The following is an 84,591-nucleotide window of genomic DNA, read 5'->3' as shown; positions in this document are numbered from 1 at the left end:
TAGCGATTTAAGCTATACCCTAGATAATTCAGTTTGTAGGTAGGCGGCAAGCGACTGAGACCTTAGGAGCATACCTAAGTATGTGACTAAGGCGAAAAACATAGCTAACACCACTGCAAATTGAAGGGTAGCGATTTAAGCTATACCCTAGATAATTCAGTTTGTAGGTAGGCGGCAAGCGACTGAGACCTTAGGAGCATACATAAGTATGTGACTAAGGCGAAAGAGCGTAGCCAACACCCCTGCAAATTGAAGGGTAGCGATTTAAGCTATACCCTAGATAATTCAGTTTGTAGGTAGGCGGCAAGCGACTGAGACCTTAGGAGCATACCTAAGTAGGTGACTAAGGAGAAAAACATAGCTAACACCCCTGCAAATTGAAGGGTAGCGATTTAAGCTATACCCTAGATAATTCAGTTTGTAGGTAGGCGGCAAGCGACTGAGACCTTAGGAGCATACATAAGTATGTGACTAAGGCAAAAGAGCGTAGCCAACACCCCTACAAACTGAAGTATGACGGGTATAATGGGTATATGAAAAAAGGTACATTTTACCAACTAACACAAGCCTCACCGCTTCCTGATCTTGAAGCCCATGAATGGCTAGCTTGCGAGCTTGCTGCTCAATTGTGGCGTAATGGGAAGCGAGTTCTGATTGCTTGCGAAACGCAGCAACAGGCAGAAAAAATAGATGAAACCTTGTGGCAGCGTGACCCACATCAGTTTGTTCCCCATAATTTAGCGGGTGAAGGCCCTCGTTATGGTGCGCCTATTGAAATTTGTTGGCCTGCCAAACGGGGAAATACGCCACGTGATATACTGATTAATTTACAAAATCAGTTCGCAGATTTTGCCACGGCTTTCCATGAAGTGATAGACTTCGTACCTATTGATGAAACTTTAAAACAGTTGGCGCGTGAGCGGTACAAAATATACCGTAGCGTCGGCTTCAATTTGACTATGGCGGCGCCGCCAACTTACTGAATACAAAAGATAATGGAAAAGAAACCAGATAGCCCAATGAATGAGCCTTCGCTCGATAAAACCTATAACCCCGCAGAAATTGAGCAATCACTGTATGCTCACTGGGAGAAAAGCGGTTATTTCAAACCTAATGGGGATACCACCCAAGATAGCTTCTGTGTCGTCATTCCACCACCGAACGTCACTGGTAGCCTGCATATGGGGCATGCCTTCCAACAAACCATCATGGATACCATGATCCGTTACCAACGTATGCAAGGTAAAAATACCTTATGGCAAACAGGTACTGACCACGCAGGTATCGCGACTCAAATGGTCGTTGAGCGTAAAATTGCGGCAGAAGAAGGCAAAAACCGTCACGATTACGGCCGTGATGCGTTTATTGACAAAATTTGGGAATGGAAAGCAGAATCTGGCGGCACTATTTCTCAACAAATGCGTCGTTTAGGCGACTCTGTTGATTGGGAACGCGAACGCTTCACCATGGATGAAGGCTTATCTAAAGCTGTTAAAGAAGCTTTCGTTCGTCTCTACAAAGAAAACTTAATTTACCGTGGTAAGCGCCTTGTTAACTGGGACCCAAAACTGCACACCGCAATTTCTGATTTAGAAGTTGAAAACCGTGAAGTTAAAGGTTCTATGTGGCACCTGCGTTACCCATTAGCTGACGGGGCAAAAACCGCCGAAGGCAAAGACTATTTAGTCGTTGCTACTACACGTCCTGAAACCATGTTGGGAGATACTGGCGTTGCTGTTAACCCAGAAGATACTCGCTATAAAGATTTGATTGGTAAAGAAATTATTCTACCAATTGTTAACCGCCGTATTCCTATTGTTGGTGACGAGCACGCCGATATGGAAAAAGGCACGGGCTGCGTGAAAATCACCCCAGCTCATGACTTTAATGACTACGAAGTCGGTAAGCGCCATCAGTTAACGATGATTAACATGATGGATTTAGATGGTAACGTACGTAGCGAAGCTGAAGTTTTCGATACTAACGGTAACCCATCAACCGCTTATAGCAGCTCCATGCCTGAAGCATACCGTGGCATGGAGCGCTTTGCAGCACGTAAAGCTATTGTGGCAGAGTTTGAGCAATTAGGCCTACTCGTTGAGGTGAAACCTCATGACCTCACCGTCCCTTATGGCGATCGTGGTGGTGTCGTTATTGAGCCAATGCTAACTGACCAATGGTATGTACGTACTGAGCCTTTAGCCCGTGATGCCATCAAAGCTGTCGAAGACGGTCGTATTCAGTTCGTTCCTCGCCAATACGAAAACATGTATTTCTCGTGGATGCGTGATATCCAAGATTGGTGTATTTCTCGCCAATTGTGGTGGGGTCACCGCATCCCCGCGTGGTATGACGAAAAAGGCAACGTCTACGTAGGTCGTGACGAAGACGAAGTTCGCCGTGAAAACAACTTAGGGGCAGATATCGCACTACGTCAAGATGATGACGTTCTAGATACTTGGTTCTCTTCCGGCTTGTGGACATTCTCCACCCTCGGCTGGCCAGAAAATACAGATGCACTGAAAACTTTCCATCCAACCGATGTATTAGTCAGTGGGTTTGATATTATTTTCTTCTGGATCGCCCGAATGATCATGATGACCATGCATTTCATTAAAGATGAAAATGGCGAGCCACAAGTTCCATTTAAAACTGTTTACATGACAGGCCTGATCCGCGATGAAGAAGGCCAAAAAATGTCGAAATCCAAAGGGAACGTTATTGACCCACTGGATATGATTGACGGTATTTCTCTGGAAGATTTACTCGAAAAACGCACAGGCAACATGATGCAGCCACAATTGGCTGAAAAGATCGCTAAACGCACCCGTAAAGAGTATCCAGAAGGAATTGAAGCCCACGGAACCGATGCACTGCGCTTTACTTTAGCGGCATTAGCGTCAACAGGTCGTGATATCAACTGGGATATGAAACGCCTGTCTGGTTACCGTAACTTCTGTAATAAACTCTGGAATGCGAGCCGTTTCGTGTTGATGAACACGGAAGGTCAAGATTGCGGCCAAAACGGCGGAGAGATGAGCTTTTCACTCGCTGACCGCTGGATCATGGCACAATTTAATCAGACAGTGAAAGCTTACCGCGATGCGTTAGACACTCACCGTTACGATATCGCAGCGGGTATTCTGTATGATTTCACATGGAACGAGTTCTGTGACTGGTATTTAGAGCTGTCTAAACCTGCGGTTCATAAAGGTAACGAAGCACAAGTTCGTGCGGCTCGTTTCACTTTAATTGAGGTATTAGAAGGCTTACTGCGCCTTGCGCATCCTATCATTCCGTTTATCACTGAAACCATCTGGCAACGCGTCAAAGTAGTGAAAGGTATCGACGCTGATACTATCATGCTACAAGCGTTCCCTGAGTTCGATGCGGCTAAAGTGGATCAACTCGCGCTGAGTGACCTTGAGTGGATCAAAGAAGCGATTATCGCCGTGCGTAATATTCGTGCTGAAATGAATATTTCCCCAGGTAAACCGCTCGATGTAATGCTGCGTGGTGCTTCTGCCGATGCGAAACGTCGTGTCGATGAAAACCAGAACTTTATCAAGTCAATGGCTCGCTTAGAAAGCATCTCAGTATTAACTGAAGGTGAAGAAGCGCCTATATCTGTCACCAAATTAGTTGGTGGTGCTGAGTTACTGATCCCAATGGCGGGTCTAGTAGACAAAGACGCCGAACTGGCTCGTTTAGATAAAGAGCTGGAAAAGGTGGTTAAAGAGATCGAAACCATTGAAAACAAACTAGCAAATGAAGGTTTTGTAAGCCGTGCACCTGCTGCGGTAGTGGAAAAAGAGCGTGAGCGTTTAACCGCTAATATTGAAGCGAAAGCGAAAATTGAAGCGCAAAAAGTGACAATTGCCTCTTTATAACGGTTCATTAATTTAGCCGACTTGAAAGCCCTTATTGGTTTACTAATAAGGGCTTTTTCTTGCTGAATAATTCGAGTATCATCAAACGACTGCGTTCGCAGTTCTCAGATTGAAGTTCCCTTCTGGTTCTCTCTACACTGAGTTGTACACAATAATAATCAAGAGTTTCACATGACAACACAAAACTATAACGTTCGACTTATTGAACAACAAGATAATGCAGGGATTGCCGCGGTGATCCGTGAAGTTTCTGCTGAACATGGTTTAACTGCAGATAAAGGATTTGCCGTTGCAGACCCCATCTTAGATACCTTATTTGAGGTATACAACAAACCCCGTAGCGCTTATTGGGTGGTAGAAATGGATGGGGAAATTGTCGGTGGCGGCGGTGTTTCACAACTGGCAGGCGGCGATAACGAAACAGCGGAATTACAGAAAATGTATTTATCTTCCGTATTACGTGGCAAAGGCTTAGCCAAAAAAATTGTGCAGATGTCACTGGAGTTTGCGAAACAACAAGGTTATACCCGTTGCTATTTAGAAACCACCAAAGACTTACAAGCCGCAATTAAGCTATACGAAAAGTTAGGTTTTGAATTTATTGATGCCCCTTTAGGTAATACAGGCCATAGCGACTGTGAAATTCGTATGTTAAAAGCGTTGTAATTATAAAGCTTATAAGGGTAGTCAATATGCTATCCTTATTTATCTAATATTCTTTAGATAATAGATTTTTTATGATCCCACATTTATATCGAGAACCTATTTCATCACTATGTTCTTGTAAAATAATTAGTTCCTTCTCTAAGTTAATTAATTTTTCAATATTTTCTCTCACATTAATTAAATGCGTATTAATAACAGATTCAACTAATTGGCAATCATTACTATTATTATCCACTAAGTCTAATAGTTTTTTTATTTCGCGATGAGACATATTAAGACTACGGCAGTTTTTAATAAACCTTAGTCTCTCAATGTGATTTTCACTATAGCTTCGATAGTTATTATCATTTCTATTAGGAGGAATAATTAACCCCTCTTTTTCATAGAAACGTATAGTCTCCCTTGGAATGTTGAATAGTTTTGATAATTCACCTATTTTCATTATTGACCACCTAAAAACGGATACAGCCCATTGTAAACTTTCAATAATACTAATCCTTACCATCATTGTAATGTCAAGAAAAAAACATATTTTTTTTCATTTGTCCACTATATTATTAAAATATATAATTAAATTTATTAGTATCGTATTTTTTGGTTCTTTTGGTATATAGAATTAGCCAGATGACTAGCTAATTCTATTCCTTCTTCTAAAACCTATTCACTAAACTATGCATGATATCTTAGCATTGTTTCTCTCCTATATTTAGCAGGGGTCACTTTCAATTCTCGCTTAAATGCTCGTGTTAGCCCTTGCTGACCATCAAATCCATACCTGAAAGCGATATCAATGATTTTATCATTGGTTTCTTTCAAATCTGTTGATACCCTTAACAAGCGGCTGATTAAAAGATATTGTCCTAAACTCACACCAACCGTATTTTTAAAAATACGTTGGAAATACCACTTTGAATATCCTGCTCTATCAGAGATTTCCGCTATCTGTAGTGGTTTATCTACATTCATATCGATCCACAAAAGAATATCTTGTATTACATTTTCTCTAATGGTTTGATGACTCATCGCTCATCTCCTTAATAAAACCGAATGGCTTTACTGATAAAATGTGACATGTCCTCGAAGTTGATTTTCACCGCTTGCGCCAACAATTTTATAGCGGCTCGCTCCTAACTTTTTAGCTTCTTGCTGAGCCTGCATTTCAATTGATGACAAACTAGCATCACCAACAAAAGTCTTTGTTACTAATATTTTTCTGTGAGGTTCTGTTGAGGAATTATTTTCAATTATTTTATTTGATACCGGCTGAAAGTTAACCTTATTACCGGAAGCCAAACCCTGGTAACTAAATAAACTTAACGCTAATAAAACTATCATCTTCTTCATCATTAACCCTTATTTAAGTATGTATTTAAATTAATGATTATTATTAAAAACCTTAAAGTAGATACAAGGTCAATAGCTTATTTCTATTTTTTCACAGTATATTTTAGTCAATTAATCATAATTGAATTAATTAAAGGTTCCTTTTCGATTTTTAATATCCTATTAAAGCCTTATTAAATTAAAACAGTTGACCTTACAACTACTGTAACCTTTACCCTGCCCAAATATTTCTTATTCAAGTTTTAAGCTAACAATGAGATCAATTAATTAGGTAAGGTTTATTATGAAAATAAAAATCGGGATATACGCTACATTTGTTGTAGCTATGGGCATAAGTGGTCTAGTTATTGCTCAAGACGCAAATAATGATAACAAATCAGAAACAGCAAGTTCCACCATACTTCCCAAAGTGCCTGTAGCAGAAGTTATTCAACAAGAAATTGTCCCTTCCTCTGAATTTACAGGCTATTTAGCGTCTCCCAAAATCGTGGATTTACGCCCTCGGGTTGGTGGACGCATTAATTCGATAGAAATTCCAGAGGGGAAACTGGTTGAAAAAGGGGATTTACTCTTTCATATAGATCCGCGACCCTTTCAAATAGCACTACTTGATGCAGAAGGAAAATTAAGCCAAGCAGAAGCTTTAGCCATACAAGCTCAGCGAAATTACCAGCGCCTCAAAGGATTAGTCAATAAAGGGGCGATTTCCCGTAAAGACTATGACGATGCCCTTTCTATACTTTCGGCTAATAATGCGCAAGTAAAATCCGCCAAAGCAGCCGTAGAGTCCGCTAAATTAAATTTATCTTATACCCAAATCCGTTCACCGATTGCGGGTCGAGTTGATAGAGCATTTATTACTGAAGGTAATTTAGTGACTGGTGGGGATACGAATGAGGCGACTCGCTTAACCACGATTGTTTCCATTGACCCAATATATGCTTACTTTGATATTGATGAAACTACCTTTCATAAACTAACAAGTTTACAGCCGTCAACAATAAAAAATAGCGCGACAGCTTTACCTCCAGTGACCATACGGTTACCAAATGAAAAACATACGCAATATACTGGCACCCTTAATTTTATTGGCAATCAAATCGAGAGAACGACTGGCACAGTAAAAGTCAGAGCGGTTATCGCCAATAAAGATGGCAAATTGATACCCGGTACGTTTATTCGTGCACAACTGCCTATAGGAGAAAAAACACCTTCAATTTTAATTGATGACCAAGCGATTGCTTCTAATCAAGGGCAGAACTACGTCCTCGTTCTAGATAAAAATAATAAGGCAGAATATCGCCCTGTGGAACTAGGCGCCATGATTGGCGGCCTCCGAGTCATTAATCACGGTTTAACTGCTGGTGAGAAAATTATTATTAAAGGCCTTATTAGACCGGGTATGGAAGTCATGCCTAATCCTATTCCTATGCATCCCTCATTAGCAGCAGAAGCAACTCAGTCAACCACGAACAACAAACATCTGACCGTCAATGAAGTCGAGGAGAAACAATAATGAAGTTTCCTCATTTCTTTATACAGCGCCCTATTTTCGCTATGGTTTTATCAATATTTATAGTGATAGCTGGGGTATTAAGCTTTTATAAGCTTCCCCTAAGCGAATATCCATCGGTAACACCGCCGACAGTTCAAGTTATTGCGAGTTATCCTGGTGCCACCCCAAAAGTGATTGCAGACACCGTTGCCTCCCCCATTGAGCAAGCAGTAAATGGCGTCGAGGGCATGCTCTATATGAGCTCACAGATGTCAACCGATGGAAAAATGGTGCTCACAATCTCGTTTAGACAAGATGTTGACCCCGATATCGCGCAGATCCAAGTACAAAACTTAGTATCACGCGTTATTCCCCGTTTACCCCAAGAAGTTCAGCAAATTGGCGTTACCACAGAGAAAACTTCACCGGACGTACTAATGGTTGTCCATATGTATTCGCCTAATAATGTCTACGAACCTCTGTTTGTTTCTAACTATGCATTACTCAATGTCCGTGATGAAATCGCAAGACTACCTGGAGTGGCAAGCGCATTAGTATGGGGTGAAGGTGAATATGCGATGCGAGCATGGATTGACCCAACAAAAATAGCCTCATTAGGGCTAACCGCAAATGATGTCGTTGCCGCTATTCGAGAACAAAATGTCCAAGTTGCTACAGGCTCTATTGGGCAACAACCGAATGCAACATCATCATTTCAAGTTAGTATAAACGCCCTTGGACGACTCACAACTGAAGAACAATTTGGCAATATTATTATTCACTCAGGAGAAGATGGACAAGCCACCTATTTAAAAGATGTCGCTAGGCTAGAGCTAGGTGCCGATAATTATTCACTTCGTAGTTTGCTGAATGGGCAAAATGCAGTCGGGCTACAAATTGTGATGAGCCCAGGGGCAAATGCATTAGAGGTTGCCGAATCAGTCAGAGAAACTATGGCGCGTTTACAAGCTAACTTTATCGAAGGAATCGATTATAAAATCGCCTATGACCCAACCATATTTGTCAGTGCTTCTTTAAAATCTGTCGCCATCACACTGCTTGAAGCCACCATATTAGTTGTCCTGGTTGTTGTTTTGTTTTTACAAAGTTGGCGTGCTTCTATTATTCCATTAGTCGCTGTACCAGTATCCTTAATCGGCACATTTGCCTTTATGTACCTGTTTGGTTTTTCTCTAAATACGTTATCTTTATTTGGTTTAGTTATCTCAATAGGAATAGTTGTCGATGATGCTATTGTCGTCGTCGAAAACGTTGAAAGGCATATTTCAGAGGGCTTAGCCCCAAAAGAAGCCGCATTTAAGGCAATGGAGGAGGTTACAGGCCCAATCCTTGCGATTACCTCAGTTCTAGCCGCCGTTTTTATTCCCACCGCATTTTTGTCTGGCCTACAAGGAGAATTTTATCGTCAGTTTTCATTAACCATTGTTATTTCGACAATTATTTCAGCAATTAACTCGCTAACGTTATCCCCTGCCCTTAGCGCGATTTTGCTCAAATCCCATGATAAAAATACAAAGTTAGATTGGCTTACTCGTATTATCAATGCAATATTTGGTCGTTTCTTTACAAAATTTAATATTTTTTTCAATACATTATCTAACAAATACGTTCTAATCGTACGCCGTTGTATTCGAGGAAGCTTAATTGTTCTAGTGCTATATCTGGGGTTTGTTGGGCTAACCGCATTAGGCTTCAAAGTAGTGCCTAATGGTTTTGTTCCCGCACAAGATAAATACTATTTGATTGGCGTTGCTCAATTACCATCCGGTTCATCTCTCGATAGAACAGAAGCCGTTGTCAAAGAAATGTCACGCCTTGCATTGATGGAACCAGGAGTTGAAAATGTAGTGGCTTTCCCTGGCCTCTCAGTGAATGGGCCTGTTAATTTGCCTAACTCTGCCCTCATGTTTGCCATGCTCAAGCCTTTTGATGAGCGCACTGACCCCTCCTTGTCTGCAAATGCGATTGCAGAGCGCTTAATGGGCAAATTCAGCCAGATACCTGACGGATTTGTTGGTATATTTCCTCCACCTCCTGTGCCTGGACTTGGTTCAATGGGGGGTTTTAAAGTACAAATCGAAGATAGGGCTGACCTAGGTTTTGATGCATTAGCACAAGTGCAAGAACAAATCCTTATGAAAGCGATGCAATCACCCGAGTTAACAGGAATGATGGCTAGTTTTCAGACTAATTCCCCACAAATAGATGTAGATATTGACCGTGAGAAAACCAAGTCTCAAGGAATAACACTGACCGATATCTTCGATGCTTTACAAATCAATTTAGGTTCTCTCTACGTCAATGACTTCAATCGCTTCGGTCGTACCTATCGTGTTGTTGTTCAAGCTGATACTCCATTTAGAATGGACCCAAAAGATATTGAACTGATCAAAGTGCGTAATAAACATGGCGAAATGATCCCTTTAAGTGCATTAGTGACTATTACTCGTACAAATGGCCCAGACCGCGTGATCCATTATAACGGCTATCCTTCCGTTGATATTACTGGCAATGCAGCTCCAGGCTATACCTCTGGTCAAGCAACTAACGCAATGGAGAAAATCTTACGTGATACCTTACCTGAAGGAATGGATTTTGAATGGACAGATTTAACTTACCAAGAACAATTAGCGGGTAATTCTGCTCTCTATATTTTCCCATTAGCAGTACTATTTGCCTTCTTAATATTAGCTGCCCAATATAACAGTTGGTCGTTACCATTCTCAGTATTACTAATAGCCCCAATGGCACTACTGTCAGCAATTACGGGAGTCTGGTTGCTCGGCGGGGATAATAATATTTTCACACAAATTGCCTTTATTGTACTGGTCGGTCTTGCGGCGAAGAATGCTATCTTGATTGTTGAATTCGCAATAGTGCAAGAGAAGCAAGAAAAAGATCCACTAACCGCTGTATTGGAGGCTTCGCACCTAAGATTGCGCCCTATTTTGATGACATCTTTCGCCTTTATTGCTGGAGTTATTCCACTGGTACTAGCCACTGGAGCAGGCTCTGAAATGAGACAAGCAGTGGGGATCGCAGTATTTTTCGGCATGTTAGGCGTCACCTTCTTCGGCTTATTGCTAACCCCTGTATTTTATATGACGATACGGAGATTAACGTCCAAGAAATCAACATAACGTATATTTTATCCGATAAGGAAGCTCACTAAGCACAAGTAGTTTGGTGAGCTTTCTATTTAATCACCAAATAAAATTCATTATAAAACAAAAAAATAAAGGAAATTATCATTAATATAAATAAAAATTAAAAAATAGCACTTGACCTTACCCTTAAGGTAAACGTTAGTCTTTACTCAATAAAGACATTCAAGAGGGTAGGTCCATGACAACAAATATCTCTAATACCTCAGTCAATAGACTGAGCTTGCCAGTAGAAGGCATGACCTGTGCATCCTGCGTTGGTCGTGTTGAAAAGGCATTAAAAGCGGTTACAAATATTGATACGGCTGTGGTGAATTTAGCAACAGAACGTGCTGATATCACCTTTAAAGGTGATGTTGATCCAGACGTAGCAATCCGCGCGATAGAAAGCTCAGGTTATAAAGTGCGGGAAGAAACAACCGAACTGGCGATCGAAGAGATGACCTGCGCATCGTGTGTCGGTCGCGTTGAAAAAGCATTATTACAAATACCGGGTGTAATTGAAGCGAATGTTAACTTAGCAACAGAACGCGCCCGTATTCGCCATTTATCTGAAGTGGTCACTATCGCCACTTTGGAAGAAGCCATTGTTCAAGCTGGCTATAAACCTCGCCGTTTATCAGATACAACGACCAATGCAAATGACCAAGCCAATGAGCGCCGTGAAAATGAAGAGCGCTCTCTACGTCGTGCGTTGTTCACTGCGGCTATATTTACCTTACCAGTATTTATTATTGAAATGGGTTCACACTTTATTCCAGGTATTCACCACTGGGTATCAGAAAACCTTGGGCAGCAACTCAATTGGTATATCCAATTTATATTAGCAACCCTTGTTTTGTTTGGTCCTGGTTTGCGCTTTTTCCAAAAAGGAGTTCCAGCACTATTACGCGCTGCGCCTGATATGAACTCACTTGTTGCTGTAGGTACTGCCGCGGCTTATGGGTATTCAGTAGTAGCAACGTTTATCCCCCAAGTTCTCCCAGCTGGCACCGCAAATGTGTATTTTGAAGCAGCTGTCGTTATCGTAACGTTAATTCTACTTGGTCGCACATTAGAAGCGCGAGCGAAAGGAAAAACCTCCCAAGCGATTAAACGCCTTGTAGGGTTACAAGCTAAAACGGCTCGTGTAGAACGCGATGGAAAAATGATTGAGATCCCTCTGGATCAAGTTATAACGGATGATATTGTTTTCGTTCGCCCTGGTGAAAAAATCCCTGTAGATGGTGAAGTCATCGAAGGCGCTTCCTATGTTGATGAAAGCATGATCACAGGAGAACCTGTTCCTGTATCTAAAGAAGTAGGTTCTGAAGTTGTTGGCGGCACAATAAATAAAACAGGCGCGTTTAGTTTTCGCGTCACTAAAATTGGTTCAAACACTGTATTAGCCCAGATAATTCGTTTAGTTGAAGAGGCACAAGGGTCAAAATTACCTATTCAAGCGTTAGTTGATAAAGTCACGATGTGGTTTGTACCTGCCGTTATGACAGGTGCCGTGATCACATTCTTTATTTGGCTAATATTTGGCCCAGACCCAGCCCTGACCTTCGCATTAATTAATGCTGTTGCTGTACTCATTATCGCATGTCCATGTGCAATGGGCCTCGCAACACCGACATCTATCATGGTTGGAACAGGAAGAGCGGCTGAATTAGGTGTTCTATTCCGCAAAGGCGAAGCATTGCAAGCTCTACGCGATGTCACTGTAGTTGCTCTTGATAAGACGGGGACATTAACAAAAGGACGTCCAGAGCTCACTGACCTAGTCCCTGCAGATGGCTTTGAATATGATGAAGTTTTATCCTTGGTCGCTGCAATTGAAACCCGTTCTGAACATCCGATTGCGGAAGCAATTGTCAACGCAGCAAACGAAAAAGGTCTGACATTTGCGGCAATTGAAGAATTTGAAGCTGTCCCAGGATTTGGTATTTCAGCCAGAGTAGATGGTCGAGCAGTCTCTGTTGGCGCCGATCGCTTTATGAAACAACTCGGATTAGATGTCAGTCACTTCCAGCAATCTGCGCTACGACTAGGAGAGCAAGGAAAAAGCCCATTGTACGCAGCTATTGATGGTCGCTTAGCTGCAATTATCGCCGTAGCTGATCCCATTAAAGAAACAACACCAGAGGCTATTAACGCGTTACACGCTTTAGGTTTAAAAGTTGCCATGATCACTGGTGATAATGCAGCGACTGCCGCAGCTATCGCTAAACAGCTTGGGATTGATGAAGTTGCCGCAGAAGTATTGCCAGATGGTAAAGTTTCAGCCCTAAAACAGTTCCGTAACAATGGTAATAAAGTCGCATTTGTTGGTGATGGTATCAACGATGCCCCAGCATTAGCCGAAGCAGATGTTGGATTAGCAATTGGTACAGGAACAGATGTCGCTATTGAAGCCGCAGATGTCGTATTGATGTCAGGAGATCTACGCGGTGTTGTTGATGCCATTGCATTAAGCCAAGCAACTATTCGTAACATAAAACAGAATCTGTTCTGGGCATTCGCTTACAATGCGCTATTGATCCCAGTAGCCGCAGGCTTGCTATACCCAATTAACGGAACTTTGCTTTCACCTATTTTAGCAGCCGCCGCAATGGCACTTTCTAGCGTATTCGTATTAGGTAATGCCTTACGTCTAAAACGCTTCCAAGCCCCTATGAAAGATAGTATGGCTCAAACTCAATAAAGGACTTAATCGCCAGACTTTATAAAGTCTGGCTTTACTCGTAGAAAGGAGTTAGCTATGACACTCTCATCAAAAGAACAAATATTGATTTACACCACGCCAACTTGCCCTGACTGTCAACAACTTAAGGATTGGTTAGCTAAAGAACAGCTCTCTTTTGAAGAACGAGACCTTACCGACCCCAAAATTATGGCTGAAGCTAAAGCTCGAACAGGTGTACGTGTTGCTCCCATTATCATCATTGGGGAACATATTTTTTACGGTACTTTTTCATCGCAAAAACCAAACATATTAGCAGCACTCAAACTACCTAAAGAAAATAGCTAGGTATTTTATTTCTAAAATACCTATTCTATTGAGGAGATAAGATTATGAATATCGGTCAAGCCGCTAAACTTTCTGGCATCTCAGCAAAAATGATCCGCTATTATGAGCAGACTGGGTTAATCCCTAAAGCAAAACGGACTAATGCAGGGTATCGCTATTATAGTCAAACAGATATTGATAGCCTAAACCTCATTCGTCGCGCCCGAGCCCTAGGTTTCCCGACTGAACAGATTTCAGTTCTACTATGCTTATGGCGCAATAGAGAACGTGCTAGTGCTGATGTTAAAAATATGGCACTTACTCATCTTCATGAATTAAAAAGAAAAATTAATGATCTACAAAGTATCGCAAATACTCTCGAAGTACTGACAAAACATTGCCACGGTAATAGTGATCCTGACTGCCCTATCATTGAAAACTTAGTGAATCCAGCCGAATACCTTGAAACTCCAGTCACTAAAAAAGGACAACTCGCAAATTATTCAGTAAAAAACTGATTGACCTTCCAATAGGGTAAAGCTGTATATTTATCAAAATGTTAATAATAGGAGTTAGAAAATGATTAACCTTACAATACCTAAAATGGCTTGTGGTGGCTGCGCTAAATCAATTACCAAAATTGTGTTAGATATTGATGCTAATGCACAGGTAGAAACGGACCCAACGACAAAAAAAGTGCTAATTACCAGCCATATAGATGAAAGTATTTTCCGTACAGCGCTCAGCACCGCGGGATACCCGGCAGATCCTAAATAATTTAGTAGGGAGTAATAGCTAATATATTTCAGACTGCAGACAAACATATTTTGTTTGGCGAAAAATCGAATAGGTTATTGAATATTAGTCAATCTTCAAGGGCATGAATAACAAACGCCTTGTTGAAATAACCTTTTGTACATCCAGTTCAACTATTTTATTTTAAAATGCCTGCTTTTGGTCATTTTTCAAAGGCAGGCTCATTATCACAGTCTTAGATGTTAGAATTAATGAACGCGATCTTCGGGCTCGATATCATCACCGTCTTCGTCATCATATTCTGCATCTGGGTCTTCAAAATAAGTGCCCCAACCATCATAGTTGACACCCATTTTTTCCGCCAGCTTCATTAGCTGTTCAACTTGTGCGTCAATAAGTTCTGCGTTTAATGCGCTTTCGCTGATCACATCGCAACACATCAACGTTTCACCTGTTTCAATTTCTAACTCTTCCGCATCCGTCACTTCATAACCTAGCTTGAATGCTTCAACTGCTGCTTTTTCTAATAACGCAAAGTTGTCCGCAGAGAAATGATGCTCAATTGCATACAATGCATCAGGATCGCTACCATCTTCTAACAGTTCCTCGATAATTAACCGAGTTTCTTCATACTGCGCATCGAGTTCAGCTTTATCTACCATATCCACACCCCTTGTTCCATTATCGCTAGTCTCGCCCCATTCTCCCATAGGGTTGACAGTGAAACCATACATTTAAAAATAATTTCTTTTTCACTTGGGGTTGATTTTGAATTTTTATGGATATAAATTGAATATTAATTCAACATAAAAAGGCCGTAATTTATGAACCCCTTATATAGCAAGCATTTTTTAAGGCTACTTGATTTTACATCTAGCGAAATTCATTCACTGTTAAAACTCTCAGCTTGGTTAAAATCAGAAAAAAAAGCCGGTACAGAACACCCTCTCCTCGCAGGTAAAAACTTTGCACTCATTTTTGAAAAAGACTCTACTCGCACACGTTGCGCATTCGAAGTTGGTGCGTTCGACCAAGGCGCTAGAGTGACCTATTTAGGGCCTTCGGGTAGCCAAATCGGTCATAAAGAAACCATGAAAGATACCGCACGGGTGCTAGGGCGGATGTACGACGGCATTCAATATCGGGGATTTGCTCAATCAACCGTAGAAGTATTAGCCGCGCACTCGGGAGTGCCTGTATGGAATGGATTAACCAACGAATTCCATCCCACACAGTTATTAGCCGATCTGCTGACCATTCAAGAACACCGACCAAATACGCCATTCTCAGAAATTAAATTTGCCTATTTAGGCGATGCACGCAATAACATGGGCAACTCGATGTTAGAAGCTGCGGCTCTCACAGGTTTAGATTTGCGTTTAGTCGCCCCGAAAAGCTGCTGGCCGGAAGAAGAGCTGGTCAATGCTTGCCAAGAGATAGCGAAAAAAACAGGTGCAAAAATTACGCTCACTGAAGATGTGGCTGAAGGCGTTAAAGGAGCTGACTTTATCTATACTGATGTTTGGGTCTCGATGGGAGAAGCCAAAGAGGCTTGGGCACAGCGTATTAATTTATTAAAGCCGTACCAAGTGAATATGGATGTGATTAAGCTTACAGGCAACCCGAATGTGAAGTTCCTGCACTGCTTACCCGCTTTCCATAATGAAGATACCACGCTTGGGGCTCAGCTAGCGAAAGAGTTCAATATGTATGGTGGGCTAGAAGTCACGGAAGAAGTCTTTGAATCCCCTTATAGTATCGTCTTTGACCAAGCAGAAAACCGCTTACATACTATCAAAGCCGTAATGGTCGCAACATTAGCCCCTGAACTACCGGTAAATATCTTCTAAGATTGGCAATCACCATCGGCACGAATATCATGCCGATGGTGCCATAATCAAGCGTTAAGGGCGCTCACCTTTTGCTAAACGCTGATTAATGGAATCGATAACTGAAGGTAAATCGTTTAAAGTATCAATAACATAATGAGCTCCTGCGGCAAAAAGTTTATCAGCCGCCTGCTGTTTCAGTTGGCTAACTGCCTCTTCTGGCATACTTTGGTACTCCTCCCATGTTTTGCCAAATTCATTACCTGAAACAGACAACCCAACACTCCACATTCCTGCATTGCGGCCTTCTTCAATACCGGGCACTGCGTCATCAACTTTTATACAGGAAAATACTGCTTCTACGCCTAGTTCAATCACATTTTGCAATGCCATCCAAGGCCCCGGACGCCCTCCCGCTGGGATATCATCACTTGCGACCCAGTAATCAGGGTGATAACCGAGTTTTTGTGCTGCAGGTACTAATTTCTCCATTACTGCGCGAGGGTAACCAGAACAAGAACCAATTTTAATATTTTGCTGGCGTAAAGTAGTGATTGTGTCGGAAACTCCAGCTATTGGTGCTGCAAAGTCGACAACTTTGGCAATCTGCAATGGCATAAATGCCGCATAGATTGTATCGATATCTTCACTGGTCATTGAGCGCCCAAATTTCACCTTCCATAAAGTGTCAATTTCAGGTAATTTCCCAAGTGCTTCAATATGTTGCCACTTACCTAACCCCATAGGAATACGGGCTTGTGCTAAGGTGATCTCAATATCAAACACACGCTTAAATGCTTCAATAAAAATTTGTGTGGGGGCAAAAGATCCAAAATCCACCGTAGTACCTGCCCAATCCAGAATAACAGCCTGAATGCGGTTCATAATTCTTCCTTATTGTTTCCAGTAAATGGCTTTTTCTATCGCTAACAATAATGCGTCAATATCTGTTTCATACACTTCGCCAATGTTTCCAATACGGAAACAATCACTCTGTGACACCTTACCTGGGTAAATAACAAAACCTTGCGATTTTAATCGCTGATAGAACTCTTTAAATTGGTAATTAACTGAACTTGGTGAGTAAAATGCGGTGATAATCGGTGAATGGTTGCTATCATCTAATAATGTTTTAAATCCGAGAGCTCGCATACCTGCGACTAGTTTTCGCTGATTTTGCCGATAACGTTGGAAACGAGCGGTAACCCCCCCTTCAGCTTCAAGCTCTTTAAGAGCCTGAGCAAAGGCTAATACCGTATGCGTTGGTGAGGTAAAACGCCATTTACCATGGAAATCCTCCATACAACGCCACTGGGCATACAAATCTAGAGATAATGAACGAGAGCGCCCCTTACAATTTTCAAGTGCTTCAGTGCGTGCTATCACAAATGCAAAGCCCGGTACTCCTTGAATACATTTGTTTGCCGAACTTATCAAGAAATCAATATTTAGTTGCCCAATATCCATTGGGATACCGCCAAAGCTACTCATGGCATCAACGATATAGCGTTTTTGATACTGCTTCGCTAGCGCGGCGACTTGCTCTATCGGGTTTAAAATCCCCGTTGTCGTTTCACAATGTACCATCGCAATGTGTGTGATCTGGCTATCTTGTTGTAGTAATTGTTCTATCCATTCAATATCTGGCTTTACCACCTCACCACAATCATAGAGATGATGTGTAATCCCTAAACGCTGTGCCATTTCAGCCATCCGTGCGCCGTATGCACCATTACTGATAATCAATAATTTATCTTCTGGGTGTATCGCACTTCCTAAAACCGCTTCCACCGCATAGCTGCCACTGCCCTGTAATAATACCGATGAGTAGCCTGACTGCGCCGTTGATAGGGCAACTAGCTGTTGGCGGACCTTTTGTACTACCTCTAAGTTATAGTCGTCATCCCATGTACAACTATCAAATAACATGGCCTGCTTCACCGTTTTAGAGGTAGTTAGCGGACCCGGTGTTAACAGCAAATAATTTTTGGTTGTCATTCAATTCACCTATTGGTCTATACCAGATTTCTATTATAATGGTCTTAGGGAGATCAAAAGGTCAAAGGAAAAGTGCCCGTGCAACAAAAAATTCATATAACTATGTATAATGTGGAAGAAATAATCAGCGGAAATAACAATGAAATTATCAACGGATGAAATGCCTCAGTACCTGCTAATTAAGGCTCAATTACAAAAAAGAATTCAGAATGGGGAACTAAAAAGTGGCGATAAGCTCCCTTCTGAGCGCGAGCTTTGTGCTATTTTTGGTACCACGAGGGTCACTATCCGTGAAAGTTTGGCGCAATTAGAATCAAGCGGCGCAATTTATCGTTCTGAACGCCGTGGCTGGTTTGTCACTCCTGAACGCCTTTGGTTAGACCCAACACAAAATACTAATTTTCATAAACTTTGCCTTGAGCAAAACCGCCAGCCTAAAACGACCTTGTTAGATGGCCGAGTTGTCACTGTCCCCCTTGACGCCATGAGTCCGTTGCAGCTCCAACCTTTCGAGCAAATATACTTACTCACACGCCTACGCTTTGCCGATGAAAGGCCTGTTTGTTATTGTGAAAATCATTGCCTACCAGCCCGAGTCCCCGAGTTACTACGCCATGATCTCAATGGCAGTTTAACCGAGGTATATGAAACCCATTTCGGGTTGATATATACCAGTATGCACTTGTCATTCTACCCAACAGCCATGCCTCCTCAAGCCGCTTATGCACTCGGGGTCGCGGTGGGTCGTCCCGCATTACTACTGCAGCGTTTGAACTATGATCAATACGGAAGAGTTCTAGATTACGATGTGGAATATTGGCGTCATGACAGCCTGAGAATTGAAGTCGATACATTGTAAAACCAACATCAGTAAAATATTTTCACTATTTAGCTCTGTTTCATCTTTTTGTCATATAAACCCGTTAGCGTAAAAGAATCTGGTATATACCAGAGTGCATTTTACCTTAACAGGAGAAGACAATGAAACAAACTCACTTAGCCTGCCTATTGATGGCAACCTTTTGTTCAACAGCAGTATTTGCCGATAATGTTGTCACGGTTTACTCAGCTGATGGCCTACATGACGGTAATAATAGTTGGTATAAAAACCAATTTGCAGCTTTCACCAAACAAACAGGCATCAAAGTGCAATATGTTGAAAGTGGCTCTGGTGCAATAGTTGAACGCTTAGCGAAAGAACGTACCAACCCACAAGCCGATGTGCTAATCACTGTTCCTCCGTTTATCCAACGCGCCGCTAAAACTCAACTGTTAGCAAAATTTACTCCAGAGGCTGCGGCCAGTATTCCAACTTCAAATCACTATTACACGCCATTGGTCAATAATTATTTAACCTTTATCTATAATGCTAAGTTACTAAAATCACCACCAGAAAATTGGGCTTCTCTTCTCGACCCGCGTTTTAAAAATAAGCTGCAATACTCTACGCCAGGGCAAGCCGGTGACGGTACGGCTGTCATGCTGCAAGTTTTTCATAGTTTTAATGGCAAAGATGCAGGGTTTGATTACCTCGGTAAATTACAAGCTAATAACGTAGGCCCATCCGCCTCTACCGGTAAACTGACCGCACTAGTTAACAAAGGTGAGCTTTATATTGCCAATGGCGATTTACAAATGAATTTATCCCAAATGGCGCGCAACCCAAATGTACAAATTTTCTGGCCAAAAGATGATAATGGGGAGCGTAGTGCGCTCGTTTTGCCTTATGTTGTTGGCCTAGTACAAAACGGGCCTGAAACAGAAAATGGCAAAAAATTAATTAACTTTTTGTTAGATAAACAATCACAAAGCCGTGTGAGTGAGTTGTCATGGGGAATGCCTGTTCGTTCCGATATCACGCCTTCCGATGAACAATACCGTACAGCTGTGAAAATGCTTGAAGGTGTTAAAACATGGCAACCAAATTGGGATGAAGTCGAAGTTTCACTTTCCAGCGATATTTCACGTTGGCAAAAAGTCACTGATGGTGAGTAATTTGTGATGCTAATGAAACGTAAACTCACTGCCGCAATGCAGCAAACAGAACACTCAGGGATCACACTAGAGTCCTTGCGTGTTTCCTATCATAACAATGTCGTGCTTAAGCCGTTAAGCCTAACCATTGACCCCGGAGAAATATTAGTACTAATTGGCCCATCAGGGTCAGGAAAAACCACTGTATTGCGTGCTATTGCAGGGTTTGCTCAACCCGATAGTGGAAGGATATTATTAGGTGATACCGATATCACTCATCTCCCTCCCTATCAACGCGGGCTTGGGATGGTGGTACAAAACTATGCACTCTTTCCTCATATGAAGGTGGAGGATAACGTAGCGTTTGGATTACGCGCCCAGAAACAACCTAAAGTCTTGATCAATGAACGGGTCACCGAGGCTTTGAAGATTGTTGGGATGACAGATTATGCGACTCGCTACCCTCATCAATTATCGGGAGGGCAACAACAGCGGGTGGCGATTGCTAGAGCGATTGCGGTACGTCCTCGCGTTTTATTACTCGATGAACCTCTCTCTGCGCTTGATGCACAGATTCGCCATAATATGGTAGAAGAAATTGCACGCTTACACCGTGAACTACCTGAATTAACTATTCTTTATGTCACCCACGACCAAACAGAAGCCCTCGCCCTAGGCGACAAAATTGGTATCATGAAGGAGGGCTATCTCGTCGCCCATGGTGAAAAGAATGCCTTATATCACCGCCCACCAAACCGTTTTTCCGCTGAGTTTTTAGGCCGTGCCAATATTTTAAATGCTACCGCCCTCGGTTTTTCAGCCAACCCAGCAATTGTCAATGTGAGCTGTAGTGGTACATTACTGGAAGCTTATACCCCCGGTATGCGAGCAAGCACACATAAATGGGTATGCATCCGCCCACAACATATTACGCTAACGCCAAGAAACGAAACGAGCAATCAATTGCAGGCTGTTTTACGATCAATTCGCTGGCAGGGGGACTTGACTCATTTAGTCTGTGATGTTGCGGGCGAAACAGTCAGTGTTGCGGTAACGCACTTAGCTTCACAGCCCAAAGTAGGCGATAAACTCACCTTATGGTTTTCGCCTACTGATACCGTATTGATTGAGGAATGACATGTCATATATCAGTGTGCCAAAACGGTCAAGTATCTCTCTAAAACCCATTTATTGGATAATACCGCCATTGCTGGTGTTAGCCACACTCTTTTTCTATCCGTTATTGTTAATCGCCCAACAAGCACTACAAAATGAAACTGGTGTCTGGGGGCTAGATGCACTCTGGCAACTAATTGAATCTAAACGTTTCATTAATGGTCTATGGAACACCCTGCAAATCGCGTTTTTTGCTACCTTAGGCTGCCTTATCGTAGGGAGCATACTTTCCCTGATATTAGTGTTTATCCCCTTTCCTGGTAGCCGTTTTATTACCCAAGTTATTGATACATTTATTGCATTACCCACCTTTTTGATTACTCTCGCGTTTACTTTTATTTATGGTTCCGCTGGGCTACTAAATGGCACGTTAATGGCATTATTTGATTTCGAACTACCGCCAGTTGATTTCCTATATTCTATCAATGGGGTCATTTTAGCCGAGATCACCGTATTCACGCCGTTAATTATGCGCCCATTGATGGCTGCTCTACGGCAAATAGATAAAAGCCAATTAGAAGCTGCGAGTATTTTAGGTGCGCACCCCGCTCGTGTTATTGCTCAAGTGATTTTTCCAGCCGCACTTCCCGCCTTACTTGCTGGCGGCAGTCTTTGCTTACTATTAACCACCAATGAGTTTGGGATCGTTTTATTTATCGGCGCAAAAGGCGTGAATACCTTACCTATGATGGTGTACAGCAAAGCCATACTAGAGTCTGATTATGCGGTTGCCTGTATGATTGCTTTAGTAAACATCTTACTTTCTCTCGGGTTATTTTTTCTCTATAGAATGGCTACAACTCGCCTCGGAGTAAGGAATTAACTATGTTGATTTGGTCTAAACAAGGTCGAGCCGTCGCAACCTTGATTGCTATTAGCTTGTTTTCATTATTATTTTTGCTACCGTTAGTGATGATTTTAATGTCGAGTTTCAGCCAGCAATGGAATGGTATCTTGCCTTCAGGGTTTACATTTGAGCATTTTGTCAATGCATTCAGTGGCCCAGCTTGGGATGCTATTCTTTCTAGTTTAATTATTGGGTTTTGTGCCAGCCTATTTGCCCTATTTTGTGGGCTTTGGGCCGCATTGGCACTCAGACGACAGAACGGGAAATGGCAAAAACTACTCGGTATCGCATTTTACTTACCAAGCGCAATACCTTCAGTCTCTATTGGTCTTGGTATCCTTGTTGCATTTAGCCAAGGATATCTACAAATGAACGGGACATTTTGGATTGTATTCAGTGCCCACTTTGTATTAATTTCAGCTTTCACATTTAGCAATGTTTCTACTGGGCTAACCCGCATTTCCCCTGATATTGAAAATGTCGCCTTTAGTTTAGGTGCTTCACCTTGGTATCGACTATGTCACGTCACTCTACCACTCTTGATGCCTTGGATGATCTCAGCATTAGCATTAAGCCTGTCCCTATCTTTAGGGGAGTTAGGCGCAACGATGATGTTATATCCCCCCGGTTGGGCCACCCTGCCCGTCTCAATTTTTAGCTTAACCGACCGTGGTAATATCGCAGATGGCTCAGCACTGACCATTGTACTGGTCGCCATCACCTTATTATTAATGTTCAAGCTAGAAAAAATAGCGACTAAGTTAAGTCAAAAATAAGAGTAACCCCCAATAAAAGCTCGCAATGAGCTTTTATTCATTTTTCAATATTTTGATATTACCAAAATTATAATTATATATTCAGTTCATCATTTAAATTAACATTAATAACAAATTCATTAACATTAAAATGGTTATTAACCAAAAAATACAAATGCAATATTAAATATAATACTTAAGTAAACAAACATAGTTATTAAAGTATAAATTATTTATATCAAAATATTACCTAAGCATTTACTCTTAAAATAATTAAACACATAAACCACTACAGTTTAAAAAGAGTCTTTTAATGGGATTTATTTTTTAAAACAAAATTAAATGTTTATTTAAATATCGTCTATTTAATATTTTTAATAACTTCATTAAAATAAAATACTTCTCAAAATCAATAAAAGGATTTTTATTATGCACTTGCTAAAAAAAAGTGGTTTAGCGCTATTACTGTGTGTTTCTTTACCTGCGTTATCAGCTGTTCAAAATATGCCAATTAATATTAAAGGCACCTTCTCAAATGTCACCCAACCTTGTAATGATGCAAAGCTTGAAAACAGAACAGATTTTGGTGCGATCAATACACTAGAAAAAGTCGGCGATGAAACTGCATTCCATAGTTCTGGCTATTTAAGCTTCACATGCCAATTCCCTGCTAATGCTAAACTCACTTTTGTCGCAAATAACGCACCAAATTCACCTGAAACATTTAAAACATCAAGTGATGCATTCGGTGTAAAATTAAAATATAACAATATTATAGTTAAACCTGGTCAAAGTGATGACTTTAAAGTGGTAAAAGGTGGGAACAGTATTTCATTTTCTACCAGCCTAACCCGTTTAACCGCTAATGGTCCCAATGACTTTGGTAATCATACCTTTGACATTACGGCTAACTTAGCAATTACCTATCAGTAATATTTATTACTCCTCTATATGATTGTGGCTGGGTTAATTCATTACTCAGCCACGTAATAATAATTTATATGAAAATAGATAAAATGCATGATTTATCATTTGAGAAACATTATGAATTCCGTTATTTTTTTAAAGTTTTCATCTCTTTTGGGCTACTCCTTAGCGCTATTTCTATTTCACAAGCGGCAACGCAAAATGTACCTATCCATATTAGTGGCTCATTTTCAATGACACCCACTATATGTCATATTTCTGACAACACAGTCGCAAGCCATCGCTCATTATCTGTTAGCCATAGTAATCGTATAGGCGAAGAAACCGCACCACATAAAATCGCACTCAATATTGACTGTAATGCTACCGTCAACGCGAAGCTATCGTTTAACGCAGCACCGGCCGCCAATTCAAATACACTATTTCAAACTTCAAGTCATGCGTTTGGTGTGAAATTAAGTTGGCAAGGAGCACCTATTCTCCCGAATAAAAGCGTTGATATTACGATGATAAAAAATCAAAAAAGTTATTATATCGATGCCACTATAATCAGGGTTGCGCCTAATGGTACCGGCGACTACGGTGAGCACTCATTTAACATTGCAGGGAACTTAGCGGTAGATTACCCGTAATACAAAAACAATAACTACAATCAGTAACTCCACCCTCATCTCGCTGATTTTTCCGCTTTTATTCAGTAGGCGAGTTTTCGCTCTAAATGCAAAAATTAAAAAAATTTATTTTTCTTTATGCAAACGCTTGCGTCAAAGAATGAGATGCGTATAATGCGCCACAATTTGCCGGGAGAAACTATGAACGCTGCTGCTGTATTTTTTACAGAGAACACCTCCAACACACTGCCTTCAGGCGGTTTGGACAGCCTGTTTTTCCCCTTCGTATTTCCAAGAAAGCCCCTCAATTGAGGGGCTTTTTTTTGGCCTATAGACCTAACATGTCTTGCTGACACAGGAGAACAACAATGCCGAACCCTTTATACCAACGCGATATCATTTCAATTAATGATTTAGATCGTTCAGACCTTGAACTCGTACTCAACGTCGCCGCTTCACTGAAAAAACAGCCACAACCTGAACTTCTAAAACATAAAGTCATCGCAAGTTGTTTTTTTGAGGCTTCAACGCGGACACGTTTATCATTTGAAACCGCTATTCACCGCTTAGGCGCTTCGGTTGTTGGTTTTTCTGACAGTACCAATACATCATTAGGCAAGAAAGGCGAAACGCTGGCAGATACCATTTCGGTGATTAGCCAATATGTTGATGCAATTGTAATGCGCCACCCACAGGAAGGGGCATCTCGACTAGCCAGCCAGTTTGCAGGCCATATCCCTGTCATCAATGCAGGGGATGGCTCGAATCAACATCCTACTCAAACCTTACTCGACCTGTTCACTATTCAAGAAACACAAGGTAGGTTAGAAAATCTACAAGTCGCCATGGTTGGTGACCTCAAATATGGCAGAACAGTGCATTCTCTGACCCAAGCGTTATCAAAATTTGAAGGCAACCACTTCTATTTTATTGCACCTGAAGCTCTGTCTATGCCAAATCATATTTTGCATATATTAGAAGAGAAAGGCGCAACTTATAGCCTGCATAATAATATTGATGAGGTCATGCCAGAGCTCGATATTCTGTACATGACACGCGTACAAAAAGAGCGTCTGGACCCATCAGAATACGCCAATGTTAAAGCCCAATTTATTCTTCATGCTGCTGATTTACATTGTGCGAAACCGAACTTAAAAGTATTACACCCTCTGCCACGAATCGATGAGATCACTGTCGATGTCGATAGCACACCTTACGCTTACTATTTCCAACAAGCTGGCAATGGGATTTATGCACGACAAGCATTGTTATCACTGGTTTTAAATAAAGAATTAGCTATCTGAGGAGGAAATCACCATGACACACGACCATAAATTACAAGTTGAAGCGATCAGCCACGGCACCGTTATCGACCATATTCCTGCTCAAATTGGTTTCAAGCTCCTGAAATTATTTAAACTGACAAAAACCGATGAGCGTATCACTATTGGCTTAAACCTGCCTTCTAGCAATCTGGGCAAAAAAGATATTATTAAAATTGAAAATACCTTTTTAACTCCAGAACAAGCTAACCAATTAGCAATGTATGCCCCTGAAGCCACTGTCAATCGTATTGAAGACTACCAAGTGGTGGAAAAATTAGAACTCACCTTGCCTGACTATATCGATAACGTACTGATTTGCCCAAACAGTAACTGTATTAGCCATAATGAGCCGGTATCCAGCAGTTTTCGTGTGAAAAAAATCGACAAAGAAGTGGCTCTGACTTGCCAGTTTTGCGAAAAAGAATTCGATAGAGACGCTGTGATCAATAACCAATAGGATATTTCAGCGTAGACTGCGGTGTTGTTCAGGCGTGATCCATGTTTATAATAGCGCCTGATGACCCATACAGTTATACTCAAATTATATTCAAATCCGCACATATAGCCGCAGGTTGAAATAACATGAGTATCTTCTCTTTACGTGATGAAACGGAGTAATTATGTCATTCGAAATCAATACAGAAAATGCACCAGCAGCGATCGGTCCTTACGTTCAAGGCGTAGATTTGGGCAGTATAGTGATGACATCAGGCCAAATTCCTGTTGACCCTAAAACAGGTGAAGTCCCGGAAGATATTGCCGCACAAACACGTCAATCCCTAGCTAACGTCAAAGCTATTTTAGAAAAAGCGGGCTTAAGTGCAGCTAATATCGTGAAAACAACGGTGTTTGTAAAAGATTTAAATGACTTTGCGACAGTGAATGCCACCTATGAAGAATTTTTCAAACAACACAATGCGCCATTCCCTGCTCGTTCTTGCGTCGAGGTAGCCCGCCTACCTAAAGATGTCAAAATTGAAATCGAAGCTATTGCTGTTCGTAAGTAACCGCTAATTTGCTTTAAACACCCCATCATCTTTATATGGGGTGTTATTTTGATAATACCGATACAGCTTATCCTTTCTTAAGTCTAGCGAACAAAACTATAATTTAAGTTAAATTAGCACTCCCTGATGATAAGTATTTATTTTTAACTTCCCCGCTTTTGATATTCATACAATTAATTTTTTTCCTTGTTTTGGATCAAACTTATTGCTGCTAAAAAAAAGCAATATCCTACATATTGTGCTTTAATTATATCAATTGGCACAATATGTAGTATTTATTCACATTTTATCCACAGACGAGTCGTAATAATCAAGATCAAAAATACTTTGATTAACGCTGTGGATAACTTAGCAAGGAGAATAACAGTGGGAACGGTTGTGATTAAAAGAGATGGTTGTCAGGTCAACTTTGACCTTCCACGAATTCAGGAAGCCGTTAAACGTGCTGCTGCCGCAGTAAATGTTAAGGATGACGATTACTGTCTTCAAGTTGCAACTATAGTTAAAGAGCAACTTTGCAGCCGAAACCAAGTGGATATTGCCGAGATCCAAGACGCCGTAGAAAACCAATTGATGGCTGGGCCGTATAAGGACTTAGCACGCGCTTATATTGAATATCGCCACGATAGGGACAGCGAACGCGAAAAACGTAGCCAGCTGACTCATGATATTCGAGGCCTTATAGAACAAAGCAACGTCTCGTTACTCAATGAAAACGCAAATAAAGACAGTAAAGTCATCCCAACTCAGCGTGATTTACTCGCAGGGATCGTCGCAAAGCACTATGCTAAACAACATATTTTACCTCGTGATGTCGTGATTGCCCATGAAAAAGGCGAAATCCACTATCACGACCTCGACTATGCCCCTTTCTTCCCAATGTTTAACTGTATGTTAATTGACCTTGAAGGCATGTTAACTAACGGCTTTAAAATGGGAAATGCCGAAATAGAACCCCCGAAATCTATTTCTACCGCAACAGCAGTAACAGCACAAATCATTGCACAAGTTGCGAGTCATATTTATGGCGGTACAACAATTAACCGTATTGACGAAATTTTAGCGCCATATGTCGCAATCAGCTACGAAAAACACCTAAAAGTCGCCAAAGAATGGGGAATTGCAGACGCAGAAGGCTATGCCCAAAGCCGTACCGATAAAGAATGTTATGACGCCTTCCAATCATTAGAATATGAAGTTAACACACTACACACCGCGAATGGCCAAACCCCATTTGTCACCTTTGGTTTTGGTCTTGGCACATCAAAAGAAGCCCGATTAATTCAGCAATCTATCCTCAGAAATCGTATTGCAGGGTTAGGTAAAAACCGTAAAACAGCCGTTTTCCCTAAACTCGTATTTGCGATTAAAGATGGCTTAAATCATAAGCTAAGTGACCCTAATTACGATATCAAACAACTCGCTTTAGAATGCGCCAGTAAGCGCATGTACCCCGACATTCTTAATTACGATCGTGTTGTTGATGTCACTGGCTCATTTAAAACACCAATGGGTTGTCGCAGTTTTCTGGGTATATATGAAGAAAATGGGCAACAAATTCATGATGGACGCAACAATTTAGGGGTTATCAGCCTCAACTTGCCTCGTATTGCTATCGAAGCACAAGGCAGTGAAGATGCATTTTGGGCATTACTGGATGAACGCCTCGCTATCGCGAAAAAAGCCTTAATGACTCGTATTGCCCGCTTAGAAACAGTGAAAGCCCGCGTTGCCCCAATCCTCTATATGGAAGGTGCTTGTGGTGTAAGGTTAAAAGCTGATGATAATGTTGCTGAAATATTTAAGCATGGACGAGCATCAATTTCCTTAGGTTACATTGGGTTACATGAAACAATCAATGCACTCTTTGGTTCAGAAACGCATGTGTATGACAGCGAAAAACTGCGCGAAAAAGCAGTGGCTATCGTCAACCGCTTACGCCAAGCTACTGATGAATGGAAAGTTCAAACAGGCTACGGTTTCAGCTTATACAGCACACCAAGTGAAAACCTGTGTGACCGTTTTTGCCGTATCGACACTGCTGAATTTGGGGTTATTGCTGGTGTCACAGATAAAGGCTACTACACCAACAGCTTCCACTTAGATGTTGAAAAACAAGTCAACCCATACGACAAAATTGACTTTGAAGCCCCTTACCCTGCTCTCGCGAATGGCGGTTTTATCTGTTACGGCGAATACCCGAACTTACAACATAATGTTAGGGCGCTGGAAGATGTGTGGGACTATAGCTATCAGCACGTCCCTTATTATGGAACCAACACACCAATAGATGAATGCTATGAATGCGGCTTCTCTGGTGAGTTTTCCTGTACCAGTAAAGGGTTTACTTGCCCTGCTTGCGGAAACCATGACACCAACCGAGTTTCTGTTATTCGCCGAGTTTGCGGTTATTTAGGTAGCCCAGATGCTAGGCCCTTCAATGCGGGGAAACAAGAAGAGGTGAAACGTCGTATTAAGCATCTAGGTAATGGTCAATTAGGTTAATATGATGAATTACCACCAATATTACCCCGTTGATGTTGTTAATGGTCCAGGTACCCGCTGTACACTGTTTGTTTCTGGCTGTGTGCATCAGTGCCGCGGTTGCTATAACCAAAGCACATGGCGGGTGGATTCCGGCGTACCATTCACCCAAGAAATGGAAGATCAAATCATTCAAGATTTGCAAGACACGCGTATTCGTCGGCAGGGCTTGTCCCTGTCCGGTGGAGACCCGCTACATCCCGCCAATTTGCCAGCGATACTCAAGCTAGTGAAGCGAGTAAAAACAGTCTGCCCAGATAAAGACATTTGGGTATGGACGGGATACAAATTGAATGAGCTTACCCTTGAGCAACAAAAGGTGGTCAGTTTTGTGAATACCTTGATTGACGGTAAGTTTGAGCAAAATTTGCACGACCCACGTTTAATTTGGCGTGGCAGCGCAAATCAGGTGATCCACCATTTGCGCTAAGCTTCTCGGGTCCAATGTAATTTTGTACCAAATCCCAATTTATTATCCACCATTTTGACATTGTCTAAGTGAAGCTGCCAAATAGGCAGTTTCGCTGTCAATGCCACAGGAAAACGACGGCAGTACTCTGTTCTAGCTAGTTGTTCTGGTTTACTTTCCAACCTTGCTATTTTGCCGATAAATTGAATACCTTGTATCTGATTGACCGTTTTCGATTGTGTCGAAATCGTCCCAGCGACTTGTGGGTTAGCTACCATCAATTGTCCATGCTTCGAACTGGCATCAGTCATTAAAATCAACGACATAGTTTTCGCATCAAATGCATAATAACAACTGGCAGGCCAGATATCATTGTGATGATGAGCAAATAAGGAAAAAACGTGTTGGCGGGCGATATAGCGCTGGATGTGTTGTAAGGTTTGTTCAGGGGTCATAGCGGTTTCCATATAAACCCGTTCAGAACAAGCTCTTGGAGATAACCCCGTGAGCTTGCTAAAATGTTCTGAACGTAGGCATAAATTCGCTATTACTATAGCCTAAGTAATTAGAAAATGGTTCTAATTAACTTGGCTTTTTAGGCTATCTCACCTAAGTCTTTACTCTAAATAATTCAAGTTGTAGCTAGGCGGCAAGTAAACGAGGCGCTAGAGGCATACATAAGTATGTGACTAGTGCGAATAAACACGGCCAACAACGCTACGGCTCGAAGTATGACGAGTAAATTTATTTATAGATAGCTGCTGTACCACTCATTGAATTCTCACCGCCAGCAGAAATGACACGGAATGAGGTCGCACCAGCTTCATCAGCTTTTTTGGCTAATTGTGCGGTAAGGTCATTTACGCTCACAGCACCTGTTACAGATACATAACCTGCAGCCGGTTGGCTAGAATGTTGAACTTCATCAGCTGCCATTGAACCAAATGAAACAGCACCTAAAGCTAAAGCAGCAGCGAATAATGTTGATTTTTTCATGGTATGTTCCTTTTAACAAACTTGATTTTTAGTTGGGATTTTTACTGTCCCTCTGTGATATGGATCATATTATGCGCTTTAACTCAGAATGAAAATTAGCTAATTTTGCTATAGTTATTCAAATTATTTGAATCAAAACCTAACTTGAGGTTACGGATTTGTGACAGTTTTATATCATTTTTCATTTAAAATTTAATATGTTATAAACATCTTTCTTAACGAATATATTCGTTGTTAACCTATTGTTTTATCTCAACACGCCAGCACAAAATGATAAAAAACACATCAAAAAAAAGCGAAGATCAGCAAAGTAATTGGTATCTTTACTTGGTAAGAGAGAAAAATAATGCCTTGTATTGTGGTATCACGACAGATGTGCAACGCCGTTTTGAACAACATAAAGCGGGTACAGGCGCAAAAGCATTGAAAGGGAAAACGCCACTTATATTAGCTTTCTCGTGTTTTGTCGGTTCACGATCAACTGCCTCACAAGTGGAATATCAAATTAAGAAGTTGAATAAAAAGGTAAAAGAAAGGCTGGTCATTGACCAGCCTGATAATCTCATTGATTACTTAGCTAACTATAAATTACTGAAGTGTGAAGAATAAGTCACTAGGCCTTGATGAGCCCCTATTTCGCCATTTTCGAGCCCACATATCAGGAAATGGGGTTGTTGTTCAGGCCATTGGCAATTCACTCCTTGTTTTGAGGCTGGTTCAAAACCAAAACGTGAATAGTAACGCTCATCCCCTAAAACGACGACAGCACCATAACCAAATTCATTCAGGCTATCTAACCCTTCATAAACCAATTTTTCACCAATGCCTTGGCCTTGGTGAGCTTTACTAACCGCTAAAGGAGCTAACCCAACCCATTGTACGTCTTCACCATTGACATCAACAGGTGTAAAGCCTACATAACCAATGACTTCGCCGTTGTCATTGGTCGCAACAACACCAAGCGTTAATAAGCCGTCTTCTCGCAAGTGCTGAACAAGGTTAGCTTCCGCTTCTGTTGGAAAAGTTTCACGCAATAGCTTATCAATTCCCATTGCATCGACTGGGATTTCAACTCGAATTAACATGAAGTTAACGCAGGCGATTTGTGCTCTACGTCCTCGCTATCATGAACCGTTTTAATCACCTCAGCCAATTGCAGTAAAGCAAAACGCAGCGGAGCCGGCATATTTTCCAATTCAAAAGCATCCATTAAGTTTTTAACGTATAAACCTAATTCGGTGTCCCCTTCAATCACCAAGCGACGTTGGAAAAATAAAGTATCGGGATCTTCTTTACGTGCCGCTATCAAAATAAGGTCGTTTGCATTACCACTAACGCTGACATCAGCTTGTGCGTTCTGTTTAACGGCTAATTGGCCATCTTGCAAACTGATAAACCACACCAATGATAAGTCACGAACTTCAACTTTTAGCCATTTATCCTCGAGAAAATCGAGTTCCCCTTCTTTGACTGACTCACGAAATTGCCAACTTAGTAGCTGTTCAAGCACATGGCGTTGCACAGCAAATGGGGTCACTTTTAAAGGTAATTTCAAAAATGAAGGACCTTTTGTGATGAGTTGAGAACGAATTTTACCTAGCACAGTACTGACTCCCGTCTTAATTGTCTGCCCGTTTTCGGGTAACTACTCAACAACAGTAGCAGCTCGAATTATTTAGGGTAACATATTGTATATTCAATTAGTTAAACAAAATATTTGTAGTTAATAACCCCAATTACTGAGATCATCAATACACTATTTAGCTCACGATGAGTTATCTTGCCAAAAAAACACCTTATTGGTCTGATCCTATATCAATTTTTGCCCATGTCACCCATATTTATTTTTAACAAAATGGATAGTTTCTATTGGTGGCTTTTACCACAAATCATGATCAATAAATAACCAAAAATGACTTAATATCCAGATTTATGAAACGGGTCTCATTTTATTCTTTAGTGCCCTAACTCACAAAAAAGTCACTCACTAATTCAGTCACCCACAGCCTTAATTAACGAATACTGATATCCATTAACAATTTCTCTGCTCTAAATCAAAATCTATAACAGTTCCCTTGACTAGAATGTCCGTTGTTAAATTTTATACAGGGATAGGCCAATGGAATTACTCTGCCCAGCAGGGAATTTGCCTGCGTTGAAAGCCGCTGTCGATAACGGCGCAGATGCTGTTTATATTGGGTTAAAAAACGATACCAATGCGCGCCACTTCGCAGGGCTCAATTTCACTGAAAAAAAGCTGCATGAAGCAGAGCGCTACATTCATAACCATAATCGCAAATTGCATATTGCGATTAACACATTTGCACACCCTACCGGTTATGAACGTTGGCAAAACTCCGTCGATCTTGCTGCGGATTTAGGTGCTGATGCGTTAATCTTAGCCGATATCGCGATGTTAGAGTATGCAGCAAACAAGTACCCGCATATCGAAAGACACGTATCGGTTCAGGCTTCAGCCACCAATACAGAAGCGATCCGCTTCTATCAGCGAAACTTTCAAGTACATCGTGTTGTCCTTCCACGCGTTTTATCTATTCATCAAGTAAAACAACTCGCTAGAAATAGCCCTGTGCCGCTTGAAGTGTTTGCTTTTGGTAGTTTATGCATCATGGCTGAAGGCCGTTGTTATTTATCTTCCTACTTAACGGGCGAATCACCAAACACCGTAGGCGCTTGCTCACCAGCTCGTTTTGTTCGTTGGCAGCAAACAGAAAATGGTATGGAGTCTCGCCTGAATGACGTCTTAATCGACCGCTACCAAGAACATGAAAATGCAGGCTACCCTACTTTGTGTAAGGGGCGTTACCTTGTCGATGGTCAAAAATACCACGTCCTAGAAGAACCAACTAGCCTCAACACGATTGAACTGTTACCAGAACTCATGGCCGCTAGTATTGCTTCGGTTAAGATTGAAGGCCGCCAGCGCAGCCCTGCTTATGTCACGGAGGTAACACGGATTTGGCGCCAAGCGATTGACCGTTACAAAGCCAACCCTGATAACTTCACCACCGACCCTAAATGGCTAAAAGTATTAGGTGGGCTTTCAGAAGGCAGCCAGACGACTTTGGGTGCTTATCATCGCAAGTGGCAGTAATTGAAAAGGTAAATATTATGCAGTACTCATTAGGATCGGTTCTTTATTACTGGCCAAAACACACATTAAGTGAATTTTATCAGTGCGCAATCGAAAGTGAAGCCGATATTATCTACCTTGGAGAAACGGTTTGCAGTAAGCGCCGAGAAATGAAACCCAATGATTGGATAGAGCTCGCCCAACAACTGGCCAAGAGCGGCAAACAAATTGTTCTGAGTACCCTTGCCCTTCTTCAAGCCCCTTCCGAACTTAAAGAAATCAGCAAGTTAGTTGATAATGGTGAGTTTCTCGTTGAAGCCCATGATTTTGGTGTGGTCAACATGTTAGTCGAAAGAAACCTTCCTTTTGTCGCTGGGCACGGATTAAATTGCTATAACGCACAAACTTTAAATATTTTATTACGCCAAGGTATGACGCGCTGGTGTATGCCTGTAGAGCTATCTCGTGATTGGCTAATTAATTTGCTCAATCAATGTGATGATATTGGTATCCACGGTAAATTTGAGGTGGAAGTGATGAGCTACGGTCATTTACCTCTGGCCTACTCTGCCCGCTGTTTTACGGCTCGTTCAGAAAATCGGCAAAAAGACGAATGTGAGACTTGCTGTATTAACTACCCCCAAGGGCGCAAGGTTCTTTCTCAAGAACAGCAGCAAGTATTTACCTTAAATGGTATTCAAACACTCAGTGGCGCTTGCTATAACCTCGGCAATGACCTGTATTCAATGCATGACCTTGTGGATATTGTGCGCATTTCACCTGAAGGCATTGAGACCCTTGAGGTAATCAAGCAGTTTAAAGCCAATGAAAATGGGGAGATCCCGTTGAATATTATCAACCAAAATTGCAATGGTTACTGGCGACAAATTGCAGGGTTGTCGATGGTGCCTTAAGCCTATTACCCACCTCATAACCGCCTATCCTCAGTGTAATGCAAATGCAAATGCATTGCACAATGCATTTGCATTACACTGAGGATAGACTGGAAATTTTTGAAGTAAATAAAATGATTGATATAAACCCAAGCACTGTTTCTTTACGTGCAAAATCCCGCCTTACCGAACGCAGTCAAACAACTATCCCTGCGGCCATACATGATGCTTTACACTTACAACCTGGTGAAATAATTGAATATTCGCTATTAGCAGATGGTAATGTCATTATTTCTAGGCAAACAAACGCCCATGAGGACCCTATAGTTTCTCAATTTCCTAGAAAAAGATATGAAAGAAAATCCACGATACATTTATCCTGTGCCTGTAGCATTATGGAATAAGGTCAATGAGCTTACTGCGGATATCGACATTGATTTAGATGCACCACTTACTGATAGTTAATCATGGAGTCACAGGGAATGTTAGAAATTAACGGATGGAAAATTTTTTTCACTCATGTTTCTTAGAACAGTTAGTTGCATTAGTCAGTACAGTACAAACCTTAAAAAAATCTGCCCCAATAGGCTATAAAAAGAAAGCCCCCACAAAATTACTCGCTACAATTAATAAAGTGATAACAGAACGAATTGCAGTCAACCCACTTGACCCAATTTTTTACCAAGGTAATACCTTAGGAACAAAACACAAACATTGGTTTCGGGCTAAATTTTTACAGCAGTTCCGTTTATTCTTTCGTTGCAGTGAAAAAGATAAAATCATCATTATTAGTTGGGTAAATGATTTCAGTACATTACGTTCATATAGTTCCAAAAATGATGCCTATCAAGTATTTGCCTCAATGCTAAGCCCTCCTGATGACTGGGAAACCTTAAGCCAAGAAGCAAAAATGGCAACAAAAGCCGTTGTTCCTAACTCAGCCATAGGTTTCCTACTCAAAAATAACGATTAATGCCGATGCCTACGCCAACGGTTAAACATATAGCTAATATGGCGTAACTCTCCATCTCTTAGCATGCCAATAAACACACCTATAACCGTATAAATTACACCAAGTGTTAGCATCATAACGATATCCATCAACACCTCACTAAACGGCAATCCCATTTGGTTAAGGCCTGCCATGGCGTTTGTGGCCCATGTTGATGGCAATGCTGAAGCAATCATACGTACCCAATCTGGCATCGCTTGTAATGGCCAAATAGTGCCTGACATATAAAACACTGGCGTAGTGATAAACGCTAACGTTAAATAGATCATTTCAACACTGCGCAAGCATTCTGTTACCAACTTGCCTAGGCCAATAACCGCTAATAGGAACGGGAAGGTAAATATCCAAATTAAGTACAGCGGTGCTTCTTGCCGGAAGCCCAATACCCATGGCCAAAGTGCAAAAAAGACCGTAGATAAAAACAACCAAATGGGTATTAACGCAGATAATGCTCCCAAATAAACGGCTAAAGGCGGTTTACCTTTCGGTGTTGAACGGATCGCAATACTGACGCGCACACAAGCGATCAACAAGGAGTGCTGTAACAACATCACCAATAAACCTGGGAAAACAATGGCCGCAAAGCTGACTCCCGGGTTATACAACGGTTCAGTTTCACTGCGGACTGGGGTAATGATAACTTTGGCTTGTTCTTTGCTATAACCTGCTTTTGTTAGTAATTGCGTATTATAAGCGTTTAAAAGAGTTTGATATGCTTTTGAAAGCTCTTGTTGAATTTGGCCGCTAGCGAGGCGGTTAGTCGCATCACCATAGACAGGGACAGTAATGCTTTTACCACTTAGTAAATGCTGCTGAAAATCGGTTGGAATGATAATTATCGCAAATAATTTTCTAGCGATCATATCCTGACGAGCCTGCGCAAGGTTATCATAACCATGCAATTGTACTTTTGGCGTCGCGTCTAAATCACGGATTAGTTCGCGGCTAGCAGTGCTATGGTCCATATCGATCACGGCAACAGGCAAATCCCATAAAACAGGTTTTGCATAGACCAAACTCATCACGCACAATGAGACTAAAAGTAGTAGCCACATCGGCTTTTCTAACATACCCAGTAGCACTTTACGGAAAGTCGCAAAATAGACCGCCATTAAACTTCCCCTCCTTGAGTTGCAAGCCGCTTAACCAAGCGTTTACGAACTAAAAAGGCAATTACGACAGGGTAAATTAATAAAAACAAACAAACTTCTACAATTCGACCAAACGAAATTTCCCGTAAGAAAATATCGAACATTGCATTAAGTGTATGCGTAAGGGGTTCAATATTAGAAATAATTCGCGCGGGTAAAATCATCGATAATTCAGGCACAGCCATTCCTGAGAACGCTAAAGCGATACTCACTAGCATCCCTATTAAGCTATAAGCCATAATAGCACTAGAGGTAAAGCTAAATAGTAATACCCCAATACTTTGTGCCGCTATCACATAAAAGAAGCCTACCACCAGCATATACAATGGGTTACCCACCACTTTAGCATCAAAAATGGTCACGAGTGCAGCAAGTTCAATTGCCAACAATGTCGTGAAAAATAACGTATACGGGGCCATCTTCCCTAATAGGGCAGTAGCGAAAGGTTTAACGCTTTGTAAAGTGCTCCCTCGCGACATAGTATAAATAGTCGCTGTGACGACAAACAGCTGTAACATATGAATAGTCGCAGCAAACTGCTGGTAATAAATATAACTACCACTCGGATTGAACAAGCTGTCATAAGAAAGTGTCACTTGCGCCAACGGCGGTAGTGCTTTTCCCATCGACCTCGCCAGTTCTTGGCGATACTTTGCATTTAGCTCCGCAACTAAGCCGCTAAAGTCTTGAATTGCATAACTTCCCGATGCGTAAAATAAAGCGTTGTAGTACATACGCAGTTCAGGTTGGCGCCCTCTTAACACATCCTCTTCAAAATCATGGGGGATGTACAGTAATGCATAATCTTTTGAGCTGCCTAATCTTTTTAAGGATGTATTCAGATTGTCATCGATAGTTTTTACATCTGCGTGAGGGCCTGAATTCAAGTCGCGAATAATTTGCCGAGATACTGGACTATGGTTGTCATCTACCACTGACACAGGCAAATCCATCAGCGTTCCTTCTGAAAAGTTAGAACTCACCAACGTAAACAACATCAATGGAAACAACCAGCTCAACCAGTGAAAAACAGGGCTACGGATAGCCATTTTAGTTTCACGGCTAAAAGCATGCTCGAAGCCTTGCCAAGCGAACTTTAATTTCATGGCAACACCTTTTACTTATCCCAGTGCCATAGCACACTCATACCGGGCCGCAGCCCATCAATTGGCTCTAATGGATATAAACGAATTTCAAACGTTTTTAAATCAAAGTCACCAGTTGCACGGGTTGCACGCTTTGTTGCGTAATCACCTTTTGGTGCAATATAACGAACCTCAGCCTCAATCACCTTATTGCCTAATGCGGGCACATCAAGTTGAACTTTATCGCCTTTTTTCACATTGACTAAAATATCTTCTCTCAAGTTATAAATGAAATAAGCCTGAGGTAAGCGAATTAATGAAATTAACGGGCTGCCTGCATTGAATAGTTCACCTATTTCTGCTGGGATAGGGCCGACTTCACCATCAACAGGCGCTCTGACTTGTAGGTCATCAACCTGTACTTGTAGCTCTGTAAGTTTTTGTTCTGCTTGATTCAGAGCTGCTTCGTATTGTTTTCGTAACTCAACACGATCCCCATTCTGCCCCTCTTCTAACCGAGCTTTTGCACCTTGTACTTGAGAATATGCAACATCTTTAGCTTTACGGGCATTATCAAGTTCATTTGCTGAAACATACCCTTTGCTTTTTAAATTACTCAAACGCGCATATTCGCGAGAAGCATTTTGATATTGTGAGTTTGCTTGCGCTAATGTGGCTTTAAGGTCCCGAATAGTCTCTGCTCGGGTCCCGTTAATCGATTGTTCGAGCTGAGCTTTTGCTTGGTCCCTTGCCGCTTTTGAGGCTTCGTATTGCGCTTGCAACTCAGGGCTTTCTAATGTTAATAAAAGCTGCCCTTGTTTGACATCGTCCCCACGCTCGACATGGCGTTCAACCACTCGCCCCTTCGCTTTTGAGGTGACAATAACTTCAGGTGCATCCACTTCTCCCTGCAACAATAAATATTGATTATGGGAATGAAAAAGTGCAGCTGCTGCTATTAAAATGAGCATCAGCAAAATCAGTACTATTGTTCTTTTTTTCATTATTTATGTGAACCTTAAATAATAACGGGGGAAACTATCATCCCTAGAGTATGACAAGAAAATTAAATACAGCGTTAATAAATTCGTGCGCAAGATCACGAAAAGGTAGGGCATTGTCTAATATTGAATCGATTTTTTTCTTATGTCAAATAATGATGAATGTCCTTTACTCAAATGTCGATTACTTAACCAATGACTTACGGTATAATCACTCGCCAAATAAAGACTAAAAATAGACGCTAAAGTGAATAACTCCCGCAATGCAAAATATAACGAGCCATGCTCTAAATAGTTCGCATTGTGGGTAGGCGACGAGGAAACGAGACCCTAGAAGCATACAGTAGTATGTGACTAGGGTGAGATGACAAAGTCAACACCCCATAACGTGCACATGACGAGCCATGCTCTAAATAGTTCGCATTGTGGGTAGGCGACGAAGAAACGAGACCCTAGGAGCATACAGTAGTATGTGACTAGGGTGAGATGACAAAGTCAACACCCCATAACGTGCACATGACGAGCCATGCTCTAAATAGTTCGCATTGTGGGTAGGCGACGAGGAAACGAGACCCTAGGAGCATACAGTAGTATGTGACTAGGGCGAGATGACAAAGTCAACACCCCCACAATGTGAAATATGACGAGCATGTACGAATTTGATTTAATATTACTCCTACTCCAGCAAATGTGCGTCTACCTTGTTATCGCATGGGCGCTCAGCCGCACCCCACTCGTCATTCCCTTATTGAAAGTCACTATCCGCTTACCCCACAAGGTGATGTGCTACCTGATTTTTTCCGTATTTTGTATTATCGGGACATATTTTGGCTTACATATCAATGATTCCATTGCCAATACTCGGGCAATTGGTGCGGTATTAGGTGGGCTACTTGGCGGCCCTGCCGTCGGGTTTGCCGTTGGTTTTACTGGCGGAATACACCGTTATTCATTAGGAGGGATGAGTGCATTTGCTTGCATGGTTTCGACCATTGTCGAGGGACTCATTGGTGGCTTAGTCCATCGTTACTATATGAAACGTGGCGAAATTAATAAAATTTTTAACCCAGTTACTGCCAGTTGTGCGACTTTTGTAGCTGAAGTCCTACAAATGCTGATTATTCTATTACTTGCGCGCCCTTTCGATGAAGCCCTTGAGCTGGTGAGAAGTATTGTCGCACCGATGTTAGTCGCGAACACCATTGGTGCAGCCATGTTTATTCGTATTTTACTCGACCGACGCGCAATTGTTGAAAAATACACCACCGCTTTTTCCGCACAGGCCCTTAAAATTGCCTTAACGACCGAAGGTATTCTACGTAAAGGCTTTAATGCGGATAACAGCATGAAAGTTGCCAAAATTATTTACCAAGAACTGGAAATTGGAGCTGTTGCCATTACCGATCGCGAAAAAATACTCGCCTTTATTGGTATTGGGGCAGACCACCACCGACCTGGAACACCAATCTCATCGACACAATCAAGACAAGCCATTGATAATAATGAGGTTGTCTATGCCGATGGGAATGAAACACCGTATAAATGTTCCCTCAGCCCAACTTGTAAACTTGGCTCGGCACTCGTCATTCCCCTACGAGGCGAAAATGACCGAGTGATTGGGACCATAAAACTCTATGAAGCCAAAAATAGCCTATTTAGCTCAATCAACCGTACATTAGGTGAAGGGATTGCCAGCTTGTTTTCAGCTCAAATTTTGGCAGGGCAATACGAACGCAATAAACAATCGCTGCTACAATCGGAAGTAAAATTGCTCCATGCCCAAGTAAACCCTCATTTTTTATTTAATGTACTCAACACGTTGCAGGCCGTGATCCGCAAAGACAGCCAACAAGCGGGGCAATTAGTGCAATATATTTCGACCTTTTTCCGTAATAACTTAAAACGTCCGGAACAAAATGCCACTTTGGGAGAAGAAATTGAACATATCAATGCTTACTTACAAATAGAAAAAGCTCGTTTTCAAGAAAACTTACAGATTTACATCGACATTCCAGAGGAAGTTAAACATGTTGAACTCCCTGCATTTACCTTACAACCTCTTGTTGAAAACGCAATTAAACACGGCACCTCACAGTTATTAGAGACGGGATATATTACAATACGTAGTTATATCGGTAGCGAACACGTCTATATTGAAATTGAAGACAACGCAGGGCTCTACCAATCTACGAAGCAAAGTGATGGCTTAGGGATGGGCTTGGTCGATAAACGTTTGCGTTTAAAATATGGCGAACAATACGGCATTAGCGTAGAGCATGAGCCAGAAAAATTTACACGAATGAAAATCCGCCTACCGTATTTGGCGGCACCATAATAATGATAATGTAACCCTATGAATGTATTAATTGTTGATGATGAACCACTTGCGCGGGAAAACGTCCGTTGCCTCCTCGAAGAACACGATGATATTGAAATCATTGGCGAATGTGCCAATGCGATAGAAGCTATTGGGATAATCCATAAAAAAAAGCCTGATGTGGTCTTTCTCGATATCCAAATGCCGCGCCTAACTGGCCTTGAAATGGTGCGCATGTTAGATCCTGAAGACCGCCCCTATATTGTCTTTCTAACCGCTTTTAATGAATTTGCTATTCAGGCTTTTGAAGAACATGCTTTTGATTATTTATTAAAACCCCTTGAGCCAGAAAGATTGGAGAAAACATTAAGCCGACTCCGTCAAGGTAAACAAAAACAAAACCTTGAGCTACTGGGTAATAATGAACCACTTAAATTTATTCCGTGTACTGGTCATAGCCGTATTTATTTGATGAAACTCGATGAAGTATTGTATGCAACTTCTCGTTTGAGTGGCGTCTACGTCATGAGTACACAAGGGCAAGAAGGCTTTACTGAACTCACATTACGCACCTTAGAAACTCGTACACCGCTAGTGCGCTGCCATCGCCAATACTTAGTCAATATGACCCAATTAAATGAAATTTTATTTGGCGATAGTGGGCAAGCCGAGTTAGTACTTAGCTCTGGCGAACGCATCCCCGTTAGCCGCCGTTACCTCAAACCACTAAAAGAGGCATTGGGTTTAGTCTAAATGGCTCTTCGACTTCTCACACATGCACTTGTGTATAAATTAATAATAAATTTGTACATCAAAACAATTTTTCTATAAACAGAAACATAAGTTCAAAAAACACACAATACGTTATTCTGTATTCCGTGTTGTGTGTTCACCATTTATAGGAACAAAATATATCTAATACAATGTCGCAAAAAGCAGCACGTGAAGGCCTTGGTAACCCTGAGCTCTTTAAGGGGGGCGTTTTTGTAACAAAAAATGGGCAGTCTGAGCTTTTTATTCAAACTAGTGTGGAACGTGAAATAGAGCTAAAAGAAAGAGAAAGAGAGCGCCAAGCAAATGCACTGCTAAAATTGGTGATGGCAGCAAAAGATGATGTTAAAAATAAAAGAACCTTATCACCAGAAGAAGCGCTAGAAAAATTACGTGCAGCAAGAAAATAATGAAAGGAAATTGTGATGGAACAACCATATACGGTCACCCTCGCAGAAACTGCATTATGGTCACTACAGGATGTAGAATCGTTTAAAAATCAATTTTATGAGTAGTATTCAAGCTGCAGCGTTTGTTGATGAGCTACTTCTATCATCCGTAAAAGCAATATCAGAAGATCCTAAACCTTATCGCCCAAATCAAATGTTAGCCAATAATGGTCTACTTATTCGAGAGTGAATCGATATAACTAGCCAATATCGCTGTTTATATGAATTTGATAAGCAAACAAATAACGTCGTTATCCTACTTTTTATTAGCACAGCACAAGATTTAGAAAAAACGCTTTATCGCCACTATATACTTAAATAAAAATGACTAATAAAAAAACCCGCACTTCAAAGTACGGGTTTCGTTTTATTGGGATTAAACTCCCCAAAACCTAGCTATTACGCGTTATGGCTGCTGCTACGACGACGAGGTGCCGCATTAGTGCCATCTTGGCGAGGTGCTGCATTGCCACGGTTACCACCGCCACGGCGTTCACCACCACCGTTGCTACGACGCTCACCACCACGGTCATTGCGACGACCTGCACCGAAACCTCCCTCGCTACCACCTTCACGACGAGGACCACCACGACGCTCACCACCGCCACGACGCTCAAACGGTTGTGCATCACCAATCAGTTGCATTTGCATTGGTTTATTTAATACACGTGCACGGCTTAAGTGAGTTAACACTTCGCTTGGCATACCTTTTGGTAACTCAATGGTTGAGTGAGTACCAAACAGTTTGATATTACCAATATAACGGCTACTGATGTCCGCTTCGTTAGCAATCGCACCAACAATATGGCGAACTTCTACACCGTCATCGCGACCAACTTCGATACGATACATTTCCATATCGCCAACATCACGGCGCTCACGACGACCGCCACGCTCCCCACGCTCTGCACGGTCAAAACCATTACCATTGCTATTGCGGTCACGACGGTCACCACGGCGATCATCACGGTCGTTGAATTCACGACGCGGACGACGAGGTGCATCTGGTGGTAGGATCAGGGCGCGTTCGCCTTGAGCCATTTTCAGTAACGCTGCTGCTAGAGTTTCCATATCAACATCTTCTGATGGAGACATTTTCGCTAACAGTGAACGATATTGGTCTAAATCGCTGCTTTCTAATTGTTGCTGGATTTTTTCAGCAAATTTTTCCTGACGACGTTGACTTAACAAATCTGCATTTGGCAGTTCAACTTCAGGAATAGTCAGTTTCATCGTACGTTCAACGTTACGTAACAGGCGACGCTCACGGTTCTCAACGAACAGTAAGGCACGGCCCGCACGACCTGCACGGCCAGTACGACCAATACGGTGAACATAAGACTCAGCATCCATAGGGATATCATAGTTAACGACTAAGCTAATACGCTCAACGTCTAAACCACGAGCTGCCACGTCAGTCGCAATCAAGATATCTAAACGACCATCTTTCAGGCGCTCTAATGTCTGCTCACGCAGAGCTTGGTTCATGTCACCATTCAGCGCTGCGCTGTTATAGCCGTTACGCTCTAATGCTTCTGCGACTTCTAATGTTGCATTTTTAGTACGGACGAAAATAATCGCCGCATCAAAATCTTCTGCTTCTAAGAAACGAACCAACGCTTCATTTTTACGCATACCGTAAACAGTCCAGTAGCTTTGAGCAATGTCAGGACGTGTGGTAATGCTTGCCTGAATACGAATCTCTTTAGGTTCTTTCATAAAGCGACGCGTAATACGGCGAATTGGCTCAGGCATTGTCGCAGAGAACAATGCGGTTTGGTGCTCTGCTGGAATTTGACCCATGATGTTTTCAACATCTTCAATAAAGCCCATTCGTAGCATTTCATCAGCTTCGTCTAAGACTAAGCCTTTTAATTTAGAAAGATCTAAAGTACCACGCTTCAGATGGTCAAGAAGACGGCCAGGTGTACCCACAACGATTTGTGGACCTTGGCGTAACGCGCGCAATTGCACGTCATAACGTTGGCCACCATATAGAGCAACGACGTTAACGCGGCTCATATGTTTAGAGAAATCGCTCATCGCTTCAGCTACCTGAACAGCCAACTCACGAGTTGGTGCCAGAACTAAAATTTGCGGAGCTTTTAAATCTGGGTCAATGTTTTGCAGTAATGGCAAACTAAATGCAGCGGTTTTACCACTACCGGTTTGTGCCATACCTAATACATCGTTACCATCCATTAACAATGGAATACATTGTTGCTGGATTGGTGATGGTTTTTCGTATCCCAGGTCGTTCAGTGCTGTCAAAATAGATGCTGATAAACCTAAATCAGCAAAAGAAATATCGGTCTCAGTAGTCATGTAAAGGTGCCTCATACATAATGGCAGCCAGTTTACATAACCATGCGAAAATCATTTCGGTCATTTTCATTTAAAATGTGAACTGGCTCAAATTGTGTTTATTAAACGAACAAATAGGCCGTCACCCCGAGGGATGATGACTTAAAAATTAATCATGAAATGTTCGTCAGCTATTGCTGGCCCGATTCTAAAAGGTCGTCTTGTTCTTGGCCTAACAGCGCCAATTCCAACAATGCATAGCGGTGTTCAACAAAGCTGTGAGCGTTGTTAGCTACCGTCAGTTTGAATAACGCAACTGCGCTATTCTTATCCCCCAGACTTAGGTAATGCTTACCTAAATAGAAGTTAGTTTCACTGAGATGCTCAGCGAGCGAAGTGTTATCCGTAGACGTTTCTTTCAAACGCTCCATCAATGTTGTTTCATTGATATTGCCAAGATAGAATTCTACGATATTCCAGCCCCATTGCCCTTTCTCCGCTTGGTTGTAACGAGCAGCAAGATTATCTTGTGCCGTACGCGGGTCTATGTCTTTTTCTACAAGATAAAGCCATAAAACACGAAAAGGATCATTTGGATCTATCTGATAATACGCCAGCAGATCATCCTGCGCTAGTTTGTACCGTTCACCGTAATATAAAGCGATGCCACGATTCATCCGCGCGAAATTGTAAGTTGGATCAAGCTCTAAAACAGAATCAAACGCTTCATAGGCAGCATCATAGTTCCCTGCCTGCGTAAAATATATCCCTAAAAAATTAAAAACTTCAGGAATATCAGGACGTATGGCTAACGCAGTTGAAAAATCATTACGCGCCAGCGCCCTTAAACCTAGACTATCATACAACACACCGCGCTCATATAAAAGCTGTGCGTATTCGTCATCGGTTAAAGACCGGCTCGCAAGGATTTGTTCCATACGAGCCAATATCACTTCTTGTTGCAATGAAGGTTGAAGTGGAACGGCAAAAACCTCGTTCTTTCGCCAATCTTTGCTGCTACATCCAATAATAACAAAAAAGATAAGCGCCAAGAGCACACGCGGTAACGTGCGATAATCTCTTACCCGAAGACAGATACTGTTCAACATACTCCGCCCTTACATTACCACGCATTTACAACAAATTATGGTTTCAGCAAATTTAGGCTGATAGCGCTCTAAACAAATAGAGCGCAGCTAGGTCAACTTATTCTGCTGAGTCCTGAGGTTGCGAACTTGGTTCCTCAGTTGCTACCGCTTCTTTCATGCTAAGGCGGATACGGCCTTGACGGTCGATTTCTAATACCTTAACTGGGACTTCTTGACCCATTTGCAGATAATCAGTCACTTTCTCAACACGCTTATCTGCGATTTGAGAAATGTGTACTAGACCTTCTTTACCGCCACCAATAGCAACGAATGCACCAAAGTCAACGATACGAGTCACTTTACCTGGGTAAATACGACCAACTTCAACTTCAGCAGTAATATCTTCAATACGGCGAATGGCTTCTTTCGCCTTGATACCATCAGTTGCAGCAATTTTCACTGTACCATCATCTTCGATTTCAATCGTAGTGCCTGTTTCTTCCGTTAATGCACGGATGACAGAACCACCTTTACCGATGACATCTTTAATTTTGTCTGGATTGATACGAATCGTATAGATACGTGGTGCAAATTCAGAGATTTCTTCGCGAGGACCATTAATAGCTTGTTCCATCGTCCCCAAGATGTGCAAACGTGCGCCTTTCGCTTGGTTCAGAGCAACCTGCATAATTTCGCTGGTAATCCCTTCGATTTTGATATCCATTTGCAGTGCACTGATACCATCACGGCTACCGGCAACTTTAAAGTCCATATCACCTAAGTGGTCTTCATCACCTAAAATGTCAGATAGGACAACAAAATCGTCACCTTCTTTCACCAGCCCCATTGCAATACCAGCAACAGCAGCTTTAATTGGCACACCTGCATCCATTAATGCGAGTGAAGCGCCACAGACAGAAGCCATAGATGATGAACCGTTAGATTCAGTAATTTCAGATACAACACGGACAGTATATGGGAAATCTGCGTGATCTGGCATTACAGCTAACACACCACGTTTCGCTAAACGACCATGACCAATTTCACGACGTTTCGGTGAACCTACCATACCAGTTTCACCAACAGAGTATGGAGGGAAGTTATAATGGAATAAGAAACGGTCAGTGTATTCGCCCATTAGCTGGTCGATAACCTGTGCATCACGCTCTGTACCTAAAGTTGCAGTTACCAGTGCCTGAGTTTCACCACGTGTGAACAATGCAGACCCATGAGTACGTGGCAGAACACCGGTACGCACATCAAGTGCACGAACCATGTCTTTTTCACGACCGTCAATACGAGGTTCACCACGGATAACACGGCTACGTACAACTTGTTTTTCTAAGTTACCTAAAATATCAGCAACTTCAGAAACATCAACGTTTTCATCTTCAGCGACTAATGTAGCAATGACTTCATCTTTGATTAAATCAACTTGCGCGTAACGTTCTTGTTTCTCAGTAATGCGGTAAGCATCACCCATACGGCTTTCTGCTAATGCCGCAATGCGGTCATTTAATGCTTGGTTAACTGGCTCTGGCTGCCAATCCCATTTTTCTTTACCTGCTTCTTTGACCAACTCATTGATGTTTTGAATAACAATTTGTTGTTGGTCGTGGCCAAATACGACCGCACCTAACATTTGTTCTTCGCTTAACAAGTCAGCTTCAGATTCAACCATTAAGACCGCGTTATTGGTACCTGCAACCACTAAATCTAAACGGCTGTTTTTCAGCTCATCAGCTGTTGGGTTAAGAACATATTGGTCATTGATAAAACCAACACGAGCAGCACCGATTGGGCCATTAAATGGCGTGCCAGACAGCGCAAGAGCTGCAGATGCACCGATCATCGCAACGATGTCAGGGTTAACTTGTGGGTTAACAGACACAACTGTAGCAATGATTTGAATTTCGTTTAAAAAACCTTCTGGGAACAGAGGGCGCAGTGGACGGTCAATTAAGCGTGCGATTAACGTTTCGCCTTCACCAGGACGACCTTCACGACGGAAGAAACTCCCTGGGATACGGCCTGCTGCGTATGTACGTTCTTGATAGTTAACAGTTAAAGGGAAGAAATCTTGACCTTCTTTAACTTTCTTCTGAGCAACCGCAGTAACAAATACCGCAGTGTCATCCATGTTAACCATAACAGCGGCTGTCGCTTGACGCGCCATCATTCCCGTTTCAATCGTAACGGTATGTTGACCATATTGGAATTTACGAACAATAGGATTTAACACAATATTACCCTTTTTGTAAGGCTATCTGAGCATCTCGGATAGCATTGGCTTATTCTTCCTACAGCCTCGCGACTAATGAGAAGATTGATATTCAAGTCATCAATGTTCTCATTAGCCGCGCGAATCGGATGTAGCGAAGAGGCATTATTAAAACAACTAATTACAAACCATAGCTTAACATTTAAGTTAAGAACAATTCGAGTATTACTTCAACTTTCAAAATAACTTTTAGAAGAAAAGGGGCCTGTGGCCCCTTTTCTCTGAAACTGACTCTACTCGTTATACTTCAAGTTGCAACGTTGTTGACTACACTCACTCGTACTAGTCACATACTGATGTACATTCCTAGCCACTCACTCATTGGCCGCCTAGCCGCCACTGGAATTATCTAGAGTAAGATTAGCGGCGCAGACCTAAACGCTCAATCAGAGCAGTGTAGCGTGCGATATCTTTACCTTTCAAGTAAGCTTGTAAGCGACGGCGTTGTGCAACCATACGCAACAGACCACGACGGCTGTGGTGATCTTTTTTGTGCTCTGCAAAGTGGCTTTGCAGATGGTTGATTTGTGCAGTCAGCAGAGCGATTTGTACTTCGCTTGAACCAGTGTCATTTTCACCGCGGCCGAACTCAGCAACGATTTTAGCTTTCGCTTCATTACTTAGAGACATAATAAACTCCAAAATGATTAATGTAAGTGATGAGAGCCAATCTCTAATTTAGCATCTCAAGATTAAGCGCCGCTATTCTACGCTGCTTATAACAGCAAAGCAATAAGCGCCACTATGCGGATTGTTCATTTTCCACAACCAAACGCTTTGGTGCCACACGGCCATCTTCGCTAATCAGAGCAATACCGATAAAACGCTGCTCTTCACCGCAAGTCACTCGGACCATGTCCCCTTCAATGAGACCTTCAACATTCGCCCTAACAGGTTGACCCTGTTTAAAGTAAGCCGCTGTTTCTTCAGTAATATTGATAGCTGGAAAATGAACAACTGCGGTATCCATTGGCAATAACAAGCTATCCAGTAATGATTCAAAAGAACCTTCTCCTGCATCTACTTGTGCCCGCAAAGCGGCTAATTGCTCTAATGTTACCATGCGCTCATATGGGTAATTAGCGACTTGAATACGCCGTAGATAAATCACATGAGCGCCACAGCCTAACATTTCGCCTAAATCATCAACAATAGTACGAATATAAGTCCCTTTCGAGCAATGAATTTCCAGTTCTAACTCATTATTTTCTAAACGAATAAACTGTAGTTCATACACAGTAATTGGGCGGGCTTCACGCTCAACCGTAATCCCTTTACGTGCATATTCATACAATGGACGACCTTGGTGTTTTAATGCGGAATACATCGAAGGTACTTGCAGTGTATCGCCTCGGAAAAACGCTAAGGCGTCATCTAACTGTTGCGGCGTAAACTCAACGTTACGCTCGCTGATGATTTCGCCATGAGAATCCGATGTATCAGTACGTTGACCTAAACGAGCTACTACACGATAACGCTTATCTGAATCGAGTAAAAATTGGGAAAACTTCGTTGCTTCACCAAGGCAAACGGGCAACATACCTGTTGCTAACGGATCAAGCGCCCCTGTATGCCCAGCTTTATTAGCATTAAAAAAGCGCCGCACTTTTTGCAGCGCATCATTAGAAGAAATATCCGTAGGTTTATCCAGCAGCACTACACCGTCGATATCACGGCCGCTACGACGACGCCCCATTATTTTTCCTCTTTATCATCTGCATCAGCACGACGTTTTTCATCATCGCGAATGACATTCGAAACGAGGTTAGACATACGCATACCATCAACCAAAGAACTATCATAAGAGAATGTCAGTTCAGGAATAACACGTAAGCGCATGGCTTTACCTAATAAAGAACGAATAAAACCTGAAGCTTCATTCAGCGCTTTAATGCCTTCTTTTACCATATCAGACTCATGTTCTTCATGAGAGATATTTAAAAACGTAACGAATACTTTACCGTATGCCAAGTCCCTAGACAGTTCAACACCAGAAACCGTTGCCATACCAATGCGAGGATCCTTCACTTCACGTTGCAAAATGATTGCAATTTCTTTTTGCATTTCTTGTGCAACGCGCTGAGAACGACTGAATTCTCTTGCCATTGTTCTATCTCCTGACAAATTGGGGGGCTAAGCCCCCCAATGGAAAATAAAGTATGAAGATATTTACCCGCTTCGCTTTATAACAAAGTGATATTACGGGTATCTATAAAATTAACCGTCGATCGAACGCTTAACTTCAATAACTTCGAAGACTTCAATCATATCGCCGACACGAACATCGTTGTAGTTCTTAACACCGATACCACATTCCATGCCGTTACGAACTTCAGCAACATCATCTTTAAAGCGACGCAGAGACTCTAACTCACCTTCGTAGATAACCACGTTGTCACGCAGTACACGAATTGGGTTATTACGCTTGATGGTACCTTCTGTAACCATACAACCTGCAACAGCACCAAATTTCGGTGATTTAAATACATCGCGGACTTCTGCAAGACCAATGATTTGTTGTTTGTATTCAGGTGCCAACATACCGCTCATTGCTTGTTTGATTTCATCAATCAAGCTATAGATAACGGAATAGTAACGTAAATCAACGCTTTCACTTTCAATGACACGACGCGCAGATGCATCTGCACGGACGTTAAAGCCAAGAATGATAGCATTTGATGCCGCTGCCAATGTTGCATCTGTCTCAGTGATACCACCAACGCCAGAACCGATGATTTTAATTTTAACTTCATCAGTTGACAGTTTCATCAGAGAGTCAGTGATCGCTTCACAAGTACCTTGAACGTCAGTTTTCAGCACGATATTCAGTTCAGAAACTTTACCTTCTTCCATGTTCGCAAACATGTTTTCCAGTTTAGATTTCTGCTGGCGCGCTAATTTAACATCGCGGAATTTACCTTGACGATATAGAGCAACTTCACGGGCTTTTTTCTCATCACGAACTACTGTCGCTTCATCACCAGCAGATGGGACGCTTGATAGCCCCAAAATTTCAACTGGCATAGAAGGGCCTGCAGATTGAACTTCTTTACCTAATTCGTTACGCATTGCACGAATACGGCCATATTCAAACCCACATAAGACGATATCGCCTTTGTTCAGTGTACCTTCTTGAACTAAGATAGTTGCCACTGGGCCACGACCTTTGTCTAAGTAGGATTCAACAACAACACCGCTTGCCATTCCTGCATAAACTGCTTTCAGTTCTAAAACCTCAGCTTGCAGTAAGATAGCATCCAGTAGGTCATCAATACCTGTACCTTTCTTAGCTGATACGCTAATGAACTGAGTATCACCACCCCAATCTTCGGAAATAACACCGTATTGAGATAACTCATTTCTGACGCGGTCTGGATCAGCTTCTGGCTTATCGATTTTGTTGACTGCAACCACAATTGGTACACCCGCTGCTTTCGCATGCTGAATAGCTTCAATTGTTTGTGGCATAACACCATCATCGGCAGCAACAACAAGGATTACGATATCCGTTGCTTGTGCTCCACGAGCACGCATAGAGGTAAACGCGGCGTGACCTGGGGTATCTAAGAAGGTAATCATACCTTTATCGGTCTGTACGTGGTACGCACCGATATGCTGAGTAATACCACCGGCTTCACCTGATGCCACTTTCGTTGAACGAATGTAGTCAAGTAAAGACGTTTTACCATGGTCAACGTGACCCATAATAGTCACAACTGGTGCGCGTGGTTCTTGTAATGCAGAGCCTGTATCACGGTCATTCATTACCGCTTCTTCTAGCTCATTTTCACGACGCAGAATAACTTTGTGACCCATTTCTTCTGCAACAAGCTGTGCAGTTTCTTGGTCAATCACTTGGTTGATAGTCGCCATAGCGCCCATCTTCATCATTGTTTTGATGACTTGAGAGCCTTTAACCGCCATTTTATTAGCAAGTTCGCCTACAGTGATCGTTTCACCAATGATAACATCGCGGTTTACCGCAGCAGCTGGCTTAGTAAAGCTTTGCTGTAAGGAACTGCCTTTACGTTGTTTACCTTTAGTACGACCTGAACGACCTGCTGCACGCTCTTCTTCGCGATCAGCTTTCTCTGAAAGCTTGTTACCTTTTTTCTGGCGAGGTGCTTTAGCGGTACGGTTACGAGAACGACGGCCTTCTTCTTTCGCATCATTTTCATCTTCAGCGGCACGAGCGTGCGTAGAAGTGGTTGTATGATAATCGCTGTCTTCTTCAGTTTTAGTTTCAGCCGTCCATTTTTCGCCATTTTCTTCAGCCATTTTACGGGCTTCTTCAGCAACACGACGCGCTTCTGCTTCAACTTTACGTTGAGTTTCTTCTTCAGCTTTGCGTTTTAGCTCTGCAGCTTCAGCTTCACGGCGTTGTTTGTCGGCATTAGTTTCAGACGATTTGCCTGCTTTTTGATGATTTTCGCTTGGTTTCACTTTTTCTCTTTCCGCTGCTTCGCGCGTAGCTTTATCTGCTGCTTCACGTTTTGCTTTATCTTCGGCATCACGTTTTGCGTTTGCTTCTGCTTCGCGTTTTGCAGCTTCTTCTGCTAATCGCTTAGCTTGTGCTTCACGTTGTGCCAGTTCTTCAGCTTCGCGCTGTGCCTGCTCTTCCGCTTCACGCTGTGCCTGCTCTTCCGCTTTCGCTTCTTCAGCGTCACGGTTCACATAAGTGCGTTTTTTGCGGACTTCAACATTTACCGATTTGCTTTTGCCACCGGTGACCGGAACACTCAACGTACTACGAGTTTTACGTTGTAGTGTTAACTTACTTGGCTGACCCGCCGCCCCGCCTTGTTCGCGGTTTAGGTGGTTCAGTAAAGCTTCTTTTTCTGACTGGCTAACAGAGTCATTCTCACTTTTTTTGATCCCTGCTTCAGCAAATTGCTGTACCAGGCGATCAACTGTGATTTGAATTTCCGTTGCCAATGTTTTTACAGTTTCTGTCATGCCGTTCCTTCCTGCTACAGTGTTTACGCATCGTTACCGAACCAGCAAATATTACGTGCGGCCATGATGAGCGTACCTGCTTTCTCATCATCCAGACCTTCAATATCAATCAGGTCGTCGATGCCCTGCTCAGCAAGATCTTCCAGTGTACAGATTCCACGAGTAGCCAAGTTATAGGCAAGAGTACGATCCATACCGTCAAGATTCAACAAATCTTCTGCTGGCTGATTATCACCTAGGCTCTCTTTTTGAGCCAACTCAATTGTGGTGAGGGCAGCTTTCGCTCTTTCACGTAGAACTTCAACGGTATCTTCATCAAGACCGTCAATTTCCAGAAGTTCATTAATAGGCACGTAAGCCAGTTCTTCTAACGTAGAGAAGCCTTCTTCAACAAGTGCAGTGGCGAACTCTTCATCAATATCAAGATGCTTGGTGAATGTATCAATAGAAGCATGTGCTTCTGCCTGATGTTTTGCATTTAGCTCTTCTGCGGTCATGACATTCAGTTCCCATTTGTCATCACCACGGTGTTTTTTCAGCAACTGAGCAGCTAGACGAACGTTTTGACCGTTACGCCCTATTGCTTGTGCCAAGTTACTGCTTTCTACGGCAACATCCATCGTGCATTTGTCTTCATCGACGACGATAGATGCAACATCAGCCGGAGCCATTGCATTAATAACGAACTGAGCTGGGTTATCATCCCATAACACAATATCGATTCTCTCGCCGCCTAACTCACTAGAAACGGCTTGAACTCGCGCACCACGCATACCAACACAAGCACCAACTGGGTCGATACGTTTATCGTTAGTTTTTACAGCGATTTTTGCACGAGAACCTGGATCACGCGCAGCGGCTTTAATTTCAATAATTTCTTCGCCAATTTCAGGCACTTCAATGCGGAATAATTCAACCAACATTTCCGGGCGAGAACGCGTAACAAAAAGTTGTGCGCCGCGAGCTTCAGGACGGACATCATACAGGACTCCGCGTATGCGGTCACCTGGGCGGAAGTTTTCACGTGGCAACATATCTTCACGCAGAATAACCGCTTCAGCGTTATTACCTAAGTCTAACGTGATGTTTTCACGGTTAACTTTCTTCACTTGAGCAGTGATAATTTCGCCTTGTTGCTCACGGAATTGGTCAACAACCATAGCACGTTCAGCTTCACGAACTTTCTGAACAATAACTTGTTTTGCAGTTTGTGTTGTAATGCGGTCAAACACAACAGATTCGATCTGATCTTCAACATACTCACCTAGTTGCAGTGCAGGGTCTTCGTATTGCGCTGCTTCTAATGTGATTTCGCGAGTTGGCATTGTCACTTCATCGACAATTAACCAACGACGGAACGTATCAAAATCACCGGATTTACGGTCAATCTCAACACGAACATCGATTTCTTGCTCATATTTCTTTTTGGTTGCCGTCGCTAATGCCGTTTCCAGAGCCTCGAAGATTTTTTCACGAGGGAGGGATTTTTCGTTAGAAACCGCTTCTACAACAGCCAGAATTTCTTTATTCATCCTAGTTGCCTCATTGAACTTTATTAAAAGTGGGGTACCAAGTTAGCTTTCTGGATGTTGCCGAGGGCGAACACCTCATCCTTACCATCTACAGTAACCGTAATCATTTCACCGTCTACGGCTTTGATAATTCCTTGCCATTTACGGCGGTTCTGCATTGCTATACGCAAAGTTAACGCCACCTCTTCACCAACAAAACGCTCGTAATGAGCGACTGTGAATAATGGGCGCTCAAGCCCAGGTGACGATATTTCAAGGTTATAAATAACAGAAATTGGATCTTCGACATCCAATACTGCACTAACCTGATGGCTGACATCAGCACAATCGTCAACAGTGATGCCTTCTTCACTATCAATGAAGACACGCAGTGTCGATGTGCGACCACGGACAAACTCTAAGCCAACAAATTCAAAGCCTAGCGCCTCCACAGGTGCTGAAATCATCTCTGTTAATTGCTGTTCTAATGTGGACAAGCCCACCCCCAGACATAAAAAAAGGGCTATAAAAGCCCAGTTAATTCGATTGTCAAATAACAAAAAACCCCGAAATTCGGGGCTTTATGCAACTGGACCCTGTAGTGCACGGGTTCACCATATTCTTATTATACCTGCAAAGTCTAGAGAAATCGATGAGAAATTTTGGGAGCTATTAGATAACTACACTTGATTGCTACATCTGACAACAACTCTGACTACGATACTGACAAGGTATGTTGAATAAGAAATGGTTGCGGGAGCCGGATTTGAACCGACGACCTTCGGGTTATGAGCCCGACGAGCTACCAAGCTGCTCCATCCCGCGTTCGAAAACGTGACATATTCTACACTGATAACTCGTAAACTACAAGCTATCAAAATAATGGTGCCGAGGACGGGACTTGAACCCGTACGCCCGTTTTGTAGGCACTACCACCTCAAGGTAGCGTGTATACCAATTTCACCACCTCGGCACTGAGGCGAGGTTATCAATTTAAAATCAATAACCTCAAATTTTTAACTTCTTGCTCATTTCTGAGCTTACTACTTAATGATGACAATAACTGCCTTCATTCGGAATCTTTAACACTTAACGAGGAATATCGCTCGTTGGTGTAGCTGGTGCTGCCGGCACGTCTGTTGGTTGCTCGACTTTCGCAGGTTCACTAATGTTTTCCCACTTACTACCACTACCAGTTCCATACTTATTTGCAGTCATATTGCCAAGTATTAAACTGATGATGAAAAACACAGCAGCCAAGATTCCAGTCATACGAGTCATGAAGTTACCTGAACCCGATGAGCCAAACAGTGTTGCAGAAGCACCCGCACCGAATGATGCACCCATGTCAGCACCTTTACCTTGCTGTAACATAATCAGAGCAATAAGCCCGATAGCTGCTAGCAGGAAAATAATTAAAAGAGCTATGTACATTTGAGTTACCTATTCAGTTACGGTGCATAGCCTAATGCTATGACCTTTATCACTGCACACCCGCCCAATTCCCCGCAAAAGGACACTCTTACAGGATTGAGCAGGTGCGAATACTACCCAAAGCTGAGCCGACAAGCAAGTCTATTTTAAACTCTATCGATTATTTGCGGAAAAAAACAACAAATTTTCGAAATATTGCTCAGCTTTATTTATTACAATCAACCTGCGGCTTTAACTGCATCCGCAATACGATTCGCCATTGCAGTTACATCCGCTTCATTTTCGCCTTCAACCATGACACGAATTAACGGCTCTGTACCCGATTTTCTGAGTAACACGCGGCCTTTACCTGCCAGTTGCTTTTCAACTTCTTCATTAGCAGCAATAACCCCCTCATTTTGTAGAGGGTCGTGTGTGCCTTTGAACCGAACATTAACCAGCACTTGAGGTAATAATTTCATACCACTACATAAGTCATGCAAACTCATATGGTTACGTACCATAGCGCTCAAAACTTGTAGGCCAGCAACAATACCGTCACCCGTGGTGGTTTTATCCAGTAAAATTACATGGCCTGAGTTTTCCGCGCCCATGCGCCAGCCTTTTTCCTGTAATTTTTCGAGCACATAGCGGTCACCCACTTTAGCTCGTTCAAATGGAATGCCTAACTGTTTCAGGGCTATTTCTAAGCCCATATTGCTCATTAATGTACCGATTACCCCGCCTTTTAATTGACCTTGGCGTAGAGCTTCTCTAGCGACAATAAATAAGATTTGGTCGCCATCCACTTTTTCGCCCATATGGTCAACCATGATAATACGGTCACCATCACCATCAAACGCTAGGCCGACGTCTGCTTTTTCTTCTAATACTTTTTGTTGTAGTTGTCGAACATCAGTAGCGCCGCATTCTTCATTGATGTTGATCCCATTCGGGTCACAACCAATAGTAATGACTTCCGCACCTAACTCACGAAATACATTGGGGGCAATGTGATAAGTCGCACCATTAGCACAGTCAATAACGATTTTTAGGCTGGATAAGCTTTGCTCATTTGGGAACGTCCCTTTACAGAACTCAATATAACGCCCAGCAGCGTCTACAATCCGATTAGCGCGACCCAATTCTGCTGATTCGACACAAGTGATCGGTTTTTCCATTTCAGCTTCAATGGCTTCTTCGACTTCATCAGGTAACTTAGTCCCATCAATTGAAAAGAATTTGATGCCATTATCATAATAAGGGTTATGGGAAGCGGAAATAACGATCCCCGCTTCAGCGCGGAAAGTACGTGTTAAATAAGCCACCGCTGGCGTCGGCATTGGCCCTGTAAAAGATGCTGATAGCCCAGCGGCCGCTAGCCCAGCTTCTAGAGAAGACTCCAGCATATAACCAGAAATACGCGTATCCTTACCGATAATAATTTTACGTGAGCCATGACGCGCAAGGACTTTCCCTGCTGCCCAACCTAATTTTAAAACGAAGTCAGGAGTAATTGGGCTATCACCCACTTTGCCACGGATACCATCGGTACCAAAATATTTACGCTCACTCATACGCTTACTTTTCCTTTTCTGACAGAGTCATCTGTACCACTTGCATCGCTTGCACTGTTTCTTTGACATCATGAACTCGAATGATGTGCGCTCCTTGCATTGCAGCAATAACTGCGCAAGTAAGGCTGCCTGCGAGACGCTCTTGAGGTGGAACATTCAATAATTGCCCAATCATAGATTTACGTGACATACCTGCCAATAGCGGTAGTCCGAAATTATGAAATTGTTCTAAGTTTGCCAATAATTGATAATTATGCGACAAGTTTTTACCAAACCCAAAGCCTGGATCAAGGATAATTTGCTGCCTATCGATTCCAGCATTCACACAACGTGCAATTTCGGCCTCTAGATAGTCTTTAACTTCGCGCACAACATTCTCATAATTTGGGGCGGCTTGCATTGTTCGTGGCTGGCCTTGCATGTGCATAATACACACAGGTAACCCAGTTTGAGCAGCAACATCTAATGCTTCCGGCTCATGAAGTGAGCGAATATCATTAATCATATGCATCCCTGCCTTTGCCGCTTCAGACATCACTTGCGCTTTCGAAGTGTCAACAGAAATCCACACATCAAAACGTTGGGCAATAGCCTCTACTACAGGGATCACCCTATCAAGTTCTTCGCTAACAGAAACTTCAGCTGCCCCAGGACGAGTTGACTCACCACCAATATCGATAATGGTTGCCCCTTCTTGCACCATCCTAGCTACATGCTCTAATGCATCATGATAACGATTATGAGTGCCACCATCTGAGAACGAATCAGGAGTAACATTCAGAATCCCCATCACTTGCGGTGTGGATAAATCAAGGACACTGCCTCTCGCTTTGATTTGCATTGTTATTTTCCTTAACGAAAAAAACCCCAGCGAACTGGGGCTCTCGATTACCTTACTTTTCCGATAACTTATTGTGGCTTGTTATCGTTATTGTCTGATGGGTTTGATTCATCAGTATTGTTGCTTGGCTCTTCAGCATTATTTTTTGGTTCTTCAGTTTGAGGTTTATCAGCAACTTTATCGCTATTTGACGCACCTTTGCCAAATGTTCCAGTCACGTTACTGACTTTTTTGTCCTCATCCCAACCTGCTGGTTCACGTACTGGACGACGATTCATTAAATCATCAATCATTGGCATATCGATAGTTTCGTATTTCAACAATGCGTCTTTCGTTGCATGCAGAATATCAATATTGTCTTCCAGTGTTTTATAAGCCAATTGGTAGCAGTGGTCTAAGATTTTCTTAATTTCTTCATCAACAATACGCGCTGTTTCATCAGAAATACCTGAACCATTACCCGCAGAACGACCTAAAAATGCAGGGCCTTCTTCTTTTGAGTATTGCATTGGACCTAAACGGTCTGAGAAGCCCCACTGAGTCACCATGTTACGCGCTGTATTCGTTGCAAACTGAATATCAGAAGAGGCACCCGTGGTGACTTTATCTCGCCCGTAAATCAGTTCTTCTGCGATACGACCCGCATATGCTGTCGCAATCATCCCTTCCAGTTTTAAGCGGCTACGGCTAACTTCATCACCTTCTGGTAAGAAGAATGCCACACCCAGCGCTTGACCACGTGGAACGATTGTGACTTTGTGAACAGGGTCATGCTCTGGCATTAAATGACCGATAATCATATGGCCACCTTCATGGTAAGCCGTTGATTCTTTTTGTTCTTCAGTCATCATCAGAGAACGACGCTCAGCACCCATCCAAATTTTATCACGAGCTTTTTCAAATTCGACCATAGAAACGACACGCATATTTGCGCGAGCTGCGAACAATGCCGCCTCGTTCACTAGGTTGGCTAATTCTGCTCCAGAAAAACCAGGGGTTGCACGAGCAAGGATGAAAGTATCAACACTTGGGTCGATAGGAACACGACGCATATGCACTCTCAGAATTTGCTCACGGCCACGAACATCTGGCAAGCCAACAACAACCTGACGGTCAAAACGACCTGGACGTAATAATGCTGGGTCAAGTACGTCTGCACGGTTAGTTGCGGCAATAACAATAATACCTTCGTTACCTTCGAAACCATCCATTTCAACTAGCATCTGGTTCAGGGTTTGTTCACGTTCATCGTGACCACCACCTAAACCTGCACCACGTTGGCGACCGACAGCATCGATTTCATCAATAAAGATGATACAAGGCGCAGCTTTTTTCGCTTGTTCGAACATATCACGAACACGAGAAGCACCAACCCCCACAAACATTTCCACGAAGTCTGAACCGGAAATAGTAAAGAATGGGACTTTTGCTTCACCCGCAATAGCCTTTGCAAGTAGTGTTTTACCTGTACCAGGAGGCCCTACCATCAGGACGCCTTTAGGAATTTTACCGCCAAGTTTCTGGAAACGAGCAGGTTCACGTAAAAACTCTACGATTTCACCGACTTCTTCTTTCGCTTCATCACACCCTGCAACGTCTGCAAATGTTGTTTTTATCTGATCTTCCGTCAACATGCGGGCTTTACTTTTGCCGAATGACATTGCCCCCTTGCCGCCGCCACCTTGCATCTGGCGCATAAAGAAAATCCAGACACCAATCAACAGAAGCATTGGGAACCAGGAAATGAAAATAGATGTCAGTAAGCTAGGTTCTTCTGGTGGTTCACCAACGACAGTCACATGCTTATTCAGCATGGTGTCTAACAGCTTCTCATCCTGCATAGGAAGATAAGTTGTATAGCGGCTATTATCAGCCTTTCTGACGTTCAGTTCACGACCTGTGATACGAACTTCACGTACCTGATCCTGGGCTAACTCATTGATAAACGTAGAATAATCAACTCTGCGACTATTCGAATCGCTTGGGCCAAAACTCTGGAACAAGGACATCAGAACAACTGCGATGACTAACCAGAGAATCAGGTTTTTCGCCATGTCACTCAAGGGATTAACCTCATATTACAACTGTGTTAACAAATAACGCTCAGGGTACTATAGTTTTAGCCCTGTCGCTACAATGTATACTTCACGTGACCGTGCCCGCGAAGATTCAGGTTTACGAACTTTTACTTTCGTAAACAGGGAGCGGATATCCCTAAGGTAATCGTCAAAGCCTTCTCCCTGAAACACTTTAACAATGAAACTCCCCCCAGGCGCCAATACAGCACGGCACATATCCAATGCTAATTCAACCAGATACATAGAGCGAGGAATATCGACCGCAGGTGTCCCACTCATATTTGGGGCCATATCTGACATGACCACCTGTACTTTTTTGTCGCCTACTCGTTCTAGCAAAGCGGCGAGCACTGCCTCGTCACGAAAATCCCCTTGAAGGAAATCAACGCCAACGATTGGGTCCATCGGTAATAAGTCACAAGCAATAACACGCCCATTATGACCTATTTGGCTGACAACATATTGTGACCAACCACCAGGGGCTGCTCCTAAATCAACAACGGTCATACCTGGTTTAAATATTTTATCACCTTGCTGGATTTCCTCCAGTTTAAACCATGCACGTGAGCGTAGCCCTTTTTTTTGTGCTTGCTGAACATATTTATCACTAAAATGTTCTTGCAACCAGCGACTTGAGCTTGCCGAACGTTTTTTATTGGCCATTGTGTCTTCCAACTATACTAAAAGATCTACACCTATGTTGCTGCTTCTTTACCATCGAACAGATATAATTGATGGTGATAGATATCAGATGGCGGTAGAATAAGCCATTTTCAATACTAACCAAGCAAAAAATCGATGAATCTTAATAAAAAACAAATTCAGCACCTAAAAAGTCTCGCTCATCACTTAAACCCTGTCGTTATGATTGGCAACAACGGTTTAACCGAAGGTGTCTTAGCTGAGATTGAACTCTCACTAGCGCATCATGAGCTTATCAAAGTCAAAATCGCAGGCGAAGACCGTGATACTAAAAATTTGATCGCTGATGCGATTGTTCGCGAAACTGGTGCAGTAAATGTACAAATCATTGGTAAAATTCTTGTTATTTACCGCCCTTCGGCGGATCGCAAAATCATTTTACCTAAATAATAACCCATCATTTATATAAAAATGCCATTGAAAGCATGTTTTATATGTTGAAAAAGGCCGCCTGCGGCCTTTTTCTTTAAATCCGGGGAAATAATATAACCAATTCAGTAAAATAGGAATCAGATATACTCAACTTTAAGAATTTCGAACTCTACATCCCCACCTGGGGTTTTGATTGAGACGACATCGTCAACCTCTTTGCCGACTAAACCGCGTGCTATTGGTGAATTGACTGAAATCAGATTAACTTTAATATCAGCCTCATCATCACCAACAATACGATACGTTAGCTCTTCGTCGGTATCAACATTTAATACTGTCACTGTTGCGCCAAAGATCACTCGACCGTTATTAACCATTTTGGTTACATCAATCACTTGTGCGTGAGAAAGTTTACCTTCGATTTCTTGGATACGGCCTTCACAGAAGCCCTGCTGCTCACGAGCCGCATGATATTCTGCATTTTCTTTTAAATCACCGTGCTCCCGCGCATCAGCAATTGCGGCGATAATTTCTGGGCGGCGAACAGATTTCAGGAACTCCAGTTCCTCTCTTAGTTTGTCCGCACCAAGTACTGTCATCGGGATCTGTTTCATTAATAAATACCTCGGTTCAATCCTATCTAAAAATAAGTATCTTCCTGATTTTGTAACAACAGCACACCGAACACCTCTGTATAACAGGGGGGGTGTTCTAGGTAAAAAAAACTCAATCAGACTTATGTACTCATTTATCTTATCATAATGTACGCTATTTTAACTGAGACTTAATAGCGGGTCACCGTTTACTTTATTAGGCATTACACTTTAGTATGTGCTGTATGTCCACCCTAATGCGTGAAATATATGTCATTATTAACTTTAACCAGAAAATGGATAATCACTTTAGGGATCACCCTAGCCAGTAGCCAAGCTTTGGCGATCCCAATTGATGAATACAAGCAGTATCTACCTGACGGCACTAACCTTGCTCTGGTCGCGCAAACGGTGGGAAGTAATACCCCATTAATTGATTATAACGCCCAGCAAATGGCTCTTCCAGCGAGCACCCAAAAAGTGGTGACGGCACTTGCAGCATTGTTGCAATTGGGGCCAGATTACCGTTTTGTTACCAATTTTGAAACGAGTGCAAAACTGAGCAACAATACACTGACAGGTGACTTAGTCATCCGCTTCAGTGGTGACCCAACGTTAACTCGCCAGCAAATTCGGAACATGGCAAATGCGTTAAAACAGCTAGGGATCGAAAAAATTGATGGGGATTTGATCGTCGATATTTCCGCATTTACCAGCCACGATAAAGCACCTGGCTGGGTATGGAATGATATGACCCAATGCTTCAGTGCGCCACCTGCTGCGGCTATTATCGACCGCAATTGTTTTTCTGTATCCCTATACCCTGCTGAAAAAGCAGGTGATTTTGCCTTTATCAAAACAGCTAGTTTTTATCCTGTTAACATGTTCAGTGAAGTCAAAACATTGGCAAAAGGCTCTCCCGAAGCCCGTTATTGCGAACTTGACGTCGTACCCGGTGAGTTAAATCGCTATACTTTAACAGGTTGCCTTACTCAACGTAGTGACCCCTTACCTCTCGCTTTTGCGGTGCAAAATGGAGCTAGCTACTCAGGGGCAATTGTCAAAAATGAGCTCACTACCGCAGGCATCGAATTAGTCGGTCATATAAAAAAACGGACTCAGCCAACAGCTCAATCACAAGTGTTAGTCAAAACAGAATCTAAGCCCTTACATGACTTATTGAAAGTAATGTTAAAGAAATCCGATAACATGATTGCCGACACCGTTTTTCGTACCATTGGTCGCGAATATTATGGTGTTCCAGGAACATGGCGCTCAGGGTCTGATGCCGTAAGGCAAGTTTTGAAACAAAAAGCGGGGATCGATCTTGGCAATACTGTCATGGTCGATGGCTCAGGGTTATCACGCCATAATTTAATCACCCCGGCAACGATGATGGAAGTTTTGCAGTTTGTCGCTAAAAACGATCAACAGCTCGATTTTATCTCTATGCTCCCCTTAGCAGGTCATGATGGGACATTACGCTATCGTGGTGGTTTTGATGAGGCGGGCGTTAATGGGAAAGTGTCTGCCAAAACAGGTGCATTACAGGGGGTTTATAACCTAGCCGGCTTTATTACAACAGCCAGTGGGCAACGCGTAGCATTTGTACAGTTTATTTCTGCTTATGCCGTACCACAGAGCCAACAACGCAGTCGTCGTGTACCGTTAGTGCGCTTCGAAAGCCGTTTGTATAAAGATCTGTACCAGAAAAATTGATCAATCAAAATTTGGTAATTAAAAAAGGCGCCTTTGCGCCTTTTTTATGTCTCAACGATAACTATTTCTGGTAAATGATTTCGACGCCTTCGTCGTCATCTTCATCCCAATCGTCATCCCAGTCATCATCAATATCTTCAGCGCCAGAAAGCTGTTCTTTGTGATAATCATCCCACATGAACTCGACTTTTTCTGGTTGCGGAGCATCTTCAGTGGTTGCCATATCGCGTGGCTGAGTATTCATAAATTCCATGATGTCCCAACAAAGTGCTTTTACACCTTCATGGTTAACTGCTGATATCATGTAATATTTATCTTCCCAACCCATTGCTTTAGCAATTTCTGCTGCGCGTTGTGCGGATTCTTCTTCACCTAAGATATCGATCTTATTAAAGACTAACCAGCGAGGCTTCGCAGCCAGTTTTTCACTGTATTTTTCTAGTTCACTGATGATGATCTTGGCATTTTCGACAGGATCTGATTCATCAATAGGACAGATGTCGATCAAGTGTAATAAAACACGACAACGTTCTAAGTGTTTCAGGAATTGGATCCCAAGACCTGCTCCTTCTGCAGCGCCTTCGATCAACCCAGGAATATCCGCGACCACAAAACTTTGTTCGTTATCCATACGCACCACACCTAGGCTTGGCACTAAAGTTGTGAATGGATAATCAGCTACTTTTGGCTTAGCGGCTGATACAGAACGTATAAATGTTGATTTACCTGCGTTTGGCATACCCAACATGCCTACGTCAGCTAATAGCATCAGTTCTAACAGTATTTCGCGAGTTTCGCCCTTCGTCCCCATAGTACGTTGACGTGGAGCTCGATTTACTGAAGATTTAAAACGTGTATTCCCAAGGCCATGAAAGCCGCCTTTAGCAACCATATGGCGCTGTTCATGGCGGGTCATGTCACAAAGGATTTCATTAGTGCCTAAGTCGCGTACACGCGTTCCTACAGGGACTTTAACTGTGATATCTTGACCACGCTTACCGGTACACTCACGACTTTGACCATTTTGCCCACGTTCTGCACGAAATGATTTTTCAAAGCGATAGTCGATCAGGGTGTTGAGGTTTTCATCTGCTTGCAAGTAAACATCACCACCATCACCACCATCACCTCCGTCAGGTCCCCCTTTCGGAATGTATTTTTCACGGCGGAAGCTGACACAACCATTGCCACCATCTCCTGCCACGACTAATATTTTGGCTTCATCTACAAATTTCATAATTCTCTCTCCGTTTCTGAGCCATATAACGCTGGATGGCTGTTTTACTCAGAGATGGCGTATTTTTTAATACGAGTGCACTTCATTAGAAACAAAATGCCTGAATATAAAAAGCCCCGCAAAAGTTTTTTGCAGGGCTTTAATTCTGAATTAAAGATCAGAAAACTTATTCAGCTTCGATGCTGATAAATTTACGATTGTTTGGACCTTTAACTTCAAATTTAACTTTACCATCCGCTAATGCGAATAGAGTGTGGTCACGGCCACAACCTACGTTGTTACCTGCGTGGAACTTAGTACCACGTTGACGAACGATGATGCTACCTGCTAATACAGCTTCACCACCAAAACGTTTAACACCTAAACGTTTTGCTTCTGAGTCACGACCGTTACGAGTCGAACCACCAGCCTTTTTGTGTGCCATTAATCTGCTCTCCTAAATCTTAAGCGATGACAGTGATCTTAACATCAGTGAACCACTGACGATGACCCTGTTGTTTACGGCTATGTTTACGACGACGGAACTTGACGATTTTTACTTTTTCGCCACGGCCGTGTGCAACAACTTCCGCTTTCACTTTAACGCCTTCAACGACAGGAGCGCCGATTTGGATCTCATCGCCATTAGCAACCATCAGAACTTGATCAAATTCAACAGTTTCACCTGTTGCGATGTCCAGCTTTTCTAGGCGGACAGTTTGACCTTCGCTAACTCGGTGTTGTTTACCACCACTTTGGAAAACCGCGTACATATTAACTCCGCTTTCCGCGTACCCGTTAAATATCTCAATTCCAGAGCACGCTATAAAATATTCACAATAGGGCGCGAATTCTACGCAAAAAAGCATCAGAACACAAGCCTATAATGCGGTTAGATGACAAAAAATACGACTTTTTTCTCAATAACCGTTTTTGAGCATTGATTTCACGCTTATTGCTTCAATTGTTACTTATTTAAACATTTTTTGCATCACACCTGATAATCTTATTATTAATAATGTTATGCTAATACCATAACTGTTATATCGGTCTCCCAATTTTTTATTCAGGGAATGAACCAAAAACTAATAATATGAATAAATTACGATGAATTTAGAATCTATTATTGAACTAACAACTGAAGATATGTCTGCGGTAAACGAGGCTATTCTCAGTCAATTGAATTCAGATGTTGCGCTAATTAACCAACTTGGTTATTACATTGTCAGTGGTGGTGGCAAAAGGATCCGGCCAATGATCGCTGTGCTTGCAGGGCGAGCACTCGGCTATTCTGGTCATAAGCATACCCAAGTCGCAGCCTTGATCGAGTTCATTCATACCGCAACGTTATTGCATGATGATGTTGTCGATGAATCCGATATGCGTCGTGGAAAACAAACCGCTAATGCCGTTTTTGGTAATGCGGCAAGTGTTCTTGTCGGTGATTTTATTTACACTCGATCCTTCCAGATGATGACAGATCTTGATTCAATGCGGGTGTTAAAGCTGATGTCTGAAGCGACTAATGTGATCGCCGAAGGGGAAGTATTACAGTTGATGAACTGTAACGATCCCAATATTACTGAAGAAAACTACATGCAAGTGATCTACAGTAAAACGGCGCGTTTATTTGAAGCTGCAGCTCATGCTTCTGCTATTTTAGCCAATGCGACGCCAGAGCAAGAAAAAGCCTTGCAAGATTATGGTCGTTATATTGGTACGGCATTTCAACTCATTGATGATCTTTTGGATTACGATGCAGATAATGCGCAATTAGGTAAAAATACAGGTGACGATCTTGATGAGGGTAAACCAACGCTCCCTCTTCTTCACGCCATGCAACATGGTAATGAAGAAGAATCTGCTTTGATCCGCCAAGCGATCGAGCAAGGCAATGGACGCCACTTATTAGATACCGTCCTCGCAACGATGAAACGTTGTGGCTCCCTTGAGTATACCTATGCCCGCGCACAAGAAGAGGCACAAAAAGCCATTGATATGCTAGATGTTATTGATGATTCTATCTATAAAGAAGCATTAATTGGCCTAGCGCACATTGCCATACAACGCCATTCCTAAGATTCACTCATGCGATGCGAGAAAGAGGAGTTATTTTTCCTCTTTCTCTTCTTCACCAATTTGAGCAAGAAGTGATGATAAGCCGTAACGCAAGATATGTTTGACAATTTTATTGCGTTCAGCCTCCGTCAATTGGTAATAGGCTTCTGACCAAATTTGCAGTGCATCTATTCTTTGGCTTTGGTAAGTCACCGATGGCTCACATAAACTGAGTTGCCCTTGAATTTCATCAGGTAAGCTCTCTACATAATATTCAACAGCCTTACCTTGAACGCCCCGTTTGCGACGATGCTTCCAGCCTTCTCGTCTTGCCATTAGGTTTACCCCCTGAGGCGATGTAGGGAGACCTTCTAGCCCTGCTAATTCTTTTGCAGTGAACCACAATTTTTTCATATTTTCACTTTCACGCTTATATTATGAAACCTGCTGTTGCAGCTTTACCAAATCGTCAACTGTTAAAAAATTTTAGACTCAATATAATATTATTTTTATATACTAATTATTTGCATCTTAAGTATTTGTAAACTATTTATTATTAATTAAATCGATTAGTGCTAAAGCCCCTTCACGCATAATGAATGTCAAAATAATGTCACGCTCCTCGTTAGAAAGCTGGTTATATGCCTCCTGCCAAATAAACGAATTATCATTTCGTTTGACTTGATAAGGTGCAGAAGTTTCATTCACAAACTGGCTTTCAAAAATATCGATAGGCAAAGAACTAATATGATATTCCAACGCTTTTCCTTGAATCCCCCGCCTTTTACGGCTGACCCAATTTTCTCGCCTTGCCATCGCATTTATGCCTTGAGTCGTCATGGGAAGCCCTTGCAACCCGACCAACTCCTTTGCAGTTAGCCATTCCTTGTACATGCTGACCCTCCTAGTCATGATGACAATTTATTTCTAGTTGCTGAAAACTATCTATATTTTCTTAAAAACATTAACTCATTCATTTTATTTATAACTGCAAATAATAATATACAAATAATATTTGTTATTAGTATTCTAATTTCTTTTAATAACAGATAATTAAATGATTTACTCGCTAATAATTTAACTAATTTTATTGAGTAATTTATATATATTACTAATACAAGTAACGGATAACATTAAATACGCCATTTCCACTACTAACTCGAAAGAGTTAGTTTTAATTTCAAAGTTTTATCCTAATTCACAATTATTAACACTGACTTTCTATTTAGTTTCACAAAAACCCCGACAGTTTCATAAAATGAAGTTTTTAGAAAAAACTGGAAATTATTTTGGGAAATTTCTGTTATTTTATTTCCAATAACAGGGAGTTTGTACTGAATGTATCACAGTTTCCCGTTACTCGTACCATTAACTCTACATTATTCTGAGCGAAAAAAGGACTAAAAAATGATTTTACGGAAGTCGGACTGGCATCCAGCAGACATCATCGCCGCTTTACGTAAGCGTGGAACAACTCTGGCCGCTATTTCTAGAGAGGCAGGTCTTAGCTCTTCTACGTTAGCGAATGCACTATCACGCCCTTGGCCTAAAGGGGAATGGATCATTGCCAATTTTTTAGGTATCCATCCTTCTGAAATTTGGCCTAGTCGGTATTATGACCCTATCTCGGGGAACTTATTAGAAAGGAAAGTCAGAGATAAAACACAAGTAGAAAGCTAAAAAAATAATGAATATAAAGCCATTGTTATGAGTTATTATCGGTGGCTTTATATTCTTATACTAACTGATTAATACTAATTGATTAAGTTGAGACAATTTTTATCTAAACCCAAAAACCTTATTGATGGGGCGTTATATTAAGTCATCTATATTTCTTCACTCGATTTGCAATCTCAATATTTCCCCTACAGCCCATTAACTAACAATAAGATGCCCCATATCATTAAGCAGCCAAAAACCACTTGCTTACATCATCGATTATAAATGAGTAAAACAATTAGCCCCTATACAATATTGGCTGGCGTCTATTTTGCATCCATTACTATGGGAAATAAGTACTCATAGATCTTCATTGGAGTCAGTACATGAGGTGAAGAATACCGTGGCGTGGCGTGACAAAAAATAAAAAGGTTGAGTTCTATAGACTTGAACTCAACCTTTTTTTAGTTAGAAAAAATTAATTGGCATTAGCCGTTAATAAATTTTTCGCCTAACTCAATGTCTGCTTTTAATACACTTAACATTTCTTTTAGCGCATTTTCTTCAAACGCACTTAATTTACCCACTGGTAAGTGTTTTTCGATACCATTTTTACCTAAAACAACTGGTTGTGCGAAGAAGCGTGCGTGCTCACCATCACCTTCGGTGTAAACACATTCAACAATATTGCTTTCGCCTTGTAGGCCGCGAATTAAAGATAAGCCTAAGCGTGCTGCTGCTTGGCCCATAGACAGAGTCGCTGACCCGCCACCGGCTTTAGCTTCAACAACTTCTGTACCTGCATTTTGGATACGCTTAGTCAGAGCTGCAACTTCTTCGTCAGTGAAGCTAACACCTTCAATTTGTGATAATAAAGGAAGAATTGTCACACCTGAGTGACCGCCGATTACAGGAACTTCGATGTCATTGACATTTTTGCCTTTTAATTCAGCAACAAAAGTATTAGAACGAATAATATCCAGTGTTGTCACACCGAATAAACGATTCTTGTCGTAAACACCTGCTTTTTTCAGTACTTCTGCTGCAATTGCAACTGTAGTATTCACAGGGTTAGTAATAATACCAATTAACGCTTTCGGGCAAGTTTCAGCGATTTGTTGGACCAGATTACGAACAATACCCGCGTTAATATTAAACAGGTCAGAGCGATCCATGCCTGGTTTACGCGCAACACCCGCTGAAATAAGAACAATATCTGCACCTTTTAGCGCCGGTTTTGCATCTTCACCAGCAAAACCTGTTACTTTAACATCAGTAGGGATGTGGCTTAAGTCAGCAGCAACACCTGGCGTTACTGGTGCGATGTCGTAGAGGGAGAGTTCTGAACCTGCTGGGAGCTGGTTTTTGAGAAGAAGGGCTAGAGCCTGACCGATACCACCTGCTGCACCTAGGACTGCAACTTTCATTCTGAAACTCCTTAATTTGTACTTTAAAAAGATATCACTTTATTTGTTATACACTTAACACATTACGTATAAAAAACAATTTGTTAACAGATAGAGAGAGAGTTTAACGCTAGAGAACTTGTCTACTAATTGCCAGTATTCTAAACAAATTCCTTATCTGTTAATGAGATAACGGGCACTTTTTTAACAAATAGTTTTTCTTACTATTGATTTTCGCACAATAAGTTGTTTTTACTGTTTATTATTCAAACAAAATCATTTTTATTAACAATAATTTTACAATATTTATTGCGTAAGTTCATTAGCCTATTATGCTGACGCTTAACTATGGGCAAACAAGATAAATTAATGTTTATCATTAACCTCTCCATGGCTCTTTAACTCAAGGGCACATTGAATACTGTTTATAAAATCATCATAACGCAATTTTGTTGCATAAAAATGCACTTTTACGGATAATACAACTCAGTTTAATGCCGAAGAATGGGTTAATTATGCGCACTCCGTCTAAACAAGAAGACTTGGTTAAGGCTTTTAAAGCCCTATTGAAAGAAGAGAAATTCAGCTCACAAGCTGAAATTGTCACAGCTCTCCAAGAAGAAGGCTTCGAAAACATCAATCAATCAAAAATTTCCAGAATGCTGACAAAATTTGGTGCGGTTCGCACCCGTAATGCAAAAATGGAAATGGTGTATTGCCTACCGACAGAGCCCGGTGTTCCTACTGCTACCAGCCCTCTCAAAAATTTGGTGTTGGATATTGACTATAACCCTTCAGTTGTCGTCATTAGAACTAGCCCAGGTGCCGCACAACTTATTGCACGTTTACTAGACTCTTTGGGGAAAGCGGAGGGGATTTTAGGCAGTATCGCGGGAGATGACACGATTTTCTCTACGCCTGCAAATAACTTCACAACGCAAGAACTGTATGAAGCTATCTTAGCGTTGTTTGAACAAGAATTATAATTTTATCGATATTCATTGATATGAAGAGGGAAGTCTTATTTCCCTCTGTTTTTTCTGCCCCCTAACTGCTTTGGGACTTCGCTGTGTTATTCGACATTTTCCGTAACCTCGTACATTATGGTTTCCATTTTTTGATGCCAATTCTATTTGCTTATTTATTTTGGCGAAAAAATTGGAAGATCGCAGCGTTAATCATGATAGCGACTATGGCTATCGATTTAGACCACCTATTAGCAGATCCAATTTTCGACCCTGAGCGTTGCGGTATTGGCTTTCATCCTCTTCATTCCCTTTGGGCTGCTATTGCTTATGTGGTGTTATTATTTATGCCTTCATGGAAGCTCAAGGCTGTCGCTGTAGGTTGCTTATTCCATCTTTTTACAGATTCATTAGATTGTTATATGGGCAGTCTCAAAAAAGAAATGAATGCCCCAATCACGTTGAGCTTAGCTGTCACACAATGCCCTATTTCTATGCCTTCCTTGAGTGTTAATTAAGCTTTCATTTATACCATAGATATAATTCCAAAGAACGATAGTCATCCATAGCAACAATATCTAATGTTAATGAAACAATTTATTAACAATTGAGGCCATGGAATGATCAAAAAAACACTATTAGCCGTTGCATTAAGCAGTGCAATATCAAACTTTGCTTACAGCGCCCCCCTTGAAAAACCTAATATTTTAATCATTATCGCCGACGATATGGGGTATTCCGATATCAATCCTTTTGGCGGTGAGATCCCGACACCTAATTTACAAACAATGGCAGAACAAGGTGTCAGAATGAGCCAGTATTACACCTCACCAATGTCTGCACCTGCACGCTCCATGCTACTCACTGGCGCCACCAATCAGCAAGCTGGTATCGGTGGAATGTGGTGGTACGAAAATACAGTCGGTGAACCAGGCTATGAATTACGGCTAACTGATCGCGTTGTTACCATGGCCGAGCGTTTCCAAGATGCTGGCTATAACACACTGATGTCAGGGAAATGGCACTTAGGCTACAGTTCTGGCTCCAAGCCAACCGATAGGGGTTTTAACCAAGCTTTTGCCTTTATGGGAGGTGGCACTAGCCATTTTGATGATGCAGTTCCTCTTGGTACCGTTGAAAGTTTCCATACCTATTACACGTTAAATGGTAAGAAAACCGCTTTACCTGCGAATTTTTACTCCAGCGAAGCTTATGCACAACAACTTGAAAAATGGATCAAAGAAACACCCAGTGAACAGCCCATTTTTGCTTATTTAGCCTTCACGGCTCCCCATGACCCCCTACAAGCACCAGATGACTGGACCCAGCGTTTTGACGGTCAATATGATGAAGGCTATGGGAAAATTTACCGGCAGAGAATCAACCGATTAAAAGAAATCGGGATTATTACAGATAAAACGCCGATGCCTCACCTTGATTTAGATAAAGAATGGGAACAACTCACCCCCGAAGAAAAACGCTATGCCGCTAAAACCATGCAAGTCTACGCCGCCATGATAGCTAATATGGATGAGCAAATTGGCAATGTATTCCAGACGCTAAAAGAAACTGGGCGAGATAAAAACACCATCATTATTTTTGCCACTGATAATGGAGCTAACCCTGCTCAAGGCTTTTATTACGAGGGCGACCCTGCATTTTGGACGCAATTTGATAATAGCTACGAAAACTTAGGCCGTAAAAATTCATTTATTTCAGCAGGCCCTCATTGGGCTAATGTTAGCAATGCTCCGTATGCCAATTACCATAAAACTACTAGCGCACAGGGTGGCATTAATACCAATTTCATTATCAAAGGCCTTGGTATCCATAAAGCGGGTAGTATTGATAATACCCCTATGGCCGTTTATGACATCGCGCCAACCTTATATGAATTTGCCAATATTGACCCCAATAAAAAAATTAAAAATATCAACCCAGTCCCCATTAGAGGAGTTAGCTTTAAACAACATTTTACCCAAGATATCCCCGTTAAAACCCGCTATTCATTTGCCATGGAATTACATAATCAGGCAGCCTTGGTTGAAGGTGATTGGAAACTACGCCGCCTTGTTCCAAACTCGGCAAAAGCAGAAATGGCGCCATGGGAGTTGTTTAATTTAAAAAATGATCCGCTAGAAACGCAAAACGTTGCAACACAACATCCGAAGATCCTTGAGAAACTTCGTCAGCAATATGAACAATTTGCTAAAACTGGCATGGTGATTGAAGCCAAAGGAGAAGCCATTGATTATATTGGTTATGATGAAAAAACAGGTAACTATATTGGTATCGACCCCAAAACGCATAAACGTATTATTCCCTCAGTGAATCAATCAGGGGAATAATATGAAAATCGCCTTTTATGATAGCCTTTCTTCGTTTTCACCGCCCACAAGGGCGGTTGTCCCTTTTCATATTTTGCTTAAACCTGTTGGGGCGGGTTGTAACCTGAAATGTGATTATTGTTATTATCCAGAAGACCAATTACCTAGACCTAAACCCATGATAAAAGAGATGTTAGAACCTTTTATCCGTAATTATATTGCTTCTCAACCAACCTACAGCAAAGAAATTAATTTTGTGTGGCAAGGTGGAGAGCCCCTACTTGCTGGGTTAGATTTTTATAAAAAAGCCATTGATTTGCAGCAAAAATATGCACCAAAGCATGTGAAAATCTCTAATAGTCTACAAACCAATGGTACCTTGCTCACCCCTGCATGGTGCCGCTTTTTAAAGCAGCATAATTTTATTATTGGTGTGAGTTTAGATGGACCAAAAGAAATACATGACCGCTATCGTTTAGACAAAAAAGGCCAGCAAGGTAGTTACAACGCCGTCCTAAAGGGCATAAGGCTTCTACAAGAGTTTGATATTGAATTCAACATCTTGACGGTTGTACATGATACCGTAGCCAATCAAGCACAAACCATCTATGAGCACTTTATTCAGCTTGGTGTAAAATTTATTCAATTCCAACCATTAATGACCGAAGGTAGTGCGCTTGAGCATCAATTTACATTGACGGCTCCTAATTGGGGAAAATTTTTAACTGATATCTATTTACACTGGAAATCTCAACGCCACGTTGGCAATGTACATGTGATGAACATTGAGCACGTTTACAGCCAGTATTTTACCCATGTTAGCCAGACTTGTGTCCACTCAGAACGCTGTGGTACTAACTTGGTCATGGAAGCTCAAGGGCAAATATTTGCCTGCGACCACCAAATAAATAGTAGCCATCACATTGGGAACATCTTAGAACAAACACCTTTGAGTGAACTCGTCCTCAATTCTATAGAGCTACCTTTTGGGCAAAATAAAAGCACCCGCAGAGAATGCCAATCTTGTACGGTAAAAGCGGTTTGCCAAGGCGGATGCCCAGCGCATATCAATTCGATGGGGAAAAATAAGTTATGTGAAGGCTATTTTCAGTTTTTTAATACTGTTATGACACCGCTGAGGAAATATGAACGTAGTATGCGCGGCGTTCAACAATGGCGGCAAGAAATAGGGTTTTAACGAAGGTTAGTATTAACCAAAAGCCCCTATCTCACAAACTATGATAGGGGGCTTATTTACAGATAAATACGGTTTAAACCATTACTCATCTAATTCTATTTCGGCTTTCGCCTTTAAACCCGCAAGCAATTTGCCATGAATGCCACCAAACCCGCCATTGCTCATCACGAGAATATAGTCGCCAGGTTGAGCCGTCTCAATGACCATATTTGTCAAAACGTCAATATCAGCGCTCCAACGAGCAGGTTGCACGCATTTCTCTGCAATATCCGTTACCATCCACGGAATATTAGCAGGTTGGAATAAAAAGACTTCATCTGCACGGCCTAAGGCTGGCGCAATATCATTTTTGTTAATCCCCATTTTCATGGTGTTCGAACGAGGTTCGAGTACGGCGATAATGCGTGAAGTCCCCCCCACTTTGCTACGTAATGCTTCTAATGTTGCCAAGATAGCGGTTGGGTGATGAGCAAAATCATCATAAACACTCACACCATTCTCAACACCACGCAGCTCTAACCGCCGACGTGCATTGATAAACTTATCCAAAGCAAGGCAAGCTTCCTTGGCGGGGACGCCGACATGATGTGCAGCGGCTATCGCCATCAATGCATTTTGAATATTGTGATTGCCCACTTGTGACCAAGTGACTTCACCCACTTTCTCTTGTTGATAGTAAACCTCGAAATGGCTACCATCATGATTCAATTTTACTGCCTGCCACTCACCATGCTCACCACCAACAAGCTCCTGTTCACTCCAACAGCCCATACCAATGACTTGTTTTAAGTGATTGTCATTATCTGGTGTGAAAATTTTGCCGCTGGCTGGAACGATACGAACCAGATGGTGGAATTGCTTTTGTATCGCCTCAAGGCTTTCGAAAATATCCGCATGGTCAAATTCAAGGTTATTCAGGACTAACGTTCTTGGGCTGTAATGAACAAATTTAGAACGCTTATCAAAAAATGCACAATCATATTCATCTGCCTCAATAACAAAAAATGGGCTTTCCCCTATTTTTGCCGACACATCAAAGTTACCGGGGACACCACCAATTAGGAAACCAGGCTTATAACCACAATCTTCTAACACCCACGCTAACATACCCGCGGTAGTGGTTTTTCCATGCGTCCCTGCCACAGCGAGCACCCAGCGTTCTGGTAATACATGGTCATGTAGCCACTGAGGACCTGAAGTGTAAGGTAAGCCTCTTTCTAATACAGCTTCAACACAAGGGTTACCACGCGTCATGGCGTTACCAATAACTACCATATCCGGTACTGGGTCGAGTTGTGAAGGGTCATAACCTTGAATGAGTTCAATGCCTTGATTTTCAAGCAAAGTGCTCATTGGTGGATACACATTTGCATCAGAGCCCGTGACTTTATGGCCTAGAGAACGAGCCAATATTGCTAAGCTACCCATAAAGGTACCGCATATACCTAAAATATGTATGTGCATTCTTTTTCATCCAATTAGCATGAGGTTTGTCACTATTCTACCCATCAATAGCAGGTTTATAAATGCATTAACCTATTAATCTTTTTTTTATTTAGTTAAACTCTCTGCGCGCGAGGGTACAATACCCCGCAAAACCTTTGTCAATTTTATTCAGGACCTTCGTCATGAAAACATTAGGCGAATTCATCGTCGAAAAGCAACAAGATTTTCCTCATGCAACAGGTGAGCTGACATCATTACTATCAGCAATCAAACTGGGCGCTAAAATTATCCATCGTGATATTAACAAGGCTGGGCTGGTAGATATTCTTGGCACCAATGGTGTTTCGAATATTCAAGGCGAAGTCCAGATGAAGCTAGACCTGTATGCAAACGAAAAACTGAAAGCGGCTTTAAAAGCCCGCGGAGAAGTTGCCGGTATCGCCTCTGAAGAAGAAGACGAAATTGTCATTTTCGAAGGAGATCGTGCTGAAAACGCAAAGTATGTCGTTTTAATGGACCCATTAGATGGTTCTTCAAATATCGATGTAAACGTTTCCGTTGGGACAATTTTCTCAATTTATCACCGTATTACACCAATTGGGCAACCAGTTACTGAAGCGGATTTTCTACAGCCAGGTCATCGCCAAGTTGCTGCCGGTTATGTTGTTTACGGTTCTTCTACTATGTTGGTATACACCACTGGCGTTGGCGTCCATGCATTTACCTACGACCCTTCTTTAGGTGTTTTCTGCCTTTCTCATGAGAAAGTCATGTTCCCATCAGAAGGTAAAATGTACTCTATCAACGAAGGTAACTACATCAAGTTCCCAATGGGTGTTAAAAAGTACATTAAATACTGCCAAGAAGAAGATAAAGCGACAAACCGTCCTTATACCACCCGCTATATTGGCTCTTTAGTCGCAGACTTCCACCGTAACTTGCTTAAAGGGGGGATTTATATTTACCCAAGTACAGCAAGCCATCCAAATGGTAAACTGCGTCTTCTGTATGAGTGCAACCCTATTGCATTCTTAGCTGAACAAGCCGGCGGTAAAGCAAGCGATGGCGCTAACCGCATCCTGGATATTATCCCTAGTGAATTACACCAACGTGCTCCTTTCTTCGTAGGAACAGAGTCAATGGTGGAGAAAGCAGAATCATTCATGCGTGAGTTCCCTGACACCGAATAATTCATATAACTAGCTAATAGGCGGGGCTTCCCGCCTTTTTTGCCCCTTTTTTTCTCCAACTAGTGAGTTTTCCCCCCTTTTACGGCTATAATGTCCCCACGTTATCTACCCTGAGATTTAACTTGCATGGAAATAAGTCATTAATACCGTTTCCACCAGCAGCTTAAAAGTCAGTAGGTAAATTCATTATTCACACAAAGGATACACTTAAATGGGCCTGAACAATGTACCGGCAGGTAAAGATCTGCCAGAAGATATCTACGTTATCATCGAAATTCCAGCTAACGCAGACCCTATCAAATATGAAGTTGATAAAGAATCTGGCGCGCTGTTTGTAGACCGTTTTATGTCAACAGCAATGTTCTATCCATGCAACTACGGTTACATCAACAATACTCTGTCTTTAGATGGCGACCCAGTTGATGTGTTAGTCCCTACTCCATACCCATTACAGCCGGGTTCAGTTATTCGTTGTCGCCCAGTTGGGGTTTTAAAAATGACTGACGAATCAGGTGAAGACGCTAAATTAGTTGCTGTTCCACACACTAAATTAAGCAAAGAATACGACCACATTAAAGATGTGAACGATATCCCTGAACTACTGAAAGCACAAATTACCCATTTCTTTGAACACTACAAAGATTTAGAAAAAGGTAAATGGGTTAAAGTTGACGGTTGGGATAACGTAGAAGCCGCTAAAGCAGAAATTATTTCTTCTTTCGAACGCGCTGCAAAAAAATAATTTTCCCTTAAGGGTCATTGTTAAAAGCTCTGGTAAATACCAGAGCTTTTTTATTTTATTAACAAACTACAAAGCCTAAATGGCTAAACGTTTATTCTTCTTCATTACGTTTAAGCCAGTCACCACTTTTTATGCGGCGCAGACCATCAACAGAATGTTTATATAGATAAATCCAAGCATTGCCATATGGCGTCGAAATTAGCTCCCTCGCATAATCTTGGGAGTTTTTCTTTAGCTCATCTAGCTCTGTTAAGATAGATGGGTTAATGCGATATACCTCGCACTCTATCACCCCATCCCCCTTAACCACCGCAGGATAAAACCCAAGATCATACAGTTCATAGCCTTCTAGCTTATGCTCCCCTAACAGTTGAGCATAAGTCATCCAGTGATGATTACCTTGCTTTTGCCTTAAGCTGCCATAAACAATTACACGCATAATCTAAAACTCAAATTGGTAAAGGAGATCCAAGGCCTGGTTAACACCAGACACCGCTTCTAAATACAGTTTTGGCATCAATCGATAACGTAACGTTAACGTCGCCAATGAGTCAAAGATACCAACACCATACTTCACTTGTAAATCATTAGTGATCTTACCACTCACCACAACTTGGGAGCTATCCCCCACACCTTGGGTATCAACAGCCAAATCAGATACCCCAAATGTTTCACCAATCTTGCCAACTAATTGCCCACTTTGTGCAACACCAAGGCCAATAAGCATTGATGTCATTTGTGAACCATTTGCATCACCACTATCTAACCCTTCCCCTCTTAACAGATAAGAGAGTGCTTCTTGTTGCGTTTTGGCAGGTTCAGAGAATATTTCTACCTTCGGCTTATCTGCAAGCCCTGTTACCTTAACACCCGCAATAACATCATCAGCGGTGTTATCTGGGTTACGGATAGCTTCTAAATTTAAGAATGGCTGATCGGCAGGGCCAGAGAACTGTATTTGGCCTTTGCGGACGATTAAGTCTTGCCCATAAGCGCGGAAACGCCCTGCAGGAATATCAACTTGACCATTCAAACTGAGGCCATGCTTATTTTGAATAACTTTCAACAAGCCAGTCAAACGAGCTTTCAAACCAAACGCATCTAACCGAACATCATTACCAATTTTAATATCTAGATTGGTTTGAATTGGGATTGATGGCGCTTTTTCTTCTATTGGTTTTAAATCACTATCTAGCATAACCACATCAGATGATGCGCTAACCGCAGATTCAGGTAATTCCTGAACAGTAATTCTTGCCCAAGGGATTGTCACAGAACCATTCAAGGTTAATAAGGATGGCGATGCATCAAACACAATATCCGGCTGTACATCAATCTTAATCATTGGTGGCAGAGAAACCCGTAAGTTATTACCACGCGCCATTATTTTAGCTCGCCACGCATCAATGTTACGCCAATCAGCATCACCATCGATATTCAAATAACCTTCCGGTGTATTGATTTGCCCATTCATCACAGAGCTAGTGCCATTAAAATTAATACCTAAATGACCACTTTTAATATCAAATGGGATCATCGCTGAGCGAACTTCTAAGCTAGAAAGCGATAAATTACCATTTAATAATGGGTTATTTGCTGAGCCCCCTAGCCGTAAATTGGCACTCAAGCGGCCATTAGCCACTTCTTTTTGACCAAGCAGCGGTTTAATTAAATCTAAAGTAATCGAATTGATTTCTACATTACCCGCTAACAGACGGCGTTTTTCAATATCTGAAATTTGAATATTGCCGCGCATCTGGCCGTTATTCTGCAAACCAAACAACCAATTAACGTCTGCCTTACCATTTTTGAGCCCTGCACTTAACGTTAAGGTATCAAATGCGATAGGTAAGCGCGTCCCTTCAACAAACTGTGTTGCTTTAACGTCATTGCCACGTAAATCTAACTTCACTTGCGGCATACTGCCATCGTCTTTCCAAATAGCGTTTGCTTTGCCACTAAAGACACCACTAACACGTGTATCTTTAGGCATAAACGGTTTAATCATTGCTAAGTCAAAGCGTTCTAATACAATGTCAGCACTGCCGCTTTTACCTGCTTTAATTGGTTTTGGCACACATAAACGCGCATCTGGATTTACCCAGCAATGACGACCAATTGTCACTTCTTGCGTTTGATTAGCGTAATTAAGTGACATGGCTTGATTCAAGCGCCACTCACCGACAACAGTATCAAATAACGTATTGGTCAGGTTACCTTTCCACACTTCTGTTTGGCGGTCAAAGCTCCCTGCGAGTGATAACTGCCCTGAGACAGGTTCACCTTTAACATTCAGCTTCAGTGTATGCTGCTTTTCACTACCTTTCGCGTCAAGATTCAGGTTACTAATGACCAGATCACCTTGCTTTAATTGGCGTAAGACAACGGATAAATCGCCTTTTATCTGCTCACCAGTAGCAACATTACCCTTAATAACCACGTTATCAATAGCGAGATCATTTTGCCATTTCACACCGCGAGCGGTTAAGTCAATTAACGCTTCTGGCGTTTGCAAATTACCCCGTAATTTCACATCACCAACAATCACCCCCCCTAAACCGGGTAGTAGACCATTGAGCCCAGGTGCGTTAATTTTTGCATCAAGATTCCATTTATCAGCAAGCGTCCCTTTTACATCAATATTATTTTTGCCTAGTGCTAAATTAAAATTAGGGATGTCCCACTGACCGGCTGCATTGCCTTTTGCCTGCCCACGCGCTTTCAGTAAGTTATTTTTTACATTACCATCCAGCATAATTTCAGGGACTTGCAATTGCCAGCTCCCACCGTATAGGCTACCGCGCGTAACAATTTTACCATCGACCTTCGCTGGCCACTCGGGATATTGTTTAGCGGTATTGATACCTGACAAGGTTAGCACCGCATTCCAACTGATTGCTTTACTCCAGTCAGCCACCCCTGTGATGTCCGCATTCCCTTGTAAAGCGGATAAGCGTAAACGCGTAAGGTTAATTTGCTCTTCATTACCTTTGGCGTCTAAGAGTAAGGTTGATGGAGGAAGATCTTGCCCAGTAATAGCAGAACGCAAAGACATATCATAAGCGGATGGGCGGCCATTTAAACGTAGGCGTGTGCCATCTAACTGGTACTGTGCATCACCGACTAAAGGCCATGTCAGCTTATCGCTTTTTAGTGTTAATAAAATTGGCAAATCCGCTTGTGATAAGTCAGTTTCTGCATCTAACGTCGCATTAATTGGGCCTTGCAGATTCAATGCCAATTGTAGTTCATCAATTAAGCCGCCCTTTAAAGACAAATCTATTTTTTGCCCATCTAAATCCTCTAAACGGCTCTCTCCCAATATTGATAAAGATACTGGCCACTTATCTTTCAACATTGCTGTTCCAGATAAAGCCACATTACCTTGTGGCGCATCAACTTTTAACTGTTTAACCAGTACCTGCTGCCCCTCATTAGACAAGCTAAGATGTAATTGGTTAATCTTAACGTCAGCCCCACCAGTTAATTGAAAGTTCGATGCATTAATCCCCTCAACATTTAAATTAACAGGTAAAATTATTTCAGGTAATTCAGCCAGTAGCGGTTTTGAGAACAATTCTTTTAGTTCATCTGCTAACGATTTTTGCTCGTTAATCGGTACAGGGTCGGGTTGTTTGTCTTCCGTCGCCTGATCTTGTTGCGTTTCAGGTAAATGAATTGCCAAGTCAATAATATCTGTCGGAATAATTGTGATAGCTTTATCTTCCCACGTTACCCCTGTGGTAAATTTAGCTAAATCAATATCCATACCATCAACATTGACGTGAGTTGAAACTAACGAAAGCTGGTTTAAACGAATGGTTAGCGGTGCTTTGAGTTCAGTTAGTGGCTCTGAAGCAGGTGCTTCTTCTGATGGCGGTAACTGCGCCGTATCAACATTTACCATTACATTATCAGTGCTAAGGTTATCAATACATAATTCACGGCTTTTCAGGCAGCCTAGGCGTAATGCTAAATGTAATTCCCCTGCATTAACATCAATGCCTGGCATTTGATACTTCACGCCAGTCAACGTTAAATTACTGATATCACCATCTATTTTATCAATCGTTAATTCAGGAACAAAGCGAGTCGCTGAATTTAAAGCAAAATGAAGACCGGATTGGGTGCCAATTACCCAACTTAATGCCGCAATAATAAGAACTAGAATTAATAAAATGGAAAGACTTATCCATTTTAGCCATTTCAACCACCTCATAATTCAGTCCCCAAACCGATATAAAATTGTATTTTGTCGTTATTTGAATCACCGATTGGTGTTGCAAGGTCAAATTTAATCGGTCCTACTGGAGAAACCCAGCGAACACCTATACCTGCGCCAGTTTTAAAATCACTCTTTTTAATATCATTTACTGCTTCGCCGCTATCAATAAAAGTGGCGCCCCACCAATTACCCGTGAAATTATATTGGTATTCAACAGAGCCAACAGCCAGCTTAGATGCCCCTGTCAGTTTACCTTTACTGTCTTCTGGGGAGATTTTTTGATATCCATATCCACGTACACTACCATCACCACCAGCGAAGAAACGCAAGTCTGGCGGGACTTTGTCAAAATCATTGGTTTCAATCCAACCTATATTACCTCGCACCACAAAACGGTGCCCCTCCCATGGGGTTCTTATCCATACATTTTTAGCTTGCAATACAGCAAAGTCGATATCTGAACCCCAAATTTTATTCGAATAATCAATTGAATAACGTTGGCTATCCCCCCAACTTGGCATCACACCACCACGTTGACGAATGCGACTAACATAAGCCCCTGGATACAATAGCATTGTCGTATTAGTGACATCAGCTTGGGTAAAGTTACTCAGCATCCAACGCATATTCACGCCATATTGCCAACCGGAAGAGTAGTCCCAGTTACGAGATACGTTTAAAGTCGTAGTATTTGATTGTGTATCATTTAAATCGGTGCGTTTAAAACCGCCTTGAACGGCATAGTATTGCTCTAAAGGATTGGCTTTTAATGGAATTTTATAACTAGCGTCAATCAATTGCTCTGGTTGAGAAAGGCTGATACTTGATGTAAAACTTTGCCCCCTTGAATTGACCCAAGGTTTATTCCATGTCGCTTTAACGCGCGGGCCGACATCAGTTGCATAACCGCCACCAAGTTCAATAAAGTTTTTGGCGCGGGGGACCATCACACCCTCCATAGGTAACACATCGGAATCCGCCTCACGCGCTTTTGCGATGTCCGGAGTGACAATCGCAGAAGAGAACCAGCCAGTTTCTGCTAACCGACGGTTAAACTCAGCGAGTTGTTCGGAGGTGTAATATTCCCCTTTTTTAAACGGAGCGAGATTATTCAAATAATCTTCACGAATTTGCGACCCTTGATAAGAAATGGCGCCAAAGCGATAACGCTCCCCACTATTAAAATCAAAATCCCAATAAGCAGCATGGTGGTCAAGAGAAATACCTAATTGGCTTTTCTCCATCATTGCATCAAAATAACCTTTACGAATAGCTAGGCTGCTAAAACGACCTTTGAAATCTTCATATTCACCATCATTTTGGATAATACCCAGTTTTGGTGTGTATTTTTTAACCATCTTTTCATAGTCAGGGTCGGTTTTTGCACCACCTTGTAATTCAACTGTCACCCCTCTCAATAAAATGGGTTCTCCAGGAGTTACTTTAGCAGTCAATACAGAACGAGCAGGCGGGATTTTTTCTTCATAACTAAACTCAACGGAAGGTTGATAATAACCTAAAGGCTTTAAACCTTCTTGAATTGCTTTCTCAACACGGGCTCGAAAACGACCATTGGGTACAACTTCATCTTGAGATATATTAGAAAGTTGTACTCGCACGTTTTGATTAAGTTGGCCTTCAAGCCCTTCAATATTAAGGCGAAGGTTCGCTGCGTGTGCCACTGGTAGTGCCGCAGTTAGGCAGAGAAAACAAGCTAGTGGGTATTTCGACACGCCTACTCCTAAGGTGGTTATTCGATTGACTAAATACTTCATATCAATTTATTTTGAGTAAAATTAGCCGGATACACAAGTTTTTATCCCTATTTTTAGTTTTTTTGTGCGGTCAATATACATAGGAATCATTATGCCATTTAATAAATTTCACTCTGCAAATATTGCACAACCTCTGCCCGGCAGAGCAACCGCTATAACTTACTCACCATATCATGCGGTTAACCATCATTCGATTGAGATTATTCCTAAGAATATGGAAATCGCTTATTTTGCTATGGGGTGCTTCTGGGGTGTAGAGCGTCTATTTTGGCAGCAATCTGGCGTTTATTCCACTTCAGCAGGATATTGTGGTGGGTTAACACCAAACCCAACCTATGAGGAAGTGTGTTCAGGGTTAACAGGGCATGCGGAAGCCGTCCGGGTCGTTTTTGACCCACAAACGATCGATTACACCCAATTATTAACCTTATTTTGGGAAAATCACGACCC

General features: G+C 42.0%; 79 protein-coding genes, 2 tRNA genes and 1 pseudogene. 42 read left to right on the top strand and 40 right to left on the bottom strand.

All coding sequences use genetic code 11. The annotated features are described in order from the left end of the window. Positions 1–533 precede the first annotated feature (533 nt). The 3 genes from ACIPUA_RS16150 (at position 534) to ACIPUA_RS16140 (ending at position 4,556) form a co-directional block, all read left to right on the top strand. On the top strand, positions 534–983 hold the full coding sequence (locus ACIPUA_RS16150) for a DNA polymerase III subunit chi (RefSeq protein ID WP_034782118.1): 450 nt from the start codon (positions 534–536) through the stop codon (positions 981–983). Positions 984–1,019: 36 nt separating this feature from the next. Continuing rightward, positions 1,020–3,890: a valine--tRNA ligase gene (locus tag ACIPUA_RS16145; RefSeq protein WP_449059868.1), complete on the top strand. Its 2,871-nt coding sequence runs from the start codon at positions 1,020–1,022 to the stop codon at positions 3,888–3,890. A 171-nt stretch (positions 3,891–4,061) separates the two neighbouring features. Then, positions 4,062–4,556, top strand: coding sequence for a GNAT family N-acetyltransferase (locus tag ACIPUA_RS16140; protein WP_042845687.1), 495 nt, complete (start codon positions 4,062–4,064; stop codon positions 4,554–4,556). Positions 4,557–4,599: 43 nt separating this feature from the next. On the opposite strand, the gene ACIPUA_RS16135 is transcribed toward ACIPUA_RS16140, so the two are convergent. The 3 genes from ACIPUA_RS16135 to ACIPUA_RS16125 form a co-directional block, all read right to left on the bottom strand. Next, a complete protein-coding gene (locus tag ACIPUA_RS16135; protein WP_042845688.1) occupies positions 4,600–4,998 on the bottom strand; it encodes a MerR family transcriptional regulator in 399 nt (132 codons plus the stop codon). Positions 4,999–5,225: 227 nt separating this feature from the next. Then, positions 5,226–5,579, bottom strand: a complete 354-nt coding sequence (locus ACIPUA_RS16130; RefSeq protein ID WP_042845689.1) for a helix-turn-helix domain-containing protein — start codon at positions 5,577–5,579, stop codon at positions 5,226–5,228. A 30-nt stretch (positions 5,580–5,609) separates the two neighbouring features. Then, the gene (locus tag ACIPUA_RS16125) at positions 5,610–5,900 is read right to left on the bottom strand and encodes a YdgH/BhsA/McbA family protein (protein WP_226619061.1); all 291 of its coding nucleotides are present in this window, start codon (positions 5,898–5,900) and stop codon (positions 5,610–5,612) included. A 283-nt stretch (positions 5,901–6,183) separates the two neighbouring features. Here ACIPUA_RS16125 and ACIPUA_RS16120 point away from each other — a divergent pair, with 283 nt between their 5' ends. The 6 genes from ACIPUA_RS16120 (at position 6,184) to ACIPUA_RS16095 (ending at position 14,349) form a co-directional block, all read left to right on the top strand. Then, complete coding sequence (locus tag ACIPUA_RS16120) at positions 6,184–7,416, top strand: efflux RND transporter periplasmic adaptor subunit (RefSeq protein ID WP_048605884.1); 1,233 nt, start codon at positions 6,184–6,186, stop codon at positions 7,414–7,416. Continuing rightward, the gene (locus tag ACIPUA_RS16115; RefSeq protein ID WP_042845692.1) at positions 7,416–10,556 is read left to right on the top strand and encodes an efflux RND transporter permease subunit; all 3,141 of its coding nucleotides are present in this window, start codon (positions 7,416–7,418) and stop codon (positions 10,554–10,556) included. The genes ACIPUA_RS16120 and ACIPUA_RS16115 overlap by 1 nt, the downstream gene beginning before the upstream one ends. Positions 10,557–10,761: 205 nt before the next feature. Continuing rightward, entirely contained in the window at positions 10,762–13,266 is a 2,505-nt protein-coding gene (locus ACIPUA_RS16110; RefSeq protein WP_042845693.1) for a heavy metal translocating P-type ATPase, read from the top strand. Positions 13,267–13,323: 57 nt separating this feature from the next. Further along, positions 13,324–13,593, top strand: a complete 270-nt coding sequence (locus ACIPUA_RS16105) for a glutaredoxin family protein (protein ID WP_042845694.1) — start codon at positions 13,324–13,326, stop codon at positions 13,591–13,593. Positions 13,594–13,637: 44 nt separating this feature from the next. Continuing rightward, the gene (gene cueR / locus ACIPUA_RS16100) at positions 13,638–14,090 is read left to right on the top strand and encodes a Cu(I)-responsive transcriptional regulator (protein WP_449059865.1); all 453 of its coding nucleotides are present in this window, start codon (positions 13,638–13,640) and stop codon (positions 14,088–14,090) included. 61 nt (positions 14,091–14,151) lie between these two features. Further along, positions 14,152–14,349 (top strand): heavy-metal-associated domain-containing protein, encoded by a 198-nt coding sequence (locus tag ACIPUA_RS16095; protein ID WP_034782721.1) that lies wholly within the window; start codon positions 14,152–14,154, stop codon positions 14,347–14,349. 227 nt (positions 14,350–14,576) lie between these two features. Here the strand turns inward: ACIPUA_RS16095 and rraB are convergent, their stop codons facing one another. Then, entirely contained in the window at positions 14,577–14,990 is a 414-nt protein-coding gene (gene rraB, locus ACIPUA_RS16090) for a ribonuclease E inhibitor RraB (RefSeq protein WP_042845698.1), read from the bottom strand. 162 nt (positions 14,991–15,152) lie between these two features. Between rraB and argF the strand changes: the two genes are divergently transcribed. Beyond that, complete coding sequence (gene argF / locus ACIPUA_RS16085) at positions 15,153–16,178, top strand: ornithine carbamoyltransferase (protein WP_048605881.1); 1,026 nt, start codon at positions 15,153–15,155, stop codon at positions 16,176–16,178. Positions 16,179–16,232: 54 nt separating this feature from the next. On the opposite strand, the gene phnX is transcribed toward argF, so the two are convergent. Further along, positions 16,233–17,042, bottom strand: a complete 810-nt coding sequence (gene phnX / locus ACIPUA_RS16080; protein ID WP_042845701.1) for a phosphonoacetaldehyde hydrolase — start codon at positions 17,040–17,042, stop codon at positions 16,233–16,235. 9 nt (positions 17,043–17,051) lie between these two features. Continuing rightward, positions 17,052–18,155, bottom strand: coding sequence for a 2-aminoethylphosphonate--pyruvate transaminase (gene phnW / locus ACIPUA_RS16075; protein ID WP_042845703.1), 1,104 nt, complete (start codon positions 18,153–18,155; stop codon positions 17,052–17,054). Positions 18,156–18,294: 139 nt separating this feature from the next. Between phnW and phnR the strand changes: the two genes are divergently transcribed. The 12 genes from phnR to nrdG all read left to right on the top strand — a co-directional run bounded on the left by phnR (position 18,295) and on the right by nrdG (position 29,751). Continuing rightward, complete coding sequence (gene phnR, locus ACIPUA_RS16070; RefSeq protein WP_042845704.1) at positions 18,295–19,014, top strand: phosphonate utilization transcriptional regulator PhnR; 720 nt, start codon at positions 18,295–18,297, stop codon at positions 19,012–19,014. A 122-nt stretch (positions 19,015–19,136) separates the two neighbouring features. Then, entirely contained in the window at positions 19,137–20,150 is a 1,014-nt protein-coding gene (gene phnS / locus ACIPUA_RS16065) for a 2-aminoethylphosphonate ABC transporter substrate-binding protein (protein ID WP_042845706.1), read from the top strand. Between the two features lie 6 nt (positions 20,151–20,156). Continuing rightward, positions 20,157–21,266 carry a 2-aminoethylphosphonate ABC transport system ATP-binding subunit PhnT gene (phnT, locus tag ACIPUA_RS16060; RefSeq protein ID WP_129466675.1) on the top strand — a complete coding sequence of 370 codons (1,110 nt, stop codon included), beginning with the start codon at positions 20,157–20,159 and terminating at the stop codon, positions 21,264–21,266. 1 nt (position 21,267) lies between these two features. Continuing rightward, complete coding sequence (gene phnU / locus ACIPUA_RS16055) at positions 21,268–22,128, top strand: 2-aminoethylphosphonate ABC transporter permease subunit (RefSeq protein ID WP_042845711.1); 861 nt, start codon at positions 21,268–21,270, stop codon at positions 22,126–22,128. A gap of 2 nt (positions 22,129–22,130) precedes the next feature. Next, positions 22,131–22,928 (top strand): 2-aminoethylphosphonate ABC transport system, membrane component PhnV, encoded by a 798-nt coding sequence (gene phnV / locus ACIPUA_RS16050; RefSeq protein WP_272692473.1) that lies wholly within the window; start codon positions 22,131–22,133, stop codon positions 22,926–22,928. 408 nt (positions 22,929–23,336) lie between these two features. Beyond that, the gene (locus ACIPUA_RS16045) at positions 23,337–23,840 is read left to right on the top strand and encodes a fimbrial protein (protein WP_042845714.1); all 504 of its coding nucleotides are present in this window, start codon (positions 23,337–23,339) and stop codon (positions 23,838–23,840) included. An 83-nt stretch (positions 23,841–23,923) separates the two neighbouring features. After that, positions 23,924–24,466: a fimbrial protein gene (locus tag ACIPUA_RS16040; protein ID WP_187549537.1), complete on the top strand. Its 543-nt coding sequence runs from the start codon at positions 23,924–23,926 to the stop codon at positions 24,464–24,466. Positions 24,467–24,813: 347 nt separating this feature from the next. Then, the gene (pyrB, locus tag ACIPUA_RS16035; RefSeq protein WP_042845716.1) at positions 24,814–25,749 is read left to right on the top strand and encodes an aspartate carbamoyltransferase; all 936 of its coding nucleotides are present in this window, start codon (positions 24,814–24,816) and stop codon (positions 25,747–25,749) included. A gap of 13 nt (positions 25,750–25,762) precedes the next feature. After that, a complete protein-coding gene (gene pyrI / locus ACIPUA_RS16030) occupies positions 25,763–26,227 on the top strand; it encodes an aspartate carbamoyltransferase regulatory subunit (protein WP_042845717.1) in 465 nt (154 codons plus the stop codon). 163 nt (positions 26,228–26,390) lie between these two features. Further along, a complete protein-coding gene (gene ridA / locus ACIPUA_RS16025; RefSeq protein WP_042845718.1) occupies positions 26,391–26,777 on the top strand; it encodes a 2-iminobutanoate/2-iminopropanoate deaminase in 387 nt (128 codons plus the stop codon). A 366-nt stretch (positions 26,778–27,143) separates the two neighbouring features. Beyond that, positions 27,144–29,282 (top strand): anaerobic ribonucleoside-triphosphate reductase, encoded by a 2,139-nt coding sequence (gene nrdD, locus ACIPUA_RS16020; protein WP_042845719.1) that lies wholly within the window; start codon positions 27,144–27,146, stop codon positions 29,280–29,282. A gap of 4 nt (positions 29,283–29,286) precedes the next feature. Then, entirely contained in the window at positions 29,287–29,751 is a 465-nt protein-coding gene (gene nrdG / locus ACIPUA_RS16015) for an anaerobic ribonucleoside-triphosphate reductase-activating protein (RefSeq protein WP_042845954.1), read from the top strand. On the opposite strand, the gene ACIPUA_RS16010 is transcribed toward nrdG, so the two are convergent. Beyond that, entirely contained in the window at positions 29,748–30,197 is a 450-nt protein-coding gene (locus ACIPUA_RS16010) for a YhbP family protein (RefSeq protein WP_181468820.1), read from the bottom strand. The two genes, nrdG and ACIPUA_RS16010, sit on opposite strands and share 4 nt — an antisense overlap. A gap of 277 nt (positions 30,198–30,474) precedes the next feature. Continuing rightward, a complete protein-coding gene (locus tag ACIPUA_RS16005; RefSeq protein WP_042845722.1) occupies positions 30,475–30,726 on the bottom strand; it encodes a YdgH/BhsA/McbA family protein in 252 nt (83 codons plus the stop codon). 270 nt (positions 30,727–30,996) lie between these two features. Here ACIPUA_RS16005 and ACIPUA_RS16000 point away from each other — a divergent pair, with 270 nt between their 5' ends. Continuing rightward, positions 30,997–31,335: a GIY-YIG nuclease family protein gene (locus ACIPUA_RS16000; RefSeq protein WP_048605870.1), complete on the top strand. Its 339-nt coding sequence runs from the start codon at positions 30,997–30,999 to the stop codon at positions 31,333–31,335. Here the strand turns inward: ACIPUA_RS16000 and ACIPUA_RS15995 are convergent. After that, complete coding sequence (locus ACIPUA_RS15995; RefSeq protein ID WP_048605868.1) at positions 31,308–31,811, bottom strand: GNAT family N-acetyltransferase; 504 nt, start codon at positions 31,809–31,811, stop codon at positions 31,308–31,310. The genes ACIPUA_RS16000 and ACIPUA_RS15995 overlap by 28 nt on opposite strands. Next, on the bottom strand, positions 31,805–32,329 hold the full coding sequence (gene ubiT, locus ACIPUA_RS15990; RefSeq protein WP_042845726.1) for a ubiquinone anaerobic biosynthesis accessory factor UbiT: 525 nt from the start codon (positions 32,327–32,329) through the stop codon (positions 31,805–31,807). Before ubiT ends, ACIPUA_RS15995 begins: the two co-directional genes overlap by 7 nt. 516 nt (positions 32,330–32,845) lie before the next feature. Between ubiT and ubiU the strand changes: the two genes are divergently transcribed. The 4 genes and pseudogenes from ubiU to ACIPUA_RS15970 all read left to right on the top strand — a co-directional run bounded on the left by ubiU (position 32,846) and on the right by ACIPUA_RS15970 (position 35,686). Further along, the gene (gene ubiU, locus ACIPUA_RS15985) at positions 32,846–33,841 is read left to right on the top strand and encodes a ubiquinone anaerobic biosynthesis protein UbiU (RefSeq protein WP_042845728.1); all 996 of its coding nucleotides are present in this window, start codon (positions 32,846–32,848) and stop codon (positions 33,839–33,841) included. Between the two features lie 17 nt (positions 33,842–33,858). Further along, a complete protein-coding gene (locus ACIPUA_RS15980; RefSeq protein ID WP_042845730.1) occupies positions 33,859–34,734 on the top strand; it encodes a U32 family peptidase in 876 nt (291 codons plus the stop codon). Positions 34,735–34,772: 38 nt separating this feature from the next. Beyond that, positions 34,773–35,178: pseudogene (locus tag ACIPUA_RS15975) on the top strand (type II toxin-antitoxin system PrlF family antitoxin). Positions 35,179–35,212: 34 nt separating this feature from the next. Then, positions 35,213–35,686 (top strand): type II toxin-antitoxin system YhaV family toxin, encoded by a 474-nt coding sequence (locus ACIPUA_RS15970; RefSeq protein WP_410054830.1) that lies wholly within the window; start codon positions 35,213–35,215, stop codon positions 35,684–35,686. Here ACIPUA_RS15970 and ACIPUA_RS15965 read toward each other — a convergent pair. From ACIPUA_RS15965 to ACIPUA_RS15955, 3 genes are read right to left on the bottom strand one after another with little or no spacing between them, the layout of a single operon-like run. Next, positions 35,683–36,837, bottom strand: a complete 1,155-nt coding sequence (locus tag ACIPUA_RS15965; RefSeq protein WP_042845731.1) for an ABC transporter permease — start codon at positions 36,835–36,837, stop codon at positions 35,683–35,685. The genes ACIPUA_RS15970 and ACIPUA_RS15965 overlap by 4 nt on opposite strands. Continuing rightward, the gene (locus ACIPUA_RS15960) at positions 36,837–37,982 is read right to left on the bottom strand and encodes an ABC transporter permease (RefSeq protein WP_042845732.1); all 1,146 of its coding nucleotides are present in this window, start codon (positions 37,980–37,982) and stop codon (positions 36,837–36,839) included. Before ACIPUA_RS15960 ends, ACIPUA_RS15965 begins: the two co-directional genes overlap by 1 nt. 11 nt (positions 37,983–37,993) lie before the next feature. Next, the gene (locus ACIPUA_RS15955) at positions 37,994–38,965 is read right to left on the bottom strand and encodes an HlyD family secretion protein (RefSeq protein WP_042845733.1); all 972 of its coding nucleotides are present in this window, start codon (positions 38,963–38,965) and stop codon (positions 37,994–37,996) included. Between the two features lie 646 nt (positions 38,966–39,611). Here ACIPUA_RS15955 and ACIPUA_RS15950 point away from each other — a divergent pair. The 4 genes from ACIPUA_RS15950 to ACIPUA_RS15935 all read left to right on the top strand — a co-directional run bounded on the left by ACIPUA_RS15950 (position 39,612) and on the right by ACIPUA_RS15935 (position 42,689). Further along, complete coding sequence (locus ACIPUA_RS15950) at positions 39,612–41,297, top strand: LytS/YhcK type 5TM receptor domain-containing protein (RefSeq protein WP_449059864.1); 1,686 nt, start codon at positions 39,612–39,614, stop codon at positions 41,295–41,297. A gap of 18 nt (positions 41,298–41,315) precedes the next feature. Further along, positions 41,316–42,032: a two-component system response regulator BtsR gene (btsR, locus tag ACIPUA_RS15945; RefSeq protein ID WP_042845734.1), complete on the top strand. Its 717-nt coding sequence runs from the start codon at positions 41,316–41,318 to the stop codon at positions 42,030–42,032. Positions 42,033–42,190: 158 nt separating this feature from the next. Beyond that, on the top strand, positions 42,191–42,460 hold the full coding sequence (locus ACIPUA_RS15940; RefSeq protein ID WP_071548690.1) for a hypothetical protein: 270 nt from the start codon (positions 42,191–42,193) through the stop codon (positions 42,458–42,460). 97 nt (positions 42,461–42,557) lie between these two features. After that, the gene (locus ACIPUA_RS15935) at positions 42,558–42,689 is read left to right on the top strand and encodes a hypothetical protein (protein WP_257786023.1); all 132 of its coding nucleotides are present in this window, start codon (positions 42,558–42,560) and stop codon (positions 42,687–42,689) included. A 209-nt stretch (positions 42,690–42,898) separates the two neighbouring features. Here the strand turns inward: ACIPUA_RS15935 and ACIPUA_RS15930 are convergent, their stop codons facing one another. The 16 genes from ACIPUA_RS15930 to rlmE form a co-directional block, all read right to left on the bottom strand. After that, complete coding sequence (locus ACIPUA_RS15930) at positions 42,899–44,824, bottom strand: DEAD/DEAH family ATP-dependent RNA helicase (RefSeq protein WP_048605850.1); 1,926 nt, start codon at positions 44,822–44,824, stop codon at positions 42,899–42,901. Between the two features lie 170 nt (positions 44,825–44,994). Then, complete coding sequence (gene nlpI, locus ACIPUA_RS15925) at positions 44,995–45,912, bottom strand: lipoprotein NlpI (RefSeq protein ID WP_225833090.1); 918 nt, start codon at positions 45,910–45,912, stop codon at positions 44,995–44,997. Between the two features lie 97 nt (positions 45,913–46,009). Then, entirely contained in the window at positions 46,010–48,133 is a 2,124-nt protein-coding gene (gene pnp, locus ACIPUA_RS15920) for a polyribonucleotide nucleotidyltransferase (protein ID WP_048605846.1), read from the bottom strand. A gap of 399 nt (positions 48,134–48,532) precedes the next feature. Next, entirely contained in the window at positions 48,533–48,802 is a 270-nt protein-coding gene (rpsO, locus tag ACIPUA_RS15915) for a 30S ribosomal protein S15 (RefSeq protein ID WP_004905890.1), read from the bottom strand. A gap of 112 nt (positions 48,803–48,914) precedes the next feature. Then, the gene (gene truB / locus ACIPUA_RS15910; RefSeq protein ID WP_042845737.1) at positions 48,915–49,868 is read right to left on the bottom strand and encodes a tRNA pseudouridine(55) synthase TruB; all 954 of its coding nucleotides are present in this window, start codon (positions 49,866–49,868) and stop codon (positions 48,915–48,917) included. After that, positions 49,868–50,278, bottom strand: coding sequence for a 30S ribosome-binding factor RbfA (gene rbfA / locus ACIPUA_RS15905; RefSeq protein WP_042845738.1), 411 nt, complete (start codon positions 50,276–50,278; stop codon positions 49,868–49,870). Before rbfA ends, truB begins: the two co-directional genes overlap by 1 nt. Positions 50,279–50,389: 111 nt before the next feature. Then, positions 50,390–53,128, bottom strand: a complete 2,739-nt coding sequence (infB, locus tag ACIPUA_RS15900) for a translation initiation factor IF-2 (RefSeq protein WP_042845740.1) — start codon at positions 53,126–53,128, stop codon at positions 50,390–50,392. Between the two features lie 23 nt (positions 53,129–53,151). Beyond that, a complete protein-coding gene (gene nusA, locus ACIPUA_RS15895) occupies positions 53,152–54,660 on the bottom strand; it encodes a transcription termination factor NusA (RefSeq protein ID WP_042845741.1) in 1,509 nt (502 codons plus the stop codon). Positions 54,661–54,683: 23 nt separating this feature from the next. After that, on the bottom strand, positions 54,684–55,136 hold the full coding sequence (gene rimP, locus ACIPUA_RS15890) for a ribosome maturation factor RimP (RefSeq protein ID WP_042845961.1): 453 nt from the start codon (positions 55,134–55,136) through the stop codon (positions 54,684–54,686). Between the two features lie 251 nt (positions 55,137–55,387). After that, a tRNA-Met gene (locus ACIPUA_RS15885) sits at positions 55,388–55,464 on the bottom strand. 58 nt (positions 55,465–55,522) lie between these two features. Beyond that, a tRNA-Leu gene (locus tag ACIPUA_RS15880) sits at positions 55,523–55,612 on the bottom strand. Positions 55,613–55,728: 116 nt separating this feature from the next. Beyond that, positions 55,729–56,073, bottom strand: coding sequence for a preprotein translocase subunit SecG (secG, locus tag ACIPUA_RS15875; protein WP_042845742.1), 345 nt, complete (start codon positions 56,071–56,073; stop codon positions 55,729–55,731). Positions 56,074–56,291: 218 nt separating this feature from the next. After that, positions 56,292–57,629: a phosphoglucosamine mutase gene (glmM, locus tag ACIPUA_RS15870; protein WP_048605844.1), complete on the bottom strand. Its 1,338-nt coding sequence runs from the start codon at positions 57,627–57,629 to the stop codon at positions 56,292–56,294. Between the two features lie 4 nt (positions 57,630–57,633). After that, positions 57,634–58,470: a dihydropteroate synthase gene (folP, locus tag ACIPUA_RS15865; protein WP_071548692.1), complete on the bottom strand. Its 837-nt coding sequence runs from the start codon at positions 58,468–58,470 to the stop codon at positions 57,634–57,636. 68 nt (positions 58,471–58,538) lie between these two features. Further along, positions 58,539–60,524 (bottom strand): ATP-dependent zinc metalloprotease FtsH, encoded by a 1,986-nt coding sequence (gene ftsH / locus ACIPUA_RS15860; protein WP_071548693.1) that lies wholly within the window; start codon positions 60,522–60,524, stop codon positions 58,539–58,541. Positions 60,525–60,581: 57 nt separating this feature from the next. Then, complete coding sequence (gene rlmE, locus ACIPUA_RS15855; RefSeq protein WP_004905912.1) at positions 60,582–61,211, bottom strand: 23S rRNA (uridine(2552)-2'-O)-methyltransferase RlmE; 630 nt, start codon at positions 61,209–61,211, stop codon at positions 60,582–60,584. A 135-nt stretch (positions 61,212–61,346) separates the two neighbouring features. Between rlmE and yhbY the strand changes: the two genes are divergently transcribed. After that, the gene (gene yhbY, locus ACIPUA_RS15850; protein ID WP_004905914.1) at positions 61,347–61,640 is read left to right on the top strand and encodes a ribosome assembly RNA-binding protein YhbY; all 294 of its coding nucleotides are present in this window, start codon (positions 61,347–61,349) and stop codon (positions 61,638–61,640) included. A 119-nt stretch (positions 61,641–61,759) separates the two neighbouring features. Here yhbY and greA read toward each other — a convergent pair whose 3' ends face one another. Then, complete coding sequence (gene greA, locus ACIPUA_RS15845) at positions 61,760–62,236, bottom strand: transcription elongation factor GreA (RefSeq protein WP_042845748.1); 477 nt, start codon at positions 62,234–62,236, stop codon at positions 61,760–61,762. Between the two features lie 249 nt (positions 62,237–62,485). On the opposite strand from greA, the gene dacB reads away from it, so the two are divergent. Beyond that, complete coding sequence (dacB, locus tag ACIPUA_RS15840) at positions 62,486–63,934, top strand: serine-type D-Ala-D-Ala carboxypeptidase (RefSeq protein ID WP_042845749.1); 1,449 nt, start codon at positions 62,486–62,488, stop codon at positions 63,932–63,934. 61 nt (positions 63,935–63,995) lie between these two features. On the opposite strand, the gene cgtA is transcribed toward dacB, so the two are convergent. From cgtA to rplU, 3 genes are all read right to left on the bottom strand, one after another. Further along, positions 63,996–65,171 (bottom strand): Obg family GTPase CgtA, encoded by a 1,176-nt coding sequence (cgtA, locus tag ACIPUA_RS15835; RefSeq protein ID WP_042845750.1) that lies wholly within the window; start codon positions 65,169–65,171, stop codon positions 63,996–63,998. Between the two features lie 166 nt (positions 65,172–65,337). Further along, positions 65,338–65,595, bottom strand: coding sequence for a 50S ribosomal protein L27 (gene rpmA / locus ACIPUA_RS15830; protein ID WP_004905922.1), 258 nt, complete (start codon positions 65,593–65,595; stop codon positions 65,338–65,340). A gap of 19 nt (positions 65,596–65,614) precedes the next feature. Next, positions 65,615–65,923, bottom strand: a complete 309-nt coding sequence (gene rplU / locus ACIPUA_RS15825; protein ID WP_004905925.1) for a 50S ribosomal protein L21 — start codon at positions 65,921–65,923, stop codon at positions 65,615–65,617. Between the two features lie 334 nt (positions 65,924–66,257). Between rplU and ispB the strand changes: the two genes are divergently transcribed. Next, positions 66,258–67,229 (top strand): octaprenyl diphosphate synthase, encoded by a 972-nt coding sequence (ispB, locus tag ACIPUA_RS15820; protein ID WP_042845751.1) that lies wholly within the window; start codon positions 66,258–66,260, stop codon positions 67,227–67,229. A 30-nt stretch (positions 67,230–67,259) separates the two neighbouring features. On the opposite strand, the gene ACIPUA_RS15815 is transcribed toward ispB, so the two are convergent. Together ACIPUA_RS15815 and ACIPUA_RS15810 are read right to left on the bottom strand one after the other, a co-directional pair. Further along, complete coding sequence (locus tag ACIPUA_RS15815) at positions 67,260–67,622, bottom strand: DNA-binding protein (protein WP_042845752.1); 363 nt, start codon at positions 67,620–67,622, stop codon at positions 67,260–67,262. 132 nt (positions 67,623–67,754) lie between these two features. Beyond that, positions 67,755–68,102, bottom strand: a complete 348-nt coding sequence (locus tag ACIPUA_RS15810; RefSeq protein ID WP_042845753.1) for a DNA-binding protein — start codon at positions 68,100–68,102, stop codon at positions 67,755–67,757. Positions 68,103–68,615: 513 nt separating this feature from the next. On the opposite strand from ACIPUA_RS15810, the gene ACIPUA_RS15805 reads away from it, so the two are divergent. Continuing rightward, positions 68,616–68,888, top strand: a complete 273-nt coding sequence (locus tag ACIPUA_RS15805) for a helix-turn-helix domain-containing protein (protein ID WP_042845755.1) — start codon at positions 68,616–68,618, stop codon at positions 68,886–68,888. A 467-nt stretch (positions 68,889–69,355) separates the two neighbouring features. On the opposite strand, the gene mdh is transcribed toward ACIPUA_RS15805, so the two are convergent. Beyond that, positions 69,356–70,294, bottom strand: coding sequence for a malate dehydrogenase (gene mdh, locus ACIPUA_RS15800; RefSeq protein WP_042845761.1), 939 nt, complete (start codon positions 70,292–70,294; stop codon positions 69,356–69,358). Positions 70,295–70,788: 494 nt separating this feature from the next. Between mdh and argR the strand changes: the two genes are divergently transcribed. From argR to ACIPUA_RS15780, 4 genes are all read left to right on the top strand, one after another. Then, positions 70,789–71,259, top strand: coding sequence for a transcriptional regulator ArgR (gene argR / locus ACIPUA_RS15795; protein ID WP_042845763.1), 471 nt, complete (start codon positions 70,789–70,791; stop codon positions 71,257–71,259). 83 nt (positions 71,260–71,342) lie between these two features. Next, positions 71,343–71,756 carry a DUF6122 family protein gene (locus ACIPUA_RS15790; RefSeq protein WP_048605829.1) on the top strand — a complete coding sequence of 138 codons (414 nt, stop codon included), beginning with the start codon at positions 71,343–71,345 and terminating at the stop codon, positions 71,754–71,756. Between the two features lie 105 nt (positions 71,757–71,861). Further along, the gene (locus ACIPUA_RS15785; protein WP_449059867.1) at positions 71,862–73,586 is read left to right on the top strand and encodes an arylsulfatase; all 1,725 of its coding nucleotides are present in this window, start codon (positions 71,862–71,864) and stop codon (positions 73,584–73,586) included. 1 nt (position 73,587) lies between these two features. Then, a complete protein-coding gene (locus ACIPUA_RS15780; RefSeq protein ID WP_449059863.1) occupies positions 73,588–74,763 on the top strand; it encodes an anaerobic sulfatase maturase in 1,176 nt (391 codons plus the stop codon). A gap of 81 nt (positions 74,764–74,844) precedes the next feature. Here the strand turns inward: ACIPUA_RS15780 and mpl are convergent, their stop codons facing one another. Further along, positions 74,845–76,227, bottom strand: coding sequence for a UDP-N-acetylmuramate:L-alanyl-gamma-D-glutamyl-meso-diaminopimelate ligase (gene mpl / locus ACIPUA_RS15775; RefSeq protein ID WP_449059862.1), 1,383 nt, complete (start codon positions 76,225–76,227; stop codon positions 74,845–74,847). Positions 76,228–76,391: 164 nt separating this feature from the next. Here mpl and fbp point away from each other — a divergent pair, with 164 nt between their 5' ends. After that, positions 76,392–77,399, top strand: coding sequence for a class 1 fructose-bisphosphatase (fbp, locus tag ACIPUA_RS15770; RefSeq protein ID WP_042845769.1), 1,008 nt, complete (start codon positions 76,392–76,394; stop codon positions 77,397–77,399). 211 nt (positions 77,400–77,610) lie between these two features. Further along, entirely contained in the window at positions 77,611–78,141 is a 531-nt protein-coding gene (gene ppa, locus ACIPUA_RS15765; RefSeq protein WP_042845770.1) for an inorganic diphosphatase, read from the top strand. A 91-nt stretch (positions 78,142–78,232) separates the two neighbouring features. Here the strand turns inward: ppa and ACIPUA_RS15760 are convergent, their stop codons facing one another. Genes ACIPUA_RS15760 through tamA form a run of 3 tightly spaced genes read right to left on the bottom strand, consistent with a single transcriptional unit; the run spans position 78,233 to position 84,099 of the window. Further along, complete coding sequence (locus ACIPUA_RS15760; protein WP_042845772.1) at positions 78,233–78,580, bottom strand: gamma-glutamylcyclotransferase family protein; 348 nt, start codon at positions 78,578–78,580, stop codon at positions 78,233–78,235. 3 nt (positions 78,581–78,583) lie between these two features. After that, positions 78,584–82,360, bottom strand: coding sequence for an autotransporter assembly complex protein TamB (gene tamB / locus ACIPUA_RS15755; protein WP_449059861.1), 3,777 nt, complete (start codon positions 82,358–82,360; stop codon positions 78,584–78,586). Continuing rightward, a complete protein-coding gene (tamA, locus tag ACIPUA_RS15750) occupies positions 82,357–84,099 on the bottom strand; it encodes an autotransporter assembly complex protein TamA (RefSeq protein WP_449059860.1) in 1,743 nt (580 codons plus the stop codon). Before tamA ends, tamB begins: the two co-directional genes overlap by 4 nt. Positions 84,100–84,229: 130 nt before the next feature. Between tamA and msrA the strand changes: the two genes are divergently transcribed. Next, the coding region (gene msrA, locus ACIPUA_RS15745; RefSeq protein ID WP_449059866.1) for a peptide-methionine (S)-S-oxide reductase MsrA at positions 84,230–84,591 on the top strand (362 nt) is incomplete at its 3' end.

It is taken from the genome of Providencia sp. AGC89 (assembly GCF_053543535.1).
Note: the sequence above shows the minus strand (reverse complement) of the source record. Positions and strands in the feature narration are given on the sequence as shown.

Coding starts and splice junctions, on each gene's coding strand:
- ACIPUA_RS16150 (WP_034782118.1), top strand. CDS start 534: ATGAAAAAAGGTACATTTTACCAACTAACACAAGCCTCACCGCTTCCT.
- ACIPUA_RS16145 (WP_449059868.1), top strand. CDS start 1,020: ATGAATGAGCCTTCGCTCGATAAAACCTATAACCCCGCAGAAATTGAG.
- ACIPUA_RS16140 (WP_042845687.1), top strand. CDS start 4,062: ATGACAACACAAAACTATAACGTTCGACTTATTGAACAACAAGATAAT.
- ACIPUA_RS16135 (WP_042845688.1), bottom strand. CDS start 4,998: ATGAAAATAGGTGAATTATCAAAACTATTCAACATTCCAAGGGAGACT.
- ACIPUA_RS16130 (WP_042845689.1), bottom strand. CDS start 5,579: ATGAGTCATCAAACCATTAGAGAAAATGTAATACAAGATATTCTTTTG.
- ACIPUA_RS16125 (WP_226619061.1), bottom strand. CDS start 5,900: ATGAAGAAGATGATAGTTTTATTAGCGTTAAGTTTATTTAGTTACCAG.
- ACIPUA_RS16120 (WP_048605884.1), top strand. CDS start 6,184: ATGAAAATAAAAATCGGGATATACGCTACATTTGTTGTAGCTATGGGC.
- ACIPUA_RS16115 (WP_042845692.1), top strand. CDS start 7,416: ATGAAGTTTCCTCATTTCTTTATACAGCGCCCTATTTTCGCTATGGTT.
- ACIPUA_RS16110 (WP_042845693.1), top strand. CDS start 10,762: ATGACAACAAATATCTCTAATACCTCAGTCAATAGACTGAGCTTGCCA.
- ACIPUA_RS16105 (WP_042845694.1), top strand. CDS start 13,324: ATGACACTCTCATCAAAAGAACAAATATTGATTTACACCACGCCAACT.
- cueR (WP_449059865.1), top strand. CDS start 13,638: ATGAATATCGGTCAAGCCGCTAAACTTTCTGGCATCTCAGCAAAAATG.
- ACIPUA_RS16095 (WP_034782721.1), top strand. CDS start 14,152: ATGATTAACCTTACAATACCTAAAATGGCTTGTGGTGGCTGCGCTAAA.
- rraB (WP_042845698.1), bottom strand. CDS start 14,990: ATGGTAGATAAAGCTGAACTCGATGCGCAGTATGAAGAAACTCGGTTA.
- argF (WP_048605881.1), top strand. CDS start 15,153: ATGAACCCCTTATATAGCAAGCATTTTTTAAGGCTACTTGATTTTACA.
- phnX (WP_042845701.1), bottom strand. CDS start 17,042: ATGAACCGCATTCAGGCTGTTATTCTGGATTGGGCAGGTACTACGGTG.
- phnW (WP_042845703.1), bottom strand. CDS start 18,155: ATGACAACCAAAAATTATTTGCTGTTAACACCGGGTCCGCTAACTACC.
- phnR (WP_042845704.1), top strand. CDS start 18,295: ATGAAATTATCAACGGATGAAATGCCTCAGTACCTGCTAATTAAGGCT.
- phnS (WP_042845706.1), top strand. CDS start 19,137: ATGAAACAAACTCACTTAGCCTGCCTATTGATGGCAACCTTTTGTTCA.
- phnT (WP_129466675.1), top strand. CDS start 20,157: ATGCTAATGAAACGTAAACTCACTGCCGCAATGCAGCAAACAGAACAC.
- phnU (WP_042845711.1), top strand. CDS start 21,268: ATGTCATATATCAGTGTGCCAAAACGGTCAAGTATCTCTCTAAAACCC.
- phnV (WP_272692473.1), top strand. CDS start 22,131: ATGTTGATTTGGTCTAAACAAGGTCGAGCCGTCGCAACCTTGATTGCT.
- ACIPUA_RS16045 (WP_042845714.1), top strand. CDS start 23,337: ATGCACTTGCTAAAAAAAAGTGGTTTAGCGCTATTACTGTGTGTTTCT.
- ACIPUA_RS16040 (WP_187549537.1), top strand. CDS start 23,924: ATGCATGATTTATCATTTGAGAAACATTATGAATTCCGTTATTTTTTT.
- pyrB (WP_042845716.1), top strand. CDS start 24,814: ATGCCGAACCCTTTATACCAACGCGATATCATTTCAATTAATGATTTA.
- pyrI (WP_042845717.1), top strand. CDS start 25,763: ATGACACACGACCATAAATTACAAGTTGAAGCGATCAGCCACGGCACC.
- ridA (WP_042845718.1), top strand. CDS start 26,391: ATGTCATTCGAAATCAATACAGAAAATGCACCAGCAGCGATCGGTCCT.
- nrdG (WP_042845954.1), top strand. CDS start 29,287: ATGAATTACCACCAATATTACCCCGTTGATGTTGTTAATGGTCCAGGT.
- ACIPUA_RS16010 (WP_181468820.1), bottom strand. CDS start 30,197: ATGGAAACCGCTATGACCCCTGAACAAACCTTACAACACATCCAGCGC.
- ACIPUA_RS16005 (WP_042845722.1), bottom strand. CDS start 30,726: ATGAAAAAATCAACATTATTCGCTGCTGCTTTAGCTTTAGGTGCTGTT.
- ACIPUA_RS16000 (WP_048605870.1), top strand. CDS start 30,997: ATGATAAAAAACACATCAAAAAAAAGCGAAGATCAGCAAAGTAATTGG.
- ACIPUA_RS15995 (WP_048605868.1), bottom strand. CDS start 31,811: ATGTTAATTCGAGTTGAAATCCCAGTCGATGCAATGGGAATTGATAAG.
- ubiU (WP_042845728.1), top strand. CDS start 32,846: ATGGAATTACTCTGCCCAGCAGGGAATTTGCCTGCGTTGAAAGCCGCT.
- ACIPUA_RS15980 (WP_042845730.1), top strand. CDS start 33,859: ATGCAGTACTCATTAGGATCGGTTCTTTATTACTGGCCAAAACACACA.
- ACIPUA_RS15970 (WP_410054830.1), top strand. CDS start 35,213: ATGGAAAATTTTTTTCACTCATGTTTCTTAGAACAGTTAGTTGCATTA.
- ACIPUA_RS15965 (WP_042845731.1), bottom strand. CDS start 36,837: ATGGCGGTCTATTTTGCGACTTTCCGTAAAGTGCTACTGGGTATGTTA.
- ACIPUA_RS15960 (WP_042845732.1), bottom strand. CDS start 37,982: ATGAAATTAAAGTTCGCTTGGCAAGGCTTCGAGCATGCTTTTAGCCGT.
- ACIPUA_RS15955 (WP_042845733.1), bottom strand. CDS start 38,965: ATGAAAAAAAGAACAATAGTACTGATTTTGCTGATGCTCATTTTAATA.
- ACIPUA_RS15950 (WP_449059864.1), top strand. CDS start 39,612: ATGTACGAATTTGATTTAATATTACTCCTACTCCAGCAAATGTGCGTC.
- btsR (WP_042845734.1), top strand. CDS start 41,316: ATGAATGTATTAATTGTTGATGATGAACCACTTGCGCGGGAAAACGTC.
- ACIPUA_RS15935 (WP_257786023.1), top strand. CDS start 42,558: ATGAGTAGTATTCAAGCTGCAGCGTTTGTTGATGAGCTACTTCTATCA.
- ACIPUA_RS15930 (WP_048605850.1), bottom strand. CDS start 44,824: ATGACTACTGAGACCGATATTTCTTTTGCTGATTTAGGTTTATCAGCA.
- nlpI (WP_225833090.1), bottom strand. CDS start 45,912: ATGTTGAACAGTATCTGTCTTCGGGTAAGAGATTATCGCACGTTACCG.
- rpsO (WP_004905890.1), bottom strand. CDS start 48,802: ATGTCTCTAAGTAATGAAGCGAAAGCTAAAATCGTTGCTGAGTTCGGC.
- truB (WP_042845737.1), bottom strand. CDS start 49,868: ATGGGGCGTCGTCGTAGCGGCCGTGATATCGACGGTGTAGTGCTGCTG.
- rbfA (WP_042845738.1), bottom strand. CDS start 50,278: ATGGCAAGAGAATTCAGTCGTTCTCAGCGCGTTGCACAAGAAATGCAA.
- infB (WP_042845740.1), bottom strand. CDS start 53,128: ATGACAGAAACTGTAAAAACATTGGCAACGGAAATTCAAATCACAGTT.
- nusA (WP_042845741.1), bottom strand. CDS start 54,660: ATGAATAAAGAAATTCTGGCTGTTGTAGAAGCGGTTTCTAACGAAAAA.
- secG (WP_042845742.1), bottom strand. CDS start 56,073: ATGTACATAGCTCTTTTAATTATTTTCCTGCTAGCAGCTATCGGGCTT.
- glmM (WP_048605844.1), bottom strand. CDS start 57,629: ATGAGTGAGCGTAAATATTTTGGTACCGATGGTATCCGTGGCAAAGTG.
- folP (WP_071548692.1), bottom strand. CDS start 58,470: ATGCAAATCAAAGCGAGAGGCAGTGTCCTTGATTTATCCACACCGCAA.
- ftsH (WP_071548693.1), bottom strand. CDS start 60,524: ATGGCGAAAAACCTGATTCTCTGGTTAGTCATCGCAGTTGTTCTGATG.
- rlmE (WP_004905912.1), bottom strand. CDS start 61,211: ATGGCCAATAAAAAACGTTCGGCAAGCTCAAGTCGCTGGTTGCAAGAA.
- yhbY (WP_004905914.1), top strand. CDS start 61,347: ATGAATCTTAATAAAAAACAAATTCAGCACCTAAAAAGTCTCGCTCAT.
- greA (WP_042845748.1), bottom strand. CDS start 62,236: ATGAAACAGATCCCGATGACAGTACTTGGTGCGGACAAACTAAGAGAG.
- dacB (WP_042845749.1), top strand. CDS start 62,486: ATGTCATTATTAACTTTAACCAGAAAATGGATAATCACTTTAGGGATC.
- cgtA (WP_042845750.1), bottom strand. CDS start 65,171: ATGAAATTTGTAGATGAAGCCAAAATATTAGTCGTGGCAGGAGATGGT.
- rpmA (WP_004905922.1), bottom strand. CDS start 65,595: ATGGCACACAAAAAGGCTGGTGGTTCGACTCGTAACGGTCGTGACTCA.
- rplU (WP_004905925.1), bottom strand. CDS start 65,923: ATGTACGCGGTTTTCCAAAGTGGTGGTAAACAACACCGAGTTAGCGAA.
- ispB (WP_042845751.1), top strand. CDS start 66,258: ATGAATTTAGAATCTATTATTGAACTAACAACTGAAGATATGTCTGCG.
- ACIPUA_RS15815 (WP_042845752.1), bottom strand. CDS start 67,622: ATGAAAAAATTGTGGTTCACTGCAAAAGAATTAGCAGGGCTAGAAGGT.
- ACIPUA_RS15810 (WP_042845753.1), bottom strand. CDS start 68,102: ATGTACAAGGAATGGCTAACTGCAAAGGAGTTGGTCGGGTTGCAAGGG.
- ACIPUA_RS15805 (WP_042845755.1), top strand. CDS start 68,616: ATGATTTTACGGAAGTCGGACTGGCATCCAGCAGACATCATCGCCGCT.
- mdh (WP_042845761.1), bottom strand. CDS start 70,294: ATGAAAGTTGCAGTCCTAGGTGCAGCAGGTGGTATCGGTCAGGCTCTA.
- argR (WP_042845763.1), top strand. CDS start 70,789: ATGCGCACTCCGTCTAAACAAGAAGACTTGGTTAAGGCTTTTAAAGCC.
- ACIPUA_RS15780 (WP_449059863.1), top strand. CDS start 73,588: ATGAAAATCGCCTTTTATGATAGCCTTTCTTCGTTTTCACCGCCCACA.
- mpl (WP_449059862.1), bottom strand. CDS start 76,227: ATGCACATACATATTTTAGGTATATGCGGTACCTTTATGGGTAGCTTA.
- fbp (WP_042845769.1), top strand. CDS start 76,392: ATGAAAACATTAGGCGAATTCATCGTCGAAAAGCAACAAGATTTTCCT.
- ppa (WP_042845770.1), top strand. CDS start 77,611: ATGGGCCTGAACAATGTACCGGCAGGTAAAGATCTGCCAGAAGATATC.
- ACIPUA_RS15760 (WP_042845772.1), bottom strand. CDS start 78,580: ATGCGTGTAATTGTTTATGGCAGCTTAAGGCAAAAGCAAGGTAATCAT.
- tamB (WP_449059861.1), bottom strand. CDS start 82,360: ATGAGGTGGTTGAAATGGCTAAAATGGATAAGTCTTTCCATTTTATTA.